Annotated in this window: 122 protein-coding genes, 2 tRNA genes and 1 pseudogene (1 of these 125 running past the window's edge); 58 read left to right on the top strand and 67 right to left on the bottom strand. The window is 61.7% G+C overall.

Annotated features, from left to right (window positions below; all coding sequences use genetic code 11):
* Positions 1-841, bottom strand: the 5' portion of a protein-coding gene (locus M0654_RS19735) for a DMT family transporter (RefSeq protein WP_248684534.1). The gene continues 50 nt to the left of window position 1, outside the view; the window shows 841 of its 891 coding nt (coding positions 1-841); the start codon lies at positions 839-841; its stop codon lies off the left edge, out of view.
* Between the two features lie 101 nt (positions 842-942).
* On the opposite strand from M0654_RS19735, the gene M0654_RS19730 reads away from it, so the two are divergent.
* From M0654_RS19730 to M0654_RS19710, 5 genes are read left to right on the top strand one after another with little or no spacing between them, the layout of a single operon-like run.
* A complete protein-coding gene (locus M0654_RS19730) occupies positions 943-1,164 on the top strand; it encodes a hypothetical protein (protein ID WP_248684533.1) in 222 nt (73 codons plus the stop codon).
* Positions 1,158-2,552: a circularly permuted type 2 ATP-grasp protein gene (locus M0654_RS19725; RefSeq protein WP_248684564.1), complete on the top strand. Its 1,395-nt coding sequence runs from the start codon at positions 1,158-1,160 to the stop codon at positions 2,550-2,552. The genes M0654_RS19730 and M0654_RS19725 overlap by 7 nt, the downstream gene beginning before the upstream one ends.
* Positions 2,553-2,567: 15 nt before the next feature.
* A complete protein-coding gene (locus M0654_RS19720; protein WP_248684532.1) occupies positions 2,568-3,509 on the top strand; it encodes an alpha-E domain-containing protein in 942 nt (313 codons plus the stop codon).
* A gap of 10 nt (positions 3,510-3,519) precedes the next feature.
* The gene (locus M0654_RS19715; RefSeq protein ID WP_248684531.1) at positions 3,520-4,362 is read left to right on the top strand and encodes a transglutaminase family protein; all 843 of its coding nucleotides are present in this window, start codon (positions 3,520-3,522) and stop codon (positions 4,360-4,362) included.
* Between the two features lie 45 nt (positions 4,363-4,407).
* On the top strand, positions 4,408-4,887 hold the full coding sequence (locus M0654_RS19710) for a hypothetical protein (protein ID WP_248684530.1): 480 nt from the start codon (positions 4,408-4,410) through the stop codon (positions 4,885-4,887).
* Position 4,888: 1 nt separating this feature from the next.
* On the opposite strand, the gene M0654_RS19705 is transcribed toward M0654_RS19710, so the two are convergent.
* The gene (locus tag M0654_RS19705) at positions 4,889-5,143 is read right to left on the bottom strand and encodes a DUF3329 domain-containing protein (RefSeq protein ID WP_248684529.1); all 255 of its coding nucleotides are present in this window, start codon (positions 5,141-5,143) and stop codon (positions 4,889-4,891) included.
* Between the two features lie 269 nt (positions 5,144-5,412).
* Here M0654_RS19705 and M0654_RS19700 point away from each other — a divergent pair, with 269 nt between their 5' ends.
* Complete coding sequence (locus M0654_RS19700; RefSeq protein ID WP_248684528.1) at positions 5,413-5,865, top strand: hypothetical protein; 453 nt, start codon at positions 5,413-5,415, stop codon at positions 5,863-5,865.
* Between the two features lie 74 nt (positions 5,866-5,939).
* A complete protein-coding gene (locus M0654_RS19695; RefSeq protein ID WP_248684527.1) occupies positions 5,940-6,218 on the top strand; it encodes a hypothetical protein in 279 nt (92 codons plus the stop codon).
* A 58-nt stretch (positions 6,219-6,276) separates the two neighbouring features.
* On the opposite strand, the gene M0654_RS19690 is transcribed toward M0654_RS19695, so the two are convergent.
* Positions 6,277-6,489 carry a helix-hairpin-helix domain-containing protein gene (locus M0654_RS19690; protein WP_118850243.1) on the bottom strand — a complete coding sequence of 71 codons (213 nt, stop codon included), beginning with the start codon at positions 6,487-6,489 and terminating at the stop codon, positions 6,277-6,279.
* A 130-nt stretch (positions 6,490-6,619) separates the two neighbouring features.
* Between M0654_RS19690 and M0654_RS19685 the strand changes: the two genes are divergently transcribed.
* A complete protein-coding gene (locus tag M0654_RS19685) occupies positions 6,620-8,350 on the top strand; it encodes a M14 family zinc carboxypeptidase (protein WP_248684526.1) in 1,731 nt (576 codons plus the stop codon).
* Here the strand turns inward: M0654_RS19685 and chrA are convergent.
* Complete coding sequence (chrA, locus tag M0654_RS19680) at positions 8,347-9,576, bottom strand: chromate efflux transporter (RefSeq protein ID WP_282571700.1); 1,230 nt, start codon at positions 9,574-9,576, stop codon at positions 8,347-8,349. The two genes, M0654_RS19685 and chrA, sit on opposite strands and share 4 nt — an antisense overlap.
* 178 nt (positions 9,577-9,754) lie before the next feature.
* Between chrA and M0654_RS19675 the strand changes: the two genes are divergently transcribed.
* The 4 genes from M0654_RS19675 to M0654_RS19660 all read left to right on the top strand — a co-directional run bounded on the left by M0654_RS19675 (position 9,755) and on the right by M0654_RS19660 (position 11,773).
* Positions 9,755-10,648, top strand: a complete 894-nt coding sequence (locus M0654_RS19675; RefSeq protein WP_248684524.1) for a glycoside hydrolase family 25 protein — start codon at positions 9,755-9,757, stop codon at positions 10,646-10,648.
* Between the two features lie 78 nt (positions 10,649-10,726).
* The gene (locus M0654_RS19670; protein ID WP_248684523.1) at positions 10,727-10,906 is read left to right on the top strand and encodes a hypothetical protein; all 180 of its coding nucleotides are present in this window, start codon (positions 10,727-10,729) and stop codon (positions 10,904-10,906) included.
* A 94-nt stretch (positions 10,907-11,000) separates the two neighbouring features.
* Positions 11,001-11,390 carry a group II truncated hemoglobin gene (locus M0654_RS19665; protein ID WP_248684522.1) on the top strand — a complete coding sequence of 130 codons (390 nt, stop codon included), beginning with the start codon at positions 11,001-11,003 and terminating at the stop codon, positions 11,388-11,390.
* A gap of 56 nt (positions 11,391-11,446) precedes the next feature.
* Positions 11,447-11,773, top strand: a complete 327-nt coding sequence (locus M0654_RS19660; protein ID WP_118851597.1) for a DUF423 domain-containing protein — start codon at positions 11,447-11,449, stop codon at positions 11,771-11,773.
* On the opposite strand, the gene M0654_RS19655 is transcribed toward M0654_RS19660, so the two are convergent.
* Both M0654_RS19655 and M0654_RS19650 read right to left on the bottom strand, forming a co-directional pair.
* Positions 11,774-12,001, bottom strand: a complete 228-nt coding sequence (locus tag M0654_RS19655; RefSeq protein WP_248684521.1) for a hypothetical protein — start codon at positions 11,999-12,001, stop codon at positions 11,774-11,776.
* A complete protein-coding gene (locus M0654_RS19650) occupies positions 11,982-12,389 on the bottom strand; it encodes a DUF2325 domain-containing protein (protein WP_248684520.1) in 408 nt (135 codons plus the stop codon). Before M0654_RS19650 ends, M0654_RS19655 begins: the two co-directional genes overlap by 20 nt.
* Positions 12,390-12,604: 215 nt before the next feature.
* Here M0654_RS19650 and M0654_RS19645 point away from each other — a divergent pair, with 215 nt between their 5' ends.
* The 4 genes from M0654_RS19645 (at position 12,605) to M0654_RS19630 (ending at position 15,969) form a co-directional block, all read left to right on the top strand.
* On the top strand, positions 12,605-13,978 hold the full coding sequence (locus M0654_RS19645; RefSeq protein WP_248684519.1) for an NAD(P)-dependent oxidoreductase: 1,374 nt from the start codon (positions 12,605-12,607) through the stop codon (positions 13,976-13,978).
* An 11-nt stretch (positions 13,979-13,989) separates the two neighbouring features.
* Positions 13,990-15,303: an NAD-dependent dihydropyrimidine dehydrogenase subunit PreA gene (preA, locus tag M0654_RS19640; protein ID WP_248684518.1), complete on the top strand. Its 1,314-nt coding sequence runs from the start codon at positions 13,990-13,992 to the stop codon at positions 15,301-15,303.
* A 65-nt stretch (positions 15,304-15,368) separates the two neighbouring features.
* Positions 15,369-15,542 (top strand): type II toxin-antitoxin system RelE/ParE family toxin, encoded by a 174-nt coding sequence (locus M0654_RS22810; RefSeq protein ID WP_282571699.1) that lies wholly within the window; start codon positions 15,369-15,371, stop codon positions 15,540-15,542.
* A 115-nt stretch (positions 15,543-15,657) separates the two neighbouring features.
* Positions 15,658-15,969 (top strand): HigA family addiction module antitoxin, encoded by a 312-nt coding sequence (locus tag M0654_RS19630; RefSeq protein ID WP_248684517.1) that lies wholly within the window; start codon positions 15,658-15,660, stop codon positions 15,967-15,969.
* A 10-nt stretch (positions 15,970-15,979) separates the two neighbouring features.
* On the opposite strand, the gene M0654_RS19625 is transcribed toward M0654_RS19630, so the two are convergent.
* On the bottom strand, positions 15,980-16,867 hold the full coding sequence (locus M0654_RS19625; RefSeq protein WP_248684516.1) for a LysR substrate-binding domain-containing protein: 888 nt from the start codon (positions 16,865-16,867) through the stop codon (positions 15,980-15,982).
* Between the two features lie 110 nt (positions 16,868-16,977).
* Between M0654_RS19625 and M0654_RS19620 the strand changes: the two genes are divergently transcribed.
* On the top strand, positions 16,978-18,015 hold the full coding sequence (locus tag M0654_RS19620; protein ID WP_248684515.1) for a YeiH family protein: 1,038 nt from the start codon (positions 16,978-16,980) through the stop codon (positions 18,013-18,015).
* Positions 18,016-18,076: 61 nt separating this feature from the next.
* On the opposite strand, the gene M0654_RS19615 is transcribed toward M0654_RS19620, so the two are convergent.
* Positions 18,077-18,271, bottom strand: coding sequence for a DUF2735 domain-containing protein (locus M0654_RS19615; protein WP_118850255.1), 195 nt, complete (start codon positions 18,269-18,271; stop codon positions 18,077-18,079).
* 411 nt (positions 18,272-18,682) lie between these two features.
* On the opposite strand from M0654_RS19615, the gene M0654_RS19610 reads away from it, so the two are divergent.
* Positions 18,683-19,723 carry a glutamine synthetase beta-grasp domain-containing protein gene (locus tag M0654_RS19610; RefSeq protein ID WP_118850256.1) on the top strand — a complete coding sequence of 347 codons (1,041 nt, stop codon included), beginning with the start codon at positions 18,683-18,685 and terminating at the stop codon, positions 19,721-19,723.
* Positions 19,724-19,804: 81 nt separating this feature from the next.
* Here M0654_RS19610 and rutR read toward each other — a convergent pair whose 3' ends face one another.
* A complete protein-coding gene (gene rutR, locus M0654_RS19605; RefSeq protein ID WP_118850257.1) occupies positions 19,805-20,452 on the bottom strand; it encodes an HTH-type transcriptional regulator RutR in 648 nt (215 codons plus the stop codon).
* Positions 20,453-20,709: 257 nt separating this feature from the next.
* Here rutR and M0654_RS19600 point away from each other — a divergent pair, with 257 nt between their 5' ends.
* Genes M0654_RS19600 through hydA form a run of 4 tightly spaced genes read left to right on the top strand, consistent with a single transcriptional unit; the run spans position 20,710 to position 24,036 of the window.
* Positions 20,710-21,960, top strand: a complete 1,251-nt coding sequence (locus M0654_RS19600; protein ID WP_248684563.1) for a Zn-dependent hydrolase — start codon at positions 20,710-20,712, stop codon at positions 21,958-21,960.
* A 35-nt stretch (positions 21,961-21,995) separates the two neighbouring features.
* Positions 21,996-22,208 (top strand): antitoxin MazE-like protein, encoded by a 213-nt coding sequence (locus M0654_RS19595; protein WP_248684514.1) that lies wholly within the window; start codon positions 21,996-21,998, stop codon positions 22,206-22,208.
* Between the two features lie 17 nt (positions 22,209-22,225).
* On the top strand, positions 22,226-22,585 hold the full coding sequence (locus M0654_RS19590) for a type II toxin-antitoxin system PemK/MazF family toxin (RefSeq protein WP_248684513.1): 360 nt from the start codon (positions 22,226-22,228) through the stop codon (positions 22,583-22,585).
* Positions 22,582-24,036: a dihydropyrimidinase gene (hydA, locus tag M0654_RS19585; protein ID WP_248684512.1), complete on the top strand. Its 1,455-nt coding sequence runs from the start codon at positions 22,582-22,584 to the stop codon at positions 24,034-24,036. The genes M0654_RS19590 and hydA overlap by 4 nt, the downstream gene beginning before the upstream one ends.
* Positions 24,037-24,060: 24 nt before the next feature.
* Here hydA and M0654_RS19580 read toward each other — a convergent pair whose 3' ends face one another.
* Positions 24,061-24,474, bottom strand: a complete 414-nt coding sequence (locus tag M0654_RS19580; protein WP_248684511.1) for a cupin domain-containing protein — start codon at positions 24,472-24,474, stop codon at positions 24,061-24,063.
* Positions 24,475-24,539: 65 nt separating this feature from the next.
* On the opposite strand from M0654_RS19580, the gene M0654_RS19575 reads away from it, so the two are divergent.
* The 7 genes from M0654_RS19575 (at position 24,540) to M0654_RS19545 (ending at position 34,054) form a co-directional block, all read left to right on the top strand.
* Positions 24,540-25,331, top strand: a complete 792-nt coding sequence (locus tag M0654_RS19575; RefSeq protein ID WP_248684510.1) for an ABC transporter ATP-binding protein — start codon at positions 24,540-24,542, stop codon at positions 25,329-25,331.
* A complete protein-coding gene (locus tag M0654_RS19570; protein ID WP_248684509.1) occupies positions 25,321-26,214 on the top strand; it encodes an ABC transporter permease in 894 nt (297 codons plus the stop codon). Before M0654_RS19575 ends, M0654_RS19570 begins: the two co-directional genes overlap by 11 nt.
* A complete protein-coding gene (locus M0654_RS19565; protein WP_248684508.1) occupies positions 26,211-27,338 on the top strand; it encodes an ABC transporter permease in 1,128 nt (375 codons plus the stop codon). Before M0654_RS19570 ends, M0654_RS19565 begins: the two co-directional genes overlap by 4 nt.
* Positions 27,339-27,391: 53 nt before the next feature.
* Positions 27,392-28,357, top strand: a complete 966-nt coding sequence (locus tag M0654_RS19560; protein ID WP_248684507.1) for an ABC transporter substrate-binding protein — start codon at positions 27,392-27,394, stop codon at positions 28,355-28,357.
* Between the two features lie 287 nt (positions 28,358-28,644).
* A complete protein-coding gene (locus M0654_RS19555) occupies positions 28,645-29,841 on the top strand; it encodes an efflux RND transporter periplasmic adaptor subunit (RefSeq protein WP_248684506.1) in 1,197 nt (398 codons plus the stop codon).
* Between the two features lie 11 nt (positions 29,842-29,852).
* On the top strand, positions 29,853-33,188 hold the full coding sequence (locus M0654_RS19550) for an efflux RND transporter permease subunit (RefSeq protein ID WP_248684505.1): 3,336 nt from the start codon (positions 29,853-29,855) through the stop codon (positions 33,186-33,188).
* Positions 33,189-33,361: 173 nt separating this feature from the next.
* Positions 33,362-34,054, top strand: a complete 693-nt coding sequence (locus tag M0654_RS19545) for a Crp/Fnr family transcriptional regulator (RefSeq protein ID WP_248684504.1) — start codon at positions 33,362-33,364, stop codon at positions 34,052-34,054.
* A 19-nt stretch (positions 34,055-34,073) separates the two neighbouring features.
* Here the strand turns inward: M0654_RS19545 and M0654_RS19540 are convergent, their stop codons facing one another.
* The 10 genes from M0654_RS19540 to M0654_RS19495 are packed head-to-tail and all read right to left on the bottom strand — an operon-like array spanning position 34,074 to position 41,241.
* Complete coding sequence (locus M0654_RS19540) at positions 34,074-34,760, bottom strand: DUF6891 domain-containing protein (RefSeq protein WP_248684503.1); 687 nt, start codon at positions 34,758-34,760, stop codon at positions 34,074-34,076.
* Between the two features lie 12 nt (positions 34,761-34,772).
* Complete coding sequence (gene ureG, locus M0654_RS19535; protein ID WP_248684502.1) at positions 34,773-35,384, bottom strand: urease accessory protein UreG; 612 nt, start codon at positions 35,382-35,384, stop codon at positions 34,773-34,775.
* 39 nt (positions 35,385-35,423) lie between these two features.
* Entirely contained in the window at positions 35,424-36,095 is a 672-nt protein-coding gene (locus M0654_RS19530) for an urease accessory protein UreF (RefSeq protein WP_248684501.1), read from the bottom strand.
* Between the two features lie 6 nt (positions 36,096-36,101).
* The gene (gene ureE, locus M0654_RS19525) at positions 36,102-36,569 is read right to left on the bottom strand and encodes an urease accessory protein UreE (protein ID WP_248684500.1); all 468 of its coding nucleotides are present in this window, start codon (positions 36,567-36,569) and stop codon (positions 36,102-36,104) included.
* A 10-nt stretch (positions 36,570-36,579) separates the two neighbouring features.
* Positions 36,580-38,289, bottom strand: coding sequence for an urease subunit alpha (gene ureC, locus M0654_RS19520; protein ID WP_248684499.1), 1,710 nt, complete (start codon positions 38,287-38,289; stop codon positions 36,580-36,582).
* Between the two features lie 51 nt (positions 38,290-38,340).
* A complete protein-coding gene (locus tag M0654_RS19515) occupies positions 38,341-38,748 on the bottom strand; it encodes a lysozyme inhibitor LprI family protein (protein WP_248684498.1) in 408 nt (135 codons plus the stop codon).
* Positions 38,745-39,050: an urease subunit beta gene (locus M0654_RS19510; protein WP_248684497.1), complete on the bottom strand. Its 306-nt coding sequence runs from the start codon at positions 39,048-39,050 to the stop codon at positions 38,745-38,747. Before M0654_RS19510 ends, M0654_RS19515 begins: the two co-directional genes overlap by 4 nt.
* A 19-nt stretch (positions 39,051-39,069) precedes the next feature.
* The gene (locus tag M0654_RS19505) at positions 39,070-39,372 is read right to left on the bottom strand and encodes an urease subunit gamma (RefSeq protein WP_118850274.1); all 303 of its coding nucleotides are present in this window, start codon (positions 39,370-39,372) and stop codon (positions 39,070-39,072) included.
* Positions 39,373-39,406: 34 nt separating this feature from the next.
* Positions 39,407-40,231, bottom strand: coding sequence for an urease accessory protein UreD (locus M0654_RS19500; protein ID WP_248684496.1), 825 nt, complete (start codon positions 40,229-40,231; stop codon positions 39,407-39,409).
* The gene (locus M0654_RS19495; RefSeq protein WP_248684495.1) at positions 40,168-41,241 is read right to left on the bottom strand and encodes an alpha/beta hydrolase family esterase; all 1,074 of its coding nucleotides are present in this window, start codon (positions 41,239-41,241) and stop codon (positions 40,168-40,170) included. Before M0654_RS19495 ends, M0654_RS19500 begins: the two co-directional genes overlap by 64 nt.
* A gap of 515 nt (positions 41,242-41,756) precedes the next feature.
* Here M0654_RS19495 and M0654_RS19490 point away from each other — a divergent pair.
* Positions 41,757-43,418, top strand: coding sequence for an alpha-amylase family protein (locus M0654_RS19490; protein WP_248684494.1), 1,662 nt, complete (start codon positions 41,757-41,759; stop codon positions 43,416-43,418).
* A gap of 64 nt (positions 43,419-43,482) precedes the next feature.
* Here M0654_RS19490 and M0654_RS19485 read toward each other — a convergent pair whose 3' ends face one another.
* The 7 genes from M0654_RS19485 to M0654_RS19455 form a co-directional block, all read right to left on the bottom strand.
* Positions 43,483-43,719 carry a hypothetical protein gene (locus M0654_RS19485; protein ID WP_118850278.1) on the bottom strand — a complete coding sequence of 79 codons (237 nt, stop codon included), beginning with the start codon at positions 43,717-43,719 and terminating at the stop codon, positions 43,483-43,485.
* Between the two features lie 157 nt (positions 43,720-43,876).
* Positions 43,877-44,992, bottom strand: coding sequence for a branched-chain amino acid ABC transporter substrate-binding protein (locus tag M0654_RS19480; RefSeq protein WP_118850279.1), 1,116 nt, complete (start codon positions 44,990-44,992; stop codon positions 43,877-43,879).
* A gap of 139 nt (positions 44,993-45,131) precedes the next feature.
* Positions 45,132-45,485, bottom strand: coding sequence for a DUF6867 family protein (locus M0654_RS19475; RefSeq protein WP_248684493.1), 354 nt, complete (start codon positions 45,483-45,485; stop codon positions 45,132-45,134).
* Positions 45,486-45,494: 9 nt separating this feature from the next.
* Positions 45,495-46,223 (bottom strand): ABC transporter ATP-binding protein, encoded by a 729-nt coding sequence (locus M0654_RS19470; protein WP_248684492.1) that lies wholly within the window; start codon positions 46,221-46,223, stop codon positions 45,495-45,497.
* A complete protein-coding gene (locus tag M0654_RS19465; protein WP_118850282.1) occupies positions 46,223-47,101 on the bottom strand; it encodes an ABC transporter ATP-binding protein in 879 nt (292 codons plus the stop codon). Before M0654_RS19465 ends, M0654_RS19470 begins: the two co-directional genes overlap by 1 nt.
* Positions 47,101-48,489 (bottom strand): high-affinity branched-chain amino acid ABC transporter permease LivM, encoded by a 1,389-nt coding sequence (livM, locus tag M0654_RS19460; RefSeq protein ID WP_118850283.1) that lies wholly within the window; start codon positions 48,487-48,489, stop codon positions 47,101-47,103. Before livM ends, M0654_RS19465 begins: the two co-directional genes overlap by 1 nt.
* Before the next feature lie 2 nt (positions 48,490-48,491).
* Positions 48,492-49,394: a branched-chain amino acid ABC transporter permease gene (locus M0654_RS19455; protein ID WP_118850284.1), complete on the bottom strand. Its 903-nt coding sequence runs from the start codon at positions 49,392-49,394 to the stop codon at positions 48,492-48,494.
* A 366-nt stretch (positions 49,395-49,760) separates the two neighbouring features.
* Here M0654_RS19455 and M0654_RS19450 point away from each other — a divergent pair, with 366 nt between their 5' ends.
* Both M0654_RS19450 and sciP read left to right on the top strand, forming a co-directional pair.
* A complete protein-coding gene (locus M0654_RS19450; protein WP_248684491.1) occupies positions 49,761-50,789 on the top strand; it encodes a DUF2793 domain-containing protein in 1,029 nt (342 codons plus the stop codon).
* A gap of 158 nt (positions 50,790-50,947) precedes the next feature.
* Positions 50,948-51,223, top strand: coding sequence for a CtrA inhibitor SciP (gene sciP / locus M0654_RS19445; protein WP_062455190.1), 276 nt, complete (start codon positions 50,948-50,950; stop codon positions 51,221-51,223).
* 77 nt (positions 51,224-51,300) lie between these two features.
* On the opposite strand, the gene M0654_RS19440 is transcribed toward sciP, so the two are convergent.
* Positions 51,301-51,765, bottom strand: coding sequence for a paraquat-inducible protein A (locus tag M0654_RS19440; protein WP_248684490.1), 465 nt, complete (start codon positions 51,763-51,765; stop codon positions 51,301-51,303).
* 88 nt (positions 51,766-51,853) lie between these two features.
* Here M0654_RS19440 and M0654_RS19435 point away from each other — a divergent pair, with 88 nt between their 5' ends.
* Positions 51,854-52,132, top strand: coding sequence for a GNAT family N-acetyltransferase (locus M0654_RS19435; protein ID WP_248684562.1), 279 nt, complete (start codon positions 51,854-51,856; stop codon positions 52,130-52,132).
* A 100-nt stretch (positions 52,133-52,232) separates the two neighbouring features.
* On the opposite strand, the gene M0654_RS19430 is transcribed toward M0654_RS19435, so the two are convergent.
* On the bottom strand, positions 52,233-52,583 hold the full coding sequence (locus M0654_RS19430) for a flagellar export protein FliJ (protein WP_118850287.1): 351 nt from the start codon (positions 52,581-52,583) through the stop codon (positions 52,233-52,235).
* 420 nt (positions 52,584-53,003) lie between these two features.
* Between M0654_RS19430 and ctrA the strand changes: the two genes are divergently transcribed.
* On the top strand, positions 53,004-53,705 hold the full coding sequence (gene ctrA, locus M0654_RS19425; protein WP_046794530.1) for a response regulator transcription factor CtrA: 702 nt from the start codon (positions 53,004-53,006) through the stop codon (positions 53,703-53,705).
* Positions 53,706-53,849: 144 nt separating this feature from the next.
* Here the strand turns inward: ctrA and M0654_RS19420 are convergent, their stop codons facing one another.
* On the bottom strand, positions 53,850-54,212 hold the full coding sequence (locus M0654_RS19420) for a response regulator (RefSeq protein ID WP_248684561.1): 363 nt from the start codon (positions 54,210-54,212) through the stop codon (positions 53,850-53,852).
* Positions 54,213-54,294: 82 nt separating this feature from the next.
* A complete protein-coding gene (gene chpT, locus M0654_RS19415; protein ID WP_248684489.1) occupies positions 54,295-54,960 on the bottom strand; it encodes a histidine phosphotransferase ChpT in 666 nt (221 codons plus the stop codon).
* Between the two features lie 244 nt (positions 54,961-55,204).
* On the opposite strand from chpT, the gene M0654_RS19410 reads away from it, so the two are divergent.
* Together M0654_RS19410 and M0654_RS19405 are read left to right on the top strand one after the other, a co-directional pair.
* Positions 55,205-55,741 carry a DUF1134 domain-containing protein gene (locus tag M0654_RS19410; protein WP_245450471.1) on the top strand — a complete coding sequence of 179 codons (537 nt, stop codon included), beginning with the start codon at positions 55,205-55,207 and terminating at the stop codon, positions 55,739-55,741.
* 173 nt (positions 55,742-55,914) lie between these two features.
* Positions 55,915-57,099 carry a hypothetical protein gene (locus tag M0654_RS19405; RefSeq protein WP_248684488.1) on the top strand — a complete coding sequence of 395 codons (1,185 nt, stop codon included), beginning with the start codon at positions 55,915-55,917 and terminating at the stop codon, positions 57,097-57,099.
* Between the two features lies 1 nt (position 57,100).
* On the opposite strand, the gene M0654_RS19400 is transcribed toward M0654_RS19405, so the two are convergent.
* Positions 57,101-57,925, bottom strand: coding sequence for a TrmH family RNA methyltransferase (locus M0654_RS19400; protein WP_248684487.1), 825 nt, complete (start codon positions 57,923-57,925; stop codon positions 57,101-57,103).
* A complete protein-coding gene (locus M0654_RS19395; RefSeq protein ID WP_248684486.1) occupies positions 57,922-58,308 on the bottom strand; it encodes a hypothetical protein in 387 nt (128 codons plus the stop codon). The genes M0654_RS19400 and M0654_RS19395 overlap by 4 nt, the downstream gene beginning before the upstream one ends.
* A gap of 39 nt (positions 58,309-58,347) precedes the next feature.
* On the opposite strand from M0654_RS19395, the gene M0654_RS19390 reads away from it, so the two are divergent.
* Complete coding sequence (locus tag M0654_RS19390; protein WP_248684485.1) at positions 58,348-59,373, top strand: RluA family pseudouridine synthase; 1,026 nt, start codon at positions 58,348-58,350, stop codon at positions 59,371-59,373.
* Between the two features lie 239 nt (positions 59,374-59,612).
* Complete coding sequence (gene rpoH / locus M0654_RS19385) at positions 59,613-60,515, top strand: RNA polymerase sigma factor RpoH (RefSeq protein ID WP_248684484.1); 903 nt, start codon at positions 59,613-59,615, stop codon at positions 60,513-60,515.
* A 102-nt stretch (positions 60,516-60,617) separates the two neighbouring features.
* Here rpoH and M0654_RS19380 read toward each other — a convergent pair whose 3' ends face one another.
* Together M0654_RS19380 and M0654_RS19375 are read right to left on the bottom strand one after the other, a co-directional pair.
* A complete protein-coding gene (locus M0654_RS19380; RefSeq protein ID WP_248684483.1) occupies positions 60,618-63,284 on the bottom strand; it encodes a hypothetical protein in 2,667 nt (888 codons plus the stop codon).
* 57 nt (positions 63,285-63,341) lie between these two features.
* Complete coding sequence (locus tag M0654_RS19375) at positions 63,342-64,640, bottom strand: adenylosuccinate synthase (protein WP_118850295.1); 1,299 nt, start codon at positions 64,638-64,640, stop codon at positions 63,342-63,344.
* Between the two features lie 284 nt (positions 64,641-64,924).
* Here M0654_RS19375 and M0654_RS19370 point away from each other — a divergent pair, with 284 nt between their 5' ends.
* Positions 64,925-65,812 carry a DMT family transporter gene (locus M0654_RS19370; protein WP_118850296.1) on the top strand — a complete coding sequence of 296 codons (888 nt, stop codon included), beginning with the start codon at positions 64,925-64,927 and terminating at the stop codon, positions 65,810-65,812.
* Between the two features lie 79 nt (positions 65,813-65,891).
* Here the strand turns inward: M0654_RS19370 and M0654_RS19365 are convergent, their stop codons facing one another.
* On the bottom strand, positions 65,892-66,434 hold the full coding sequence (locus tag M0654_RS19365) for a transglutaminase-like cysteine peptidase (protein WP_248684482.1): 543 nt from the start codon (positions 66,432-66,434) through the stop codon (positions 65,892-65,894).
* A gap of 253 nt (positions 66,435-66,687) precedes the next feature.
* On the opposite strand from M0654_RS19365, the gene M0654_RS19360 reads away from it, so the two are divergent.
* The gene (locus tag M0654_RS19360) at positions 66,688-67,263 is read left to right on the top strand and encodes a transglycosylase SLT domain-containing protein (RefSeq protein ID WP_248684481.1); all 576 of its coding nucleotides are present in this window, start codon (positions 66,688-66,690) and stop codon (positions 67,261-67,263) included.
* 22 nt (positions 67,264-67,285) lie between these two features.
* On the opposite strand, the gene M0654_RS19355 is transcribed toward M0654_RS19360, so the two are convergent.
* The 5 genes from M0654_RS19355 to galE all read right to left on the bottom strand — a co-directional run bounded on the left by M0654_RS19355 (position 67,286) and on the right by galE (position 71,136).
* A complete protein-coding gene (locus M0654_RS19355; RefSeq protein WP_248684480.1) occupies positions 67,286-67,900 on the bottom strand; it encodes an alpha/beta hydrolase in 615 nt (204 codons plus the stop codon).
* A gap of 61 nt (positions 67,901-67,961) precedes the next feature.
* Positions 67,962-68,891 (bottom strand): VOC family protein, encoded by a 930-nt coding sequence (locus M0654_RS19350; RefSeq protein ID WP_248684479.1) that lies wholly within the window; start codon positions 68,889-68,891, stop codon positions 67,962-67,964.
* Positions 68,892-69,034: 143 nt separating this feature from the next.
* Entirely contained in the window at positions 69,035-69,727 is a 693-nt protein-coding gene (gene ung / locus M0654_RS19345; protein WP_248684478.1) for a uracil-DNA glycosylase, read from the bottom strand.
* 12 nt (positions 69,728-69,739) lie between these two features.
* On the bottom strand, positions 69,740-70,135 hold the full coding sequence (locus M0654_RS19340; RefSeq protein ID WP_248684477.1) for a VOC family protein: 396 nt from the start codon (positions 70,133-70,135) through the stop codon (positions 69,740-69,742).
* Between the two features lie 11 nt (positions 70,136-70,146).
* Positions 70,147-71,136 (bottom strand): UDP-glucose 4-epimerase GalE, encoded by a 990-nt coding sequence (gene galE / locus M0654_RS19335; protein WP_248684476.1) that lies wholly within the window; start codon positions 71,134-71,136, stop codon positions 70,147-70,149.
* 186 nt (positions 71,137-71,322) lie between these two features.
* Between galE and M0654_RS19330 the strand changes: the two genes are divergently transcribed.
* Positions 71,323-71,679 carry a YbaN family protein gene (locus tag M0654_RS19330; protein ID WP_118850304.1) on the top strand — a complete coding sequence of 119 codons (357 nt, stop codon included), beginning with the start codon at positions 71,323-71,325 and terminating at the stop codon, positions 71,677-71,679.
* Positions 71,680-71,724: 45 nt separating this feature from the next.
* Here M0654_RS19330 and M0654_RS19325 read toward each other — a convergent pair whose 3' ends face one another.
* On the bottom strand, positions 71,725-71,955 hold the full coding sequence (locus tag M0654_RS19325) for a hypothetical protein (RefSeq protein WP_248684475.1): 231 nt from the start codon (positions 71,953-71,955) through the stop codon (positions 71,725-71,727).
* Between the two features lie 79 nt (positions 71,956-72,034).
* Positions 72,035-72,223 (bottom strand): DUF3008 family protein, encoded by a 189-nt coding sequence (locus M0654_RS19320; protein ID WP_118850306.1) that lies wholly within the window; start codon positions 72,221-72,223, stop codon positions 72,035-72,037.
* Positions 72,224-72,371: 148 nt separating this feature from the next.
* Here M0654_RS19320 and M0654_RS19315 point away from each other — a divergent pair, with 148 nt between their 5' ends.
* The 3 genes from M0654_RS19315 to M0654_RS19305 all read left to right on the top strand — a co-directional run bounded on the left by M0654_RS19315 (position 72,372) and on the right by M0654_RS19305 (position 74,352).
* The gene (locus tag M0654_RS19315; protein WP_118850307.1) at positions 72,372-72,629 is read left to right on the top strand and encodes a hypothetical protein; all 258 of its coding nucleotides are present in this window, start codon (positions 72,372-72,374) and stop codon (positions 72,627-72,629) included.
* 140 nt (positions 72,630-72,769) lie between these two features.
* Complete coding sequence (locus M0654_RS19310; protein ID WP_118850308.1) at positions 72,770-73,582, top strand: nucleotidyltransferase family protein; 813 nt, start codon at positions 72,770-72,772, stop codon at positions 73,580-73,582.
* 83 nt (positions 73,583-73,665) lie between these two features.
* Positions 73,666-74,352, top strand: coding sequence for a metallophosphoesterase family protein (locus tag M0654_RS19305; protein ID WP_118851604.1), 687 nt, complete (start codon positions 73,666-73,668; stop codon positions 74,350-74,352).
* 36 nt (positions 74,353-74,388) lie between these two features.
* Here M0654_RS19305 and lpdA read toward each other — a convergent pair whose 3' ends face one another.
* The 5 genes from lpdA to M0654_RS19280 are packed head-to-tail and all read right to left on the bottom strand — an operon-like array spanning position 74,389 to position 80,505.
* Entirely contained in the window at positions 74,389-75,786 is a 1,398-nt protein-coding gene (gene lpdA / locus M0654_RS19300) for a dihydrolipoyl dehydrogenase (RefSeq protein WP_248684474.1), read from the bottom strand.
* Positions 75,787-75,788: 2 nt separating this feature from the next.
* Entirely contained in the window at positions 75,789-77,081 is a 1,293-nt protein-coding gene (locus M0654_RS19295; RefSeq protein WP_248684473.1) for a dihydrolipoamide acetyltransferase family protein, read from the bottom strand.
* 1 nt (position 77,082) lies between these two features.
* Positions 77,083-78,096, bottom strand: coding sequence for an alpha-ketoacid dehydrogenase subunit beta (locus M0654_RS19290; RefSeq protein ID WP_248684472.1), 1,014 nt, complete (start codon positions 78,094-78,096; stop codon positions 77,083-77,085).
* Positions 78,097-78,098: 2 nt separating this feature from the next.
* Complete coding sequence (locus tag M0654_RS19285) at positions 78,099-79,331, bottom strand: thiamine pyrophosphate-dependent enzyme (protein ID WP_248684471.1); 1,233 nt, start codon at positions 79,329-79,331, stop codon at positions 78,099-78,101.
* 46 nt (positions 79,332-79,377) lie between these two features.
* Positions 79,378-80,505, bottom strand: a complete 1,128-nt coding sequence (locus tag M0654_RS19280) for an acyl-CoA dehydrogenase family protein (protein ID WP_248684470.1) — start codon at positions 80,503-80,505, stop codon at positions 79,378-79,380.
* Positions 80,506-80,690: 185 nt separating this feature from the next.
* On the opposite strand from M0654_RS19280, the gene treZ reads away from it, so the two are divergent.
* From treZ to M0654_RS19260, 4 genes are all read left to right on the top strand, one after another.
* Positions 80,691-82,502: a malto-oligosyltrehalose trehalohydrolase gene (gene treZ / locus M0654_RS19275; RefSeq protein WP_248684469.1), complete on the top strand. Its 1,812-nt coding sequence runs from the start codon at positions 80,691-80,693 to the stop codon at positions 82,500-82,502.
* On the top strand, positions 82,499-85,024 hold the full coding sequence (gene treY / locus M0654_RS19270) for a malto-oligosyltrehalose synthase (RefSeq protein ID WP_248684468.1): 2,526 nt from the start codon (positions 82,499-82,501) through the stop codon (positions 85,022-85,024). The genes treZ and treY overlap by 4 nt, the downstream gene beginning before the upstream one ends.
* A gap of 332 nt (positions 85,025-85,356) precedes the next feature.
* Positions 85,357-86,682 (top strand): NAD(P)/FAD-dependent oxidoreductase, encoded by a 1,326-nt coding sequence (locus M0654_RS19265; RefSeq protein WP_248684467.1) that lies wholly within the window; start codon positions 85,357-85,359, stop codon positions 86,680-86,682.
* On the top strand, positions 86,679-86,963 hold the full coding sequence (locus M0654_RS19260; RefSeq protein ID WP_118850317.1) for a hypothetical protein: 285 nt from the start codon (positions 86,679-86,681) through the stop codon (positions 86,961-86,963). Before M0654_RS19265 ends, M0654_RS19260 begins: the two co-directional genes overlap by 4 nt.
* A 79-nt stretch (positions 86,964-87,042) precedes the next feature.
* Here the strand turns inward: M0654_RS19260 and M0654_RS19255 are convergent, their stop codons facing one another.
* The 6 genes from M0654_RS19255 to M0654_RS19230 all read right to left on the bottom strand — a co-directional run bounded on the left by M0654_RS19255 (position 87,043) and on the right by M0654_RS19230 (position 89,198).
* On the bottom strand, positions 87,043-87,291 hold the full coding sequence (locus M0654_RS19255) for a hypothetical protein (protein WP_118850318.1): 249 nt from the start codon (positions 87,289-87,291) through the stop codon (positions 87,043-87,045).
* Between the two features lie 81 nt (positions 87,292-87,372).
* The gene (locus M0654_RS19250) at positions 87,373-87,804 is read right to left on the bottom strand and encodes a DUF983 domain-containing protein (protein ID WP_118850319.1); all 432 of its coding nucleotides are present in this window, start codon (positions 87,802-87,804) and stop codon (positions 87,373-87,375) included.
* 134 nt (positions 87,805-87,938) lie between these two features.
* Positions 87,939-88,283 carry a hypothetical protein gene (locus M0654_RS19245; protein WP_248684466.1) on the bottom strand — a complete coding sequence of 115 codons (345 nt, stop codon included), beginning with the start codon at positions 88,281-88,283 and terminating at the stop codon, positions 87,939-87,941.
* 148 nt (positions 88,284-88,431) lie between these two features.
* Positions 88,432-88,508 (bottom strand) — tRNA-Arg (locus tag M0654_RS19240).
* Between the two features lie 135 nt (positions 88,509-88,643).
* On the bottom strand, positions 88,644-88,901 hold the full coding sequence (locus M0654_RS19235) for a DUF982 domain-containing protein (protein ID WP_118850320.1): 258 nt from the start codon (positions 88,899-88,901) through the stop codon (positions 88,644-88,646).
* 87 nt (positions 88,902-88,988) lie between these two features.
* Positions 88,989-89,198, bottom strand: a complete 210-nt coding sequence (locus M0654_RS19230) for a hypothetical protein (RefSeq protein WP_248684465.1) — start codon at positions 89,196-89,198, stop codon at positions 88,989-88,991.
* Positions 89,199-89,338: 140 nt separating this feature from the next.
* Here M0654_RS19230 and M0654_RS19225 point away from each other — a divergent pair, with 140 nt between their 5' ends.
* Positions 89,339-89,872 carry a DUF4142 domain-containing protein gene (locus M0654_RS19225; RefSeq protein ID WP_248684464.1) on the top strand — a complete coding sequence of 178 codons (534 nt, stop codon included), beginning with the start codon at positions 89,339-89,341 and terminating at the stop codon, positions 89,870-89,872.
* Positions 89,873-89,950: 78 nt separating this feature from the next.
* Here M0654_RS19225 and M0654_RS22800 read toward each other — a convergent pair whose 3' ends face one another.
* From M0654_RS22800 to M0654_RS19215, 3 genes are all read right to left on the bottom strand, one after another.
* Positions 89,951-90,082, bottom strand: a complete 132-nt coding sequence (locus tag M0654_RS22800) for a hypothetical protein (protein WP_256371641.1) — start codon at positions 90,080-90,082, stop codon at positions 89,951-89,953.
* A gap of 7 nt (positions 90,083-90,089) precedes the next feature.
* Entirely contained in the window at positions 90,090-90,332 is a 243-nt protein-coding gene (locus M0654_RS19220) for a hypothetical protein (RefSeq protein ID WP_248684463.1), read from the bottom strand.
* A gap of 68 nt (positions 90,333-90,400) precedes the next feature.
* Entirely contained in the window at positions 90,401-90,715 is a 315-nt protein-coding gene (locus tag M0654_RS19215; RefSeq protein ID WP_118851605.1) for a helix-turn-helix transcriptional regulator, read from the bottom strand.
* A 79-nt stretch (positions 90,716-90,794) separates the two neighbouring features.
* On the opposite strand from M0654_RS19215, the gene M0654_RS19210 reads away from it, so the two are divergent.
* The 6 genes from M0654_RS19210 to mnhG are packed head-to-tail and all read left to right on the top strand — an operon-like array spanning position 90,795 to position 96,804.
* Positions 90,795-93,713 (top strand): monovalent cation/H+ antiporter subunit A, encoded by a 2,919-nt coding sequence (locus M0654_RS19210; protein ID WP_248684462.1) that lies wholly within the window; start codon positions 90,795-90,797, stop codon positions 93,711-93,713.
* On the top strand, positions 93,713-94,051 hold the full coding sequence (locus M0654_RS19205; protein WP_118850324.1) for a Na+/H+ antiporter subunit C: 339 nt from the start codon (positions 93,713-93,715) through the stop codon (positions 94,049-94,051). The genes M0654_RS19210 and M0654_RS19205 overlap by 1 nt, the downstream gene beginning before the upstream one ends.
* Positions 94,048-95,661 (top strand): monovalent cation/H+ antiporter subunit D, encoded by a 1,614-nt coding sequence (locus M0654_RS19200; protein ID WP_248684461.1) that lies wholly within the window; start codon positions 94,048-94,050, stop codon positions 95,659-95,661. Before M0654_RS19205 ends, M0654_RS19200 begins: the two co-directional genes overlap by 4 nt.
* A 2-nt stretch (positions 95,662-95,663) precedes the next feature.
* Positions 95,664-96,140, top strand: coding sequence for a Na+/H+ antiporter subunit E (locus tag M0654_RS19195; RefSeq protein WP_248684460.1), 477 nt, complete (start codon positions 95,664-95,666; stop codon positions 96,138-96,140).
* On the top strand, positions 96,137-96,418 hold the full coding sequence (locus M0654_RS19190) for a K+/H+ antiporter subunit F (RefSeq protein WP_118850327.1): 282 nt from the start codon (positions 96,137-96,139) through the stop codon (positions 96,416-96,418). Before M0654_RS19195 ends, M0654_RS19190 begins: the two co-directional genes overlap by 4 nt.
* On the top strand, positions 96,415-96,804 hold the full coding sequence (gene mnhG / locus M0654_RS19185) for a monovalent cation/H(+) antiporter subunit G (protein ID WP_118850328.1): 390 nt from the start codon (positions 96,415-96,417) through the stop codon (positions 96,802-96,804). The genes M0654_RS19190 and mnhG overlap by 4 nt, the downstream gene beginning before the upstream one ends.
* Here the strand turns inward: mnhG and M0654_RS19180 are convergent.
* Entirely contained in the window at positions 96,801-98,162 is a 1,362-nt protein-coding gene (locus tag M0654_RS19180; protein WP_248684459.1) for an amidase, read from the bottom strand. The two genes, mnhG and M0654_RS19180, sit on opposite strands and share 4 nt — an antisense overlap.
* Positions 98,163-98,336: 174 nt before the next feature.
* Between M0654_RS19180 and M0654_RS19175 the strand changes: the two genes are divergently transcribed.
* The gene (locus M0654_RS19175; protein ID WP_248684458.1) at positions 98,337-98,642 is read left to right on the top strand and encodes a hypothetical protein; all 306 of its coding nucleotides are present in this window, start codon (positions 98,337-98,339) and stop codon (positions 98,640-98,642) included.
* Positions 98,643-98,730: 88 nt separating this feature from the next.
* On the opposite strand, the gene M0654_RS19170 is transcribed toward M0654_RS19175, so the two are convergent.
* From M0654_RS19170 to mnmA, 4 genes are all read right to left on the bottom strand, one after another.
* On the bottom strand, positions 98,731-99,039 hold the full coding sequence (locus M0654_RS19170; protein WP_248684457.1) for a hypothetical protein: 309 nt from the start codon (positions 99,037-99,039) through the stop codon (positions 98,731-98,733).
* 103 nt (positions 99,040-99,142) lie between these two features.
* Entirely contained in the window at positions 99,143-100,456 is a 1,314-nt protein-coding gene (locus tag M0654_RS19165) for an O-antigen ligase family protein (RefSeq protein WP_248684456.1), read from the bottom strand.
* Between the two features lie 233 nt (positions 100,457-100,689).
* Positions 100,690-100,766 (bottom strand) — tRNA-Met (locus M0654_RS19160).
* A gap of 138 nt (positions 100,767-100,904) precedes the next feature.
* On the bottom strand, positions 100,905-102,101 hold the full coding sequence (gene mnmA, locus M0654_RS19155) for a tRNA 2-thiouridine(34) synthase MnmA (protein WP_248684455.1): 1,197 nt from the start codon (positions 102,099-102,101) through the stop codon (positions 100,905-100,907).
* Between the two features lie 777 nt (positions 102,102-102,878).
* Between mnmA and M0654_RS19150 the strand changes: the two genes are divergently transcribed.
* The gene (locus M0654_RS19150) at positions 102,879-103,298 is read left to right on the top strand and encodes a DUF1810 domain-containing protein (RefSeq protein ID WP_248684454.1); all 420 of its coding nucleotides are present in this window, start codon (positions 102,879-102,881) and stop codon (positions 103,296-103,298) included.
* Here the strand turns inward: M0654_RS19150 and M0654_RS19145 are convergent.
* The 4 genes from M0654_RS19145 to M0654_RS19130 all read right to left on the bottom strand — a co-directional run bounded on the left by M0654_RS19145 (position 103,295) and on the right by M0654_RS19130 (position 108,475).
* Complete coding sequence (locus M0654_RS19145; RefSeq protein WP_248684453.1) at positions 103,295-104,338, bottom strand: Tim44 domain-containing protein; 1,044 nt, start codon at positions 104,336-104,338, stop codon at positions 103,295-103,297. The genes M0654_RS19150 and M0654_RS19145 overlap by 4 nt on opposite strands.
* Before the next feature lie 245 nt (positions 104,339-104,583).
* Positions 104,584-106,179 (bottom strand): phosphoglycerate dehydrogenase, encoded by a 1,596-nt coding sequence (serA, locus tag M0654_RS19140; protein ID WP_118850335.1) that lies wholly within the window; start codon positions 106,177-106,179, stop codon positions 104,584-104,586.
* A gap of 75 nt (positions 106,180-106,254) precedes the next feature.
* Complete coding sequence (locus tag M0654_RS19135) at positions 106,255-107,436, bottom strand: phosphoserine transaminase (protein ID WP_248684452.1); 1,182 nt, start codon at positions 107,434-107,436, stop codon at positions 106,255-106,257.
* A 205-nt stretch (positions 107,437-107,641) separates the two neighbouring features.
* Positions 107,642-108,475 (bottom strand): outer membrane protein, encoded by an 834-nt coding sequence (locus M0654_RS19130; protein ID WP_248684451.1) that lies wholly within the window; start codon positions 108,473-108,475, stop codon positions 107,642-107,644.
* Positions 108,476-108,687: 212 nt separating this feature from the next.
* Here M0654_RS19130 and M0654_RS19125 point away from each other — a divergent pair, with 212 nt between their 5' ends.
* A complete protein-coding gene (locus M0654_RS19125; protein WP_248684450.1) occupies positions 108,688-110,490 on the top strand; it encodes a recombinase family protein in 1,803 nt (600 codons plus the stop codon).
* Between the two features lie 4 nt (positions 110,491-110,494).
* Here M0654_RS19125 and M0654_RS19120 read toward each other — a convergent pair.
* Positions 110,495-111,008: pseudogene (locus M0654_RS19120) on the bottom strand (hypothetical protein); the annotation flags it as partial.

Genomic DNA, 111,008 nt, shown 5'->3' with positions numbered 1-111,008 from the left:
TCACCACGATCACCGTGCCGATGATCATCGGCCAGGTCAGCGGCTCGCCAAACAGGATGACCGCCTCGATCGCCACGACCGGCGGCATGAGGTAGATGAGCGAAGCCGCACGCGATACCTGTCCGCGACGGATGAGCCGCAAGAGGAGCGCCACCGCCCCCATCGACAATCCGAACACCGACCAGGCCATGGCGAGGACCGCTTCCTGCGTCCAGTCGAAGCGCAGGTCTTCAAGCAGCAGCGCCAGCGGGATGGTGACGATGAGCGCGCCCACGAATTGCAGCGACGCGATCGACAGGAGGTCGCCCTCCTGCAGATAACGCTTCTGGTAGAGCGTGCCGTAGGTGACTGACCCCATCGAGATCAGGTTGATGATGACGGGAAAGCCGAGGCCGCTCAGGCCGACTTCGAAGAGATCGAGGATCTGCGGCGAGATGGCGATCAGGATGCCGGCAAAGCCGATCGCGAGCCCGGCCTTCTGCAGCATCGTCAACCGCTCGGTGATGAAGAAAGGCGCGACCATGGCGGTGAGCAGTGGCTGCATCCCCGCGATGATGCCGGAAAGACCGGCGGGAACCCCCTGCCCGATCGCATACCATACGCCGGCGAGGTAAAGCCCGTGCAGGAAGACGCCGGAGATCAGGGAATGCGCATATTGCCCAATGCTTTTCGGCCACTTCGCCCGGGCGACGACTGCGACGGCAAAAAAGGCAATGGCGGCCAGCCCATGTCGGCCCGCGAGGAATGTCAGCGGATCGGCATGTTGCGCGGCGAACTTTGCGACAATCCAGCCGGTCGACCAGAGGAGAACGAAAACGGCCGGAGCCAGACGGTCAAGCATTACGGTCTTTCGGCACCTGCCAAATTCGCACGAAGCCGCTTCCTATTCCTCGATGCCTTCATGGTCAAAACAGAAAAACTGATGGTTGCGGTGAATTTCGCTTGAACAGCAACTGGCGCGCGTTTGTGCAGTTGATGCTTTCAAAAGCAGAAGGAAGGTTTGATGGCGGTCCCGCCAATATCTGCACAGCGGAAGATCCTGATTTTTGCCGCCGCGTGAAAACCTCGCGGCCAACTGTGCATGCTTCTTGCATTAAAAAGGGTGTTGTACTCAAATGGCAGAAAAACGAGGGAACCCGCCATTGGCATTCGATGAAATGTTAACTCCGGAAGGTCTTCCGAGAGATCCCTACAAGCAATACCACCAGTGGTATAGCGCCCAGGATGCCGCCCACCTTATTCGCAAGACGCAGGACGCCGAAAACATCTTCCGCAAGACCGGCATTACCTTTGCCGTCTATGGGCATGCGGACAGTTCCGAAAAGCTGATCCCCTTCGACATCATCCCGCGCATCATCTCCGGTCGCGAATGGCGCAAGCTGGCGCAGGGCATTGAGCAGCGGGTTCTGGCGCTCAACGCCTTCCTCGATGACATTTACCACAAGCAGGAAATCATCAAGGCGGGACGTATTCCCCGCGAGCTGATCGAGAAGAACACGGCGTTTCTTCCGGAAATGATCGGCTTCAAACCGCCCGGCGGCGTCTACACCCATATCGTTGGCACCGATATCGTGCGCACCGGCGAAGACCAGTTCTTCGTGCTGGAAGACAATGCCCGCACGCCCTCCGGCGTCTCCTACATGCTGGAGAACCGGGAAACGATGATGCAGATGTTCCCGGAGCTCTTCACGCTGAACAAGGTCCAGCGGGTCGAAGACTACCCGCGCCTGCTGCGCCAGTCGCTCGCGTCTCTGGCGCCGCCCGGCTGCAGGGGCCGCCCTCGTGTGGCGGTACTCACGCCCGGCATCTACAATTCCGCTTATTACGAACATTCCTTCCTGGCCGACCAGATGGGCGTCGAGTTGGTGGAAGGCTCGGATCTGCGCGTCATTGACGGGCGCGTGAAGATGCGCACCACGCAGGGCTACGAGGCTATCGACGTGCTTTACCGCCGCGTCGATGACGACTTCCTCGACCCCCTCACCTTCCGGCCGGATTCCGCGCTTGGCATTCCGGGCATCATGGATGTCTACCGCGCCGGCAACATCACCATCGCCAATGCACCGGGCACGGGTATCTCCGATGACAAGGCGATCTATTCCTACATGCCCGAAATCGTCGAGTTCTACACCGGCCGCAAGCCTCTGCTGGAAAACGTGCCGACCTGGCGCTGCTCGGAGCCGGACAGCCTCAGATACGTGCTCGACCATATCGGGGAACTGGTCATCAAGGAGGTTCATGGCTCGGGCGGCTACGGCATGCTGGTTGGCCCGACGGCGAGCAAGAAGGAGCGGGCCGAGTTCGCCGAAAAGCTTGCCGCCAAGCCCGCCAACTACATTGCCCAGCCGACGCTGGCACTCTCCACCGTGCCGATCTTCGTCAACAAGGGGATCGCGCCGCGCCACGTCGACCTGCGGCCTTATGTGCTTGTCTCGGACAAGGTGAAGATCATCCCCGGCGGCTTGACCCGGGTGGCGCTGAAGGAAGGCTCGCTGGTGGTCAATTCCAGCCAGGGCGGCGGCACCAAGGACACCTGGGTTCTGGAAGATTGAGGCTGGGGACGTAGAATGCTCGGAAGAACTGCAAACGGCCTCTACTGGATGTTCCGCTATATCGAGCGGGCCGAAAATATCGCCCGCCTGGTGGACGCGGGCCTGCGGGTTTCGCTGACGCGCGCCGGCTCCTCCGACGAGGACTGGCATGGCGTGCTCGAAAGTGCCGGCGTGCGCGAGGCCTATGCCAAGGTGCATCCGCAACTGACGGCGGCAGACGCGATCGACTACCTGCTGCGCGACACCACCAACCCCTCGAGCGTGATGTCCTGCATCGAATGGGGCCGCAACAATGCGCGCATGGTGCGCACCGCACTCACCCGCGAGACCTGGGAAGCCACCAACGAAGCCTGGATCGACCTCAAGGCACGGCTGGCGAACCGCCTGAAGGCGGCCGACCTGCCGGAACTGATCGACGTCATCAAACATCGCTGTGGACTGATCCGCGGCGCCTTCCACGGCTCCATGCTGCGCAACGACCTCTACAACTTCTCGCGGATCGGCACCTTCATCGAGCGTGCCGACAACACCAGCCGCATCCTGGACGTCAAGTATTATGTGCTGCTGCCATCGGTGAGCCAGGTCGGCTCGGCACTCGACAACATGCAGTGGGAACAGATCCTGCGCTCCGTTTCGGCGCACCGCTCCTATGGCTGGGTTTATGACGGCGACCTGCAATCGGCCAATATCGCCGACTTCCTGATCCTGAAGATCCAGATGCCGCGTTCGCTCGCCTATTGTTACGAGAAGATCGTCAGCAATCTCGACTACCTGGCCGACACCTATGGCGAACGGTTGAGGGCGCATGAGACAGCGGCGGCGATCCGCTCCTCACTGAAGCGCGGCTCGATTGCCGAGATCATGGACATCGGCCTCCACGAATTCCTCGAAGACTTCGTGACGCGCAACAACCAGCTCAGCGCCGAGATCACCACCGGCTACCGCTTCTACGAGTAGGATGATGCCGATGCGGCTGAAGATTTCCCATACGACCGAATATCTATATGACGCGCCGGTGCCTTATTCCCTGCAGCGGCTGCGGCTGACACCCTTGAGCGGCCCGACGCAGAAGGTGCTGAACTGGGCGGTTTCCGTCGATGGCGCCAAGGTGGAAGCAGGCTACGGCGACCAATACGGCAACCCTGTCGAACTTGTTTCGATCGAAGGCGCCGAACATACGATCCGGATCACCGCTTTCGGCGAGGTCGAGACGGAAGATCGCGCTGGCGTTTTCGGGCCGCACCAGGGGTTCTGCCCGCTCTGGCTTTTCCTGCGCGAAACGCCGCTCACCGCGCCCGGCCCGCTGGTCGAGGCATTGGCGAAGAGCGTCCACGGCGACAGCGAGCTTGCCCAGATGCATGCGCTGATGGAGGCGATCCACGACGGCGTCGCCTACACCCCCGGCACGACCACGACCGAAACGACGGCGGAAGAGGCACTGGCGGCGAAATCCGGCGTCTGCCAGGACCATGCGCACATCTTCATCGCGGCAGCGAGGGTGCTGGGCATCCCGGCACGCTATGTTTCCGGTTACCTGATGATGGAGGACCGGGAGGACCAGGTCGCCACGCATGCCTGGGCGGAGGTGCATCTGCCGGGCCTGGGCTGGGTGGGTTTTGATGCAGCCAACAAGATCTGCCCGGACGACCGTTACGTGCGGATCGCGTCGGGCCTCTGCTACCGAGATTGCGCCCCGGTTTCCGGATTGCGGATTGGCCGCGCGGAGGAAGACTTGAAGGTGTCGCTGACGGTCGCCGCGACACAGACGCAGTCGCAGAGCCAGAACGGGCAAAGCCAGAGCCAGGGGTAACTCAGTCAAGCTCGGCGCCACCTCGGCATGGTTATGTGGTACCATGTGAGCGAGGTGACCATGCTGTTTGGCCAGTCGATCTTCCAGTCCGTGCTGACGCGACTGGACCAGGAAAGCGCAAGCGACGAGGCGGAAGACACCGGCGTGGAGTTCCGGATCAGGAGCCTCGGCATGGGCTTTGTCGCGGCAACGGTCGAGACCGATGAAGCGCCGGCCACAAGAACCGACGCCTACTTCGCCTTCGAGCCAGACCCGGAGATCGCGGAACTTGAAGTGGAGCCGGAACCTGAAGCGCCGCCGCCTGTCCCTGCGCATCTCCTGCGCTTGAGTGAAAGGGAAATCGCCGAGGATCTGCGATTGAGCGATGCGGACACGGAAACAAGTCTGGGCGAAAAGCGCCGACAGTTCGCCAAGGCAAACCATCCTGATCGCGTGGCCCCGGAATATCGCGAGATGGCAACAATCCGCATGACGACCGCAAACCTGCTGATCGACCGGGCGATCAAGAACAGCTTCTGGCGCTAGACTAGTCTTCCTGCGTGTCGAGCGGACGCTGCGGCGGTGGATCCCGCTTTTCGATGAAGAGCTTGTAGGTCGCATAGGCGCCGATGGCGCCGACGATGACGGCCCAGAATGCCTCGCCTGCCACCAGTTCGAAGATCACCCAGACAAGGCATACCGCCGGAATGAGCAAGCGGCGCCACAGCGGTCGATAAAACGGGTGGTCTGGATCGATCATCGGCTCTTGTCCTGCGGTTTCATGCGGCGTGCCAAGCAGCATATCCCCATCCACCGGCAAAATAGCAAGAGGCGCCAAACGCACCGGTTAATCTCGGGCGGCGTTGGAACAATCGCGGCGGCTGCGGCTTTGCCCCCGGAAACGGAGGAAACGATGTCCAGCGAATGGCCAATGTTCATCATGCAGGCGGCAGTTCTTTTTCTGATGGCAGGCTGCCTGTTCATCAAGGCCTGAGGCGACACCCCAACAGGTGAGCGGAACGCAATGGCCGCCAGGTCGTTGGTTAGGCAGCCAGCTTGATGAGGTTTTTCATGTCGAACGCTACCCAAGACAACAGTCGCAACGCCGCCAACAATGGTGTGAGCCCGAACCGCTTCGGCGCCTCGCTGGAAAGCAAGGCGCAGATCGAGGATGCCGCCATCCTTGCCTCTGGCAGTGAGGAAGGCGAGTTGCTGAACGTCTACCGGCTCGTGCCGGTGGCGCCGCCGAATGATGCGCGCTGGGAAAAGGCGCCGTCGATGGGCGAAGTTGTGGTAGCCGCACGCACGGCGGGCGACGCGCGCATTGTCGCCGCAGGCCGTGAACTCGACTTCCTCGATATCGACGCACTGCCCGGCGAGGACATGACGACGGCCCATGCCAGCGCATTCCGCGACGAGAAGGCCTACACCGTGATCGAGATCGAGCACGGCCGGCCAGGACTGCAGCGCGGCGTTCTCGAAGGCATGGTGCGGGTCGATACAATCAAGCCCAGCCAGCTCTGACCCACAAGTCGTCACAGACGGATGAAGCGGAACCTTGCCGATGCGCAGGGTTCGGCCATCAAAGGAGTTTCAATATGAACTACAAGATTTCCGCCGCCTTGCTTCTCGGCCTCGTGTTCGCTTCACCAAGCGTCGCCCAGCAGGGCGGGACTTTCACGCCTGACACGACCACCTCGCAGGGCACCAACTCCGGCGGCCCGGTGGGGAGCCAGGCGGTGGATCGGCCAAAGACGGCAACCCCGAACGACGTCGGCAAGCGCGGCAATGATTGCGAGCAGATGCCCGGCACTGTTTCGGCGCAGCGTCCGGCGACTGCCGGCCAGCAGACACCGCAGCCACAAGCCAAGTGCTGATACACAGGGGGCGGCACCCGGATGGCGCCGCCCTCGCTTTTATCTTGACGTTTCGCCTCTAATGCATCTGCTGGTCAGGCGCCAAAGCCGTTCGAATGATTTGCAGCGAGCGCGTGCCCACCCCCGGCAGGTCCAACACTTCCTTGTCGCTCATCTGCTGCAGCCGGCTCAGCCGCTTCACGCCACTCTCGCGTAGCGCCTTGATCAACCAACCGGGAAGATTGCTCCGGATCACAAGATCGCTACGCTTGGTGGGCTGTCGGCTGTGCATGTCGGCTCCCGCATCTCTCTGGATGGGCCGAACTAGGTTTTGTGCCGCCGGTTCCTCGAAAAAATGAAAGCTTTTCCCAGCCCGCCGCCTATAGTCACCGGGATACCCTCAGCCTGGGCAGACGTATTTCATGACGATCCTTTTTCAACATGAGCTCGAGCGCACCCTGGACGCGCTTGTTTCCCGGTTTTCCTCCAGCAATTCGAAGCGGATCGAAGCGTGGACCTTCGACGACGAGCCGAGCCGCCGGCGGGCGGAAGCGCGTTTGCGTGATCTTGGCGTGAACGCCAAAATCCGCAGTGCCTACAAGCCGCTGCTGCACTTCTTCCTGGAAGAGGTCGACTGGACCGCGCTTGAGGCCGCGCATGTAATCTACCCCGTTCACTCGGCGGCACCCGCAAATCGTTTCCTGCTCGAGGCATACCCGCTTTCAGCACTGGCGAAGGACCTCGCAGTAACCTTCGAGGCAAGTACAGGAGACGCGCTGTCCTACGAGGTGAACTTGACCTTCAAGGATGGCGCGACGGCAATTCACAAGGTCTTCGCACCCAATCACCTCCATCAGGACATGATCGGCGAGACCTCGCTGTCGCCCACCGGTTGGCTCGCAGTCGACGGGGATGCCGGGTCACAACTGGAGACGGACTACGAGATCCTGTTCCATTCGGCGATGAAGGCGATCGCGGCGCGTGACTGGGGAGTGGTCGAGCCGTATTTCGAGGAGTTGTCCATCACGGTCACGCTGCCGATCGAAGATCGTGCGCTGCCTTATGGAGACGAAGTGATCAGCCTGCGCGAGGGCCTGCACGAAGATTTCTATTTCTCGCTGCTGGAGTTCTTCCAGAAACATTCCGGCAAGCCCGTCGGCGACCGGACCTTGAGGCCCGGCCAGATCGTGCCGGACATCCGCTACGGCGAGAAGCCAAGCGTGCGCGTCGAAATGCGGCCGCTTTCGAGCGGTGAACTTGAAGCCGAGCACCAGCCCCTGGACACCGCGGTCGCGCCGCTGCCGACGAGCCAGATCAAGGCCGAACTTCAAGAGATCGGCGGCCATGCCTTCACCGCCGCGACGCGGGCCGGCCGCAGCGTCAACGCGCGCTACCGCAGGGGCACGGATCGGCCGGTCATCATCAGCGGCGGCCAGCACGCCAATGAAACGACGGGCGTGGTTGGCGCCTTGCGTGCCGCCCGGCAACTGGCGACGATGCCCAACGCGCATTTCGTCATCTCGCCGCTCGAGAACCCGGACGGCTACCAGATCCACTGGAGGCTGCGCGAAAACAATCCGCGCCACATGCACCATGCTGCACGCTACACGGCCCATGGTGATGACCTCGAATATCGCTCGGCAGGAGACCCCGGTGAAAAGGCCATCCGCCACGAGGCCGAGCGGCTGACAGGCGCCTGGCTGCACGTCAACCTGCATGGTTATCCGTCACACGAGTGGACGCGGCCGCTTTCCGGCTACATCCCGCGCGGCTTTGCGATGTGGACGATCCCGCGGGGTTTCTTCCTGATCATGCGCCACCATGCAGCCTGGGCAAAACAGGCCGAGCAGGTGCTGGACCATGTGACGCGCCGCCTGATGCAGAACACGACGGTGGTGGAGATGAACCGCCAGCAGAAGGAACTGTTCGAGCTCTACGCCGGCGATCCCGGCTTCCGGATGATCAACGGTTTCCCCTGCCTCGTCTCGGTGGTCGAGCACCAGACCGTGCCGCTGACGATGATAACCGAATATCCGGACGAGACCATTTACGGCGAGGCCTTCATCGACGGACATACGGCGCAGATGCAGACCGTGCTGGCGGCCTATGACGCGGCGCAGATGATCCCGGAGCCCGAAATACTGGTCGCCTAGAGCAGGCCCATGATGGTGCCGGCGATGGCGGTGAGCAAAACGACGCTCCATGGCGGCGCCTTCCAGACCGTGAGCAGCACGAAGCCGGTGGCGGCGATGGCAAAATCGTAGGCATCGAGGACGGCGCCCGTCCAGACCGGGCTGTAAAGCGCAGCCGCCAGGATGCCGACCACGGCGGCATTGGCGCCGCGCATACCCGCTTGCGCCAGCGGCCGACGCCGCAACGCATTCCAGAAAGGCAGCGCGCCGACCAGCAGCAGGAAGCCGGGCAGGAAGATCGCAACGAGCCCTATGGCAGCGCCCAGGAAACCATTGGGCTCCGGCTCCATCACCGTTCCCAGATAAGCGGCAAAGGTGAAAAGCGGCCCGGGGATCGCCTGCGCCGCACCGTAACCGGCGAGAAATGCGCCTTCGCTCACCCAGCCCTGCGCCACCGTTTCCGCCTGCAGCAGAGGCAGGACGACATGCCCGCCACCGAACACAAGCGAGCCGGATCGATAGAAAGCATCGATCAGCAGGAGCGTCTGCCACCCGGTGACAGCCGACACGATCGGCAGGAGCACGAGCAGCCCGAAAAACAAGACGAGGCAGAGAGCGCCGGTCCTGCGGCTGACCTGGAAGGCAAGATGCCCGGTCGCAACGGAGGCTCCGTTGCGGCAGAGGAGGAGTCCGGCAAGGCAACCCATGGCAATCGCTGCGATCTGGCCGAAGGCCCCACCGAGAAACACGACCACGAGAATGGCCGCAACCGCGATGCTCGCTCTTGGCCTATCGGGCGCCAGGCTGCGTGCCATGCCCCAGACGGCTTGCGCGACAACGGCCGCGGCAACCAGTTTCAGGCCATGCAGGAGGCCGGCACCTGCCGGACCATCAAAGGCTGCGGCAGCACTGGCGAAGGCAACGAGGAGGAAAGCCGAAGGCAGCGTGAAAGCCGTCCAGGCAGCAAGCGCACCGAGCGGGCCCGCGCGCAGCAGGCCAAGCGCGAAGCCGACCTTGCTGGAGGCCGGTCCCGGCAGGAACTGGCAGAGCGCCACGAGATCGGCGTAACCCGCCTCGTCCACCCACTTTCGACGCACCACGAGTTCATCGCGGAAGTATCCGAGATGGGCGATCGGCCCGCCAAACGAGGTGAGACCAAGCTTGAGGAACGCTCCCAACACCTCGCGAGCCGTGCCGGCCGGACGATGTGCGGCCTTCTCGGGCACTGACGTTTCCGATGCAGTCAAGGGTACCCCTCGTGTCTGGCGGTGACGAACAACCCGGCAGCTATCACCTGCCCTCATGACATCTACATGAAAGACTTGTCGCTTCCACACGAGAAGTTGACGAATGCAAACTTCCATCGGTGGATAACCACCTGGCGGAGTTAACCACCGGTTAACCATCGCGCTTCACCATTCGCTAATGGACAGGGCAAAGCTTCAGAAACTGGGGATGATCGCCGCGCTTGTCGCCAGCCTCATCGGTTCGGGTGACGCGGAAGCGGGCAAGCGCAAGCCCTGGAAGGACCCCGGCAAGCCCCTCGTCATCGACGCCTACGAACTCAACATCATCGACTGGCAGAAGCTACTTACCGACAAGCGCATCGCCGGTTTCATCCACAAAGCATCCGATGGGCTGCCGGAAAGCTTTAGCTGCACCGGTGACCACGGCGGCGACACCGTGGCGCACTGCAAGACCATGTGGCGCAAATATGCGGTCAGCAAGGAGCTCTACCAGACACGCCGGCTCGTTGCCCGCGCGGCCGGCCTGCTCTGGGGCGCCTACCACCTGGCGCGGCCGGGCAACCCGATCGACCAGGCGAACCATTTCCTCGATTATGCCGAACCCGATGACAAAGAGCTGATGGTGCTCGATCTCGAGGATCTCAGCGACAAGTTCATGTCTCTGGAGGATGCGGAGATCTTCGTGCGCCATATCAAGGCGCGGACCGGCCGTTACCCGATCCTCTACACCAACCACAATGTTTCCCGCTATATCGCCGCACGGCGCAAGGACTACCGGCTGCTGTCGCGCCTGCCGATCTGGTACGCACGCTACAAACCCGATATCTCCACCGCCTTCCCGGCCGGCAACTGGTCGAACTATTTCCTCTGGCAGTTTTCTTCTGCCAGCAACTGCTCCAAGCGGCACTGCCCTTATCGGGTGCCCGGCACGCTGACCGATATCGACGTCAATGTCGCAGCCGTCGACCTGGAGGACTTGAAACAGATATGGGCCAAGGGCGAACTCCTGCCATCCGTCGATCCGGAACCGTCACTGGTAGCCGAGGCCTTCCTGCCCTACGAGCCGTTCTGAGGCCCCTCGCCCGGCGTGGAACCCGTCCATCAGGCGAAGCGTTGCACCAGCAAGAAACGAAAGATGCTGGAGGCTAGGATGTCTGAAGACAAGCGGGCGCAGGATGCGGTCGAAAACGTGGAGAAGCCGACCAAGGAAGGGAAATATCCAAAGGCTGGCCCGCACGCGAAGCCAGAGCTGACGGATAACGAAAAGACGCCCGGCACCGGCGCGCTACCGAACAGCACCGATACCGAAGCGGATGCCGGATCGGAGTGACGCTGCCCCCTACCCTGCCTGATGCGACGCCGTGACGCTTGTTCTCGAAGCCCTGGCGTCTTAACTAGCCCGCCAAGAGATCCGGAGATCCTCCATGGCGGGCGAAACCATCACACTCTACGAAGCGATCGGCGGCGACGCGACGATCCGCGCCCTCGTGAAGCGCTTCTACCATCTGATGGACACGCTGCCGGAAGCGGCGCGCTGCCGCGCCATTCATCCTGCAAGCCTCGAAGGCAGCGAGGCCAAGCTCTACGACTACCTGACGGGTTATCTTGGCGGACCGCCGGTTTATGTCGAGAAATACGGCCACCCGCGCCTGCGCTCGCGTCACTTCGGCGCCGGGATCGGCCCGCTGGAGCGCGACGAATGGATCCTGTGTTTCCGTCGCGCCATGGAAGAGACCATCGAGAACCCGAAGCTGCGCGAAATCATCTGGCCGCCGATCGAGCGGCTGGCCTTCCATATGCAGAACAAGGAATAGACGCGGTGGAAAGACTGGATCGCCTGCGCCCCCTGATCCTTTTCGTCAGCGGCCTGATGGGCGCCTGCGGCGTCGCACTCGCTGCCGCGGCAAGCCATGGCGGCGATACGTTGTTTCTCGGCTCGGCCTCCACGATGTGCCTGGCGCATGCGCCGGTGCTGCTGGCGCTTTTCCTCGGTTACCGGCAGTTTCGTACGGCAACGCTTGCGGGACTGGTCCTTGGTCTCGGCACCGTTCTGTTTGCCGGTGACCTCGTCTCACGCCACTATCTCGGCAGCCGCCTGTTTCCGATGGCGGCGCCGGCCGGTGGCACATTGATGATGCTCGGTTGGCTGCTGGTGGCGCTCGGCGCCTTCTTCAGACGTGCCGATCTTCCGAAGTAATCAGCGACGGCGGAACGCCAGCACGCGCCCTGGTTCATCCTGGGATACTGCCGCTTCTGCAGCAAGCCGCGGCCGTACGGGCATCGCAATTACATTCGTCATGTCAGCCGGCGCATCCCGCCCTTCGGCCAGCAGCGCATGAAGCTCCGGCATCAGGCCATCGCCCTTGTGTTGGGCAAGCGCGTGCAGGCCGAGCAACAGGCTGCCGTCACGACGTTCTTCGTTCATCATTCCGTTCCTTGATCGTCTGGAGTGCACGCTCCAGGCTGGACTTCGAGCCATTGCGCAGCGGCACGAAGGCGACCCCGAACTTCTTGCAGCCGGTCTTCACCCGCAGGCACGCATCGTGGCTGATACAGTCGATGGGGCAGAACACGCAGTCGACGGATGGAAGCACCGTATCGATGCGCGACACCGCTTCCCGCAAACCGCCATCATGGTGGATGAGTTCCGCGCCGTGCTTGCTGGCGATCTCGCGCAGATGCGCTACCTGGCAATCGCGACCGCCGACGTAAAGGAAGCTGCGCAGGTCGATCGCGCCTGCATCCTTGCGGGCATTGGCCTTGGCCGCATCCTCATTGACGTTGCCGTTCTTCCGCTTCTGTTTCTTCGCCATGGCGCTCCCCGTCTGGCAGAATCTCCTCGGGGCGGACCCCTTCGACGGCGGCACCATATTTAACATGATTATCCCAGTAAAGATTAAAGTTGACGCACGCGCTCATGTTTGCTTGAGGCTTCTGGCGGTAAAAATTTTACCGTTTGATAAATTTTTGGCCTGTGGTAGCCTTTTCCCAATAGTTGTCCATGAATCCATAAAAGAGGGAACATAAGATGGAACGACTGGGAAGCGGCCATCTGGCCGGGATTGCTGCTGGGCGTCTTCCGGATGCTCAGTACGAGGTAAACTTCGCAGACCTTCACCCGCGCCTCGACAAACACGAGGCGCTTGTTGCCGCCGACCGCTGTTATTTCTGCTATGACGCGCCGTGCATGACGGCCTGTCCCACCGCCATCGATATCCCGCTGTTCATCAGGCAGATATCGACGGGCAACCCGCTCGGCTCCGCCAAGACCATCTTCGACCAGAACATTCTTGGCGGCATGTGCGCCCGGGTCTGTCCCGCCGAAACGCTGTGCGAGCAGGCCTGTGTGCGCAACACGGCTGAAGACCGGCCGGTCGAGATCGGCAAGCTGCAGCGCTATGCAACCGACATTGCCATGGAAGCCGACCGGCAATTCTATTCGCGTGCCAACCCGACCGGCAAGACGGTTGCAGTGGTGGGCGCAGGTCCGGCAGGGCTCGCCGCCGCGCACCGCCTTGCCATGCATGGCCACGAAGTAACGATCCTCGAGGCGCGGGAGAAATCCGGCGGCCTCAATGAATATGGCATCGCCACCTATAAGGCCGTCGATGACTTTGCCCAGCGCGAGGTGGATTACGTCACCGCGATCGGTGGCATCACCATCCAGCACGGCCAGGCCCTCGGCCGCGAGCTTACACTGGCGGATCTCACAGCGCGCTTCGACGCCGTTTTCCTCGGCATGGGCCTGCAGGGTGTCAACGGTCTCGGCATCGAAGGCGAAGACCTGACGGGCGTTGAGGATGCGGTTGATTTCATCGCAGCCCTTCGCCAGGCCAAGGATAAGAGCGTGCTGCCGATCGGCCGGCGCGTGGTTGTTCTCGGCGGCGGCATGACGGCAATCGATGCCGCGATCCAGGCAAAGCTCCTCGGTGCGGAGGAAGTGACGATCTGCTATCGCCGCGGCAAGGAAAACATGAACGCGTCCGGTTACGAGCAGGATCTGGCTGCCGCCAATGGCGTCATCATCCGCCACTGGCTTGCGCCGAAAAAGATCATCGGCAAGGACGGCGCGGTCGCCGGCATCGAGGTCGAATATACCGCAATGACTGACGGCAGGCTCGCCGGGACCGGCGAGACCGGCATCCTTGCCGCCGACCAGATCTTCAAGGCGATCGGCCAGAGTTTCTCGGCGTCGGGCCTTGGCGCGCTGCAGTTCGAAAAGGGCAAGATCGTCGTGGATGGCGAGGGGCGCACCTCGATGAATGGTGTCTGGGCTGGCGGCGACTGTGTCGACGTTGGCGAAGACCTCACCGTCTCTGCCGTGGCGCAGGGACGTGATGCCGCAGAATCCATCAACCGTGTTCTGGCCGCTCAAACGCAGCCAGCTTTTGCTGTCGCCTGAGGACCTCGATCATGGCTGATATCCGCAACAACTTCATCGGCATCAAGTCTCCGAACCCGTTCTGGCTCGCTTCCGCGCCGCCAACCGACAAGGCCTATAACGTCGAGCGCGCCTTCAAGGCGGGCTGGGGTGGCGTGGTCTGGAAAACGCTGGGCGAGGAAGGCCCGCCGGTCGTCAACGTCAATGGCCCGCGCTATGGCGCAATCTGGGGCGCCGACCGCCGGCTGCTCGGCCTCAACAATATCGAGCTGATCACCGACCGCGACCTCTACACCAACCTCACTGAAATGAAGCAGGTGAAGAAGAACTGGCCGGATCGCGCCGTGATCGCCTCGATCATGGTGCCCTGCGAGGAGAGCGCCTGGAAATCGATACTGCCGCTGGTGGAAGCGACCGAAGTCGACGGCATCGAACTGAACTTCGGCTGTCCGCACGGCATGTCGGAGCGCGGCATGGGTTCGGCTGTCGGACAGGTGCCGGAATATATCGAGATGGTGGTACGCTGGTGCAAGCAGTACACCCGCATGCCGGTGATCACCAAGCTCACGCCCAACATCACCGATATCCGCTATCCGGCACGGGCCGCAAAACGCGGCGGCACGGACGCGGTGTCGCTGATCAACACCATCTCCTCGATCGTCTCGGTCGACCTCGATAATTTCGCCCCGATGCCGACAGTGGGCGGCAAGGGCTCGCATGGCGGTTATTGTGGTCCGGCCGTGAAGCCGATCGCGCTCAACATGGTGGCCGAGGTCGCCCGTGATGCGGAAACCCATGGGCTGCCGATCTCCGGCATCGGCGGCGTCACCACTTGGCGCGACGCAGCTGAATTCCTGGCGCTCGGCGCCGGAAACGTGCAAGTCTGCACCGCGGCCATGACCTATGGCTTCAAGATCGTGCAGGAGATGATCACCGGCCTGAGCGACTGGATGGACGCCAAGGGCCACCGGACGCTGGACGACATCATCTCGCGCGCGGTGCCAAACGTCACCGACTGGCAGTATCTCAACCTCAACTATGTCGCCAAGGCGCATATCGACCAGGATCTCTGTATCAAGTGCGGGCGCTGCCACATCGCCTGCGAGGACACCTCGCACCAGGCGATCACCAACTTTGTCGATGGCGTGCGTCATTTCGAGGTGATGGAAGAGGAATGCGTCGGCTGCAATCTCTGCGTCAACGTCTGCCCCGTCGAGAACTGCATCACGATGGAGCCACTTGCTGCAGGCAGCCTCGACAAGCGCACCGGCCGGATTGTTGACCCAACCTATGCGAACTGGACGACGCACCCGAACAACCCGATGGCCCGCCAGGCCGCGGAGTAGAGGACGGAAGCAACAGGTGTAAAGGATGACTTTACACCTGTTGCCGCGCATTCTACATTCTCTCCATGAGGATCAGGAATGTCCTGCACAAGGGACTTCGCCGCTTCATTCTGGATGATGACACATCCGGCTTGCAGCCGGCAGTGGTCCCGAAGCTGCGCCGGATGATCTCCTTCCTGCAGGACATGCAAAAAGAAGACGAGTTGCGGCATGTGCCGAGCTGGAAGGCACATAGCTAACCGGCGACAGGAAGGACACCTGGAGCCTGTTCGTGACGAAGAACTGGCGGCTGACCTTCCGTATTGATGCGAACGAAATCGAGATCCTCGATCTAGACTATGAGGATTATCACTGATGACCGAGGCCAACGATATCCGATTAAAGCGTCCCGCGCATCCGGGAGATTTTCTGAAGCACGAGGTGCTCGAGGATCTCGAATTGTCCGTTGCTGAAGCGGCGCGCGTGCTCGGCGTCACCCGCCCTGCCCTCTCCGCGCTACTCAACGCGCGCTCATCGCTATCTCCTCAGATGGCATTGAGGTTCGAAAAAGCGTTCGGCCTTTCGATGGAGACGTTGATGCGCATGCAAAACAGCTACGACATTGCCGAAGCACGAAGACACGAAGACGCGATCGACGTGAAGCCCTACCGGGCCCGCACCGCTTAAAGCGTTCCGCTCACCCTGCCTTGCCGGTAAGAAGATCCAGCATCGCGCGGAGGGCACGGGTTACATGCCGTTCTGCATGGTGAAGGACCCAGAATTGACGCGCCGGCATCGGGAAATCGGCGATGTGCAGGTTGCCGGCGTGTGAGTGCGACGCGGCGGCGCGGCTCGACAAGACCGTTGCTGCTGTCCCGGCCTCGACGGCGGCGATTGCTGCTTCGTTCGACGGCAGTTCGAGCACGACCGACAGCGACTCCGGTTCGAGCCCCAGGCTCCTCAGATGCGCCTCGAAGGCGGAGCGCGTCCCCGAACCCTCCTCGCGCATGATCCAGTTGGTCTCCAGAAGCTCGTTCGGCGTCAGCCGTCGCCCGTCCGCCCAGGCGTGACGCTTGCCCACCACGAGGACGAGGTGATCCTCCGCAACCCGGATGCGCTGAAGACCCGCCAGGGCCACCGTACCCTCCACCACCGCGAGTTCGGCGGCACCGGAAAGCACCGCCTGCGCAGCGCTCTGCGTATTTCCGACCGTCAGGCGCAGGTCCACCCGTGGATAAAGCTCGTGGTAGCTGACCAGCCGCGACGGGAGCCAATAGCTTGCAACCGTTTGGCTGGCATGAACCCGCAAGACGCCAGATGCGGCACCGGCAAGATCGGCGAGCAGATGTTCGGCTGAACGTGCCCTCTCAAGCACCGCGCGCGCCTCCGGGACAAACAGCCGCCCCGCCTCCGTCAGCTCGATGCGACGGCCCACCCGGTTGAACAGGATCACCGCGTGCCGCGCCTCCAGCGCCGAGATCGCGCCACTCACCGCAGACTGCGTCAGGTGCAGTGCTTCAGCGGCCCGCGTGACGTGTTCGCGCTCCGCGACTTCAAGAAAAATCCGCAGTTGATCCAGTGTCATCGGTGATCGTTCGGCTACATCGATTGGAATGACAACATCAATCAATTGGAACTGTCATTCAAGAGAAAGGAGAATGGTGTTCGACAAATGACGGAATCTGAAGAAAAAACATGAAGCCTGCCGCCTCTGTGACAGAACAACAAACCAGCTTCGGGTCTCGCCAGCTTTCGCTCCCGCCGGTCCTTCCCGGCATCCTGCTGACGGCAGCCATTGCGCTTGCCGCGCTGACGATCCGCAGCCTGACAGGGCTCGCGGCGCTCAGCCCGCTGATCGTCTCCATCATCCTCGGCATGGCGGTACGCAACCTTGTTTCGCTGCCGACGGCGGTGGATGCCGGCATCACCTTTTCTCTGAAGCGCATCCTGCGCGTCGGCATCGTGCTGCTCGGCCTGCAGGTCACCGCCATGCAGATCCTGTCGCTCGGGGGCGCTGGACTGGTGATGGTGGCGCTGACGCTGGTCTCCACATTTGTCGCCATCCGCATCGTCGGCCGCCTGATGGGTGTCGATCGGTCTCTGACCGACCTGATCGCCGCCGGCACCTCGGTCTGCGGCGCGTCAGCGATCATTGCCGCCAATACGGTGGTTCGTGGCCGGGAGGAGCATGTAGCCTATGCCGTCGCCTGCGTAACGCTGTTCGGCTCTCTTGCGATGCTCACCTACCCTCTGCTCGCTGCACCACTCGGGCTCGATGCGCGCGGCTACGGCCTGTGGTCCGGCGTCACCATCCATGAGGTCGCACAGGTGGTGGCCGCGTCCTTCCAGGGTGGTGAAGTTTCCGGTCAGTTTGGCACGATTTCGAAGCTCGCCCGCGTGGTGATGCTGGCACCGCTGATCATGACGCTGGCGCTTGCCAGGCGTTCCGGCTCAGGTGAAGGCGCCAGGGCGTCGGCGCCAATGCCGTGGTTCGTGTTCGGCTTCATCGGGATGATGCTGCTCAACAGCGCGATCACCATCCCAGCCGACGTGACGGCCAAGATCGTCGTGCTGACGAACTTCCTCCTTGCCATGGCGCTCGCCGCCATGGGTCTTCAGGCCAATATCGGGAAGTTGCGGGCGGAAGGCTGGCGGCCACTGGCGCTCGGCGCCTTCGGCTGGCTTTTCATCGCCACGTTTGGCTTGGTGATGCTGAAGCTCTTTGGCTTCTAGGAGACAAGACGCATCCGGACGCGCGCCAGCCCAGCCGGCGCCGCGCGATCGCTAAAGGCGATCAGCAGGGTTTTGGACGTTCCGACTTCGAAGTGTCGGCCTGCACGGCCTCTTCGTGATACCAGCATCCGATATCGACGATCGCAGGCGCGGCCTCGTAAAGGGCCGGCGCCGTCATTCCGTTTTCCAGCCGGCGGCGCGGCCGCAGCGGAAAACTCAAGATCTTGGCTGTTTCACGATGGATGTGGGTGGTCATCCTATCGGCTCCTCACCGTCAAAATGCTTTTTGCGTTACCAGATCAGCGCGAATGCACATTTTTTGTGCTGATTGCACTATTTTACATCATTTACGAAGGAAAACCAGAAACAAATTTCGGCCCGTTTGCCGAAATCGCTTCAGCTTTGCCTATTTTCGGAACGTGCTGGTGAAGATTGAGTTCCGGCACCCGCCTGATTAGCCGCAGAAAGGCGAATGATTCCGCAGCGCGCTTGCAATCGAGCGGTGGGTCCGGCTGAAACTTCCGCACTTGATTGGGCGAATTGTCGAGGCGTTTTCGAATCTGGCACGGGATATGCAAGGTGTGTGTCATGCCGGGGATGGCGCGCTTGAAAAAGCGTGATGTTGCCCGGGATGCTCAACCATGACACACGGCGTGAGAGACCAAACATGACCAAGTATAAGCTCGAGTACATCTGGCTCGATGGCTACACCCCAGTTCCGAACCTGCGCGGCAAGACCCAGATCAAGGAATTCGACAGCTTCCCGACGCTTGAGCAGCTTCCACTGTGGGGCTTTGACGGCTCGTCCACGATGCAGGCCGAAGGCCGCTCTTCCGACTGCGTCTTGAAGCCGGTCGCCGTTTATCCTGACCCGGCCCGCACCAACGGCGTTCTCGTCATGTGCGAAGTCATGATGCCGGATGGCGTCACCCCGCATCCGTCGAACGCACGCGCCACCATCCTCGACGACGAAGATGCATGGTTCGGCTTCGAGCAGGAATACTTCTTCTACGAAAACGGGCGCCCGCTCGGCTTCCCGGAAACCGGCTACCCGGCTCCACAGGGTCCGTACTACACCGGCGTTGGCTACAAGAACGTCGGTTCGGTTGCCCGCGAAATCGTTGAAGAGCACCTCGACCTTTGCCTGGCTGCCGGCATCAACCACGAAGGCATCAATGCCGAAGTGGCCAAGGGCCAGTGGGAATTCCAGATTTTCGGCAAGGGCTCCAAGAAGGCCGCCGACCAGATCTGGATGGCGCGCTACCTGCTTCTCCGCCTCTGCGAAAAGTATGGCATCGACATCGAGTTCCACTGCAAGCCGCTTGGCGACACCGACTGGAACGGTTCGGGCATGCACTGCAACTTCTCCACCAAGTTCATGCGCGAAGTGGGCGGCAAGGAATATTTCGAGGCGCTGATGGCGCAGTTCGAAAAGAACCTGCTGGACCACATCAACGTTTACGGCCCGGACAACCACCTGCGCCTGACCGGCAAGCACGAAACGGCACCTTGGGACAAGTTCTCCTACGGTGTTGCTGACCGTGGCGCTTCGATCCGCGTACCGCATTCCTTCGTGAAGAACGGTTACAAGGGTTACCTGGAAGACCGCCGCCCGAACTCGCAGGGCTGCCCTTACCAGATCGCTTCCCAGGTCCTGAAGACCATCTCGGAAGTGCCTACCGAAGGCTACGCTTCGGCTGCTGCCTAAATCTTGATCCTCCCAAGGATTGGAAACGCCGGCTCCGTGCCGGCGTTTTCGTTCGTGGCGTTCGATGAAGACCCGCCGTCTCTAGCTGGTGGCAGTCACCCGCAGACCATCCATGAATAGCTTTTCGAGGAAACGCGCGGCATCTTCGAAACGACCCTCGCCTGACAGGTTATGGCCAAGCACCGCGCGCACCTGCACGTCAAAGTCGGCGTAATGCTGCGTCGTCGACCAGATCGAGAAGATCAGATGGTAGGGATCGCATTTGGCGATCTTTCCGGCGCGCGCCCAGGTGCGGATCACTTCCGCCTTCTCGTCGACGAGGTCCTTGAGCGGGCCCTTCAACTCATCCTCGATATGCGGCGCGCCCTGCAGGATCTCGTTGGCAAACAGCCGGCTTTCGCGCGGGAAATCGCGCGCCATCTCTAGCTTCCGGCGAATATAGGAGCGGATCTCGGCTTCCGGGTTTCCCTCCGCATTGAAGGCCCGCAACGGCTCCAGCCAGGTATCGAGAACGCGGTCGATGAGCTGCCGGTGGATCGCCTCCTTGGTGCGGAAATAATAAAGGAGATTGGGCTTCGACATGCCGGCCGCCTCTGCGATCTGGTCGATGGTCGTGCCGCGGAAGCCGCTGACTGAAAACACGTCGAGCGCGGCTTCAAGGATTCGTTCCTCCTTCTCCTCCTGGATGCGCGTTCGTCTCTGGGTTTTCGCCGCACGCGGGATGGCCATGCTTTTCTTACGCCCCCTTCCCGCCCGTCACCCCAAGAAGTTCGGCCGCCAGATTTTCCTCTGGGATTTTCCCGAAATAGAGCTTGAGTGAAGCCGCGGAAATTGTAATGTTTTACCAATCGGTCAAATTATCGGCGACAAGCATAACAAACGCAACGCCGAAACTTCAGGTGTCGAAACGCGGCACCGAGGCGACCACGGGAACAGCAGAAGACCGCTTTCTTTGGCGGGTATAACAGGTGAGGACAGATCACATGGTGGCAGCACCAGGCGAGAACTTGCGCGTCAATGGCGACCGTCTCTGGGACATGCTGATGGAGATGGCCAAGATTGGCCCCGGGGTCGCCGGCGGCAACAATCGCCAGACCCTGACCGACGCCGACAGCGAAGGCCGCAAGCTGTTCCAGACCTGGTGCGAAGTCGAAGGCATGACGATCGGCGTCGACAAGATGGGCACGATGTTTGCCACCCGCGCCGGCACCGACCCGGAAGCGCTTCCCGTCTACATCGGCAGCCATCTCGACACCCAGCCGACCGGCGGCAAGTTCGATGGCGTGCTCGGCGTGCTCGGTGGCCTCGAAGTGGTTCGCAGCATGAACGACCTCGGCATCAAGACCAAGCATCCGATCGTCGTGACAAACTGGACGAACGAGGAAGGCGCGCGATTTGCGCCCGCCATGCTGGCCTCGGGTGTTTTTGCGGGCGTCCATTCCATCGACTACGCCTACGCCCGCAAGGATCCGGAAGGAAAGACGTTCGGCGACGAGTTGCAGCGGATCGGCTGGGTGGGCGACGAGGAGGTCGGCGCCCGCAAGATGCACGCTTATTTCGAGTACCATATCGAGCAGGGGCCGATCCTGGAGGCCGAAAACAAGCAGATCGGCGTGGTCACGCACTGCCAGGGCTTATGGTGGCTCGAATTCACCCTCACCGGCCGCGAGGCCCATACCGGCTCCACGCCGATGAACATGCGCGTCAATGCCGGGCTTGCCATGGCCCGCATTCTGGAAATGGTGCAGGAAGTGGCAATGTCCGAACAGCCGGGCGCCGTTGGTGGCGTGGGCCAGATGTTCTTCACTCCGAACTCCCGCAACGTGCTGCCCGGCAAGGTTGTCTTCACCGTCGATATCCGCACCCCGAGCCAGGAAAAGCTGGACCGCATGCGCGCCGCGATCGAAAAACGTGCGGCAGAAATCTGCGAGGGCCTGGGGGTCGGCTGTTCGGTCGAGGCGGTCGGGCATTTCGACCCGGTGACCTTCGACCCGACCCTGGTCGGTCGTGTCCGCGGTGCTGCCGAACGGCTCGGCTACAGCCACATGGACGTGATCTCCGGTGCCGGCCACGACGCCTGCTGGGCTGCCAAGGTGGCACCGGCGACGATGATCATGTGCCCCTGCGTCGGCGGCCTCAGCCACAACGAGGCCGAGGACATTTCCAGGGAATGGGCCTCTGCCGGCTGCGACGTGCTTTTCCATGCGGTTCTGGAGACCGCGGAGATTGTGGAGTAGGCTTCAACCGCATCTTTCGCACGAAGGAGACTCGCATGGGACGCCCAAGGGAACTCACCGCGCAAGAGCGAGCGGACCTGATCCGGCAAGGATATCGTCCGGTGGAGATTTGGGTGCCGGATCTTTCCAACGAGGCCTACCGCAAGGAAGCTGCGCGGCAGGTGCGGGCAGCAGTCGAGGCGGATCGCCAGGCCGGCATCGAAGAACTCGTTGATGAGAACGCGGCACAGGATTGGGACAAACCGTGAAGCTCAGGCGGGGTGACATGGTCACGGCAGCGTTTCAAGGCGACCTGGGGAAACCGAGGCCGGCCGTCATTCTGCAAGCCGATGAATGCATCGAAGATCACGTCACTCTTCTCTTGTGCCCGTTTTCAACCTTCCTCACGGACGCGGCCATTTTTCGACCAACGGTCGTTCCCTCACCGGAAAACGGCTTGCAGGCGACGTCCCAGATCATGGTCGACAAGATGACCCATCTGCGGAAGCCCGCAATAGGCCGTGTCATCGGCCGCTTGAACGATGACGAGATGCAGCGACTGGAGGCTGCCGTCATCGCCATTACCGGTTTGCGCCAGTCGGTGCTGCCGATCGCAGGACTGCAACATCTAGGGGAACAACAATGACCACAGTCATCAAGGGTGGAACCATCGTCACGGCCGACCTGACCTACAAGGCGGATGTGAAGATCGACGGCGGCAAGATCATCGAGATCGGGCCGAACCTGTCCGGCGACACCACCCTGGACGCGGCAGGCTGTTACATCATGCCGGGCGGCATCGACCCGCATGTGCATCTCGAAATGCCGTTCATGGGCACCTATTCCGCCGATGATTTCGAAAGCGGCACGCGGGCGGCGCTGGCCGGCGGCACGACGATGGTCGTGGATTTCTGCCTGCCGGACCCGGGCCAGTCGCTGCTTGATGCGCTGAAGCGCTGGGACAACAAGGCGACCCGCGCCAATTGTGACTATTCCTTCCACATGTCGGTCACCTGGTGGGGCGAGCAGGTGTTCAACGAGATGAAGGCGGTGGTCGCGCATCACGGCATCAACACCTTCAAGCACTTCATGGCCTACAAGGGCGCGCTGATGGTGAACGACGACGAGATGTTCGCCTCCTTCCAGCGTTGCGCGGAACTCGGCGCCCTGCCGCTCGTCCATGCCGAGAACGGCGATGTCGTTGCCGCCATGCAGCAGAAGCTCATGGACGAAGGCAATGACGGGCCGGAAGGCCACGCCTATTCCCGCCCGCCGTCGGTCGAAGGCGAGGCTACCAACCGCGCCATCATCATTGCCGACATGGCGGGCGTGCCGCTTTATGTCGTCCACACATCCTGTGAGCAGTCGCACGAAGCAATCCGGCGCGCGCGCCAGAACGGCATGCGCGTTTATGGCGAGCCGCTGATCCAGCACCTGACGCTCGATGAAAGCGAATACTTCAACAAGGATTGGGACCACTCCGCCCGCCGGGTGATGTCGCCGCCCTTCCGCAACAAGCAGCATCAGGATTCCCTCTGGGCAGGCCTCGCATCCGGTTCGCTGCAGGTGGTGGCGACCGACCACTGCGCCTTCACGACAGACCAGAAGCGCACCGGGCTTGGCGACTTCCGCAAGATTCCGAACGGCACAGGCGGGTTGGAAGACCGCATGCCGATGCTATGGACCTATGGGGTGGCGACCGGGCGCATCACCATGAACGAGTTTGTCGCCGTGACCTCCACCAACATCGCCAAGATCCTCAACATCTATCCGCGCAAGGGTGCGATCCTTGTCGGCGCCGATGCTGACCTCGTGGTCTGGGATCCGAAGCGCTCCAAGACGATCAGCGCCAAGAGCCAGCAGTCGTCAATTGACTACAATGTCTTTGAAGGCAAGGAAGTGACCGGCCTGCCGCGCTACACGCTGACGCGCGGCGTGGTGGCGGTCGAGGAAAGCTTGATGAAGACACAGGAAGGCCACGGCCAGTTCGTCAAGCGCGAGCCCTTCCAGGCGGTCAACAAGGCGCTTTCCACCTGGAAGGAGCTGACGGCGCCGCGCAAGGTGGAGCGGACGGGCATCCCCGCTTCGGGCGTGTGAGCGGTGGAAGAGCCGATGGCGCAGCTATTCGCTCACCAGGCTTTCCAGTTCCGGCAGCAGGACGACGCTTTCCTGCTCGTTGGGATCGGTGCGGGCGATGACTGCGGTACACGGCTCTGTCCCGAGGTTGAGCGGCAGATGCGGCATGCCGGCCGGGATATAGAACATGTCGCCGGCCCGCGTGACGACACGGTGCTGCAGCCGGTCGCCATAATAGGTCACCGCCTCGCCGGCCATGATGTAGATCGCCGTTTCGTGCGCGGCATGCATATGCGCCTTCGCCCGGCCGGCCGGCGGGATCGTCACAAGCATCATGGCGATGCCGGTGGCGCCGCTGCTCTGGGCGGAAATGCCCTCGACATAAGAAAAGCCCTGCTTTCCGGCATAGCCCCCGCTCGGCCGGATCAGCTTGCAATCAAGGTCTGGAATGGATGACATTGCACGACCTCCTAGAAAAACAGGACATCAAGTCCGGGGAACATGATCAGGTAAACTGGGTCACTATGACAGAAAATCAGTCATCCGTCGTTTCAGCCAAGAAGCTGGGCCTTACATTTCAAACAAGCGACGGTCCGGTGCATGCGCTGTCGAACGTGGATCTGGAGGTCGGCAAAGGCGACTTCGTGTCCTTCATCGGACCATCCGGATGCGGCAAGACGACCTTTCTCAGGGTCATAGCCGATCTGGAGCAGCCGACATCGGGAAGCATCACCGTCAACGGCATGAGCCCCGAAGAGGCGCGAAAGTCGCGCTCCTACGGCTATGTCTTCCAGGCGCCTGCGCTTTATCCGTGGAGGACGATCGAAAAGAACATCGCCCTGCCGCTGGAGATCATGGGCCATTCCGCTGCCGAGCGGGCAAAACGCATCGATCGGACGCTGGACCTCGTGAATCTTTCGGGCTTCGGCAAGAAATATCCGTGGCAGCTGTCGGGCGGCATGCAGCAGCGTGCCTCGATTGCCCGCGCACTCGCCTTCGATGCCGATCTTCTGTTGATGGACGAACCGTTCGGGGCGCTGGACGAGATCGTTCGCGACCATCTGAACGAGCAACTGCTGAAACTCTGGGCGCGCACGCAGAAGACCATCTGTTTCGTGACCCATTCGATCCCTGAAGCCGTCTATCTCTCCACCAAGATCGTTGTCATGTCACCGCGCCCCGGGCGCGTGACCGACGTGATCGAGTCGACCCTTCCGCGGGAGCGGCCGCTGGAAATTCGCGAGACGCCGGAATTCCTGGAGATCGCTCACCGGGTACGTGAAGGCCTGCGAGCGGGGCACAGCTATGAAGAATAGCAGTCCCGACGGCTTTCGCAGCCACCTCATCCCCGTCTCGGTCATCCTGATCGCCATCGTAGCGATCTGGTACATGGCCGCCTTCTTCATGAACGCGCCGTTCCAGCGCGACCTCGACCGGCGCGGCAACGTGAGCTCCACGACGATCGAACTGATCGGGAAAACGATGGTGCAGCCGAAGCCGGTCCTGCCGGCGCCGCACCAGGTGGCGGTCAATGTCTTCGAGAACACGATGATGCGCAGCGTCACCTCGAGCCGCAGCCTGATCTACCATGGCTGGGTGACGCTCTCGTCGACTGTTGTCGGCTTTGCCTTCGGTACGCTGCTCGGCATCCTGATCGCGGTCGGGATCGTGCATGTCAAGGCGCTCGATCGCAGCCTCATGCCCTGGATCATCGCGTCTCAAACGGTGCCGATCCTGGCGATCGCACCGATGGTGGTGGTGGTGCTTGGCGCGATCAACATCACCGGCCTTGTGCCAAAGGCGCTGATCTCAACCTACCTGTCCTTCTTCCCGGTCGCGGTCGGCATGGTGAAAGGTCTGCGTTCACCTGAACTGATCCAGCTCGACCTGATGCGCACCTACAACGCCAGCGCCTCGCAGACATTCTGGAAACTGCGCGTTCCCGCCTCCATCCCCTACCTCTTTACCTCGATGAAGGTGGCGATTGCCGCAAGCCTTGTCGGCGCCATCGTCGGCGAACTGCCGACCGGTGCTGTGGCGGGCATCGGCTCCAAACTTCTGGCCGGCTCCTATTACAGCCAGACGATCGAGATCTGGGCGGCGCTCATCGTCGGCTCGCTGCTTGCTGCAGCTCTTGTCGCCATCATCGGCCTCATTGGCAGGCTTGTCGATCGCTCGATGGGCGGGAGGGCGGTATGATGCGGTTGAAGCGCAACTGGCAGGCATTCCTTGCCGCGCTCCTGGTGATCCTTTCACTCGCTTACCTTCCCCTCACCTCGACGCAAGCGACGGGGCCGCAGGGCAGCGGCACGCTGGTGGTCGCGGTGCTGGTGGTCGCGATCGTCGCCGTGGTCGCACTTGATGGCGCGGGCCACTATCTGCGCGCCATAGTGCTTTTTGTCGGGGCACACCTGCCGGCCTTCCTGCTGCTTGGCACCGTCACCGGCAATGAAGGGCAGATGTCGACCGCCTTCTTCCTGCTGATCGGCGCGAGCTGGCTGCTGGCCTGGGCCTGTGTCTCCGAACTCTCCTATCTCGCGCCCCGCTCCCACGGAGCCCAATGGCTGCTGCGGCTTCTGATCCCCGGCATCTTCGGCGCCTGGATCCTGATCCTCTGGGAAGCGGCGGTGCGCGGCTTCGGCGTTCCCTTCGTGCTCTTGCCGCCACCCTCCGCCATCGGCGCCCGCATCGCCGCCTCGCTTCCGGTGCTCTGGTCGGATGTCCGGCAAACGATCTTCAAGGCAGTGCTGTTCGGCTACATCCTCGGCTGCGCCAGCGGCTTCGTCGTGGCGATCCTTGCCGACCGCATCGGCTTCCTGCGGCGCGGGCTGCTGCCGATCGGCAACATGATGTCGGCGCTGCCGATTATCGGGGTGGCGCCGATCATGGTCATGTGGTTCGGCTTCGACTGGCAGTCCAAGGCCGCGGTCGTGACGATCATGACCTTCTTCCCGATGCTGGTGAACACGGTGGCCGGGCTTGCCGCGGCCGGGAACATGGAGCGCGACCTGATGCGTTCCTATGCCTCGAGCTACGGGCAGACCCTGGTGAAGCTGCGCCTGCCGGCCGCCATGCCCTTCATCTTCAACGCCTTGAAGATCAACTCGACGCTGGCGCTGATCGGTGCCATCGTGGCGGAATTCTTCGGGACGCCGATCGTCGGCATGGGCTTTCGCATCTCCACCGAGATCGGCCGCATGAACGTAGACATGGTCTGGGCCGAAATCGCTGTCGCGGCGGTCATCGGCTCTGCATTTTACGGCATCGTCGCGCTTGGCGAGCGGGCGACGACATTCTGGCATCCGTCTAACCGCAGGGGTTAGACGAGAATATCCGGCACTGCCCCACGGTGCCGGCAACAAAAGAGGGAACCGCAATGAAAAAGATGATGATGGCATTGATGGCCGGGGCGGTGTCGCTGATGGCCGCGCAGGCGCTGGCGGCCGACAAGGTGACGCTGCAGCTGAAATGGGTGGCCCAGGGCCAGTTCGGCGGTTATTTCGTCGCCAAGGACAAGGGCTTCTATGAAGAAGAAGGCCTGGACGTGACGATCAAGCCGGGCGGGCCGGACATTGCTCCGGAACAGGTGATCGCCGGCGGCGGTGCCGACGTGATCGTCGCCTGGATGGGTGGCGCCCTCGTGGCGCGCGAAAAGGGCGTGCCGCTCGTCAACATCGCCCAGCCCTACCAGAAGTCCGGCCTGCAGCTGATCTGCCCCAAGGATGGCCCGGTAAAAACCGAAGCTGACTTCAAGGGCCGCACGCTCGGCGTCTGGTTCTTCGGCAATGAATATCCGTTCTTCGCCTGGATGACCAAGCTTGGGTTGAGCACCGATGGCGGCCCGGACGGCGTGACCGTGCTCAAGCAGAGCTTCGACGTGCAGCCGCTCGTGCAGAAGCAGGCGGATTGCATCTCGGTGATGACCTATAACGAATACTGGCAGGCGATCGATGCCGGCTTCAAGCCGGAAGACCTGACGGTGTTCAACTACACCGAACTCGGCAACGACCTGCTCGAGGACGGCCTTTATGCCAGCGAAGAAAAGTTGAAGGACCCGACGTTCAAGGAAACCATGGTGAAGTTCGTCCGCGCCTCAATGAAGGGCTGGCATTACGCGCTGGAAAATCCGGATGAAGCGGCTGAAATCGTCATGGACAACGGCGGCCAGGACGAAAACCACCAGAAGCGCATGATGGGAGAAGTCGCAAAACTCATCGGTACCGGCAAGCTCGACATGGCGACCTATGATCGCACGGTAAAGGCGCTGATGGACCAGAAGATCATTAGCAAGATGCCGGAAAACGCTTACACGACAGAGATTACCGACGCAGCCTTGAAGTAGTACATCTGCAACGGAACGATCTTGACGGATGCGGGTTACATCACCCGCGTCCGCTCATTGACGTAAATCATAACCAAAAGTCATGTTTCATATAACAATGTCCGATTGATTTGTGCAGCGCAAACCCGTAAAACGACGGGCATTGAGGAATCTTTCGCAGCCAGTCTTGTAACCCCTTTGGGTGGTTACCACCTGAACTGGAAAAAGCACGCACTGAGGGGGGTGCGGCGAAACGGGTTTTGCCCGAGCGAAAAATTCTCCCCTAACTTCAGGTTGGAATTATTCGCATGTTTCGTACGTTCCCGAAGTCCGCCGGTATCACGGCTTTGGTCGCTTTGCTTGCGACCAGCGCAACTTATGCGCAGGAGCCTGCCGCACCCGCACAGGCGGAAATCAAGCTACCTTCGATTGTCGTCACCGAAACGGTGAAGAAGCCGCTGGTCGACCGTGTCATCTCCACCGGCACGATCAAGCCGGTTGAAGAGGTGTATGTCCAGCCGCTCGTCGAAGGCCTGTCCATCAAGGGCCTCAATGCCGATGTCGGCGACGAGGTGCAGGCCGACAGCGTGCTCGCCACGCTGAACGACGACGCGCTTCTTCTGCAGAAGAGCCAGCTCGAAGCGAACCGCGCCAAGGCAGAGGCCGGTGTTGCACAATACCAGGCGCAGGTCATCGAGGCAGAAGCGAACCTGGCAGACGCGACCCGGCAGCGAGATCGCACCAAGCGGCTGAGCACGAGCGGCACCAGTACTGTTTCTCAGCTCGAACAGGCAGAGGCACTGGTCGAGGTCGCCCAGGCGCGCCTCAACGCCGCCAAACAGGCCGTTGCCGTGGGCCAGTCGGACATCAAGGTGGTGGACGCACAGATCGCCGACATCGACCTGAAGCTCCAGCGCACCGGGGTGAAGACGCCGGTCGCCGGTATTGTGTCGGCGCGCACCGCCAAGATCGGCGCGATCGCCAGCGGCCAGGGCAATCCGCTTTTCACGGTCATCAAGGACGGCGAGATCGAACTCGTCGCTGACCTGTCCGAATCCGACATCCGCAAGATCAAGGTCGGACAGAAGGCCATGGTGACCGTTGCCGGTGGTCGCAACAAGATCGAAGGCAAGGTAAGGCTCGTTTCCCCAACCGTTGATCCGACGACGCGCCTCGGTGCGGTTCATGTCGTGATCAACGACGATGAAACCGGCGCCCGTGCCGGCATGTATGCCAGTGCAGAAATCATCATTGCGGAAGAAGAAGGGCTCGCCCTGCCGCTTTCCGCCGTCACGACTGGCCGCGAGGGTTCCACCGCGCGCAAGGTCGAAGACAATGTCGTCAAGCAGGTGAAGATCGAAATCGGAATCCAGGATGGCGGCTTCATTCAGGTCGTCAGCGGCCTTGAGGCCGGCGACCTGGTCGTGGCCAAGGCGGGTGCCTTTGTCCGTGACGGTGACAAGATCGCGCCAGTTCCGGCTGAGCCGGCTGCTGTTGGGAACTGAGGTCCTCCATCATGAACTTCTCCGCCTGGTCGATCCGTAACCCCATTGCGCCGCTGCTCGGCTTTGCCTTGCTGCTTGTCGTCGGCATGCAATCCTTCTTCGGGCTGCCGATCACCCGCTTCCCGAACATCGACGTTCCGGTCGTGTCGATCACCGTCGTCCAGAGCGGCGCCGCACCCGCCGAGCTCGAAATGCAGGTGACGAAGGAGATCGAAGACGCAGTCGCCTCTATCAGCGGCATTGATGAAATCCAGTCGACCGTGACCGACGGGCAGTCGCAAACGGTTGTCGTCTTCCGTATCGAAAAGCCGACGGAAGAGGCTGTCCAGGACACCAAGGACGCGATCGACAAGATCCGCAGCGACCTGCCGGCCGGCATCGAAGAGCCGGTCGTCACCAAGGTCGATGTCGAAGGCCAGGCGATCCAGACCTTCGCCGTCACCTCGCCCAACATGACGCTCGAAGAGCTGTCCTGGTTCGTGGACGACACGATCAAGCGCAGCCTGCAGGGCCAGCCGGGCGTCGGCAAGATCGACCGCTACGGCGGTGCCGACCGCGAAGTGCGCGTGTCGCTCAACCCCGCCAAGCTGGATGCCTATGGCATCACGGCAGCGGACGTGAGCAACCAGCTGCGCGGCACCAATGTCGATCTCGGCTCCGGCCGCGGCCAGGTGGCTGGCAACGAGCAGACGATCCGCACGCTCGGCGACGCCCGCAGCGTGCCGCAGCTTGCCAACACGACGATCACGCTGCCGAATGGCCAGTTCGTGAAGCTGTCCGAGCTGGGCGCGATCACCGACACCTATGAGGAGCCGAAGTCGTTCTCGCGCTTCAACGGCAGTCCGTCGGTCACCTTTGCCGTGTTCCGCGCCAAGGGCGCCAGTGAAGTCTCTGTGTCAGAGACCGTGGCGGAAAGCCTGGACGAGGTGCGCAAGGCGCATCCGGACGTCTCGATTGAGATGGTCGATGACTCGGTCTACTTCACCTATGGCAACTACGAGGCCGCGCTCCACACCCTGATGGAAGGCGCACTGCTTGCCGTTATCGTCGTGTTCCTGTTCCTGCGGAACTGGCGCGCCACGCTGATTGCCGCCGTTGCCTTGCCGCTTTCGGCGATCCCGACCTTCTGGATCATGGACGTCATGGGGTTCTCGCTGAACCTCGTGAGCTTCCTGGCGCTGACGCTCGCGACCGGTATCCTGGTTGATGACGCAATCGTCGAGATCGAGAACATCGCCCGCCATATCAAGATGGGCAAGACGCCCTACAAGGCGGCGCTCGAGGCAGCGGACGAGATCGGCCTCGCCGTTATCGCGACGAGCTTCACGATTATCGCGGTCTTCGTGCCGGTCTCCTTCATGCCGGGCATCCCGGGCCAGTACTTCATCCAGTTCGGCCTGACGGTCGCCTTCTCCGTCTTCTTCTCGCTGATGGTGGCGCGTCTCATCACCCCGCTGATGGCCGCCTACCTGATGAGCCCTGAAGACGGGATGGACGAGCACCACGACAAGGACGGCTGGATCATGCGCGGCTATACGCGCCTCGTCACCGGCACGACCCGCAAGTGGTACTGGCGCTACACGACGCTGATGGCGGCAATTGCCTTCCTCATCGGCTCGATGATGCTTCTCGCCCAGGTTCCGGGCAGCTTCCTGCCGCCGGACGATAGCTCGCGCGTCGTGCTTTCGGTGGAACTGCCGCCGAACGCCACCCTGGACGAGACGGCCGCTTCGACCGATACCATCTACGATGCCGTGCGCGATATCGACGGCGTCCAGAGCGTCTTCGTGTTGGGTGGTGCCTCCCCGAAGGGCGACCTCGAGCTTCGCCGCGCGACTGTGCGTGTGATCTTGAAGAATATCGACCATTCGTTGCTCAAGACCATCGTCAACAAGGGCCTGGGAGGCCTCCCGGTGGTGGGCGACCTGATCCCGAAGATCAAGGATAAGGGCCGCACCCGTCCGCAATGGGATGTCGAGAAGGAAATCTTCGCGGCCGTCAGTTCCATCCCCGATGTCCGCATCTCCAAGGTCAATGACCGCGCCGAGCGTGAGCTGTCGTTCAACTTCCTGTCCACCAACGAGGAGGACCTGAACGAGGCGGTCAGCATCCTGGAATCGAAGCTGCGCGCCTCGCCGATCCTGGCGAACGTGTCTTCGGAAGGCGCCCTGCCCCGTCCGGAACTGCAGATCCGTCCGCGGATGGACCAGGCATCGCGCCTCGGCATCACGCCGCAGCAGATCTCGCAGACGGTGCGCGTCGCCACGATCGGTGACGTGGATGCGCAGCTTGCCAAGATCTCGCTCGACGATCGCCAGATCCCGATCCGGGTGCAGGCATCGCTTGACGTGCGTCGCGATCTCGCAGCGATCCGCTCGCTGAAGATCAAGACGGCCACCGGTGCGACGGTGCCGCTCTACAGCGTCGCAGACATCGACTACGCGGAAGGTCCAAGCTCGATCAAGCGCAACGACCGCAACCGCGTCGTGTCCATCGGCTCCGACGTGCCCTTCGGCACCGCGCTCGATACGGCAACGGACGAGTTCAAGCGCATCGTGGACTCCACCGAGTTCCCGAAGACCGTGCGTCTCGCCGAAAGCGGTGACGCAAAGGTCCAGGCCGAAATGACGCAGAGCTTCGGCAATGCCATGCTGCTCGGCTTGATGCTCGTGCTCGTGGTGCTGATCCTGCTCTTCAAGGATGTGATCCAGCCGTTCACCATCCTGTTCTCGCTGCCGCTCGCAATCGGCGGCGTGGCGGTGGCGCTGATCATCACCCAGAACTCGCTCTCCATGCCTGTTCTGATCGGCATCCTGATGCTGATGGGCATCGTGACGAAGAACGCCATCCTGCTCGTCGATTTCGCAATCGAGATGAAGCGGCACGGGCTGGAGCGCGTTCATGCCATGGTGGAAGCTGGGCGCAAGCGTGCCCGCCCGATCATCATGACCTCGATCGCCATGTCCGCCGGCATGCTGCCGTCCGCTCTCGGCGTCGGCGAAGGTGGTTCGTTCCGTGCCCCGATGGCAATTGCGGTGATTGGCGGCATTATCGTCTCGACCGTGCTGTCGCTGGTCGTGGTTCCATCCTTCTTCCTCATCATGGACGACCTGTCGCGCCTGCTCGGCCGCATCTTCGGCCGCCTCGTTGGCAAGAAGGAAGAGGAAGACCTGGGCCTGACGACGGAAGAACTCAGCAAGGAAGCCCGCAAGAACGCCCAGGCGATCCAGACCCTTGAGGAGCGGCTGGCGCATATCGAGCGCCAGACCAGCGCCAACGACGACCGGTCGCCGGGCACGCATGCCAGCAGCAAGGTACTTCGCCTGCCGCCGATGGCTGCCGAATAACCGCTGCATTCAAGCTAAGACATCAAGCGCCGGGCCCTCAGGGTCCGGCGCTTTTCGTTGCCAAACTGGATTTTATAGCCGGCCCGCCTGCAGTTTGATCAATGTCAAAACGCAATGTTCCCGAGACGCTATCGTGCGCGGCGATCAAGCAGCTCAATCGGACATCGGGGACGATGAATACCAACCTAAAGCTCAGCAGTCGTGACCACGCAATGCTCATGAAGACACCGTTCATGTCGAACCTGAGCAGCGCATCGGCTGCGCGTGTGATGGCGGCGATGACGGTCTCCAGCCTGCCGGCCCGCCACCTGATCTTTCGCGACGGCGAGACGGCAAGCTCCTTCTTCTGCGTCCTGGGCGGCTATGTGCGCCTCTACCGCCTGAACCGTGAAGGCCGCGAAGCGGATCTCAGGATCTGCGGCCCGGGCGATACCTTCGCCGAATGCCTGCTGTTTGGCGACAGAAGGTACCGCTACCACGCGCAGACGGCAGAATCCGCAACGGTAGCCGCATTCGACCTCAAGGCTGTCCGCGCACTTGCCGAGCAGGAACGGGATGTGGCGGCCGCCCTCCTTACGATGCTCTCTCAACACCTGCTGACGACGCTGGACTGCGTCGCCAATGACCGGCTGCATACGGCGCCGCAGCGGGTCGCGAACTATATCCTTGCCCATTGTCCCGTGGATGGCGGCCCGGCGGCGGTGCGCCTGCCTTTCCAGAAGAGCCTGCTCGCGGGCCAGCTTGGCCTAGCGCCGGAAGCCCTGTCTCGTGCCTTCTCCAAGCTGCGCGAGATCGGCGTCACGGTTCGCGGACGCATCATCCAGGTAGGCGACGTGCAGGCGCTGCGGGACGTCCTGCGGACTTGATGGAGGGGCGGTACCGCCCTCAGAGCACTGTATCCTCGAAACCGATCGCGGGGCTGCGCTTCTGCCACTCGAAGGGCGTGATCAGCATCTTCTTGCCGATGTCGCCGCTCCAGGTGGCACGAAGCCCCTTCTTGGCGAGCGTCTCGATGATCTCCTCGGCGATCACCGACGTGTTTTGCACCCGATTCTGGAACGCGCCGAAGGTGAGGTAAAGGGAGTCGCCCGCCAGGGCCGCGGTGATGTCCTCGTCGCCGTAAAAAACGAAGCCCTCGGACCCGACGCCCACTTCCTTGCGCATCTGATATTCCGCGGCGACCTCGGCAAAGGCATCCGCCTGGGTAACACCGGCATCATGAAGCGCGATGACGCCATTCGCCCGCAGCACGACAAAGGCTGAATCCAGCCGATCCCAATCTGTCCTCGGCGGCCAATCCGCCTCCTCTCGAAGCTTCAGGGCAAACTGCCGCTCGATCTCTTCCGCCAGCCATTGGCGGTCCGCCTGGCTTAACAGGCTGGGCTGCGGGTAACCTTCGAGCACGATGTCGAGGATCGCGTCCTGCGCCTCAAAGCCGCTCCAGACGAGCCGCCGGATCTCGGCCGCGGCATCCGCCTGGTCGACGGCAACGGTCGCGACCTCATGAGCGGTCTCTTCGTCTGGCTTGGGTGGAAACCACCGCGCCAGGAGGAGTTTGATAAGTTCTAGCATCCGACCATGGCTTCAAAGCCCGCCCTGCTGCTTCAGGAAGCGCACGACATGGTCGACGCCCTCCCCGCGCTTGAGGTCGGTAAACACATGCGGCTTCATCTCGCGCATCCGCGCCGCGTCACGATCCATGACATCGATATCGACGCCCACGTAAGGCGCGAGATCCTTCTTGTTGATGACCAGAAGATCGGAGCGGGTGATGCCTGGCCCACCCTTTCGCGGGATTTCCTCACCCTGGCAGGTGGAGATGACATAGATGGTAATGTCGGCAAGGTCGGGCGAGAAGGTCGCGGCGAGATTATCGCCACCTGACTCGATAAAGATCACGTCGAGATCCGGGATGCGATCATTGAGCCCGGCAATAGCCTGCAGGTTGATCGTTGCATCCTCGCGGATCGCCGTATGCGGGCACCCGCCGGTTTCCACGCCGACGATGCGGTCGGAGGAAAGGGCCTGCATGCGCACCAGCGCCTCGGCATCTTCGCGGGTGTAGATGTCGTTGGTGACGACGGCCACCGAATAGTCCTCGCGCATGGCCTTGCAAAGTTTTTCCGTCAACGCCGTCTTGCCGGAGCCGACCGGGCCGCCGATGCCGACCCGCAGAGGACCATTTGCCGATTTCATGTGCCGTCCTTTCAATCCGTCCAAATTCTAGGCCGTACCTCAGCTCCGGAACAGGCGCGAATGCTGTGTCTCATGCCGAAGTGAAGCGATCTCCGCCTGCACCGTTGCCGTGCCGAGATCATCAAGCGTCAGGGCCGCTGCCCGGCTCGTCAGCGCTTCGATCGGCTCCTCGAGCTTGGCGAGGATGCCGACGCCTTCCGTTTGACCGCAACAGCCGAGCCTGATGCCGGCCGACACCGCCTGCGAGACCGCCGCATGCAGGTAAGCCGCAAGCGCCTGCTCTACCGGAACGCCATGGGCGGCCGCGACAGCGCCAACGGCTACCGGATAAGGAATGTCCTTTGGCACGCGATGCAGAACCTCGTCGGGCCATGCGGCTGCGGCCGCGGTGAAGGCCTTGCCGAGCGAAAGAGTTTCGGTGAAGCGCTCCGCCGATCCGGCCAGCGCCAGGCCCAGCTCAGAGAGTTCCTGCAGCCGGGCCCGATCGTCCGCGCCGCGCCATGCCTCAACGAACAGCACCGCGTCTGTCCACAGCGCTCCGTGATGCATCACCACATGCAGCCAAGCGCCGAGGTCTTCACCGCTCTTCACCAGCCCATCGGCAACGGCCCGCTCCAACCCACCGGACCAAGCAAAGCCGCCGATGGGGAAGGCCGGCGACAGCCAGGCCATCAGTCGCAACAGGGCCCGTGTCTGGGAATTCTCGTTCACAACCGGTCAGTGTCCGTGGTGATCGTAAGAATGACTGTGGCCATGCGAATGATAGGCGCCCCGCGCCGGCTGGAAACCTTCCTCAACCTCGCTGACGGTGGCACCAAGCCCCTCCAGCATCGCGCGGATCACATGGTCGCGCAGGATCAGGATACGGCCTTCCTCAATCTGCGCCGACAGGTGCCGGTTGCCCAGATGCCAGGCGAGCTCGATGAGATGCAGCGTGTCGCGCCCCTTCACCTCGAACAACTTTTCTGGCGCCGCCCTTACCTCGATCGTATCGCCATTCTCCAGTACCAGCCGGTCGCCATGGTGGAACAGCACGGCCTCCTTCAGGTCCAGCATCACCATGTCGCCATTCGAGAGGTGGAGCAGCTTGCGGCGCAGGTGGCGAAGATCGTGCGGCAGCGTCACGACATCGATCGGCGGATCACTGACTTCACCGGCCGGGCGGTAGGAATGAATATGTTGCATGCAGGTGTCCTTAGAACAGGAAGTAGCGCTGCGCCATGGGCAGCAAGGTGGCCGGTTGGCAAGTCAACAGTTCGCCATCGGCGCGCACTTCATAGGTTTCCGGATCGACCTCCACATGCGGGGTGGCCGAATTATGGATCATCGATGCCTTGCCGATGCCGCCGCGCACATTCTTCACAGCGACCAGTTTCTTGGCGACGCCAAGCCGCTGCGCAAGCACGCCATCCAGCGACGCCTGGGAAACGAAGGTAACGGAAGAGTTTGTGCGCAGCTTCCCGTAAGCAGCAAACATCGGCCGGTAATGCATCGGCTGCGGCGTCGGGATCGACGCGTTCGGATCGCCCATCGGCGCCGCGGCAATCGACCCGCCCAGCAGCACCATTTCCGGCTTCACCCCAAAGAAGGCCGGGCTCCAGAGCACGAGGTCGGCGCGCTTGCCGACTTCGACGGACCCGATTTCATGCGACACGCCATGGGCGATGGCCGGATTGATCGTGTATTTGGCGATGTAGCGCTTGACGCGGAAATTGTCGTTATCGCCGGTCTCTTCCCTCAGCTGGCCGCGCTGGCGCTTCATCTTGTCGGCGGTCTGCCAGGTGCGGATCGCGACCTCGCCGACGCGGCCCATAGCCTGGCTGTCCGAGGAGATGATCGAAAAGGCGCCGATGTCGTGCAGGATGTCTTCAGCCGCGATCGTCTCCTTGCGGATGCGGCTTTCGGCAAAAGCGATATCTTCCGGGATCGACGGTGACAGGTGATGGCAGACCATCAGCATGTCGAGGTGCTCAGCGAGCGTATTGACCGTATAGGGCCGGGTCGGATTGGTCGATGACGGGATGACGTTGGGGTTGCCGCAGACCTTGATGATGTCGGGTGCGTGCCCGCCGCCCGCGCCCTCGGTGTGGAACGCATGGATGGTGCGGCCCTTGATGGCGGAGATCGTGTCCTCCACGAAGCCGCTTTCGTTCAACGTATCGGTGTGGATCATCACCTGCACGTCGTATTGGTCGGCGACGGTGAGGCAGTTGTCGATCGCCGCCGGCGTCGTGCCCCAGTCCTCGTGCAGCTTCAGAGACGATGCCCCCGCAAGGATCATTTCCTCCAGCGGTGCCGGCAGCGAGGCATTGCCCTTGCCGGCAAGGGCGAGGTTCATCGGGAAGGCATCGAAGCTCTCGATCATCCGCTCGATGTGCCAGGCGCCGGTGCAGGTGGTGGCGAGCGTGCCGTGCGCCGGGCCGGTGCCGCCGCCGAGCATGCAGGTGACGCCGCTTATCAGCGCCTCCTCGATCTGCTGCGGGCAGATGTAGTGGATATGCGCATCCATGCCGCCGGCCGTCAGGATCTTGCCCTCGCCCGCGATTGCTTCGGTCGATGGACCCACGATGATCGTCACGCCCGGCTGCGTATCCGGATTGCCGGCCTTGCCTATGGCATGGATGCGCCCGTCCTTGAGGCCCACATCAGCCTTGTAGATACCGCTATGGTCGACAATCAGCGCATTGGTGATGACGGTATCCACTGCTCCCTCGGCACGCGTCGCCTGGCTCTGGCCCATGCCGTCGCGGATCACCTTGCCGCCGCCGAACTTCACCTCTTCGCCATAGGTGGTGAAGTCCTTCTCCACCTCGATGAAGAGTTCGGTATCAGCGAGACGCACCTTGTCTCCTGTGGTGGGGCCGAACATGGAGGCATAAGCCGCTCGGGACATCTTGTGGGGCATGGGCGGTCTACCTTGTCAAAGCGGGTCGGGTCATCGTCTGCAACGACCGGTCTAGAGATTGTCGGCGAGAGCCTTGAGTTCGTCGGTGCGCTTGAGCGTCAGTTCAGCCTGGCATTCGGCATTGAGTTGCGGCTCCATGGTGCCGCCATGCGCCTGATAAGCGAAGGCCTCGCACCAGGAATCCCGATAAGCCACCCAGGCACGCTGCGCCTTCACCAGCGCCGTGTCAAAACCCGCCTGCCCTTCCCCGGCATCGGCATCACGCGCCTTCGTCAACTTGCGCAGCGCCTGGTATTCGGCGTTTAGCGCGCGGTCGGCTTCGGCGAGGTCTTCACCGGCACACATGGTCATCTCGATCTGCTTCTGCGGGTCCTCGCAGTTCATCTGCGGCTGCTGCGCCACGGCCGGCACGTACGAGATGCCGGCAAACACGCCGAGCAGGAAAAGGACCCGTTTCACAAGGCACCCATGATCTTCTGCTGGAAACCGTAAACGGCACGGCGACCCGACAGCGGGATGAGCGTTACCTGCCGCGTCTGGCCGGGCTCGAACCGCACCGCCGTGCCTGCGGGGATATCAAGCCGCATGCCGCGTGCTTTCTCGCGATCGAAGACCAAGCCGTTGTTGGTCTCATAGAAATGGTAGTGGCTGCCGACCTGAACCGGGCGATCGCCGGTATTCGACACCTCGATCGTGACGGTCGGCGCGCCGGCATTCAGCTCGATTTCACCTGTTGCGGCAATGACTTCACCAGGGATCACGAATCAATCTCCCAACGCGTTAACGGATCGGTTCATGGACGGTGACAAGCTTGGTGCCGTCGGGAAACGTCGCCTCGACCTGCACGTCGTGGATCATCTCGGGGATGCCTTCCATCACCTGGTCGCGGGTGATGACATGCGCACCGGCCTCCATCAGGTCCGCAACCGAACGGCCGTCACGCGCGCCTTCGACGACGAAGTCGGTGATCAGGGCGATCGCTTCCGGGTAGTTCAACTTCACGCCGCGCTCCAGCCGGCGACGGGCAACCATGGCTGCCATGGAAATCAGCAGCTTGTCTTTTTCTCGTGGCGTCAGGTTCATTGGGATACCGCTTCGGGATGCAGGTTCGGCAAGGTCAGATGTTCCAGACTTTCGGCACTGGAGCGCCGTTACGCAATACGGAAATTACCGGTGTCAGGATTTTCCTCAGGGCATATCCATCGGCGGCAACAAGGCGCGCGATGATCTTGCCGTTCCAGGTGCTGGCGCCACCGGCCGTACCTTCCAGGCACGCACGCAGCTTCGGAAGAAGCGCGTCGGTCAGTGGCCCGGCATAGAAGAGTGTCGCGAAGGCGACCTGGCCGGAGAGCACCGCCGTCGCCCGGGTCAGGCGCTCAATCTCGCCCTCGAGCTTCATGTCTTCGGCATGGAGAAGTTGGCCATCGCGGCGGATGCGCCAGCGGTCGCGAAACGTGCCGTTGGCAACGGCCTCGCCCATTGCCTTGCGGCCAAGCAGAACGGCCTCCACGGCCAGGAATTCGGAAGTATCGGAAAGCTCGACATCAAGCCGCCGCGTCAGCGACGCCTGGTCGAAGAGGATGGTTTCCTGTGGCAGCCAATGCACCGATGCGCTTGGCCCGACGGAAATCCGGGTGGAAACCGAGGCGGTATCGGCGGATGCCTTGTAGATCTTTTCGTTCGCCTGCGTCGTCACCGAAAGCCGGGTGGAAGCCGCGGCGGCGACGGACCATTCGATCACGTCGCCGCCCGTCAGTCCCCCTGACGTATTGATGAGGATCGCCTCCATTTCAGGCGAAAACGTTTCCGGAAGGCGAATTTTTGCGCAGCCTTCCTGGAATAATTCGGCAAGCCGCGTGCGCCCGCCGAAAGCCTTGGTTACAAGGCGCCCTTTGCCCCTTGCCCGCTGCGGCGCATATCGATCGGCTGGTTGCTGCTGCACGATGTCCCCTGAAGCTCCGCCTGCATCTGGCAATCCGATGCAACGGCTGTGCCAGACTTGGGCGTTGCGCCGCCCTTCGCGGGAGAGGCAGTGGCAATCACATCCGTGCTGTCGGCCTTGCCGAAGAACTCCCACATCCGCGAGGCAGGATCAATATTCGTTTCGAACGAAGGCTTGCTCGGGGCAACCGCTGCAACCTTGGTGACGCTCGCCGCGCTATCCTTTGCGGCTGCAAGCACCGCTTCCGTCGCCGGAGCAGGCTTTGGCCATTCGTGGCCGCCGTTTTCGAAGGTATAGGCCGCGATGCGCGCGCCGTTCTTGCAGGTGCCGTAGAGGCTGAAGATCACGCCGTCGGCTCTCTTGGAGTCGCCGTTGCCGGTGCAGCCATCAAGCTCCGTCCAGCGCTGCACGGCCGTTTTGAAGCTGTACTGCCAATAAGCCTTGCCGCCACCGCCATAGGGGTTCGCGTGGTCCTTCACACCCGCAAAGGCGATGATCGAGATGGGCTTGGCCGGGCTGCAGTTGGTCTTGTCCGGCTCCCACTTGCCATCGCTCTGCACCGGGCGGCCGGCGCGCAGCGAATGAACGAAGCCAGCAGCCGAGAACACGTCCTGTCCGGAGCAGAGGAAGGCGGACAACATGCGTCCGCCACCGGAATAACCGGAGGCATAAATCCGCGACGGATCCACGCAGAACTGCTCCTTCACCGTATCGATCGCGGCGTGGATGTAGCCGATCTCGTCGCGGCCACCTTCCTGGGTCGTCACGTAAGGGACGTTCCAGGCATAGGTTCCGGAGGCGTTACCCGGTAGGCTGCCCTGCAAGGCGACGGCGATGAAGCCATTTTTCTCCGCAACCTTATCCCAGGAGCTTCTGTTCAGCTGGGATTCAGGATTGCTATGGCTACCATGGAGATCGAAAACAACAGGGACCTTGTCCTTGCCGGTGTAACCAGAAGGAATGAAATAGACTGCACGGCGCGGCGCGCCATCATCCGTCTCGATCGTCATTACGTGACGGCCTGGTTGAAGAGGTTGGCCGCAACCTGCAAAAGCGCCGCCGGTCATGGCGCCAAAAAAAACAGCTCCAACGGCAAAACTGCGTGCGAGAGCTGAACGTGAGAAGGTACCGGCAACGCAAGCAAAAGCCATCAACGCCTCATGGTGGGTGCTGTGTGTTCGTTATATGCGGGGTACATGCCCTGACTGGATCAGTGTGCCCAACCCGTCCGATGCAGTGTATCTAACACAGCTAAAAAGCCTTTAACAGGAACGATTTGTTGCACCCTGCCCCAAACATTCACCAGTAAATACTGGCGATATACACGCCTGGTTTGCCGCGTTTCTGCCGCATCTGCCATCGTTCTCAGGTATAACGGCACAGTCTTGCCATCTTCGTTGACACATTCCTAACGGCAGCCGCTTCACGCAGGTGATCCCGGCCGGAAATGGCGACCGCTTCTGCTCCTGGAACAAAATCGCGATAAACGGATTGCCCCCGGGACCCCCATCCTAGGAGCTACCGCGTGATCAACGACCTCTGGTACAAGAACGCCGTCATTTATTGCCTGTCCGTCGAGACCTTCATGGATGCCAATGGCGACGGTGTCGGGGACTTCCAGGGGCTGCAACGACGTCTCGATTACCTCGCGGGTCTCGGCGTCACGGCGATCTGGCTGATGCCTTTCCAGGTCTCCCCGCAGAAGGACGACGGCTATGACGTGTCCGACTACTACAATGTCGATCCACGCTACGGCACGCTGGGCGACTTCGTGGAGTTCACCCATGGCGCGAAGCAGCGCGGCATCCGCGTGCTGATCGACCTCGTCGTCAACCACACCTCCGACCAGCATCCCTGGTTCCAAGACGCGCGCACCGACCCGAACTCGTTCTACCGCGACTGGTATGTCTGGTCGGACAAGAAGCCGGCCAATGCCGACGAAGGCATGGTCTTTCCCGGGGTGCAGAAAACCACCTGGACCTATGACGAGAAGGCCAAGCAGTATTACTTCCACCGCTTTTTCAAGTTCCAGCCGGACCTCAACACCGCGAACCCGCATGTGCAGGCGGAGATCCTGAAGATCATGGGTTTCTGGATCCAGCTCGGCGTGTCCGGCTTCCGGATGGATGCCGTTCCCTTCGTGATCGACGAGAAAGGCGCCGAGGTCACCAAATCCAAGCCTCAATACGACATGCTGCGGACCTTCCGCGAATTCCTGCAGTGGCGCCAGGGTGACTCCGTCATTCTGGCGGAAGCCAATGTGGTACCGAAGGAAACGCTGAAATATTTCGGTGACGATGGCGACCGCATGCAGATGATGTTCAACTTCCACGTCAACCAGGCGATGTTCTACGCACTGGCGGCAGCCGATGCCGAGCCACTTGCCAAGGCCATCAATGAGACGCGGGACCGGCCGGCAACCGGTCAGTGGGGCCTATTCCTGCGCAACCACGACGAACTCGACCTTGGGCGCCTGACGGAAAAGCAGCGCCAGAAGGTGTTCCAGGAGTTCGGGCCGGACAAGGACATGCAGCTTTACGATCGCGGCATCCGCCGGCGCCTGGCGCCGATGCTGCAGAATGACCGGCGGCGGCTGGAACTCGCCTACAGCCTGATGTTCTCGCTGCCCGGAACCCCGGTGATCCGCTACGGCGACGAGATCGGCATGGGTGACGACCTGTCGCTACCCGAGCGCAACTGCGCCCGCACGCCGATGCAATGGTCGGACGAACCGCATGGCGGTTTCACGAAGAGCAACAAGCCGGTGCTGCCGGTGATCAGCGGCGGCCCGTTCGGCTTTGAGCACCTGAACGTGGCGCATCAGCGCCGGGAAACGAACTCTCTCCTCAACTGGACGGAGCGGCTGATCCGCATGCGCAAGGAAGCGCCCGAGATTGGCGTCGGCGTCTGCACGCCGGTCGAGACGAGCGACAAGGGCGTGCTGGCGCTGCGGTATGACTGGCGCGGCAACTCTGTGCTGCTGATCCATAACCTCAACTCGGTGCCGATCGAAGTGACCTTCGACGTCGGGCTGGAGGAGCACGGGAACAAACTGATCGACATCGCCGACCACGCCAACACCGAGGCGGACGAGAACGGCAAGCACAAGCTCCTGCTCGACGCCTATGGCTATCGCTGGTTCCGCGTCGGCGGGCTCGACTACCTTCTGCGGCGAACTGAGGTTTAAGGGAAGAGCGTCAAGGATGACCAGTGCCCATGTCTACAGGCACTGGATTCCGTCACAGTCCGCGTCAGTGGGTGACGCCGGAGGCAAAATATGCAGCGAGCGCCGGATCTTCTTCCAGATGGATCCGCCACTGGTCAGCGTCGATCTGGCCCGACCGGTAGCACTGGACAAGAAGCTCCTGCTCCCGGGTCAGCAGCGGCGGGTGCGCCTCATTCGCGACGACCTTTTCCGGGTCTGCGAGGCCTACCTCGACCAGGAAGCTGGTGATGGTGCCTTTGATATCTGAGACGTGCAATGACATGGGGCTGTTCTCCTGTTGTGCAGAAACCAACCCGTTTTCGCGGCGAATGTTCCGATGGCATGCTCCGCCCGGCCCTCACCGTCATGCCTGAACGCGAAAAAGCCCGGCAATACCGGGCTTCTCCAAAAGATCGAGAGATCTGGCCAGATGGCCGAAATCACATCTCGGTGTAGGTGTACTTGCCGTCGGCGCCCTTGCCCCACTTGTACATGACGTAGTCCGGACGGGTGATGTCGCCCTTTTCGTCGAAGCCGAGTTCGCCGATCGCGGTCTTCCACGGACCGGAAGACTTGATGGTTTCGGCAACCTTTTCGCTTTCGGTCGTGCCGGCCTTCTCCGCAGCCTGTGCGATAACCTGGAGGGCAGCGTAGGCGTAGAGCGTGTAGGCTTCCGGCTCGAAGCCAGACTTGCGGAACTTCTCAACGAGTTCGGTCGCAGCCGGGTTCTTGCGCGGATCCGGAGCAAACGTCATAAGCGTGCCGTCAACAGCGTCGCCAGCGATCGAAGCAAGTTCGTTCGAAACGATACCATCACCCGACATCATCGGAGCCTGGATGCCCTGGTCCTTCATCTGGCGCATGATCAGGCCAGCTTCGGTATGCAGACCGCCCCAGTAGACCAGCGTGACGCCAGCCTGCTTCATCTTGGCGATCAGAGCCGAATAGTCCTTGTCGCCCGGCGTTACGCCTTCGTAGATGACTTCCTTGAGGCCAGCTTCGTTCATGGCCTTCTTGGTTTCGTCGGCAAGACCCTGGCCGTAAGGCGTCTTGTCGTGAACGATGGCGATCTTGCCGTCCTTGAAGTTGTCGACGATGTACTTGCCGGCAACGCCGCCCTGCTGGTCGTCACGGCCGCAGGTACGGAACGTGTTCCACAGGCCGCGCTCGGTGAAGACCGGGTTGGTCGAGGCAGGGCTCACCTGGAGGATGCCGTTTTCAGCGTAGACTTCCGAAGCCGGGATCGAAACGCCGGAGTTGAAGTGGCCGATGACGTACTTCACGCCATCGGACGCGAACTTGTTGGCAACCGAAACGCCCTGCTTGGCGTCGGATACGTCGTCGCCGAGAACGATCTTGATCATCTCGCCGTTGATGCCGCCGGCAGCGTTGATGTCTGCAGCAGCCTGTTCAGCACCCTTCTGGAGCTGTGCGCCGAAGGCCGCGTTCGGGCCGGTGACCGGACCGCCAACGCCAACGAGAATATCAGCCCATGCGCTGCCGCTGAAAGCGACCATGGCGGTCAGCGCAACAGCCGAAAGAAGAGACTTCTTCATTGATTTACTCCCAGTTTTTTTAAGCGGGTCGAGTTAGTTAGCCAGGACGATACCCACCATGATCGTCCCGGTAATTGTTCCCTCAGGTTCCAGTTCTTGGATTGACCTGGAGCAATCTGAGGGCAGAAAACTCAAGCTGTCAATGCTTCTTCTTCCACCCGAAAGCGGAAGTCGGCTCGTACAGCCAGTAGTAGTTCTGCACCATCTGGCGCGTCCTGCGGATGCGAAAGCCGGCAATCGAAAACACCAGCAACACCACCACGTCGAGGAGGTAGTAGGTGGCGTTGATGAACGGCCCCTCGAACAGCGCGAAATGCATGAAACGCATTACGATGGCGAGGAGCAGCGTGTAGACGACGACCGTGCCAAGCCCGCTCCAGCCCTCGGCCACGGCCTTGCCGGTGCGCCATGCCGTCCAGAAGCCGAGGAGCAGCACCAGGAAGCGGAGCACGAAGTGCACGCCATCGGCTTCTTCAAAGAAAAGTCCCTGCATGTCGAACTCCTAATGCCTTCCGCCTTCGAGATAAGCCGCACGCACTTCCGGATTGGCGAGAAGCTCCTTGCCCGATCCCGACATGGTGACCTTGCCGTTGACCATGACGTAAGCCCGGTCGGAAAGCTTGAGCGCGGCAAAGGCGTTCTGCTCGACGAGGAACACGGTGAGCCCCTCTTCCGTGTTCAGTTTCTTGATCGCCTCGAAGATGCCCTTGACGATCAGCGGTGCGAGACCGAGCGAGGGCTCGTCCAGCAGGAGAAGCTTCGGACGCGCCATCAGTGCTCGGCCGATCGACAGCATCTGCTGCTCGCCACCTGACAGCGTACCGCCACGCTGGCTCTGACGCTCCTTGAGCCTCGGAAACAGCGTGAAGATCTTCTCGACGTCTTCCTTGAAGAATTTCAGGTTGTCGAGATTGGCACCCATCTGCAGGTTTTCCAGCACCGTCATGCGCGGGAAGATGCGCCGGCCTTCGGGCGACTGGGCAATGCGCTTGCGCGCGATCAGATGGGTCGGAAGTTTGGTGATGTCCTCGCCGTCGAAGATCACCTGGCCGTGGCGCGCCTGCGGGCTGCCACAGATGGTCATCATCAGGGTAGACTTGCCGGCGCCGTTGGCGCCGATGAGACTGACGATCTCGCCGCGGTTGACCTCGACATCGACACCTGCAAGCGCGCGAATGTTCCCGTAATAGGTTTCGACGCCCTGCACCTTAAGAAGCGCTTCACCGGCCATCAGTGATCGCCTCCCTCGAGTTCCACTGCAATTACCTCTTCCACCTCGTCATCCTCGACACCGAGATAGGCGGCGATGACCTTCGGATCGTTCTTCACGTGATCTGGCGTCCCGTCAGAAATCTTCTGGCCGTATTCCAGCACCACGACGTGATCCGAGATCTCCATGACGACAGACATGTCGTGCTCGATCAGCAGGATCGAAACGCCCTCGTCGCGGATCGCGTAGAGAAGCGTGTTAAGCGCCGCCGATTCACGCGGATTGAGGCCCGCGGCAGGCTCGTCGAGGCAAAGGAGTTCGGGACCGGTGCACATGGCACGGGCGATCTCGAGACGACGCTGCGCGCCATATGGAAGGTCGCCGGCCGGGTCGTCGGCGCGATCGATGAGTTCCGCCTTCTCCAGCCAGTAGCTTGCCTTGTCGATCGCAGCCTTGGCCGCATTGCGATAGGCCGGCAGGCCAAGCAGGCCGAGAATGGTGTAGCCGGACGCCTTCATCAGCGCGTTGTGCTGCGCCACCAGCAGGTTTTCCAGCACGGTCAGGCCCGAAAAGAGCCGGATGTTCTGGAAGGTACGGGCAACCTTGGCGGATTTGGTGATCTCGAAATCGTTCAAACGCTCGAGAAGATGTTCCTTCCCGTCCCGCTGCCGAAGCGTGATCATGCCCATCGTCGGCTTGTAGAAGCCGGTGATGCAGTTGAAGACGGTCGTCTTGCCGGCTCCGTTCGGGCCGATCAGCGCGGTGATCTCGCCGCGCCGGGCTTCGAAGGAGAGGTCGTTGATGGCCATCAGACCACCGAACTTCATCGACAGGTGCTCGACCTTGAGAAGGGTGTCGCCAGTAGTATTGGACGTCATCATGTCTGTTCCGAAGGTCATCAACCGTGACCTTCCTTGGTAAAGCTTCCGGAGACTGCCTTGCGCTGCTTCAAGAAGGCGGTGGGCTGTCGGCTACCGACAAAACCGCGGGGCTTAAAGAGCATGACGATGATCATCGCCAGGCCGAAGAGCAGCATGCGGTAGAGTTCCGGCGTGAAGTCTGGTCCGAAGATCAGCTTCAGGAATTCCATCTCGCGCAGAAGTTCGGTGCCGCCGACCATGACAACGGCCGCGATGGCGATACCTGTGAGCGAGCCCATACCGCCCAGAACAACGATCGCCAGGATGACGGCCGATTCCAGGAAGACGAAGCTTTCCGGCGAAACGAAGCCCTGGCGGGTTGCGAAGAAGGAGCCGGCAAAGCCGCCGAACATCGCGCCTGTTGCGAAGGCAGTGAGCTTGGTGGTGACGGTGTTGATGCCGAGCGAACGGCAGGCAATCTCGTCTTCGCGCAGCGCTTCCCATGCACGGCCGATCGGCATCCGGCGCAGCCTGATGGTGACGTAGGCTGTGAGCATGCAGAGCGCCAGGATCACGTAGAACAGGAAGATCTTGTACCAGGCCGAGGATGTGGCCAGGCCGAGTGCTTTCGGGAAATAGTCCGGCGCACCGACATTGAACGACCAGATGCCGAACACCGAGGCCTTTGCGATGCCGGAGATGCCGAACGTGCCCTTGGTGACGTCTGTCCAGTTCAGGAGAACGAGGCGGATGATTTCACCAAACGCGAGCGTCACGATGGCAAGGTAGTCACCGCGCAGGCGCAGCACCGGGAAGCCGAGGATAACGCCCCACATCGCGGCAAGAATACCCGCGAGCGGCAGCAGCACCCAGAAGGACAAGCCGAAGTAGGACGACAGGAGCGCGTAGGAATAGGCGCCGACCGCGTAGAAGGCGACGTAGCCGAGGTCGAGCAGGCCGGCGAGGCCAACCACGATGTTGAGACCCCAGGCAAGCATCACGTAGATGAGGATCTGGATACCGAAGTTGTCGACGTACTTCAGCGAACCCTGGGGCCCGAACAGCATCACCGACATAGGCGGATAGATCAGCAGCGCAATCAGCGCGATCTTGAGGAAGTGGCGATGGAAGAAGCCCTTCTCCTCGGAGATCTCCAGCACGCCGCTTTTCGCCTTGGCGAGCTTGCGACGGTCGATATGCGGCCGGATGAAGCCGACGGTGACGAAGCGGCCGACGGCAGCGATGATCACGAAGATCGCCAGCAGCCCCCAGCGGGTGCGCCAGACAAGCCTGTTGTCGATGTCCTGGTAGGTTTCGATGCCGACGAACAGCAGGAACATGCCGAAGGCGATGGCACCCGCGAAAGCGGCTTCGCGCAATGCCTTGGACATGATGTTCGTCGAACCGGTTTCGGAAGCGGCGTTCATGATTATACCTTCTCCACTTCCGGCCGCCCAAGGATACCCGTGGGCTTGAAGATCAGCACGAAAGCGAGGATCGCAAACGTCGCGACATCCTTATAGGCGATCGTGAAATACGCCGACCACAGCGACTCGATGAGGCCGATCAGCAGACCGCCGAGCACAGCGCCCGGAAGCGAGCCGATGCCACCGAGAACGGCCGCCGTAAACGCCTTGACGCCCGGGATGAAGCCGTCGTTGAACGATGCGACACCATAATACATCAGATACATGGAGCCGGCGACAGCGGCGAGCGCTGCACCCATCACGAAGGTGACGGAGATCGTACGGTCGACGTCGACGCCGAGCAAGGCCGCCATCTTGCGATCCTGTTCGGTGGCACGCTGGGCACGGCCAAGCGGCGTCTTGTTGACGATGTACCAGAAGGCGGCAAGCAGGATGCCGGTAATCACGACGATCAGGATCTGCTTCAGCGAAACGGTGATCGCACCGATATGGTAGACGTCCGAGACGAGCTGCGGGATCGGCTTGTTGCGCGGACCCTGCGTGACCTGGATGAAGTTCGACAGCACGATCGACATGCCGATCGCGGTGATCAGTGGCGCCAGGCGGAACGAACCGCGCAGCGGCCGGTAGGCCATGCGCTCGATCGTCCAGTTCCACAACCCCGTCATCAACATGCCGACGACGAGCATCAGCAGGAGAAGCAGTGCCACCGGGATGCCGGCGAAAAAGGATGTGAGAATCAGGAAGACGATGAGAGCGGCGAAGCCGCCGAGCATGAAGATGTCACCATGGGCGAAGTTGATCATGCCGATGATGCCGTAAACCATCGTATAGCCAATAGCGACAAGGCCATAGATGGACCCAAGAGTCAGCCCGTTGATGAGCTGCTGGATAAAGTAATCCATACACTTTCCCCCGGATGCGATCCTCGAATGGGCGCATCTCTTGTATTGCTGTCCCTTGCGGGTTCTTGCGTTCTTGCCGCATTGCATAACGGTTTCGCATGAAATGTGAAGACAAAAAGCCGGAGTGCTGTCGAAATCTGGGCACTTCTCAACAATCTGACGCCATCTCGGTCAGAAAATCCAAAAAATCGGCACCTTGCGGCTGTTTATTGTGCGCCGCACACATCTCTATCCATGATAGACTAAGCTGCGACTGCGTGGATATTCGAGAGCTTGTTCCACCGAATATCAATGACTTAAGCCCGCAATCATCCCCGCCTCCCGCGGCAGCGATAGACTTTCCCGCGAACAACAGCGGAGAGCCCCATGGCGGACAGCACGACGAATCTGAAGATGCCCTTCATCCTGCCGTCGCAGGCACAAAAACACGTGACTCATAATGAGGCACTGCTGGCGCTTGACGCGCTTGTGCATCTGACGATCGCGGAAGAACGTGCGGCGCCACCCGAGTCACCGGCGGATGGACGTTGTTACGCGATCGCGACCGGGGCGACGGGGGCCTGGGCCGACCAAGCAGGCAAGATTGCCGCCTGGCAGGACGGCGTCTGGAATTACCTGCACCCGAAAACCGGCTGGCGCGCCTGGTTCACGGAGGAAGATCGCCTGAAGGTCTATGCCGATGCCGGATGGCAGGAGATCCCCCTGCCCGACCGCGCCGATTTTACCGAACTTGGCATCAACGCCACCGCCGACGAGAGCAACCGGCTCGCCGTCTCCTCCCCAGCCAGCCTGTTCAATCACGCTGGCCAGGGGCACCAGATCAAGGTGAACAAGGCTGCTTCAGGAGACACCGCCTCGCTGCTGTTCCAGACGAACTGGAGCGGCCGCGCCGAGATGGGTCTTGCGGGGGACGACGCCTTCTCGATCAAGTTGAGTGATGGCTCGATCTGGAAAACCGCACTTCATATATCACCCGCCGGTCACGTGACCCGGCCGCAACAGCCGGCCGCCCGCCTGTTCAGGTCCGGGTTCAGCTTTACACCGACCGATGGACAGCAAAGCGGCTTCACCGATTTCGCGGTCGACCAGGGCGGCGTCACGCTGGGGGCATCGACGGCCGGTGGCGGCAACCGTGTCGTCGTGCCGGTGGATGGGCTCTACCTTGTCTCATTGCAGGTCAGGGCAGCCTCTTCGTTCGGGTATACAACAACCTTGCTGGTGAACGGCACCCAACCGATCCTGACCTTGGTCGGCACCTCCGGTGGTTCCCAGTCCCAGTCGTCCACCGGAATTTTTGCGCTGTCTGCCGGTGATTTTCTGACGCTAGGACATGCAGGATCAGCGACTTTCGAGGCCGGCGCCGGCAAGACGGAGCTTTCTATCCTGCTCATTTGAGCCCTGAAAAGCCCGCTTTTCCGGGAGGTCGCCGGATTTGTTCCACAACAGTGCGACTTTCCGTAGAAGTGGGAACAAATGCGCGAACCTGTTTAGTCAAATGTTAAATCTGCCGGGCTAGGCTCTCGGACGTGGTCTTGTGTTGTGTAGAGAGTCCAATGACCGAAATGATACGTCCTCGAGTTAAATATGTCATCGGACCCGATGGCAGCCCCCTGACGATCGCGGATCTCCCGCCGGCCAATACGCGCCGCTGGGTCATTCGCCGCAAGGCAGAGGTGGTAGCCGCGGTTCGTGGTGGCCTATTGAGCTTGGAAGAAGCCTGTGAGCGTTACACGCTGACGGTCGAAGAATTCCTTTCCTGGCAGGCGTCCATCAACGACCATGGCCTTGCCGGCTTGCGCACCACGCGCATCCAACAATATCGCCATTAGGACCGACCCGACAGGTTCCTCCTGACGTACAGTGCTGGGGAATGAAAAATGCCGCCGCAGGTTTGCAGCGGCATTTTTCACATCCCGCGTCCGCCTGACCGGCCGCCGACAAGGCTCGGCAGAAAGCCGGCAATCACGGCCGAGGCGGCATAAAACCAGAGCCCCGGCTGGGCGGTCGCACTCGCGACGCCACTGCTTTTCGCCGCCACGATGACGATCGCGACCAGCATCACGTCCATCATCGACCATTTTGACAGATGCGGCATGACACGCATGACATGGCCATCGCCCTGCCCTCCCGTCATCTGAAGGCCAATCGCCATCAGCTTCAGCACCGGAAACACGATCGAGAACAGGCCAACGACCAGGGCAAGAAGAAGATCGTCCTCCTCGATCAGTGCCGCCACGAGCTCGATCAGCGATGGCTCGTCAGAGAAGAAGTAGAGCTTCTCGAAGCGGATGATCGGCAAAAACAGGCCAAGCCCGAGGCAGACGACAGCGAGGGTAAACAGAACCGGGGCCAGCCATTTTCCTAGTTTCATCGATCCCGCCCCATGCCGTTACCCCGCCCGCTATTTCCGTTCGGTCGTGACCATACTAAACAAAGCTGGAGCAAATCGAGGGCTGATGATGAACATCACGCATGAAGAGACGAAGTCCGGCGGCCGTTACCTGGCTGAAGTCGATGGTCACGTCGCCGAAATGACCTATTCCCGCGCCTCGCCGGAGTTGATCATCGTCGATCATACAGGCGTTCCGGTCGAACTTCGTGGGAAAGGTGTCGGCCAGGCACTGGCGGACCATGCCGTGGAAGCCGCGCGCAAGGGCGGCTGGAAGATCATACCGCTCTGCACCTTCTTCAAGGGCCAGGCGGAGCGTCATCCCGAATGGCAGGACGTGCTGCGGTGAGCCCGGTCTTGGCTGCCGGGATCATGAACTGACAAAAAGCTGCACGAGGCACAGCCTCGTGACATCAGTGTTGAGATAGGAAGGTCGGGCTTGCGGCCGGTCAGGCGCGAGCCCGCATGCCGCCGTCCCTCTCCTCGAGCGCGGATGCCTTTGCGAGTTCTGCTTCGGCTTCCTCGAGCGCGAGTTCGGCCGCGTCCTGCTGGACCTTCAGTTCCCGGATCGACACCTGCAGATTGTCGGCGCGCTGGCGCGCAGCCTTTGCAAAGGTCGGGTAAGCAAAATGATTCGGGTCCGTAATGCCCGACTTCTTTTCCTCGACCGTGATCTGATGCTCGAGTTCCTTGGCCATCCGCTCGAACTCGGCCATCATCATCTGCAGCTGCTGGAGCTGCCGGCGTTTTTCGTTGACCTGAAAGCTCTTCAGGCGAACCAGACTGTCACGCGACTTCATACGCAATACCTCATGGATAGCGAGACCCAGACCTGTATCCGGTTTGTTACACTCCGGTTCGAATTCTTTCCGAGGGGTTAATAATTGGCTCCCCGGATTAACCTTTCATTTACAGGCATCATTAATGATAGGGCCGATCGTTTAAGGGTCGGTAAATGCCAGGGCCGAAAATCGGCCGCGACAATGTTGAGTCGCTTGAATCACTTAGCGGGATTTCCTCGTCCGTTGAGTCAGTCTGGTGATGGCCAATCCGTAAAGGAAAACAGGCTGATACTAATTTTGCTTAATGAAATGATGCACCTTGTCAGGGGGGCTCATAATTTGTTAACCATTTAGTGGCAGCTTCCAAATCAGGCACAGTCTGGATCCGTAACGAGTAAGGGGGCATGAACACCTTGCGCGGCGGTAAAGGGGAAAATTATGCGGGTTCTACTCATCGAAGATGACAGCGCGACTGCCCAGAGCATCGAGCTGATGCTGAAATCGGAAAGCTTCAACGTATACACGACCGATCTCGGTGAAGAGGGTGTCGATCTCGGCAAGCTCTACGACTACGACATCATCCTTCTCGACCTCAACCTGCCCGACATGTCAGGTTATGAAGTGCTTCGCACTCTGAGGCTCTCGAAGGTCAAGACGCCGATCCTTATCCTGTCAGGCATGGCCGGCATCGAAGACAAGGTTCGCGGCCTCGGCTTTGGCGCCGACGACTACATGACGAAGCCCTTCCACAAGGACGAACTGGTCGCTCGTATCCATGCGATCGTCCGTCGCTCCAAGGGCCACGCGCAGTCGATCATCATCACCGGCGAACTGATCGTCAACCTGGACGCCAAGACTGTCGAAGTCGGTGGCCAGCGCGTTCACCTCACCGGCAAAGAATACCAGATGCTGGAGCTCCTTTCGCTCCGCAAGGGCACGACCCTCACCAAGGAAATGTTCCTCAACCACCTTTATGGCGGCATGGACGAGCCGGAACTGAAGATCATCGACGTCTTCATCTGCAAGCTCCGCAAGAAGCTCGCAAACGCTGCCGGCGGCGCGAACTACATCGAAACCGTCTGGGGTCGCGGCTATGTGCTGCGCGAGCCGGACGGCGCCGAATACGCCGAAACCGCCTGAGCCTGAGCCGATCCCCTTTTTCGAACGCCCGCCTGGTTATCCCGGCGGGCGTTTTTCGTTTCGGTACCAGCGCCTGGAAAGCTGGATACGAAACGGCGGCTCGTCGCTGCCGATATCTGTCTTGCAAATGTCGCTGTCAGATTTTCAGGCTGCCTGTGCCAGGCGTGCAAAGACCGAGGTAAGGATCTTGCGGTCGAACGGCTTGAGCAGGAAGTCATCCGCTCCGGCACGCTTGCCAACCATCATCTTTTTGAGGTCTGCCTCGATAACGCAGTAGAAGATGCGCACACTCTTGCCGTTCGGCATTGCGCGAACCGAGGTGAGGAGGTCCAGGGCGCCATCCATGGCGGCGTCAACGATGAGGAGGGCCGGAAGATCCGTCCGGCAACGGGTGACGGCCTCAAGCGAGTTGCTGGCTTCCACAACAAGGAAGCCAAGCTCCGTCAGGATGCGCTTGCCTACGGTGCGAACGATGTCGGAGCTGTCCGCAATCATCAAACGCTGCATCATCTACCCCTATCCGCTGCCCGCCCATCGCTCACGGGCTCATGGTCGGGCAGAGATTGCGGCAGATGTCGCTAAGGAATGGTTACTCGGTGGCCGTCTTTTCAGACTTGATGGATTCGGCGATGAAAACGATCTTGTCTTCCGAGACGATGTGCTTCAGCTCCATCTCGGCCTCTTCGGCGAGGAGCACCGTGTAATAGGGCTGGATGGTGTGCGCGTCGATCGGCTCGTCCAGCGTGCCGGTGGAGATTTCCACGAACTTGGCGGGCACGCGCATCATACGACCCTTCACGGTGATGATGAACTTCGCATCATATTCCGGGTTTTCAAGCACGACATCGACCGAGCCGCCGCGCGGGATACCGGCATAGGCGACGAGGAAGAGGTTGAGGAGGAGCTTGACGCGGTTCTTCGGAATGATGGCGCGCGGGCCGCTCCAGGTAACTTCGGTCTTCTTCTCGGCCGTGGCGAAATCGCGGGCAGCCTTTTCCGCTTCGCCCGTATCGATCGAGGCCCCGACTGAACCGGAAGCACCAAACGCAAGACGTGCAAACTTGAGACGAACCGAGGCGTTCAGCGCCGAGGTGCGGATGAGATCAAGCGCGTCGCTGTCGGCCGCGCCCTCGTCCAGGAGCTCGAGGCCGTTGTTGATGGCGCCAACAGGCGAGATCACGTCATGGCAGACGCGACTGCAAAGAAGTGCCGCGAGATCAGGCCCACTCAGCGTGAGGTTGGGATTCTTCGGCATGTGTATCTCCTGTGAAACGTCTTGCCTCTATCGCCCGCTTAGCCGCTCAAGGTTGCTTGAGGATGGTGCGATTGCTGGCGTCATAATGACACCACTTTTGGTAAACCGATTGTTAAGACCATGCCCGCAAGATATGTCGACTTTCAGCATGATGCGAAAGGTTATGCCCCGGATGACACAATCGATGGATTTGAAAATGCGCGTCCAGACATCCTCCGCTTTTGTCCGTTTCGCCATTGCCGCGATGACCATTGCTGCTGCACTGTTTGCCGGCCACGCAAGCGCCCAACAGAATGGTAGCCAGTATTCGGTGCAGGAAATCGTCGATGCCGGCCACGGCTTCTTTGGCAATACGAGCGGCGGCCTTGCAAAAGTCGTCGAGAATGCCTTTGCGCAATATGGCCTGCCGAACGGCTATATCCTTGGCCAGGAAGGCTCCGGGGCCTTCATCGCTGGTCTCACCTATGGCGAAGGCGAGCTCTATACGAAGAATGCCGGCCAGCACCCCGTCTTCTGGCAGGGCCCGTCGCTTGGCATCGACTACGGCGGCCAGGGCACCCGCGCCATGATGCTCGTCTACGACCTTCCGTCCGTGAACAGCCTTTATGCGCGCTTTGGCGGCGTATCGGGCTCGGCCTTCGTGGTCGCCGGCGTCGGCATGACTGTGCTGCGTAACAACAATGTCATTCTCGTCCCGATCCGCACCGGGCTTGGTGCACGGCTTGGCATCAATGTCGGCTATCTCAAGCTGACACCGACGCCGACATGGAACCCATTCTGAGGTCTGGCATTATCTCCCCACTTGCGGCGGTTTCCGTCGCCAGCCGGGGGATCCATGAAATACCATCTCACTCATCCAGTACTCGAGGGTCACCGTTGCCGCGCTTGCTGCCCTGCGGTTGGCGTGCTTAAACAGAACGCCCTTACCTACACAGATCAAGAAGCGGCGTTGTTGTGATCCAATTTGCTCTCCTGTTCGGCCTGGGCTTCCTGAGCGCCGCCCTCCTCGTCATGCTGATCGCGCCGGCGGTTCATTCACGGATCGTGCGCTACACGGAAAATCGCATCAAGGCGACGCTGCCGATCAGCCCCCAGGAAGTGCGCGCCCAGCGCGACATGGCTCGCGCCGTTTATGCGGCGGAAAACGCTCGCACCAAGCAGGAACTGGTCCAGGAGCGGGAAAAAGGCGTGGCGCTGCAGCTGCGCGCCGATCGGCTGTCGGAAGAAGCCAAGCGCCTCCACAGCGAGGCCGCTGAACTGCGCAACCAGATCGACAACCTCGACCAGGAAGCGGCGGAGATGCGGGCGCGCCTGCGCGAGGAAGACAGCTATATCCAGCAGCTGAAAGCCGCCCTTGAGGAGACGGAAGAAACGCTTGCCGCCAAGGAGCAGGAAATCGACGGGTTGCGGCAGCGGCAGAAGATGATGATGGCCGAAGCCGACAACTTCCGCATCGACCTCTCCACCCGCGACACGGAGATGGAGAACCTGAAGCTGCGGCTGGCAAGCCTGCGCGACGAACGCGAAACGCTGCGCAACGACCTGCGGGTCCAGACGGCGCGCGCCAAGGATGCCGAAACCCGCCTGGCCCAGGAAGCTGATCGCGCCAAGCGGCTCGAAGACAAGCTCAATCGCGAGATTGCGGCCCGCGCCGATCAGGAGACAGTTCTGGAGCGCCGGCAGAAGGAAATCCTGCGCCTGCGCGAGAAGCTGAACCCGAACGCTGCTCCGGTCACCGACAGCATGGCCGACGATGCCGAGATCAACCTATCCAAGATCGCCGCCGTTTCCCAATCGCTGGGCGCGCAGGAACTGCCGCAGGGGCCTGGCCGCGAGGACGCGCTGATTGCACAGGCTGCGGAAACGACGCCGCGGATCGCCGAGATGGTCGAAGACACTCGCAACCGGGCGACGGCGCTCTCGGAACGCATCTATAGCGCCGACGGCAGCAATGACGCGGCAATCCGCCAGGAACTGGCGTCGATCGCTGCCAACATGGTGGCACTGACCGCCATTTCCGAGGGCTCGACCTCGCCGATCCACGCGATCCTTTCCGGCAAGTCAGGCAGCGGCCAGCGGGAAAGCCTTGCGGCGAAGTCGAAGAAGGCGCTTGCCGAGGCGCAGGACACGGCCGGCTGAGCTACAGGCGGCCTTGCGCCATCGCCATCCCGTAAAGAGCGATACCCGTCGCCGTCGCGGCGTTGAGGCTATCGAGGCCTGGTGCCTGCGCAATCCGGGCGGTGTTCACGCGGGCAAGAACCTCCGGTGACAGCCCCTCGCCTTCCGTGCCGGTGATCAGCACCATGCGGTCGGCCGCCGGCACTTCGCGAATTTCCACCGCTCCGGCAGGCGACAGGCCCCAGATGGAGAAGCCTGCTCCAGCGAGTGTCGTCAGGATCTCGGCTGTGCTTCCTGCGCGGAAATAGGGCACAGCGAGCACCGCACCAACTGAAACGCGCAACGCCTTGCGGTAAAGCGGGTCGCAGCAGGTCTCATCAAGCAGCACCGCATCCGCCCCGAAGGCAGCAGCATTGCGAAAGATCGCGCCGACATTGTCGTGGTTCGAGATACCAAAGGCGGCCACGACCAGTGCCTTGGCCGGCAGGCTCTCGATCAGTTGTGCTGGAGCGGGGTTACGCCGGCGATGGCCGAGCGCCAGCACGCCGCGATGCAAATGGAAGCCGGCAATGGCATCCAGCACCGGCTGCGACGCCACATAAACCGGCACCTCTCCGGGAAGCTCCTGCAGGAGAGCCGCCAGCCCCTCCACCCGGTTTTCCAGGAGAAGCAGCTTTTCGGCCGCAAAATCACCCCCTGCGCAATGCGCCCCGATCAGCATGCGAAGCACAACTGTACCTTCCGCAATGAAGCGGCTGTCGCGGCCCGTCAGATCGCGCTCGCGGATCGACCGGAACTCGGCGATCCGCGGGTCGTCCGCCTCATGGATGCGGATCAGTTCCCTCACTGCGGAATGGCGACGGTTATGTCGGCAATTACCCGACCGGCCTTGATGTCGAACAGCAGCACCTTCGGCGTGCCGTTGAGCGTGCCGTAGAAGGTCAGTTGTCCGCCGGTACCGGATACCGACTGGATCGCAAAGCCGGCCGGAAGCTCGGCTGTTGCCGCCAGCGGCTGTCCTTCAGGAATGGAAAAGCCGCCCGATGGCGTGGCAGCCGCCGGTGCGGCCGGCCGTTGCGAGACCTTGTAGACAATGGCGCCGAGGACCGCCATAAAGCAGAGAAACAAGATACCGCCCGAAACGAGGATGAGAAGCATCATCTTCCGGCGGATTTTCTCCATCGCCGGATCAAGCGGCTCTTCCTGTTCCTCGATCATCGGTTGGGGCATGAAGACGTCCTTGCTTCGAATTGCTGTCGGAATGGCTGAATGAACGACCCCTTTACCCAGATAGAGCGTCCGAGGAAAGTACTGACTGCCGGCGAGGATGCCGAAGGTCGCATCGACGCCTGGATCGCTTCAGTCTTTGCCGGCGAGTTTTCGCGCAGCCGCATCAAGGCGCTGATCGAACAGGGCGCGGTGACGCTGAACGGCAAGCTGATGACCGAGCCGAAGCGCAAGGTCAACGTCGGCGACGTGATCGAGCTCGATCTTCCGGAACCAGAGGACCCGCAGCCGAAGGGCGAAAACATCCCGCTCGACGTGCTTTACGAGGACGCCGACCTGATCGTGGTCGCCAAGCCCGCTGGCCTTGTCGTGCATCCTGCCGCCGGCAACTGGCATGGGACGCTCGTCAATGCGCTGATCTACCACTGCGGCGACAGCCTGTCGGGGATCGGCGGCGTGAAGCGCCCAGGCATCGTCCATCGCCTCGACAAGGAAACGAGCGGCGTGATGGTGGTCGCGAAGAACGACATCGCCCACCGGCACCTCGCAGACCAGTTCGCTGACCACGGCCGCACCGGACCGCTGGAGCGCGCCTACCAGGCCGTGGTCTGGGGCCGCCCCTCAGGCCTGAAGGGCACGATTGACGTGCCGCTCGGACGCTCGGGAAGCGACCGGACGAAGCGTGCCGTCAAGCGCGAGGACAGCGAGGATGCCCGCGAGGCGATCACCCATTACGAAGTGCTGGAGCGTTTCCACGAGACGCCAGATGCGGTTGCGCTCGCCTCGCTGATCGAATGCCGGCTCGAAACCGGCCGCACGCACCAGATCAGGGTGCACATGGCCCATATCGGCCATCCGCTGATCGGAGACCCGGACTACTCCGCCGGCTTCAAGACCAAGGCGAACCGCCTGCCGGATGAAGCGAGGGCCGCTGTCAGCCGTTTTCACCGCCAAGCGCTTCACGCGTATTTGCTCGCATTTGAACATCCGCGCACTGGCGAAGTGATGGAGTTCGAAGCACCTATGCCTGGTGATCTTGCTCGGCTGATCGACGCGCTGAGGGCGTGAGGAAAACCGCTCGCCCGTGGTGCCATCGCGGACACCTGCCGCGCGACCTCCCGTTCGAAAAGCATTAACAAAACGTAATGATATAACGCTCCCGTGATCTCTTGAATCACTGTTCTGCCGCACTTATTTGTTACACGGGTTGGTGCGGGGTCGGAACAGATCCGCGCCACATCGGTTCGCCTTTAAGTGCATGACTATCGTTCCAGAGGGAGCCGACAACGATCGGAAAGGGGTGCTTTATGGCCCGAAATACTTTGCCTTCCATCACTGCCGGTGAAGCCGGCCTCAACCGCTACCTGGATGAAATTCGCAAGTTCCCGATGCTTGAGCCGCAGCAGGAATACATGCTCGCCAAGCGTTATGCCGAACACGGGGATCGTGACGCGGCCCATAAGCTCGTGACGAGCCACCTGCGGCTCGTTGCCAAGATCGCCATGGGTTACCGCGGCTACGGCCTGCCGATCGGCGAAGTCGTATCCGAGGGGAATGTTGGCCTCATGCAGGCCGTCAAGAAGTTTGACCCGGAACGCGGCTTCCGCCTGGCAACCTATGCCATGTGGTGGATCAAGGCCTCGATCCAGGAATATATCCTGCGCTCGTGGTCTCTCGTGAAGATGGGTACGACTGCCAACCAGAAGCGGTTGTTCTTCAACCTGCGTCGGTTGAAGGGCAAAATCCAGGCGATCGAGGAAGGTGACCTGAAGCCTGACCAGGTCGCCGAAATCGCCACCAAGCTCAATGTGTCCGAAGAGGAAGTGGTTTCCATGAACCGCCGCCTGTCCGGCGACGCCTCGCTCAATGCCCCGATCCGGGCAACGGAAGGCGAGTCGGGACAGTGGCAGGACTGGCTGGTCGATGACCACGACAGCCAGGAAGAAGTCCTGATCGAACAGGACGAGTTGGAGACCCGTCGCCGGATGCTGTCCAAGGCGCTGAGCGTGCTCAATGATCGTGAACGCCGCATCTTCGAGGCACGTCGCCTCGCCGAGGATCCGATCACGCTCGAGGAACTGTCGGCGGAGTTCGACATCAGCCGCGAGCGCGTGCGCCAGATCGAGGTGCGCGCTTTTGAAAAGGTGCAGGACGCGGTGCAGAAAGAGGCGCTGGCCCAGGCCAACGCCCTTCGCGTCGTCGACGCCTGACCTTACGGTCAGAGCAACACGTACGAAAAAGGGGCTGCCTCAGGCAGCCCCTTTTCTTTTGTCCGGTCGAGGGTGTCCTTCAGGCGAAGGACACCACTCTTCTTACTGGCCGCTGGCGGGCGCCATGGCGCTCCACTCCTTGATCGCGTCCGCAAAGATCCGTTCGCCGTCGGCACCCTTCTGGAGCGTCAGCAGCGCACGGCGGCCGTTGCGATAGGCAAGCGGGATATCGATCCAGTTGCGCGAGCGCAAAAGCTCCAGGTTGGTGTTGCGCGCGTCGGGGAAGTCGTTGAGCGCGATCATGTGGAAGTCGTCGGTGATCTTGGCCGGAACCGCGATCAGCGCGTTGCCGCGATCCTGCTCCGTCGACTTCATCGCGATCCGCTGGACGCTCTCGATCGCGCCACCCTCGAAATCAGCCGGGACGGCGAAGACGATCTCGACCAGGTGGCTCGCGGGCAGCGACGGATCGGTGTTGCGCTTGAAGGTCAGCAGAGCGGTGAGGCCACGGCCCGGGATGTTGAGGCGTCCCTGGACGACCGGTTCCTGGCGCCCATTCTCGCCCGGTTCACGCTGCAGTGACCACGACACAGCGCCTTCGATCGCCGTCGGCGCCGTCTGGCCGATCCGCTCCTCATAGAGGAACATCTTTTCGCCAGCGAGCGCAGGTGCATCGGACGGCGTTGCCGCCGGGGTCTCATCGGCAGGCGCAGCGTCCGTCGCCGAAGGCGGCGTCTGCGCGGGTTGGGCCGGCGGTGCATTCAGCTGGGCAACAGACTGCCCTTCGGCGTTCTGCGCCAACCCGCCGGTGCCACCGGGGCCTGCATCCATTTCGCTGCCGTCTGCCATGAGACGCTGCGTGAACTTCTCGCCCGCGACGGAACCGTCAGCCGCACCGGCTGTCGACGGCGTTGCGGCACTGGCGTTGCTGTCGGCAGGCGTTGCCGGCTGCTGCGCCGCTGGTGCTGCGGCCGTCTCGTTAGCAGGTGGCGTCGTCTGCGCTGCCTCAGGCGCCGGATCGGCCGCAGGCGTTTCAGGCGCGGATGGCGTCTGCTCGGCGGTCTGCGTGGCGACCTGGCCCGAAGGCACCAGTCCCTCGACCAGATCATTGAGCGAGTCGCGGTTCATCCAGATCGCATAACCGCCACCGGCCACGAGAAGCAGGCCAACGAGGCCCAGCAGCATGCCGGCATAATTGCGCTTGCGCACGGGCGTAACGCGGTAAGGCTTGGCCGGTGCTGCCAGCAGTTCGTCGGCATCAACGTCGCCGTGCAGCGTGCCGCGCGAGGCATTCGCCTGGTCCGGCTGGTCACCGGAGAAACCGATCAACTCTTCCAGGTCGCCCCAAGGGTCACTTGCCTCGGTCTTCGGCTTGGTATCGCCCTTGGCCGGTTCGGCTTCCGCCGCCTTCGGTTGCGGGTCGAAGAATTCCGCGAACGGGTCGTCGTTGGCCGGGGTGGCAGCGGTTGCACCCGTTGCACCAGCAACACCGGCAGCCGCTGCCGCAGGGGCCGCGGCAGACAGTTCAGGGAAATCGGAAACCGGCGGCATACGCACAGATTCCGCCTGCACGTTCATTTCCGGGTCAAAGTGTGCCTCGGCGGTCGCGCCATGCGCGCCCTGATGCACCGGCTCCGTCGGACCGGCTGGAACAAGCTCCGGGACCTCGTCCCAGGCAGCCGCGACATCGGTGGTGGACTTGGCTTCGTGCGCCGGTGCTGCGGCGGGTGCCTGCGCTTCCCAGCCCCATTCATCAACGGCGGGCGCACCGGCAGCCGGTGCAACGACCGGACGCTCGGAAGCGTCATTCTCCCAGGGAGCGGCAGCCTGCTCGGCGGGCGCCGGCTCGTGTTCGGGCTCGGCCGGATGATGGAAGCCGTGATCCGGCTCAGCCGCACCGGTCTCGACCTGCTCCGGTTCGAGCCACGGATCAGCGACAGGCTCGGATTGCACCGGCTCCGGCTGGTTCCAGGCCTCGGCGACAGCTTCGGGCGCGCGCTCCGATTCCGCATAAGGCACTTCTTCCGGCTCGGCCGCGCGCTCTTCATACGCCGCGACATGCTCCGGTGCCTCGTCGTAAGACGGTTCAACAGCCGGCGAAACCGGCTGCACATCATGGTAATCCTCAGGGGCAGATGCGGCGGCGGGCGCCGCCTCTTCCGGCGGAAGATCGTCGCGCCAGTCACCATATTGCTGGGCCGGCTCTTCCGTGGCGGTATCGGATGCCGGCTCCGCCGCGTCGTAATGCTGAGGCTCCTCGTAAGCATGAGACGCTGCCGGTTCCGCGGCAGCGACCTCTTCTTCGGGATAATGCTGCGGTTCGGGTTCAGCCACTACGGAAACCGATTCTGCAGGATCGGCCTCGGCCGATGCAGGCTCTTCCGCATGATAAACCGGCACTTCATCCCGCACCGGCTCAACGGGCTCTTCTGCGGAAACCGGCGTTGCCGCTTCAGGCGCAGGTGCTTCTGCCGCTACGGGCGCTGCCGATGGCACGTCATCATCGAAGGGGTCGCGCGAGGGATCGACAACGGCGAGATCCTCTTCCGCCGGCAATGCCTCTGCATGTTCGCTTTCGACGCTGAGGATCGCGGCTTCAAGCTTTTCCATCTGCCGGCGAAGCATGTCTTCCGGCGGGCGCGGCTTCATGTTCTCGAGTTGCCGCTGAACGGCGCCACGAGCCTTGTCATAGACCTTCGCGCGCATCTCCGGCGTGTTGTTCGCCAGACCGTCAACGGCGCGGCGGATAACCGCAACAAAATCAGCCATCAGCACTTTCTCATGATGGCCGGCAATTTGCCGGCCGATGGTAATCAATCGTGAACCTTAATCTTCAAATGGATCGGTCACAAGTATGGTATCGTCCCGCTCAGGGCTTGTGGAAAGTAGGGCGACCGGTGCGCCAATCAATTCCTCGACCTGACGCACATACTTGATTGCCTGGGCCGGCAGATCCGCCCAGGACCGGGCGCCGACGGTGGATTCCTTCCAGCCTTCGAGCGTCACGTAGATCGGCTCGGCACGTGCCTGCGCACCCTGGCTTGCCGGCAGGTGGTCGATCCGCTCGCCATCCAGCATGTAGCCGACGCAGATCTTCAGTTCTTCCAGGCCGTCGAGCACGTCGAGCTTGGTCAGAGCAATGCCGGTGATGCCGTTGGTGGCAACCGACTGGCGCACGAGTGCCGCGTCAAACCAGCCGCAGCGACGCTTGCGGCCCGTCACGGTGCCGAATTCATGGCCCTTCTCGCCGAGGAACTGGCCGATTTCGTCCGTCAGCTCGGTCGGGAACGGGCCTTCGCCAACGCGGGTCGTATAGGCCTTGGTGATGCCGAGGATGTAGCCCAGCGCGCCAGGGCCCATGCCGGAGCCGGCAGCTGCCTGGCCGGCCACGGTGTTGGACGAGGTGACGAAGGGATAGGTCCCATGGTCGATGTCGAGCAGCGAACCCTGCGCACCTTCAAACAGGATGCGCGCACCCTTGCGGCGTTCCTTGTCGAGGAGTTCCCATACGGTTTCGCGGAACGGAAGCACCCGGTCGGCGATCGAGGTCAGTTCCTGCATGATGGTTTCATGCGAGACTTCCGGCGCACCAAGGCCACGGCGCAGCGCGTTGTGGTGGGTGAGGATGCGATCAACCTTGCCAGCCAGCGTATCCATGTCGGCGAGATCCATCACGCGAATCGCGCGGCGGCCGACCTTGTCTTCATAAGCAGGGCCGATGCCACGGCGGGTGGTGCCGATTTTCGTGCCGCTGTTGGAGGCAGCATCTTCGCGCATGCCGTCGAGTTCGCGGTGGAGCGAAAGGATGAGCGTCGCATTGTCGGCAACGCGCAGGTTCTCAGGCGTCACCTTGACGCCCTGCTTTCCAAGCTTTTCGATTTCGGCCAGCAGTGCATGCGGATCGAGAACCACGCCATTGCCGATGACGGCGATCTTGCCCGGGCGAACGATGCCCGACGGCAACAGTGAAAGCTTGTAGCTGATACCATCGATAACGAGCGTATGGCCCGCGTTATGACCACCCTGGAAGCGCACCACAACATCGGCGCGCTCGGAAAGCCAGTCGACAATCTTGCCCTTGCCTTCGTCACCCCATTGTGAACCCACGACCACTACGTTCGTCATCTTCAAATCCTGCGTTCCGGGCCATACGGCCACGCGACCAAACGCACACCTGCCACAGTCGATCTTGATCTGGGGTCGGTATGCCACTCCGATATTTCTCGGTGCCGCCGAAGAACCAGAGCCTCAACGTCACTACAAACGCGCGCATCTATATCGCCTCGATCAAAGGAAAGCGACCCGTTTGTGCTGTTCCACTGGTTTTTGCGTGACAAAGGCGTCAGCCAGAGGCTATTGCCGCCCAAAACTACAACCGCGGCGTCACGGCCCGCGCGGAGATTCTTAAAGTGCATCAGAAAGCATACCTTGCCCTTGCCATCGCAACCTTGTGCTGGGGAGGCAATGCCGTTGCCGGCAAGCTGGCCGTTGGCCATGTCAGCCCGATGCTGCTGACCTTCTTGCGCTGGCTCGTCGCAGTCATCGTCATCTTCGCGATTTCGCTGCCGCAGATCCGCAAGGACTGGCCGGTCGTCAAGAAGAACCTGCCGGTGCTGATCTTCCTCGGCTTCTCGGGTTATGTCGTGTTCAACGCGGCACAATACACCGCGGTCAACTACACCACCGCAATCAACGTATCGGTCGAGCAGGTGCTGATCCCGATGCTGATCTTCGTCCTGAACTTCCTGCTGTTTCGCATGAAGGTCAGTTGGGCACAGATCTTCGGCTTCACCCTCACCTTCATCGGCGGCCTGATCACCGCCGTTCATGGCGACTTCAGCACGCTGATGACGCTTTCCGTCAATATCGGCGATGCCATCATGATGATCGCGATCGTCGGTTACGCCTTCTATACCGTGGCGCTGCGCTGGCGCCCGCTGATCAACTGGCGCACGATGATGGCGATCCCCGCCCTCGTGGCGCTGATGTTCTCGGTACCGCTCGTGTTTTGGGAACATGCCACCGATAGCCTGATCTGGCCGGACCAGCGGGGCTGGGTGATCGTGCTCTACACGGCGCTGTTTGCCTCGCTCGTCGCGCAGGTGCTTTACATCGTCGGTGTGGAAAGGATCGGCGCCAATCGCGCTGGCCTCTTCATCAACCTTGTCCCGGTGTTCGGCACGCTGTTGTCGGTGGCGATCCTGGGCGAAGACCTGCAGCTTTTCCACGTCGTGGCGCTGGTTCTCGCACTCGGCGGCATCGCGATCGCAGAGCGCGGCAAGCTTTCCGCAAAATAAAAAGCCCGCCTTCATCCAATGAAGGCGGGAAAAGCCTGCCGATGGCGACAGGACCTGGCGTCGGGCAGTCGCGCAGGAATTAGATGTCGAAATAGATGTTCGGGCTCGCCTTGGTGGCTTCGATCACCGGAGCGGAGGTGGGGAACGCGAGCGTGGATGCCTCGCCGCCGAGCACCACGTCGCCGCGATCCGTGGTGACAACCAGCACACGCTCGATGCTGCCTTCCGCCGTGATCGAATAGTCGATGCGCATCGCCTCTTCCGACCAGCCGAGCGCGACGAGGTGATTGCGTTTCAGGTCGGCGCAGTCGATGCAGGAAGACGCACCAAGCTTCAGTTCGCTGCCGGCGAGGAGGCTGTCTAGGTACCCGTCGACTTCGCCGATTGCCGTCTCGATCGCCATGTTGGCGTTCAGAAGCTCGCGACGCTTCGTGAAGGTCAGCGTCACGGTTTCCTTGTCCGTGGAGCGTCCTTCAAAGCTCGGCATGTCCGCGGCGGCGAGTTCAATCGCGCTGCTGGAGGCGAGGCCCCGGGTGAAGCCGCCGATGCCGAATGCACTGGCTTCCTTGGAATAGATGAGGGCCGTCAGGACGACCGCTGAAAGTACGAGCTTCTTGATCATAACACTGCACCCTGTTTCAAATTGGACGACTTGATCGCCGTCTCGCTTCTTGATGAGAGAGTTCTACGCAAAAGCGTTTTCGGCGCGCTTAAGCCGATTGCTGCAATTTTAGCGAAATCGCTCTTTTTCCCTTTTCGGCACAAAGCGGGTGGGGGCGAACATGCTGCATGGTGCCCAGGCCCACCTCCGCGATCTCTAAACTTTTCCTTAAATTTTACAGGTTATTAATCTCTGGAACACGAGAGACCGAGCGATGCGTATTGCGTTTTTCATCGCCCTTGTGGCAGTCACCCTCACCGCCTGTGCCTCCGCGCCGAGCCGTATCAACAACGCCTGCGCGATTTTCGAACAGCGAGGCGGGCTCTTCAACAATTGGGCACGGGATGCCAAGCGCGTGGAGCGCGAATACGGCGTGCCGGTACCGGTGCTGATGGCGACCATTTATGTCGAGTCGGGCTTCCAGCCCTATGCCAAGCCGAAGCGCAAATACATCCTCGGCATCATTCCGTGGGGACGCGTCTCGACGGCATACGGTTATGCGCAGGCGCTCGACGGCACCTGGAAGACCTACCAGAAGGATACCGGCCGCTGGAGCGCAAGCCGCAGCAATTTCGGCGACGCCATCCACTTCGTCGGCTGGTATCATAACCGCAGCAGCAGGGTGAACGGCATCGCGCCGAACGACAGCTACAACCTCTACCTCGCCTATTACGCGGGCCATAACGGTTACAAGCGCGGCCAGTTCACCTCGGCCATCCGTGGCGCGGCCCAGAAATCGGCCAGCATGGCGTCGCGTTACGAGGCTCAGCTCAGAGGCTGCGGATACTGACCCGCAGCCTGCTTTTCATGGTTCAGGCGCCGTAGGGCGCCAGGAATTTCTTGATGGCCTCGATCTCGTTCGGGCGGATCTCATGTCCGCCAGTGTGCCATTCGAGCGTCACTGTATCGCCCTGCCGCTTGAAGTAGTCGGACAGTTGCTCCGTCAGTTCGACGGGGCAGATCGGGTCGTGCTCGCCGGCCGTAATCAGCACATGCGCGTTCTCATCCACGGCCCGATCCTTCGGCGAGAACGGGATCAGCGGATGCATCAGCACGCCGGCTTCAAACAGGCCCGGCTTTTCGATCATGATGTTGGCGAGGATGTTGGCGCCGTTCGAAAAGCCAAGGCCGATCACCGTCGATGATTCATGCCGCTTGCGGTTGGCCTCCACAAAGTCGCTCATCCGCTCGGTAGCGCGCTGCAGGTCGTCGCAATCATAAACGCCTTCCGCCTTGCGCCGGAAAAAGCGTGCGGCACCATGCTCGGAAACATCGCCACGCGGTGAAACCACAGTGGCAGTCGGAAGCAGCCTGCCGCCGAAGTCGAAAAACTGGTTCTCGTCCCCACCGGTGCCGTGGAAGACGAAAAGGATCGGGGCGCCGGGCGCACCGGGCCGCACCCGGTGCACATAGCTATCGTAACTCATGGTTATTCTCCTGATGATCCGGAAGGAACAGCCGCTCCTTCCGGTTTCGTCTTCATCTGGTTCAAGCGAGCGGTTCGAGGTGTTGCTCGAGCGTCGCGCGAAGATGCGCGTGCTGCTTCGGAAGCTTCAGCGCTTCGCCGAGGTGAGCGGTATCCTCGTCGCGGTCGAAGCCCGGTTCATTGGTGGCGATCTCGAACAGGACGCCGCCGGGCGTGCGGAAATAGATGGCCCAGAAGTAGTCGCGGTCGATCACCGGCGTGACCTGGTATCCCGTATCCATCAGCGCCTTGCGCACTTCGAGCTGCTTTTCGCGGTTCTCGACCGCAAAAGCGATGTGATGGACCGAGCCGGCTCCTAGCCGCGCGCTGTTGATGTTCGGCATGGTTTCCACGTCGATGAAGTCCGCGCCATTGCCGCCCGGGATGCCGAAGCGGATCACGCCGTCCTTCGCGTCGACCTGTTCGTAGCCCATGAACTTCAGGAGTTCGGAGGTCGCGCCATCGTCGCGCAGACGCATGGAGGCGGAATGGAAGCCACGGATCGCTTCGTCCGCACCGACACCATTGCCGGTCCAGGGAGCGCGGTCATCGTCCTTCACCTCGACGAGCGCAAAACCATCGCCATCGGGTCCTGCAAAATGCAGGCGCTTTTCGCCGAAGGCTTCATCGGCCTTCAGCCCATCGGCGCCGGCCTTAGCCAGCCGGTCGCTCCAGTAGTCGAGCGAACCTTGCGGGACGGAGAAGACGGTCGTGCCCACTTCACCGGTGCCGGGACGGCCCTGGGCAATATGGGGAAACGGGAAATACGTCATCACCGAGCCGGGCGTGCCGACTTCGTCGCCGTAATACAGGTGGTAGACATCCGGCGCGTCGAAGTTGACGGTCTTCTTGACCCTGCGCAGGCCGAGCGTATCGGTGAAGAACCTGTTGTTGGTGCTGGCGCTTGCAGCCATCGACGTGACGTGGTGCAGGCCCTTGATCTGGGTAAGCATTTCAAACCCCTTTCTGGCCCAACTCCAATAGCTGAGCCAATGTTCTGGGGCATATTTGGTCCATGCCGTGCCGCTTGGATAGACGACGGCATCCGAACGCATCGTTCACTCGGCGTTGACGAAATTCATGACGCGTTCAACAACTACACGCTGTCAGGCAGCTTCCAATCGATAGGGTCCTTGCCGATCGAGCTCAGGTAGGCGTTGGTCTTGGAGAACGGCCGGGAACCCAGGAAGCCATTATGCGCCGACAGCGGCGATGGGTGCGCGGATTTCAGCACAAGGTGCCGCTCTGTATCTACGAAGGCGGCCTTCTTCTGGGCATAGGAGCCCCAGAGGATAAAGACGATCCCGTCGCATTCGTCGTTGACGGTGCGGATCACGGCATCGGTGAAGCGCTCCCAACCCTTGCCCTGGTGGGCAGCGGCGCGGCCTTCCTCCACGGTGAGCACGCTGTTTAGCAGGAGAACCCCCTGCTCTGCCCAGTGCTCAAGGAATCCGTGTCTGGCTGGAGGGATGCCGAGATCGGCCTCCATCTCCTTGTAGATGTTGACCAGCGACGGCGGAATGCGCACGCCCGGCTGCACGGAAAAGCACAGGCCATGCGCCTGCCCCTGCCCGTGATATGGGTCCTGCCCGAGGATCACCACCTTCACCTCGTCGAGCGGCGTCAGGTCGAGCGCCCGGAAATATTCCGCGCCCTTCGGGAAGATGCGCTTGCCCGCCTGCTTTTCGGCCAGCAGGAATTGTTTCAGCTGCGCCATGTAGGGCTCGCCGAACTCCTTCTCGAGCGCCTGCTTCCAGCTTTCCTCGAGCTTCACCCCATCGCCAGCCATCAGCCGCTCCTCTTACTGGAAGCGGCCGCCGCGCTGGATCACTTCCGTCTTGTAGCCATCCGGATCCGTCACGAAGAAGAACTTGGCAAATGGCTTGCCCCCACGCGGCATTTCCACCAGCTTGCCGACGATCAACCCCAGCTCTGTGAAGCGCTCGTATTCAGCCTCGACATCATCAACCGTCACGGCAAGGTGGCCGTAGCCATCACCAAGGTTGTAGGCTTCCGTGCGCCCGGCATTGACCGTCAGCTCCAGTTCGAAGCCCGTTTCCGGGTTGGACATGTAGATGAGCGTGAAGCCATCGAAGGGCACCCGGTCCGCAACCTTGAGGCCGAACGCCTTCTCGTAGAAGTCGACCGACCGTGCCTCTTCGAGCACGCGGATCATCGAATGGACCATCTTTGCCATGGTGTATTTCCTTACTGCAGTACGTGATTTGAACGGGAATGCCAGTCCCAGGCCGAACGAATGATGTCATGCAGCGTGTACTGCGGCTGCCAGCCGAGCACGGCCCTGGCCTTGTCATTGTTCGCGACCAGCGAGGTGGAGTCTCCTTCCCGCCGCCCGACATATTCCACCGGGAATGGCTTGCCGGAGACTTCCGAAATGGCGGCCAGCAGTTCCTTCACCGTGGTGCCGGTGCCGGTGCCGAGATTGAGTTCAACCGTATCGCCGCCGGCCAGCAGGTAATCGACGGCGCGCACATGCGCGTCGGCAAGGTCGAGGACGTGGATATAGTCGCGCACGCAGGTGCCGTCGCGCGTGTCATAGTCGTCGCCGAACACCTTGAAGCCCTGGCGCCGGCCAAGCGCCGCCTCGATGGCGAGCGGAATGGCGTGGGTTTCCGGCGTATGCCATTCGCCGATCCGGCCTTCGAAGTCGGCGCCGGCCGCGTTGAAGTAACGGAGCATCACCGACTTCAGGTCCTTGTAGGTGCCGTAGTCCTTGAGCGCCTGCTCGATGATAAACTTGGTGCGGCCATAGGGGTTGATCGGCTCCTGCTTGTGCGTCTCGTCCATCGGCACGCGATCCGGCAGGCCGTAGGTCGCGCAGGTGGAGGAGAAGACAAAGGCCTTCACGCCGGAATCGATCGCCGCCGACAGAAGCGTCAGCGCGCCGATGACATTGTTGTCGTAGAAGCCGACCGGGTTCTTGACTGACTCCCCGACCTCGATCAGCGCTGCGAAATGCAGCACCGCGTCCGGCTTATGCTTGGAGAAGACCTCGTCGAGACGTGCCCGGTCCCGGATGTCGCCTTCTTCCAGTTCGCCCCAGCGAACAAATTCGGCATGGCCATTGGAGAGGTTGTCGAAGACCACCGGCTCATATCCGCGCTCCGCCAGCACCAGGCATGTATGCGAGCCGATATAACCGGCCCCGCCAACGACAAGCACCTTCTTCTTCGACATCACCGCTCCTGCTTTTGGGAATTGCCGGCAATATACCCGCCGACAGGCAAATGGAAAGGGTGCCTTTCCGGCAGCCGTCCCGCGCACCAGATAAGGGCGGTGCGTCAGGTCCCAAGTTGAATCAATACATGAAGACGGGGCGCTTCAACTTGTTTATCCTGATGAAGATTTTCCCATAGGTCTTTCATGCGACTCATATTTTTGTGTCTAGGCTGGCTGTTCGTGGCGCTCGGCGTCATCGGCGCTTTCCTGCCGGTCATGCCGACAACACCCTTCTTGCTGCTCGCGGTTGCGTGTTTCGCGCGCTCCTCGCCGAAACTCGAAGCCTGGCTGATGAACCACCCGACCTTCGGCCCGCCACTGCGCGACTGGCGCGAACGTGGCGCCATTTCACCACGGGCCAAGATCACCGCCGTGTCGCTGATGGCAGTGAGCTATGCGATTTTCTGGTTCGGCACCGCGCCGCCACCCGGGCGCGCCCTCCTTGTCGCCGCGCTGATGATCGCACCTGCGGCCTTCATGCTGACCCGGCCTAACGCCTGATCCTGCACTGATGGTGGCGGCTCAAGAGCTGTCCGGCCCCCCTCCTCAGATGGCCGGAACCCACTTCCAGAACACGCCTTCCACCCGCTCCGGATAATATTTGAACTCGCATTCCAGCCGCTTGCCATAAGCTTCGGCGGCTTCGAGCGCTTCCTTGCTCACCGGGTTCATACCCGTGCCTGGCGCAAACCAGTCTTCGAGAAGATCTTCCGGCACATAAACGCCTGTCCTCAGCGGCATGGCCTTGAGCGTCTCGTCAAGCTCGTGTGGCGGCATGGTGCAATCTCCCTCCTATTTGCCCGCGGCGGCCGAACCCGTGCGCCCGTCTAGCGCAGAGCCTTCCCGACGCAGCCTGTCAGTGCTGCGCCACGTGCTCCGGCTTGCCCTTGCGCTTGGTCGACGCAAGCTCGTCGAGCTGCTTTTCGCTCATCGACTTTTCCATGCTCTTCGAGGCGCCCTTGAGGTCGCCCTTCTTGATGTCGCCGCGCTTGGCGGCGAGCGCTGCACCGGCGGCTTTCTGCTGTGCTTTCGATTTGGCTGGCATGTGATCCTCCTTGGGGTTGCCGGCGATTCAACACCCGGGCGGAAGCCTTGGTTCCCGCTCCGGATGGGAACCTCTGCGTCGACGGTGGGTTGTCAGCCAACGAGCCTCGTCGCCGACGAAGGCTCAAGCCAATCGAAAGGATACGCGTATGGACGCCGAACGCAAAACAAACCCCGATGGTGAGTCCGCTCGCTTCGAGCAGGAAGGCCGCGAACGTGCCGAGGATGCGCTTCACGCACAGGCCGACATGACAAATCTCGATGCCGTGAAGGAAGCCTCGCGGCTCGGCGGCGGCGACACCTACATCGTCGATGCCGACCTTGAAGACCTCGACGAGCGATCAGACACCGACCAGCCGGACGGTCGCCCGAGCCCCATGGCGAACGCCGACAATCCGGAGCGCTAAGCGACACGGTGACCTGAACAAGGCCCGCGGAACCACTTCGCGGGCTTTGGTGTTGCTGTCTCCATTGAGACACGGAGACATCGATGGACGCCGACATAACGCCCACCGGATCAGCAGCAACGGAACGCGGTTCCCACCCCATGGAACTGATGCCCGGCATCGAGGTGAAGGCCGCCCCGACGCTGGCCGACCCCGATTCCGAGGCCTTCGTGGCCGAAGCGATCGAGGAACTGGTCCGTTGCCACATCCCGTTCCTGCTTGCAGGCACGTTCGCGGTCAGCGCCTATACGGGCATCAGCCGCCCGACCAAGGATCTCGACATCTTCTGCAAGGCCGGCGACTACGCCCGCATCCTCGCCCACTTCAAGGAGCGCGGCTACGAGATCGAGGTCGAGGACGACCGCTGGCTCGGCAAGGTCAAGAAGGGCCGGCACTTCTTCGATGTCATCTTCGCGGGCTCGAACGGCACCATGCCGATCAGCGACGCCTGGTTTGAAAACGCCCGCCAGATCGAGATGAACGGCCACAAGGTGCGCATCATCGCGCCGACCGAACTCATCTGGTCAAAATGTTTTGTGCAGTTGCGCCACCGTTACGACGGCGGCGACATCGTCCACATGATCCTGCGCGCCCACGACCAGGTCGATTGGGAACGCCTTCTCAACCACATGGAAGTGCATTGGGAAGTGCTGCTGATCCACCTCCTGAACTTCCGGTGGATCTACCCCACGGAGCGCGACAAGGTGCCGGACTGGCTGCTCGACGAATTGCTCGACCGGCTGAAGGCACAGCGCGAACTGCCCTTGCCGCAAATGAAGATCTGCCGCGGCCGCATGTTCAGCCGCGTCGATTTCGAGATCGACGTGAAGGAATGGGGTTTTGCCGATGTTGGCGGCGAAGGCGAGCTTCGCGAAGGCATCGAACAGGAACGAGCAGAAGGAGGATCGGCGTGACAGATGCGTTCGACGCGAACCGGGAAATCGAAGAGCCGACAGCGCCGGCACCGAAAACCAACGGCACCGCACGCATTGCTGCCATGGGTGACCTCCACGTCAAGGAACATGGCACCGTTTCCTACAAGGAGTTGTTCAGCGAAATCTCGCAGGCTGCCGATATCCTCGTGCTGACCGGCGACCTCACGGACCTCGGCAAGGTTAAGGAAGCCGAATTGCTGGCCGCGGATCTCCGGTCCTGCTCGATCCCGATCGTTGGCGTGCTCGGCAACCACGACTACGAATGCGGCTGCGTCGATGAGGTGCGGACCATCATCAAGGATGCCGGCGTGCATCTGCTCGAAGGCCAGGCGGTCGAGATCAAGGGTGTCGGTTTTGCCGGCGTCAAGGGTTTCGCCGGCGGCTTCGGACGCCACATGCTTGGTTCCTTCGGCGAGCCGGCCATCAAGGCCATGGTGGCCGAAAGTGTGGAAGAAACCATGCGGCTTGAAAATGCGCTGAGGCAGGTCCGCTCGGAACGAGCCATGGTCGTCCTTCACTACGCGCCGATCCCGGAAACCGTCGAAGGCGAGCCCAAGGAAATCTATCCATTCCTCGGCTCATCCCGCCTTGCGGAAACCATCGATCGCTTCCCGGTCAAGGCCGTCGTACATGGCCACGCTCACCGGGGCCGCTACGAGGGCCGCACACCGGGCGGCGCACCCGTCTACAACGTCGCCTCGCATATCGAGAAACCGACCGGCAAACCCTACGCCCTGCTGGAGCTATGACCGCCGGCGCCGCAGCCACGTGACCCCGACAGGAGGCTAGATATGCAGCGCGTGGCCGAGCGCGTTCATTGCGGCCTCGGCAAGCCCTTCCGATTGCGTCGGGTGGGCATGGATCGTCCCGGCGATATCCTCGAGCCTTGCTCCCATCTCGAGCGCGAGCCCGAAGGCTGCCGAAAGCTCCGAAACGCCGGCACCCACCGCCTGGATGCCGAGCACGAGGTGGTTGTCGGCGCGCGCCACGATGCGTACGAACCCGTCGTCGGCCGAAAGGGTCATTGCGCGACCATTGGCGGTGAACGGGAACTGGCCGATCTTGATCCCGGTGCCGGAAGCGCGCGCCTCCTCCGGTAACAGCCCGACCGAAACGATCTCCGGATCGGTGAAGCAGACAGCCGGAATGGCGCGCCGGTCCCACGACCGGCGTTTGCCCGAGACGATTTCCGCCACCATCTCCCCTTGCGCCATCGCCCGATGCGCCAGCATTGGCTCGCCCGTGACGTCGCCGATGGCATAGATGCCGCGCATGGAGGTTCGGCACTGGTCGTCAACCTTCAGGAACGGGCCGATCATGTCGAGCTCCAGCTCTTCACGCCCCCAACCTTCGGTGACGGGACGCCGCCCGACGGTCACCAGTACCTTGTCCGCATTGATCCGCTTTTCCTCGCCCTCCGCCGTCTCGATGAGCAGGCTCTCGCCATTGCCGGATTGCCCCCTCACCTTCGTTTGCAGAAGAAGCTCGACGCCAAGCGCCGACAGCCGCTTTGCCACCGGCTGCGTGAGTTGCTTGTCGTAGAGCGGCAGCACACGATCGAGCGCCTCGATGATCGTCACCTTCGACCCCAGCTTGGCGAAAGCCGTCCCGAGTTCGAGCCCGATATAACCGCCCCCGACAACCGCAAGCGTTTTCGGCACCTCGCGCAGTGACAGCGCTTCGGTCGAGGAGATCACCTTGCCGCCGAACGGCAGCATCGGAAGCTCGACAGGCGCGGAACCTGTGGCGATGACGATCGCCTCGGCGCGGATGATCTGCTGCCCGGTCTCGGTCTCCACAACCACCGTCTTGCCATCCCGGAACTTCGCCCGCCCGACAACGATCTTGACGCCCGCCTTCTTGACTAGCCCGGCGACGCCGTTCGTCAGCCGCCCGACAATGCCGTCCTTCCAGGCAATGGTACGCGAGAGGTCGATCGCGGGGTTATCTGCACGGATGCCCATCGCGTTGTGGCCTGCGGCCATCTCGGAGGCGCGATGAAACTCGTCCGCCGCGTGGATGATGGCCTTCGAGGGGATACAGCCGATATTGAGGCAGGTGCCGCCGGCCTTCGTCATCTCGACGATCACCGTGTCGACACCCAACTGCCCCGCCCGGATTGCGCAGACATAACCGCCTGGCCCGGCGCCGATGACGAGAAGCTTGCAGTTGATCTCCTTCATGGTCACTCCTCGACAAAGATCAGCGCTGGCGTTTCGAGAAGCGTCTTCAGACGCTGCACGAAGACGGCCGCATCCCAGCCGTCGATCACGCGATGATCAAAGCTGGAGGAGAGGTTCATCATCTTGCGCGGCACGAACTGCGTCCCATCCCAATGCGGGCGGATGGCGAGCTTGTTGACGCCGACGATCGCGACCTCCGGATGGTTGATGACCGGCGTCGAAACGATGCCACCCATGGCACCGAGCGAGCTGATGGTGATCGTCGACCCGCTCAACTCCTCGCTCTGGGCAGTGCCGTTCTTCGCCGCGTCGGAGAGCCGCGCCACTTCGCGGGCGCAGTCGAAGATGTCGCGCGCTTCGGCATGCCGAACCACGGGCACGACAAGGCCTGCCGGTGTCTGCGCCGCTACCCCGATATGCACGGCCCCAAACTGGCGGATGACGCCAGCCTCATCATCGAAGTGCGCGTTGATGCCCGGCTGCTCGCCGATCGCCTTCACCATCGCCCGCATCAGGAAGGGCAGGATCGTCAGCTTCGGCCGGTCCTTGTTCTGCGCCCCGCCCGGCTGGGCATTGAGGCGGGCGCGCAGTTCCTCCAGCGCCGTCATGTCCACTTCCTCCACATAGGTGATGTGGGGGATGCGGGATTTCGCGAGCGCCATCTTCTGGGCGATCCGTCGTCTGAGGCCAACGACCTTCACCTCCTGGATGCTGGTATTGGGTTGCAGGCCGGCACCGACGGTCTTGCCACTGCCGCGCTCCAGGAAGGCGTCGAGATCCTCGTGGGTAATGCGCCCGGCGGGTCCGGTCGGCGTCACCTGCCGCAGGTCAATGCCAGCCTCGCGTGCGCGCAAACGGACGGCCGGCGAAGCCAGCGGCCTGTCGCCTTCGGCGCGAGGAGCAGCCGGCGCGCGTGGTTTTTCAACCGGCTTGGGCGGCGGCGGCGTTTCGACGGCTGCAGGTTCAGGCGCCATCCGCTCCTGCATCGGTTCCACTGCCACCGCGGGTTCAGGCTTGGACTCCGGCTCGTCATGTTCGTCCGGCGCGTCCTGGCCGGCTACCTTGATCTTCAGGATGACGGTGCCCGTGGCGATCACGTCGCCCACCTCGCCGTGCCGGAAGGTTACCTCGCCTTCCACCGGTGACGGAATCTCGACGGTGGCCTTGCCGGTCATGACGGCAGCAAGCACCATGTCCTCCTGCACGACATCGCCGACCTGGACATGCCATTCCACGAGTTCCGCTTCGGCAACGCCCTCGCCGACATCGGGAAGTTTGATGATCCGCTCTGCCATGTCAGGCCTCCATCATGTCGCGCAGGGCCTGGCCTACACGCGCGGGACCGGGGAAATAATCCCATTCCTGCGCATGCGGATAAGGCGTGTCCCAACCGGCCACCCGCATTACCGGCGCTTCGAGGTGGTAGAAGCAATGCTCCTGCACCAGCGCCACGAGCTCGGCCCCGAAGCCCGATGTCAGCGTCGCCTCATGCACCACCATGCAGCGGCCGGTCTTCTTCACCGAAGCGACGATGGTATCGAGGTCGAGCGGCAACAGGGTGCGCAGGTCGATCACCTCCGCATCGATGCCCGTTTCCTCCGCCGTCGCCTCCGCGACGTGAACCATGGTGCCATAGGCAAGCACCGTCACCGCTGACCCAGGGCGGCGCACCACCGCCTGGCCGAGAGCGATCGTGTAGTGGTCCGCCGGTACTTCGCCCAGCGGATGGCCCGCCCAGGACGTCACCGGGCGGTCGTGATGGCCATCGAAAGGCCCGTTGTAGAGCCGCTTCGGCTCCAGGAAGATCACCGGGTCAGGGTTCTCGATCGAGGAGATCAGCAGGCCCTTGGCATCATAAGGGTTGGACGGCACCACCACCTGCAACCCGCAGACATGCGTGAACAGCGCTTCCGGGCTCTGGCTGTGGGTCTGACCGCCGAAGATGCCGCCGCCGGTCGGCATGCGGATCGTGATGCCGCAGGAGAAGTCGCCGTTGGAGCGATATCGCAGGCGTGCAGCTTCCTGGGTGATCTGGTCATAGGCAGGGTACATGTAATCAGCGAACTGCACCTCGACGCAGGGCTTCAATCCATAAGCGGCCATGCCGATCGCCGTGCCGACGATTCCGGATTCGTTGATCGGCACGTCGAAGCAACGGGTCTTGCCATATTTCTGCTGGAGCCCCTGTGTGCAGCGGAACACGCCGCCGAAGTAACCCACGTCCTCACCGAACACGACCACGTCGTCGTCGCGTTCCATGGAAACATCGAGCGCGCTGCGAATGGCCTCGATCATCGTCATCCGCGGCATGCTTAGACTCCTGCCTTCTGGCGCTGGCGTTTCAGATGCGGCGGCATGGTCGCGTAGACGCCTTCGAACATGTCACGCATGGATGGGCGTCCGCCTGAATGGAGCGTGCCATGCGACTCCGCCTCCTTCTGCGCCGCGACGACCGTGTCGCGGATCTCGGCTTCCGTCTGCTTGTGGCGTTCCTCGCTCCAGGCGCCGATCCGGATCAGGTGGTTCTTCAGCCGGATCACCGGGTCGCCAAGCGGCCAGGCTTCCGATTCCTCCTTCGGCCGATAGGCGGAAGGGTCATCGGAGGTGGAATGGGCGCCGACACGATAGGTGACGTATTCGATGAGTGTCGGGCCAATATTGCGCCGTGCGCGTTCGGCCGCCCACTTGGCGACAGCATGGACAGCAAGATAGTCGTTGCCGTCGACCCGCAGCGACGGAAGACCGAAGCCCAGTCCGCGGGCAGCAAAGGTGCCGGAGCCGCCACGCGCGATCCCCTGGAAGGTGGAAATCGCCCATTGGTTGTTCACGACATTGAGGATCACCGGCGCCTTGTAGGTGGAGGCAAACACCAGCCCGGCATGAAAGTCCGATTCCGCGGTGGAGCCGTCGCCAATCCAGGCGGCGGCGATCTTCGTGTCGTTCTTGATGGCCGACGCCATCGCCCAGCCCACCGCCTGCACGAATTGCGTCCCGAGATTGCCGGAGATCGAGAAGAAGCCGTGGTCGCGCGCCGAATACATCACCGGCAGCTGGCGGCCTTTCAGCGGGTCGGCATCATTGGAAAAGATCTGGTTCATCATGTCGACCATCGGATAACCGCCAGCAATGAGCAGGCCAGCCTGTCGATAGGTCGGAAAGTTCATGTCACCCGGGCGAAGCGCCTTGCGGAATGCGCAGGAGACCGCCTCCTCGCCAAGATGCTGCATGTAGAAGGAGGTCTTGCCCTGGCGCTGCGCCATCAGCATGCGCTGGTCGAAGGCGCGCAGCAGCATCATGTGCCGCAGACCCTCCAGCAGTTCCTCGCTGGTCAGCGTCCCAGCCCAAGGACCGACCGCCTCGCCCTCCCGGTTCAGCACCCGGATGATCGAAAAGGCGAGGTCGCGGATGGTTTCCGGATCGGCATCCACATCCGGCCGCATGACGGATCCCGCCTTCGGGATCGGCACCCGGGAAAAGTCGGGCTTGCCGCCCGGCCGCACTTCCGGTTCGGGTACGTTGAGGCTGAGCCTTGTTTCGTCTGTCATCCGCTTCTCCTCCCAAAGAACCGATTTCAGCTGGTGCGATCTTCCCTCAGGCAAATCCGCGCGCGATGATGATTTTCTGGATGTCCGAGGTACCCTCGTAGATCTGGCAGACCCGGACATCGCGATAGATGCGCTCCACCGGGAAGTCGGTAATGTAGCCGTAGCCGCCGAGCGTCTGGATGGCGGCCGAGCAGACTTTCTCTGCCATTTCCGAGGCAAACAGCTTGGCGATGCAGGCTTCCGACAGGCAGGGCTCGCCGCGATCCTTCAGCCGCGCTGCATGCAGCACGAGCTGCCGGGCCGCCTCGATCTGGGTCTTGGCATCCGCCAGCCGGAAGGCGACCGCCTGGTGTTCGAGCAGCGTCTGGCCGAACGACCTGCGCTCACGGGCGTAGGTGAGCGCGACGTCGAACGCTGCCTGTGCCATGCCCACGCATTGCGCGGCGATGCCGATGCGGCCGGCTTCAAGGCCAGAAAGCGCGATCTTCAGCCCCGCCCCTTCCGCACCGATGCGCTGGCTCTCGGGGATCCGCAGGTTGTCGAACATCAGCGCCGCGGTGTCTGAAGCGCGCTGGCCGAGCTTGTCCTCGACCTTCGAGATCGAGAAGCCTGGAACATCGGTCGACGTAACAAACGCCGAAATGCCGCGCTTGCCCGCGGCAGGGTCGGTGACGGCAAAGATGATGACCGTACCGGCGATCTTGCCGGAGGTGATGAACATCTTCGAACCGTTGATGAGGTAGTCGCTGCCGTCGCGGGTCGCACGGGTGCGGATGGCCGCGGCATCCGATCCGGTATCGGCCTCGGTCAGTGCAAAGGCACCGATATGGCGACCTTCGGCGAGCGGCCGCAGGAACTGCTCCTTTTGCGCGTCGGAGGCGTGGGCGTTCAGAAGCGAACAAACCGGGGAGTTATGGACGCTGACGAGCGTTGACACCGCGCCGTCGCCTGCCGCAAGCTCCATCAGGGCGCTGGCATAGGCGACATAGGAGCAGCCGACGCCACCCCATTCCTCCGCGGTCCGCATGCCGAGGAAGCCAAGCTCCGCAAGCTGCCGCAGGACCTCCGGCTCGATCGCGTGGTTGCGATCACGCTCGGCGGCACCCGGCTGGAGCACCTCGCGCGAGAAGTCCGCAGCCGTTGAACGGATAAGCTCTTCCTCGTCAGTCAGCATGCCCAGATCTCCTCCCGAAACCGCCTGCATACAAGCTAAAACTAATGCTGAAGCGGCAGCCGCGCCACTGGTCTGGCTTGCGAAATGTTGTCCGGCCGCGCAATTTTCTTACCGGCGTCCAGGGTGATGGAACTACAATCCTGCACCGGCGTTTGCAGGTCTCTTTCAATGAGGGGCTGGTTGATATGCCGGATACGAATGGCGTTGCGGAATTTCGCGCTTTCCCGAAGAGCTGGGGCGCCGAATATGTTGCGGCCGGAGAGGTGCGGTTCAGGCTGTGGGCGCCGGGACAGGAGAAGGTCACGCTGCGCCTGAACGGCGAAGACACCGAGATGACCCGCGACGATGAGGGCTGGTTCGAGCTGCTGGCGACCGGCGTCACCCCGGGTGCCGAGTACAATTACGTGCTGGCGGACGGCATGGTCGTGCCCGATCCCGCGTCGCGGGCGCAGAAGCAGGACGTCAACGGCCCGTCGCTGGTCATCGACCCGACAAGCTATGACTGGCAGGACGCCGACTGGAAGGGCCGGCCCTGGGAAGAAACCGTCGTCTACGAGATGCATGTCGGCACCTTCACGCCGGAGGGCACCTTCCAGGCAGCAATCGAAAAGCTGCCCTACCTCGTTGATCTCGGCATCACCATGATCGAGGTCCTGCCTGTCTCACAATTTGGCGGCAACCGCGGCTGGGGTTACGATGGAGTGCTACTTTATGCGCCGCATTCGGCCTATGGTACGCCGGAGGACTTCAAAGCCTTTGTCGATGCCGCCCACGGCCACGGTCTTTCCGTCGTGCTTGATATCGTGCTGAACCACTTTGGCCCGGAAGGAAACTACCTGCCGCTTTTGGCGCCGGACTTCTTCCACAAGGAGCGCCAGACGCCCTGGGGTGCGGCCATTGCCTATGACGTCGATGCCGTGCGCCGTTATATCGGCGAAGCGCCGCTTTACTGGCTGGAGGAATACCATCTCGATGGACTGCGCTTCGACGCAATCGACCAGATCGAGGACGTGTCGGACAAGCACATCCTGATCGAGATCGCCGAGCGCATCCGCGCCGAGATCACCAGCCGGCCAATCCATCTCACCACCGAAGACAGCCGCAACGTCACCTTCCTGCATCCGCGCGAGGAGGATGGCTCCGTGCCGCTCTTCACCGGCGAATGGAACGACGACTTCCACAATGCCGCGCATGTCTTTGCGACCGGCGAGACGCACGCCTATTACAAGGACTTCGCCAAGCAGCCGGAAAAGCTGGTCGCCCGCATCCTGAGCGAAGGTTTTGCTTATCAGGGCGAGGTGTCGCCGCAAACCGGCGAGAAGCGGGGCGTCAACAGCACCGGCCAGCCGCCGGTTGCCTTCGTCGATTTCATCCAGAACCATGACCAGGTCGGCAACCGCGCCCATGGCGACCGGCTGATCTCGCTCGCCGGCGTCGAGCGGACGAAGGTGCTGCTCGCGACGCTGCTGTTTTCGCCGCATATCCCTCTGCTGTTCATGGGCGAAGAATACGGCGAGACGAACCCCTTCCTGTTCTTCACCGATTTCCACGGCGATCTCGCCAAGGCGGTGCGCGAAGGCCGGGCGAAGGAATTCGAAGGCCATGCTGGCCACGAGGGCGAGAGCGTGCCCGACCCCAACGCGAAGAAGACCTTCGAGGCTTCAAAGCTGGACTGGAACAAGCTCACCTCGAAGGACGGCAAGGACTGGCTCGCATTCACCAGGGAACTGCTTTCCCTGCGCCAGCAGCATGTCGTGCCGCTCCTCGCAACCGCCGGCGGCAACAGCGGCAAGGTCTTGAAGACCGATGACGGTTTCGTCGCGGTCTCCTGGAGATTCCCCAAGGGCACGCTGTCGATCGCACTCAACATTGGCGAGAAGGCGCAGCCTGTTCCGGACATGCCCGGCCAACCGATCTTCAGCTGGCCGGCAAAGGCGCAGGATCTGCAGCCGAATTCGATCCTCGTGACCCTTGATGCCGCCGGAGACGCCGCATGATCCCGACAGCCACCTACCGCATCCAGTTCCGCAACGGCATGACCTTCGATCGTGCCGCCGCCCTGGTGCCCTATCTGAAGCGTCTCGGCATCAGCCATCTGTATGCCTCGCCGATCTTCACGGCCACCAGCGGCTCGACCCACGGGTATGACGTGACCGATGCCAACGAGATCGACGCGGTGCTCGGCGGTCGCGAAGGCTTTGACCACATGGTGCGGGTCCTGAAGGCCGAAGGGCTCGGGCTCATCCTCGACATCGTCCCGAACCACATGGCCGCCTCGCTGGAAAACCCGTGGTGGCGCGATGTGGTGGAAAACGGCCAGGACAGCCGATATGCCCGCCACTTCGACATCGACTGGTCGCGCCGCCTCACCCTTCCCTTCCTCGGCGATACCTTTGAGACGGTGCTGGAAGCTGGCGACATTTCGGTCAAGGCTGACCCGAAGACGGGCAAGCCGGCGCTGGCTTATTTCAAGACCTTCTATCCGCTGAACCCGGCGACGTATGCCGGCCGCGAGCAGGAGGTCATCACGGATAAGGCGGCGGTTGACAGCCTGCATGACCAGCAACCCTACCGGCTGATGTCCTGGCGCGACGCCAAGCGCGACCTGTCCTACCGGCGCTTCTTCGAAATCACCGGCCTTGCCGGCGTGCGGGTGGAAGACGCGCAGGTGTTTGACGACACTCACCGCCTGATCCTGGAGCTTGTCCGCAACGGAGCGGTCGATGGGCTGCGCGTCGACCACGTCGATGGGCTCGCCGATCCCAAAGCCTATCTCGAAAGGCTGCGACAGGAAGCCGGGCCCGACTGCTACATCACGGTCGAAAAGATCCTCGGCGAAGGCGAGCATATCGCGTCCGACTGGCCGATCTCCGGCACCACCGGCTACGAATTTATTGCCGCACTCAGCGACGCGCTCGTCGAGGGCAACAAGCTGGACGGCTTGCGGGCCGCCTACGAGACTGTCGTCGGCGCCCCTGTTGACATGGCCGGGGAGCTTCGCGCTGCGAAGCTCCTGATGGCAGACAACAACTTCCAGGGCGAGGTCAGCACGCTGCTGAAGCTTGCCATGCAGATCGGCGAGACGGAGGAAGGACCTCAGATCTCCGAAGCATCGGTAAGGTCGGCGCTGCGCGAACTGCTGGTCAGCTTTCCCGTTTACCGCACCTACGGCACTGAAACCGGCCTGCCGCCGGAAGGCAAGCACATGCTCGACAAGGTGCTGCACGACATCCGTGGCGGCCAGCATGCGCCCGATGAAGCATCCCTCGCCTTCCTTGCGCGCATCCTCCGTGGCGAGGTCACTCCCGCCTCAGCAGAGCAGGCTGCGCTTTTCCGCACCCGCTTCCAGCAACTGACCGGCCCGCTGATGGCAAAGTCGGTGGAGGACACGCTGTTCTTCCGCCAGCACATGGCGCTGGCGCTGAACGAAGTGGGTGCCGAACCGCTGCCGCGCCAATTCTCGCTCGCCCGCTTCCACGAGGAGATGAAGACGCGACTGGAAAAACAGCCCGACGCACTGTCGGGCACCTCGACCCACGACACCAAGCGCGGTGAGGATGCGCGCGCCCGACTTTACGTGCTGACCGAAGCGCCGCAGCTTTGGGCTGAGGCGGTTACCCGTTGGCGGCACATCAACGAGGCATCCGTGCAGACGCTTGAGGATGGCCCTGCCCCGGAACCGGCCGTTGAGTGGATGCTCTACCAGGCGCTGGCCGGTGTCTGGCCGGCCGATCTCCAGGCATCAGACGCCGAAGGTCTAAAGGCGCTTGAGGAGCGGTTCACCGCCTATGTCGAGAAGGCCATCCGCGAAGCGAAACTTCGCACCAACTGGGGCGACAGCAACGAGGCTTATGAAGAAGCGGTGCTCGGGTACGCCCGCCAACTGCTATCGCCGGAGAACAGCGTCTTCCTCCAGGATTTCACCGATACGCTGAAGCCCATCATTCGCGCCGGGCTCGTCAACAGCGTCACGCAGACGATCATCAAGCTGACGGCACCGGGCGTGCCTGACATCTACCAGGGCAGCGAAAGCCTCGACTTGAGCCTCGTTGACCCGGACAATCGCAGGGAACCCGATTTCGACCTGTTGCAACAGCGGCTGCCGGAACGCAAGAAGCCGACCTCGGCGGACGAGGAGGATTGGCAGAGCGGTCGGCTGAAACAGCAGGTCATCGCAATGCTGCTTCACCTGCGGCAGGAAGCGCCGTCCTTGTTCTGCGCTGGCGACTATGTCCCGATTGAAGCGCAGGGAAAGCGTGGCGAGAATATCATTGCCTTTGCGCGCGCCGATGAAGATGACGCCTTGATCGTCATCACCCCGCGGCTTGTTTTCAACGCGCTGCATCCGGGCCTCACCGCGCAGGATCGGTGGGCGGAAACGGAAATTGCCCTGCCGCCGAACCTCGCGAACCGCCGTTACCGCGACCTCTGCACCGGCAAGACGATCGACCCCAAGGAACGCATCGCCGTGAACTGGATCTTTGCCGACCATCCGTTCGCCTTGCTCGTGGCGCAGTGACGCCACGGCACCAAGGGAAAAGGGCGCCGCTCCCAACCGGAGCAGCGCCCTTTTTGATTCTCTTCCGGAACTTGAAGTTCCAGATCTTTTCCAAATGAAATCAAGCGAATCCGACAAGATTTAAAACTGCGATAACGATGACGACTGCGCCAACCAACCAAACGATGCTGTTCATTATCTTCTCCTTTTGATGTCGTGGGTGGGAACGTCGTGCCGTTTAAAAAGTTCCGCTGTTCAAGCCTCTGCATGGGCCGCACCATGCCCGGGAACAATTGTGGACGTCTGCTTGTTGAACCGGGTTCGATGAATGGGTTTCAAGATCGGGGGCTGAAGTGGCCGGAGCGGATCCACATCACGACGTTCAACCGTCCCAAGTCAGGCACCGCGTCGTTATCGTCGGTGCGGGTTTTGGTGGCCTTGCCGTGGCGCGTGCTCTCGGCAATAGCGCGATTGACGTCACGGTGATTGACCGGCGCAACCACAATCTCTTCCAGCCCCTGCTCTACCAGGTCGCGACCGCGGCGCTCTCGCCCGCCGATATCTCCGAACCTATCCGCCGCACACTCGGTCGCTTCCGCAACATCGACGTGAAGCTTGCCGAGGTCACTGGCGTCGATCCGACAGCCAAGGTGGTGAAGCTCGGGGATGGGGCCGAGATCGGTTATGACCGGCTCGTGCTCGCCACCGGCTCGGACTACAACTATTTCGGTCACGATGAGTGGCGGGCCTGGGCGCCGGGTTTGAAAACCATCCACGAGGCGCGCCTCATCCGCCAGCGGCTGCTGCTCGCCTTCGAAAAAGCCGAGCTTTCCCAGGATCCGGAAGAAAAGAAGGCGCTGCTGACGAGCGTCATCATCGGCGGCGGCCCGACCGGCGTCGAAATGGCCGGCGCCATCGCGGAACTTGGCCGCTTCATGATCACCCGCGATTTCCGGAAACTGGAGCCGGATCATCTTCGCGTCATCCTGATCGAGGCGGGGCCGAGAATCCTCGCCGCCTTTCCGGAAAACCTCACCCGATGGGCGCGCAGCTCGCTTGAGAAAGCTGGCGTCGAGGTGATGACCAACGTTCCGGTCGAAGACGTACGCCGCGGCGAAATTGTTGCGGGCGGCAAGGTCATCCGCACCGGCTGCGTCATCTGGGGCGCCGGCGTCAAAGCTTCCCCTGCCGCTAACTGGCTCGGCATCGAGGGCGGGCCGGCCAGCCGCATCAAGGTCAACCCGGACCTTTCGATCCCCGAACTTCCCGATATCTATGCGATCGGCGATACCTCGGCGGCGTTTGGGGAGGACGGCAAGCTCCTGCCGGCGCTGGCGCAGGTGGCAAAGCAGCAGGGTGAATATCTCGGCAACGCGCTGCGGCACGAGATCTTGGAGGGGAAAAAGCCGGCCCCCTTCCGTTTCCACAACCGCGGCAATACCGCCGTCATCGGCCGCAATGCCGCAATCTTCGACTTCGGCCGGTGGACGCTGAAGGGCCGCCTTGCCTGGCTCCTGTGGGCGCTCATCCACGTCTACCTGCTCGTCAACTTCGAAAAACGGCTCCTCGTCAGCATCCAGTGGATCTGGCGTTACCTCACCCGCCAGCGCGGCGCGCGCATCATTGATGAGAACGCCGCAGCCGCCATCCCCTCTTCGACAGAAAGGACCGAGACATGAACACCGCCAATCCGCAGCTCGAAGGCCTCTATCTTGCCGTCGCAGCGATCAACCGTCTTCTTGTGAACAAGGGCGTCACGACAAACGAGGAGATCCAGGAGGCCCTGCAGGTGGTGGAAAAGAAGGTGCTGGCGGATGACAACCCGCTGCATGTCTCGCCCTCGCACCAGAAGGCGGTCGCCTTCCCGATCCGCGTCCTGCTGCTCGCCAACGAGGCCCACCAGCACGGCACCCCCTTCTGTTTCGAAGACCTGGCACGCGAGGTGGGGCGGCGCACCTGATCGCCCACGCATCAACAGCGGCCAAAGAAAAAGGCGCGGGCGATACCGCGCCTTCATTCGTTCTCCGGGAGCGTGCTTGTCAGGCTCCGGGCGTCACCATGCCGTCGCCGCCGCGCAGCCGCTTTAACTGCTTGACGATGCGAAGCGAACTGGAAACGCGCACGGCCGACTGTTCCGAACCCTTGGCGAGAACGCGCAGCATGTCTTCCGCCTCGTCCGCGGAGATCGTGCCGCGGGCCGCCAAGCCATCGATCAGCATCAGCATGGCCCCCTCCACGGCGAGCGTTCGCCGGCGCATTTCCTGTTCAATTTCGCTGGGTTCGGACATCGTCTGCTCCTTGAATTCACATCACACGAATGAATTCGGCAGGAGAAGGTTCCTGACCTTGCGATGCGCGGGAGCCGAGCCTCAGGATCCGGATTCAGCGTCCGCCGGGGCGGGCTTGGGCGCCGGCGTATGGTCGCCGCGGTCGATCTTGCCCTGCTCGGCCTTGTAGTAATACTGGCTGGCGACGAGCCAGCCCTTCAGCGGCCTCAACGGCAGGATGCATGTCGCAAGCAGGAACGGCAGCGAGATCAACAGATGCACCCAGAACGGCGGCTGGTAGACGACTTCCAGCCACACCCCGAGGGCGACGCTTGGAATGCAGGCAAAACAGATCACGAAGAAGGCCGGGCCGTCTGCCGGGTCCGCGAAGGAATAATCGAGATCGCAAACCTCGCATTTCGTCCGCAGCGTCAGGAAGCCGTTGAACAGGTGGCCTTGCCCGCAGCGGGGGCAGCGCCCCTTGACGCCTGTGCTATAGGGCGAAAGCGGCGCCCAGTTTGCTTCATAAGCCATGACATTTGCCTTTCGTAACTACGTGCCCGAGCGATAGGGCTGAACCCGGTGCCGCCGCAAGCTGTTCCCTTGCCGCGCGTCAATCTGCCTCGCCTATGCCAGGAAAGAGGGAAAGGGCAAGCCCGCAGGTCGCGTCACGCCAGCGGTTGCAGACCCTCCGGGTCAACCGCCCGATCGGAGGACGCCGGCGACGTGCCGCCGTGTCGCGCGATGCAAACTTCGAGCGCCTGGACCACCGCCTGCAGGAAAGACTGCACGCGGCTTTCGGTCGCCTTCGCCGCCGCCTGCGCGACCGTGGTGCGGATGCGTGCCATGAAACCGAGATGATCGAAGCGATCGGCGGCGACATTCACTTCGACCTCATCGATAAAATGCGCCAGGAGCGGCTCGAGCGCGAGGTTCGGGTCCTTTCCGTACTGGTTCGCCATCTGCTGAGCGAGCTTGCCCATCTGCACATAGGGGCCGCATTCAGCGCTCATTCCAATTCTCCTCCCGATCATCACATCAAGGATCAAGGTAGGGTGCGGTTGCCGCCGGTGCAAATTGATTGTGCAGGAGTGGGGAAAGGAGGTCTGGGCTTGGGCGAGCCAAAGGCTTGATCTTCAACAAACTTACTGCTTCGAAGAATGGCGCACCCGACAGGATTCGAACCTGTGACCTTTGGAATCGGAATCCAACACTCTATCCAGCTGAGCTACGGGTGCTTGCCTGGAACCGGAGACTCGCTCACCGGTGGCTGGTTCTTAAACCAGCCCGCGGCGCGCATCAATCAAAATCTTGGGCGCCCCGCCAAACGAGGCCCCATGCACTGGAAAGCGCCGTAGCAGCAGGCTGCCGCATCAGTCGAGCACCTTGGCTTCGATGCAGGCCATGATGAAGGCTTCACGCGATGCCTCGCAGGAGGTCTTGCCTGCCATGGCGAGGCTGCAGCGCTGCTTGGCGAGGTGGTAGGCTTCACCGTAGACGGGCGGCCAGCGGTACAGAAGCTGGTTGAGCGCCTCCCGAGGGCTTCGGATCGCTTCCGGCACTTCATGACCGATGCGGACGTAAACGGGAGTAAGCCAGCGAGTGTCGCTGGCGCGCATTTGCATGTTCATTTCGATTGCCCCAAAAATTCGAAGCAAGAAACTGCGAATGCCTCAAAAGGTTGCTATCCGCACAAACTTTATGTACTTCCTGATGTGTTAATCCTCGCCATCCATTGCAAGGGCAGTCGCAAGGAACCCAAGCGCGAAGGTGGACGCGATACCATAGATCATCAGCCAGGCGGCAAGGCCGCCGGCCGGCATCGGGTAATCTTTCAGGGGGCCAACGATCAGGGCGAGCGCACAAGCGCAGCCGATCGCAAATCCGGTCGCAAGGCGCAGGATGATGTAGCGGATCAGTGGCGGCATGGCGATGCTCCGGTGCGTGGTGCTCCAACCGGCCGCAGGAAGGGGAAGTTCCCCTCCGCCAGATTATCCTTCGTTATTTCGGGAACTTCTCCTCACCCTCGCGGTTCCAGTCGCATCAACCCGAACGGAGAAAGCCTCTCATGAAGAAGATTACATTGGCCGCTGCCCTTTTGATGAGCGCAAGTGCTGCGTTTGCCCAATCGGCAACGGAAAAGACCGGCGTCAACTCCGCACTGGGCGTCGCCCCGTCGACCGAGGATTTCGTCATGCAGGCTTCGGCCAGCGACATGTTCGAGATCGAGTCCAGCAAGCTGGCGGTGCAGATGTCGGAAGACGAAGCCACGAAGAAATTCGCCCAGCAGATGATCACCGACCATGAAAAGACCAGCGCCGAGCTGAAGGAGCTGATTTCCAGCGGCAAGGTGAAGGCCACCCCGGCGACTGCTCTTCCGGACGAGATGAAGGAAGACCTCGATGAGCTTGCCAAGCTCAAGGGCGCCGAGTTCACGGAAGAATACCATGACGCCCAGGTGGATGCGCATGAAGAAGCCGTCGACCTCTTCACCCGCTATTCCAAGGAAGGTGAAAATGCCGACCTGAAGGCATGGGCCGCCAAGACGCTTCCAGCCCTGGAGCATCACTACAAGATGGCCCAGGACATGGACAAGGATTGATCCGGCACAACCGGATCGACGAAGGAAAAGCCCCGCCGGAAGCGGGGCTTTTTCGTTTTTGAGTTGATGAACTTGGCGTCATCCCTGCTCGGGCGAGGTTGCCGGTGGCGGTGATACATCCGTCGGCTGGCTCGGGCCGCGCATCAGGAACGCGGCCGCGAACAAGAGGACGATGATCACCAGCACCGCGATCATTCCGTTCTTGATCATCCGGTTCTTACCGGTCCCGATCAGTGTCGCCATTCTGGAAGATGCGGCGATCGGCATCCTGTGCCGGCGGATCGAACTTTTCGACCGGCTGCACCGCATCGCCCACGGATGCAGCACCAGACGCTTTTTCGACGCTCGGTTTGGACGACGCCTTCAGTTCCTCGTCGCTTCCGATCGGCGCCACATGCTCGTTCTTGATATCGAGCGCCCCGCCCTTGCTCTTCCCGTCACTCGCAGCTTGATTTGCCATCTGTTGTCTCCTGTTTGCGTGACAAAACAGATGGCAGGCGCTCGAAGTTCCGATATTTTAGCCGAGACTCATGAAGAGGACTGGCCGGGCGCCTTGCAGCAGATTCCGATATTGCCGCTCTCGGCAGTGATGAAGACAACGCCGTGATCCTCGAAGGCGAGCCGCATCTGCGCTTCGGTTGCCCGGTGCACGTCATGCCGGTTGCCTTCGTAGTCGCGGATCGTGCTACGGGAAATGCCGGAGCGGTCGGCAAGATCGGCCTGCGTCCAGTCCAGGAAGCCTCGCGCTGCCCGGCACAAAGCCGGCGTCAGAATCTTCGGATGTTCTGCTTGACCCATCGTCGATTGTTGCCCATATTGGTCAATATCAGTCATATAAGTGATTTTCAGAAGTTTTGCTAGAGGTGTTTCTGATGACGGAAACGGCCTTGGGCGCGGGAGAGGTCTGCACATTGGGGTAACGTTGGGGCCAAGTATTCTTCTTTTCCTGCTGATCCTGCCCTTCGCGGGCAGCATTGCCTCCGTTTGCCTGCTGCGTACCTCATCGACGGCCTTGCCGTCCTGGATTGCCGGCACAGTGACGCTCGCCGCACTTCTTTTGACCGCCGCCAGCTATCCTTATGTGCAGGAAGGCCAGGTTCTCCGCTTCTACCTCGAGTGGATCCCGCAGCTCGGGCTGAACTTCACCCTGCGACTGGATGGTTTTGCCTGGCTGTTTGCCATGCTGATCACCGGCATCGGCTTCCTCGTTGTCGTTTACGCGCGGTACTACATGTCGGAAGAGGATCCGGTTCCGCGGTTCTTTTCCTTCCTGCTCGCCTTCATGGGCGCGATGCTCGGCATCGTCATCTCCGGCAATGTCATCCTGCTGTCGGTGTTCTGGGAGCTGACGAGCATCTTCTCCTTCCTGCTGATCAGCTACTGGCACAACACGGCCGCAGCCCGCGATGGCGCGCGCATGGCACTGACGATCACCGGGATCGGCGGCTTCTGCCTGCTGATCGGGCTGCTGCTGCTGGGCAACATCGTCGGCAGCTATGATCTCGACAAGATCCTCGAATCGGGTGACGCGATCCGCAACCACTCGCTTTACCTGCCGGCGCTGATCTTCATCCTGCTCGGCGCGCTGACGAAGAGTGCCCAGTTCCCCTTCCATTTCTGGCTGCCGAATGCCATGGCGGCGCCGACCCCGGTTTCGGCCTTCCTGCATTCGGCCACCATGGTAAAGGCAGGCGTCTTCCTGCTCGCTCGCTTCTGGCCGGCACTCGCGGGAACCTCTGAATGGTTCTGGCTGGTGGGCCTCGCAGGCGTCATCACGCTCCTCATCGGCGCCTATTTCGCCATGTTCCAGCAGGACCTCAAGGGCCTGCTTGCCTATTCCACCATCAGCCACCTCGGCCTCATCACCACGCTGTTGAGCCTTGGCAGCCCACTAGCGACGGTCGCGGCGATCTTCCACATGCTCAACCACGCCACCTTCAAGGCGTCGCTGTTCATGGCCGCCGGCATCATCGACCACGAAGCCGGCACGCGCGACATGCGAAGGTTGAGCGGGCTCTTCCGGTTCCTGCCGATCACCGGCACGCTTGCCATGGTGGCGAGTGCGGCCATGGCCGGCGTACCGCTTCTGAACGGCTTCCTGTCGAAGGAGATGTTCTTCGCCGAAGCCGTTGAAACCCATGCGGATTCGATCCTCGACCGCAGCCTGCCCTATATCGCGACGCTCGCCAGCGCCTTTAGCGTCGCTTATTCGGTGCGCTTCATCCACATGGTGTTCTTTGGCCCGCCGCCGGTCGATCTTCCGAAGGAAAAGCCGCACGAGCCGCCGCACTGGATGCGTTTCCCCGTCGAATTCCTGGTGGTCGTCTGCCTGATTGTCGGCATCGCGCCGGCCTGGTCGGTCGGCCCCTTCCTGCACACGGCCGTCGTCAGCGTTCTCGGTGCGGAAACACCCGAATACAGCCTTTCCGTCTGGCACGGCTTCAACCTGCCGCTGATGATGAGCATCACCGCGATGCTCGGAGGGACGGCACTCTACTTCGCCCTGCGTGGCTACCTGGCGCGCTGCGACGATGGTGCACCCTTCTTCCGCCGTTTCAAGGGCCAACGCATCTTCGAGCGGGTTCTCGTGGAGATCTCGTGGCACTGGGCGCGCCTGGCAGAAAAGCGCATCGGCACCCGAAATCTCCAGCCGCAGATGCGCTGGGTGGTGGGCACCGGCTTCATGGCCGGCCTGCTTCCGCTCTGGGTATCCGGTTTTGAAACGCGCCCCTTCGTCTTCAGCGGCATCGATCCCGCCTTCGCCGCGATCTGGTTCATCGGCATCTGCCTGGCCCTCGGCACCGCTTACCTCGCGAAATACCATCGCCTGGCGGCCCTCGTTGCGCTCGGCGGCGTTGGCCTGATCGTCTGCGTCACCTTTATCTGGCTGTCGGCGCCGGATCTCGCCATCACGCAGCTTCTGGTCGAAATCGTCACCACGGTTCTAATCCTTCTCGGCCTGCGCTGGCTGCCGAAGCGCACCGAGGGCATGGAAGAAAAGATCACGCTGCAGGCCCGCGTCCGCCGCTTCCGCGATTTGGGGCTCGCCGTCTTCTGCGGCATCGGCATGACCTTCATCTCCTATGCCGTCATGACCATGCCGGTGCCAGATGCGATCGCCAACTACTTCCTCGAGAATGCCTATAGCCAGGGCGGCGGGCGCAATGTCGTCAACGTCATCCTGGTCGATTTCCGCGGCTTCGATACGCTCGGCGAGATCAGCGTTCTCGGCGTGGTGGCGCTCACCGTCTACGCCCTGCTGCGCCGCTTCCGCCCTGCCCCGGACAGCATGGAAAAGCCCGAACAGCAGCGCATCCAGAACCGCTTCGATGCAGAACGGCCCGAACGCTCCGAAGGCGATACCGTGCGCGAATACCTGCTGATCCCCTCGGTCATCATGCAATGGCTGTTCCCGGTCATCGTCACCTTCGCCGTCTACATCTTCATGCGCGGCCATGACCTGCCCGGCGGCGGCTTCTCCGCCGGCCTGACGTTGTCGATCGCCTTCCTGCTCCAGTATCTCGCAGGCGGCACGCGCTGGGCCGAGGATCGCATCCGCATTCTTCCGCTGCGCTGGATCGGCGCCGGCATCCTCACCGCCACGGCCACCGGCATCGGCGCCTGGGCATTCGGTTATCCGTTCCTCACTTCGCACTTCCAGTACATCGAACTTCCGTTGATCGGCAAAATGCCTGCTGCCACCGCCCTCCTCTTTGACCTTGGCGTCTTCTCCCTCGTGGTCGGCTCCACGGTCCTCATCCTCGTCGCGCTCGCGCACCAGTCGATCCGCATCAATAGACTGCGTGCCATCGAGGTCGAGAAGGCGAAGGAGGCCGCCTGATGGAAATCATTCTCTCCATCGCGATCGGCGTCATGACGAGCTGCGGCGTCTGGCTCATCCTGCGTCCGCGCACCTATCAGGTGGTCATCGGCCTGTCGCTCCTGTCCTATGCGGTCAACCTGTTCATCTTCGGCGTTGGCGGCGTCAAAACCAACGTGCCGCCGATCCTCAACGACAGCATCGCGACCTCGAGCCTTGCCGATCCCGTGCCGCAGGCGCTGGTGCTGACGGCAATCGTCATCGGCTTTGCAACGACGGCGCTCTTCCTCGTCGTCCTGCTCGCTTCCCGCGGGCTGACGGGCACCGACCATGTCGACGGCAGGAATGATCCGCGATGATGAACTGGACGCACCACCTCATCATCGCGCCAATCCTCATCCCGCTGGCGGCGGCCGCGATACTCCTGTTCATTGATGAGCGCAGCCGCGCCACGAAGGCGATGATCAGCCTCTGCTCGGTCCTGCTCATGGGCGCTGCCGCCCTGATCCTGCTGCGGATCGAAAGCGGCCCGAACGACTTCGACGGCGTCTACCTCCTCGGCAACTGGGCCGCGCCCTTCGGCATCGTGCTGGTGCTGGATGAACTGTCGGCGCTGATGCTGCTGCTGACGGCATTGCTGGCCGCCGCAGCGCTGGTCTTCTCGTTTGCCCGCTGGCACACGATCGGCGCCCATTTCCATTCCATGTTCCAGGTGCTGCTGATGGGCGTCAACGGCGCCTTCCTCACCGGCGACCTGTTCAACCTCTTCGTCTTCTTCGAAGTCATGCTGGCGGCCTCTTATGGCCTGCTGCTGCACGGCTCCGGCCCGCTGCGCGTCAAGGCGGGCATGCACTATATCGCCATCAACCTGGCGGCCGCCCTGCTCTTCCTGATCGGCGTCAGCCTGATCTACGGCACGGCCGGCACCCTCAACATGGCCGATCTCGCGGCGCGTATCCCGGAGATCGAACCGGACCGGCGCATGCTGATGGAAGCCGGCGCCGGCGTGCTCGGGATCGCCTTCCTCATCAAGGCCGGCATGTGGCCGCTCTGCTTCTGGCTACCTACTGCCTATAGCGCGGCAGCTGCGCCGGTGGCGGGCGTGTTCGCCATCCTCAGCAAGCTCGGCATCTATGTCATCCTGCGCCTGACCATGCTGCTCTTCAGCGATGGACCTGCCGCCGGTTTTGGTGCGAGCGTCCTGCTTTACGGCGGACTCGTCACCGTCATCTTCGGCACCGTCGGCGTCCTCGCCTCCCAGGCACTCGGCCGTGTCGCGGGCTACTCGGTGCTCGTTTCCTCCGGCACGCTGCTGATGGTGCTCGGCATCAACGACAACGCCATCTCGTCCGGCGCGCTGCTCTACCTTGTGAGTTCGACCCTGACGATCGGCGCCTTCTTCATGCTGATCGAACTGGTGGAACGCGGGCAGGATGCCGGTGCCGCGGTTCTCGCCGTTACCATGGAAGCCTATGGCGACGCCGAGGAAGGCCAGCCGGACCAGACCGAAGGTGTCACCATGCCTGGCACCATGGCGATCCTCGGCATCTGTTTTGCCGCCTGCGCCATCCTTTTGTCCGGGCTGCCACCGCTCTCCGGCTTCATCTCCAAATTTGCCATGCTCTCGGCGATGATGGGCACCGGCGCGATCGGTGTGCCGCCGACGGCTGCCGTCTGGGCGCTCATCATCCTCGTCATCCTGTCGGGCGTTGCCGCTCTCATCTCCATGACGCGCGCCGGCATCCGCACCTTCTGGAGCTCGATCGAAGGCACTGTGCCACGCGTCCTCGTCATCGAGGTCATGCCGGTTCTGTTCCTGCTGGGCCTTACCCTGCTCCTTACCGTGCAGGCAGGCCCCGCGATGCGCTACATGGACCGGACGATCCAGTCGCTCAGCAATCCGACCGTCTATATCGAGGCTGTGCGCAATGCGATCGTGGTCGGCGCGGACAAAGGAAAGGTGGACTGATCATGTTCCCCTATCCGATCCTCACCACCTTCCTGGTCCTGATGTGGCTGCTGCTGAACGGCTTTACGCTGGGCCATCTTCTGCTCGGCATCATCGTGGCGGTAATCGCCTCCTGGGCCATGGCCTCGCTCAGGCCGGAGAAGCCGAAGCTCAAGAAGTGGTACTTGCTGCCCAAGCTGCTCTTCATCGTCCTTTGCGACATCGTCCGCTCCAACATTGCTGTTGCGCTCTTGATCCTGAGAGGGCGCAAGCAGGGCCACACGACCGGCTTCATCAACCTGCCCCTAGAGCTGGAGGACAGCATGGCGCTCGCCATCCTGTCGATCATCATCACCAGCACGCCGGGCTCGGCCTGGCTGGAATACGATTCGCATGACAAGTCGGTGCTGCTTCACGTGCTCGACGTGATCGATGAAAACCAGTGGATCGAGACGGTCAAGGAACGTTACGAAAAGCTGCTGCTGGAGATCTTCGCATGAGCGCGATCATCATCTTCACCGCCGTCGCCGTTGCCCAGCTGATGCTTGCCGCAGCCATGGCGATCGCCTCGCTTCGCATCTTCCGCGGCCCGCGCGCACAGGACCGCATCCTCGGCCTCGACACGCTTTACATCAACGCCATGCTGATGCTGGTCACCTTTGGAATCGGCACGGGCCGCATCGTCTATTTCGAGGCGGCGCTGGTGATCGGCATGCTCGGTTTCGTGGCGACCGTGGCGCTCGCCAAGTTCCTGATGCGCGGGGAGGTCATCGAATGATCTACACAGCAGCAGATGTTCCTGTACCCGTCGCGATCGCGGTCGCCTTCTTCCTGCTCGTCGGAGCAGCCCTGGCGCTGATCGGCGCGATCGGCTTCCTGCGGCTTCCGACCTTTTACGAGCGCCTGCATGCCCCCACACTTGGCACCAGCTGGGGTATCGGCGGCGTCATGCTGGGCTCGATGATCTTCTTCTCGGTGTCCGCATCGCGACCGGTCGTGCACGAGATCCTGATCGGCCTGTTCGTGACCGTGACGACGCCGATCACGCTTGTCCTTCTGTCCCGCGCCGCCCTTCACCGCGACCGCGCCGAAGCCAACGGCAACGTTCCTGAAAAACGCGCCGTCACCGAGCCCGAAGTCGACGTCGAGAAGTCCGAGGGTTAACCGCGGATCACCTCTTCCCAGGCCATGGCGGCCTGAAGCAGGGGCCCGTCGGCATTCGCCTTGCCCGACAGCAGGAAACCGACTGGCATGCCGGCATCGCCAGTGCCGCAGGGGATCGATACACCGCACCAGTCGAGGAAGTTGCCGAAGCCCGTGTTGCGCAGCGTCTTGCCGTTCGTCGCAAAGAACCGGTCGTCATCGGCCTTCAGCGGTGCGATCGGCGGCGCGACATGCGCGACCGACGGCATGGCGACGAAGCGATCACCAATCAGCGCTTCGGTTTCCGCCGTCATGCGGGCCCGTGCCTCGAGGATGGCTATGTAGTCCGCCAGGCTCGTCTTCTCGCCGAGCCTGGTGCGAGCGACCACGCGCGGATCGATATCCGCAGCTTCCGGTCCCGCAAGCTTCTGCCGATGGAGCGCGAACGCTTCCGCCGTCACCAGCGGGCCATACTGCGCCATCAGCTTCGGCAACTCGTCAAAGGCCGGAAACGCTGTCCGACTGATCCGGCAGCCTTGTTTTTGCAACCGCTCAATGGCCGCTTCGAATGCTGCCACCACGCCGGGTTCTGCGCCATCAAAAACGCCATTGGTCGGCACGACGACTTCCAGCGCCTCGCGCGGCTGCCGCGTCACCGGCGCAACACTGCTGCCCCGCATGGCGGCGTCGATCCAGACCGCATCGAGCACCGAGCGGCAAAGCGGCCCGAGCGAGTCGAGGCTTGTCGCGAGCGGATAAACGCCATCCATCAGGTAGCGGCCGCGCGTCGCCTTGTAGCCCACGATGCCATTGAGCCCGGCCGGGATGCGGATCGAACCACCCGTATCGGTCCCCATCGCCACCGGCACCAGACCGGCCGCCACGGAGACTGCCGCACCGGACGAGGACCCGCCCGGAATGCGCGGCTCATCCGTCGAACGTGGATTATGCGGCGTTCCGTAATGCGGGTTGATGCCGATGCCGGAGAAGGCAAACTCGCTCATGTTGGTGCGGCCGATGGCCACCATGCCGGCCTGCTTCAGGAGATCGACCACCGCGGCGTCCTTGGCCGCAGGATGAGCCGCTTTCAGCACTTTGGAGCCAGCCGTGGTGGGCATGCCTTCAAGGTCGAACAGGTCTTTCCAGGCGATCGGAATGCCATCGAGCAGGCCGAGCGAGCGCCCTTCCTTCAGTCGCTTCGATGATGCTTCGGCTTCGGCAACTGCCCTTTCCTCCGTCAGCGTCACGAAAATCGCCTTGTCCGGATGCGCCTTGATATCGGCGAGAACGCCCTGCGTGACCTCGAGCGGGTCTACAGCACCCGTCTGGATCAGCGCAGCAAGTTCGGCAATCGACATGGCTCCGTAAGGCTTGGTCACGGCAATGGTTCTCCTTAAAATCACACCACAAGCTCTAACCGATTTTGCGCCCGACGCCAGTAGGCAGTCGCGTGGCTGTGAACTGCGCATCGACCACGACCAAGGAACCCCAGCGGCCTGGTGGAGTTAGCCGGAGCCAACACCATACGAGAGCGTCTGAAAGGACGGATAATGATGAGAACGTTTTTGCTGATAGCGGCGACGGCAGCAGTCGTGAGCGGATGTGCTGCGGATGGAGGTGCGGGACGCCCCCTGCCCTCGCTGGAAATCGGGCCGGGCATCGAGCCGATCCCCGGCAGCATCACCTATGGCGGCCAGCCGCGCACGCGCCTTCAGAAGGCTCCTGTCGGCAGTTCCGTGCCGCATGATTTTCGCACCAGCCGCGGCGAACGCGTGCGCGAAACCTATATCATCCAGCCGGACCGCAGCCTCAAGCTGGTCAACCGCCGGGTCTGCCGCCTGCCGTCCTGCGACGACTGATCGCCGGCCACAAAAGAATAGAGCCGCTAGATGCGGCTCTATCAGAAGGCTTGAAACAGGGACGCTGTGCGCCCCTGCGAGCGCTTGATCAGCAGGATTCTGCACCCGTGCCGGTGGTCCCAGCCGAGCCAGAGTTGGAAGCCGGCGAACCAGCCGAACCCTGCTGCGTCGGCGTGGTCTTGCAGCCGGTGTTAGTGCTGCCGGCATTGTTGGCATTGCCGCCGCTGTTGTCTGCGCCGCCGGTGCTGGAGCTGGACCCGCTGGAGCTCGACGAACCGGAGCTTGCTCCACCCGAAGCGGATGAATCGGAGCCCGAGCCGGTGTTGCTCGACTGGGCGACCGCAGCGGTCGCGAGGCCAACGGAAAATACGGTGACTGTAAGAAGCTTAGCGAACATCTTGACCCTTTGAGTTTCGATGCGGCGTGATTACCACACGGCAAAAGAACCCTGAGCGACGCCCATAGTTCCAAAGCTTTAGGGGGAAACTGCCAGCCGGATCTCAAGCATTTTCGGTTTCGGCATCCGCCGGGTCCGCCTGGGCCTGCAGTTGCAGCCCAAAGATGCTGATCGCGGTCATGAACCACATTTGCTCGCCGGTCAGGAACACGCTCTCAAGGCAGCCCAGGAAAACAGAGAAGAGCCACATCCGCACAAATAGCCGCGTGACGTCGGACTTGACCCCGCGCTTGAAGGCGATGCCGGCGTGCCGGCAAGGAAGCACGACCATCCAGATCGCCATCAAGGCGACAAGCGGCAACCCTCCATGCAGCGCAAGCTCCAGATAACTGTTGTGGGCGCTGGTGGCCTTCACCGCCCAGTTCTTCAGCGCAGCTTCACCACGCAGCACCGCATCGGTGTCCCAGAAGGAATGGAAGCCGTAGCCCGTCAACGGGCTCCTTTTGACGGCCGACAAGGCGATCCGCCAGATGGCGGTTCGTTCGGTGAATGTCCGATCAAAGCCGTAGGAGCTCAAGAGCCTTTGCATCGGCCGCGAAACGGCAGCCGATAGCAGGACGAAGTTGACGGCGCCCAGGACACTGCCCACGAGCACGAGACGCAGCCAGCCCAGGCGCTCAAACAGCCACGCGGCAATCAACACCGCCGGCAGCATGGCGGCAGAGGTCTTTCCCCCTGTCTTCAGGAGGAAGAGGCAGGCCGCGACGAAGATGAGGGTGCCGAGGACCGACGACAGCTGTTTCCTCAGGAAGAGCCCCAGGAAGGCTGCATAAACCATCGCCGCAGCGGCGGTGTTCTTGTGCAGGAAGTAACCGCGCCAATTGCCGGCGAGGTTCGGCTCCATCGGGTCGCCGGACTGGTGGATGGCATTCTGCGGCAAGGCGAGCACGCCGAAGTAACAAAGCCCGACAACGCAGACGACGCAGAGCGCCATCAGCTTGGCAAACTCGCTGCTGGTACGCGGCAGCAGCAGGATACCGCAGGCGCAAATGCAGGTCAGCAGGACATAGGTGACGCGCCGGACCACGAAGACCGGATCGACCGCCGTGGCGCCTGTCAGAAGTAACCAGATGAAGATGAGCCCCAGCACGCCCCACAGCCTTGGCACGAGCCCGAGCGAGGGACGCATCATCAGCATCCCGATCACCGAAAGCGACACCGCCACCATTACCAGTTGGTTGATGACCGTGTGCGCGTCGACCGCGTGCCCCGGCTTCAAGCGTTCTGCGAGGCTTGGGAACGGCGAAAGCCCAATCCAGAAATAAAGGAGCACGATGCCCAACAGGATCGGCGACAGCCACTGCGAAAGCGGCGAGGCGCTGAAGCCGCTATGTTGGCCGTAACTGACCTCCGCCATCTGACGTTCCCAGCATCCTGTTGTCGATCACGTTCTTCATCCCGCGATCGCTCAAGCCCGGAGGGCGAACGTCATCAACGGCTGGAACCGACAATAGCGGCGAACACACCCGCCCGCCTCCCATTCCTTAACGCGAGGTTAAGAGGAGTGGTTAATGGGGGACATGACCATGCGAGACCCTAAGCCAAAGCAGCTCTTTGGGCGTCTCGAAAATCAGGTTGTTTTTGGGAGGTTGGTAGCGGGAGGCAGAATTGAACTGCCGACCTCAGGGTTATGAATCCTGCGCTCTCACCAACTGAGCTACCCCGCCACAGGGTGCAGATCAAAGCCTCTTTCGAAGCGTCGTCCGCTTTGGTCGTGCGGCTTATAAGTCCCCTGTCACCAAGGTGTCAAGAACATCTTCGGCAAAATCCGGTGGCAATTTTGCCTGCCGCCGGATCGCCTGCAGTCAGGCCGCGACAGGGGTCGCAAGCAGGGCCTTCAGAGCCTCTTCAGCATCGGCCGCGCGCTCCGAGCGGTCAATGAAGCCGCCGCCGTACACCCTGGCATCGGCCCCTTCTGCCGAATAGAGGACGCAGGCCTGGCCGGGCGCCACGCCCGCCTCGCCGACCGCAAGGTCGACATAGATGCCCTGCGCATCGCAATGAAGCGTGGCCGGGGTTGGCGGCCGCGTCGAGCGCACCTTGGCATAACAGGCAAAGCCATTTCGCGCGTCGTCCTCCAACGCCCGGTCGCCAAGCCAATTCATGTCGCGCAGGTAGACCCGGTGCGTGTCAAGCGCCTCGCGAGGACCGACGATGACGCGGCGCGAGCGGGCATCGAGGTAAACCACGTAGAGCGGCTCGCCGGTTGCCACGCCCAACCCCTTGCGCTGGCCGATCGTGTAATGGACGATGCCTTCGTGGCGGCCAAGCACCCGGCCATCCATGTGGACGATATCGCCGGCGAGCGCTGCATTCGGCTTCACCTTGTTGATGATGTCGGCATATTTGCCCTGCGGCACGAAGCAGATGTCCTGGCTGTCGGCCTTCCTGGCGACAACGAGCCCCATTTCTTCGGCGAGTTCGCGCACCTGCGCCTTCGACATGCCGCCGAGCGGGAAACGCAGGTAGTCGATCTGCTCCTGGGTGGTCGCAAACAGGAACCAGCTCTGGTCGCGGTCGCTGTCGATCGGCCGGAACAGCGCCCGACGGTTCGGATTATCCGGCGTCGGATTGGCGGCGGAACGGATGTAGTGGCCGGTTGCCAAGGCATCGGCGCCAAGGTCCTTGGCCGTCGCCAAAAGGTCGGCGAACTTGACCGTCTGGTTGCAGGCAACGCAGGGCACCGGCGTTTCGCCCATGGCATAGGCTTCGGCAAAGGGATTGATCACGGTTTCGCGGAAACGCTTTTCGTAATCGAGCACATAATGCGGGATCCCGAGCGTTTCGGAAACGCGGCGCGCATCATCGATGTCCTGGCCGGCGCAGCAGGAGCCGGCGCGGTGGACGGCCGCGCCATGATCGTAAAGCTGCAGGGTGATGCCGAGCACGTCGTAACCCTGGCGTTTGAGCAGGCCAGCAACGACGGAGGAATCCACGCCTCCGGACATGGCAACGACAACGCGCGTGTCTTCCGGCCTCTTGTCAAAATCCAGCGTATTCACGGGGTACTCTCTCGCTGTAGCGGTCGGCGCCTTTTGCTTGCAAGGCACCACGAACAATTTGGCGGGATCGGCCGCCAAAGGCAATTGCTGCCGATATAGAAAGGATTGGGCCTCGGTGCAAGGCGGCGTCCCTTGCTGACGACACAGGCACAATCATCCCTTGGCGATCTCGGATTTTTGATTTCGGCCGGGGCGCTGAAAGCTGCCTCTTAGGTTTTAGTTTTATGTGACACCTCTCAGCGCCCCGTTCAGTGTGTTTTTCCGCGCAACTCCGGTCCGTCTGCGGCGGCCCCCTCTTGTTGTTATTGGTGGGCCGGGTTGTGTGCGACACACGCACGCCTTGTTCAGGGGCAGACCATTATCTGCGCAGCTTCCGGGCGGGCGCCTGCATAAGAGCGCCTGCCCGGACCACCGGTCCCGCCTCGCCGGTTATGCGGACCGGTGTAGCCGAAGCGGAACGAGGCCATTGTAGGCGGGGGTCGTGGAGGCGTGGAAAACCGAGGGGTGTTTTTCCGTTAAGTGGTTGAGCTTGCTGGAGGCAGGATGCGGAATTTTCCACGGGTAACGGGCCTGTGCTGGTGGCTGCAGAGCACCCAATCCGCCTTGCCGGGTATTTCCCCTTCGTGGGGAAGATCAATCGTGGTGCCGGTTTCCCGTCACCTCTTCCGTCGCACGAAGGTGCAGCGCAGCATCAAATTGCGGCCGCAAAAATTTCACGATTGAGGCGCTTCATTGTGCCTGGGGTGATTTGCGCCTTGGCGATGAAGGACCGATGTGATGACTTTCGATCTGACCCGCTTTGTGGATGCCCAAGCCCCAGTCTATGACCGCGTGCTGGAAGAACTGAAGGCGGGACGCAAGCGCTCCCACTGGATGTGGTACATCTTCCCGCAGGTTGCCGGTCTCGGTTTTTCCATCATGTCGCAGCGGTTTGCGATCGGCTCGAAGGAAGAGGCCGTAGCCTACCTCGCCCATCCGTTGCTCGGGCCACGGCTGCTTGCCTGCACCAATACCATGCTTTCGCACAAGGGCATCTCGGCGCTCGTCATTCTCGGCTCGCCCGACGACGTGAAGTTCAAGAGTTCGATGACGCTGTTTGCATCGGTCAGCGAAAAGGGCTCGCCTTTCGAGCGAGCCCTTCAACAGTTTTATGGTGGTGAGCGCGACGAAAAGACCATCGTGCTCCTGAACGCTTAAGCGGCGGCCTGGATGGCCGAGAGCTTCCAGTCATTGGCCGGCTTGCGCACGAAGGTCCAGATCTCGACGGTTTCCGTCGGCTGGCCCGGGTCACCCTCGGCAACAGCACCGGTTTCGCGATCCTTCATGTAGTCGACGCTGGAGTAGCGCATCGCGACGGTCGCGTAGTCCTGGCCGTTTTCGCGCCAGGCTTCGGCGAGGTCGCCCTGCAGAAGCTGCACGTCCTTCACCTCGTTCTTGAGGCCGTTGGTGGCGTTCTCGCCGAGTTCTTCGGCAAGGTAGGACATGGCTTCCGGCGTGGTGAGGCTGCGCAGCTTGCCGTAGTCTTCCGCGGCGTAAGCGGCCTGCACGTCCCTCAGCAGCTTCTCGAAGTGATCGAGGTCACGGCCGGTGATGCCGATCTCGTCGGTTTCCGGGCCAGCCTGGCGGGCGGCCGCCTGCTGTGCGCCGAAACCTGCGGCGCCGCCGCCGAGCGAACCGATCTTCGGGATCTGGAAGCCGCCCTGGTTGGCGTTATTGCCCTGGGGGCCATCGTGGCTGTTGCGCTGGTGGCCAAAACCGTTGCCGACATTGCCTGCCGGACCGGCCGGCTGCTGGCGACGCGCAAAGAAGCGGAAGGCGAGCATGGCAAGACCAGCAATCAGCGCGATCTGCAGGAGCATTCCGAGGAAGCCTGCCATGCCGCCGAAGCCGTTGCCCATCAACATGCCGAAGAGGCCGCCGAGTGCGAGACCACCGAGCAGACCACCGGCCATGCCGCCGAACAGGCCCGGGCGACGCTGCTGTGCAGCCTGGCCAACGCCAGCGCCAGGATTGGTGGCATTCTGCTGCGTGTTCGGCGTCATGGAACGATTGATGCCGGAGGCAGGTGCAGGGGCGGTCCGTGTGACTGGGGGCGCAGAAAAGGTGCGCGTTCCGCGGCTGCCGAAGCCGCCGCCCGCGCGCCGCGCTTCCGCGAAATCCACGGCGGTCAAGGAAACGGCCATTCCGATCGCGGCGACCACGAACAGCTGCTTGAAGCGCCGAAGTTTCGATAACATTCTTTTCTCCTCATTCCCGCGTCAGGCGGGGTTCCCTCGTTATATAGAAATCAGGTCGTTGGGATTTTAGTGGCGAGGCCAACTTTTCCCGCTGTAGTGGATAATCAACTCTCCTGCAGAAGCAAAGTTTCCGTTTTGCAACCTACGGGATTGTGATGTGTGCAAATGGTCGCAGGCGGCAAAAGCAAAGGGCCCGGCGCATTTTCTGCACCGGGCCCTTCATCCCTGGGAGGATGTAACGGTGATCAGTCGACGTTGAAGACCAGCGGCCGCGCCTGGCGGATCGCCGGGTTGGCCGTCAGCTTCGCCAGCACCTCGTCGGATACCGGACCATCAACATAAAGCAGAGCGATCGCATCGCCGCCGCCCTTTTCGCGGCCGAGCTGGAAGTTGGCGATGTTGACGCCCGCGTCACCGAGCGTGGTGCCCATGAAGCCGATCATGCCGGGCACGTCGGTATTGGAGATGTAGACCATGTTGGCGCCGACATCGGCGTCCATGTTGATGCCCTTGATCTGGATGAAGCGCGGCTTGCCGTCGGAGAAGACAGTGCCGGCGATCGAACGGGTCTGGTTCTCGGTGGTCACCGTCAACTTGATGTAGCCGTCGTAGACACCGGTCTTGTCGCGCTTGACCTCGGAAAGCACGATGCCCTTTTCCTTGATCATGATCGGCGCGGAAACCATGTTGACGTCCGCCACCTGGTTGCGGATGAGACCCGCGAGCAGCGCAGAGGTGAGCGCCTTTGTGTTCATCGTGGCCGTCGCACCGTCGTAGAGGATCTCGATCGCCTTGATCGGATCGTCCGAGACCTGGCCGACAAAGGCGCCGAGCACGTCTGCAAGCCGGATGAAAGGCTTCAGGATCGGTGCTTCTTCAGCAGTAATCGACGGCATGTTGATGGCATTGGAGACGGCACCCTTGATGAGGTAGTCCGACATCTGCTCGGCCACCTGCAGCGCCACGTTTTCCTGGGCTTCGGTGGTGGATGCGCCGAGATGCGGGGTGCAGACGACGTTTTCCAAGCCGAAAAGCGGGCTTTCGGTGGCAGGCTCGACCTCGAAGACATCGAAGCCGGCGCCGGCGACATGGCCCGACTTAATGGCATCGGCAAGCGCCGCCTCATCGACCAGGCCGCCGCGGGCGCAGTTGATGATCCGCACGCCCTTCTTGGTCTTGGCAAGGTTTTCGCGGCCGAGGATGCCACGGGTCTTGTCGGTCATCGGCACGTGCAGCGTAATGAAGTCGGCGCGGGCGAGAAGTTCGTCGAGCTCGACCTTCTGGACGCCCATTTCCTGGGCACGCTCGACCGAAAGGAACGGGTCGTAGGCGATGACCTGCATGCCAAGGCCGATTGCCTTCTTGCAGACGATGCCGCCGATATTGCCGGCACCGATGACGCCGAGCACCTTGCCGGTGATCTCGACACCCATGAACTTCGACTTCTCCCACTTACCGGCCTGGGTGGAGGCATCGGCGGCCGGAAGCTGGCGCGCCACCGCAAACATCAGCGCAATGGCGTGTTCGGCGGTGGTGATCGAGTTGCCGAACGGGGTGTTCATGACGATGATACCGCGCCGCGAGGCAGCCGGGATATCGACATTGTCGACGCCGATGCCGGCGCGGCCGATGACCTTGAGGTTGGTCGCGGCGGCGATCAGCTTTTCCGTCGCCTTGGTGGCGGAGCGGATGGCCAGGCCATCATAGTTGCCGATGATCTCGAGAAGCTTTTCCTTGTCCTTGCCGAGCTTCGGCTGGAAATCGACGTCAATGCCGCGGTCGCGGAAGATCTGGACGGCGGTTGGCGAAAGTTCATCGGATACGAGTACGCGAGGTGCCATGGTTGGGGCTCCTGATAAGAGGTTCAAAACTGAATGAGAAACCGGCTCCGCCGAAGCGGAGCCTCATGCAATCGATCAGGCGGCGGCCTTGGCGAGCGCGGCCTTCTGCGTTTCGAACGCGAAGGTGAGCCAGGGCATAAGGGCCTTCATGTCGGCTTCCTCGATCGTCGCGCCAGCCCAGATGCGCAGGCCGGACGGGGCGTCGCGATAAGCGCCGATATCAAGCGCCACGCCTTCCTTCTCCAGGATAGACATCATGCCCTTGGCAAATGCCGCCTGGGCATCGTCATCAAGAGCCGTCACCTGCGGATCGACGATCTTGAGGCAGACGGAAGTGTTGGACCGGGCGGCCGGATCAACCGCGAGGTTTTCGATCCAGTCATTGGCCTCGACGAAATCGAAGATGACCTTGGCATTGGCATCAGCGCGGGCCATCAGGCCCTTGAGGCCGCCGATCGACTTCGCCCAGTTCAGCGCATCAAGGTAGTCCTCGACGCAGAGCATCGACGGCGTATTGATGGTTTCGCCAACAAAGATGCCTTCGATCAGCTTGCCGCCCTTGGTCATGCGGAAGATCTTCGGCAGCGGCCAGGCCGGCACATAGGTTTCCAGCCGCTCGACGGCGCGCGGCGACAGGATGAGCATGCCGTGGCCGCCCTCACCGCCCAGGACCTTCTGCCAGGAGAAGGTGACGACATCGAGCTTGGAGAAGTCCATGTCCTGCGCGAAGGCTGCCGACGTTGCGTCGCAGATCGTCAGGCCCTTGCGGTCGGCCGGGATGAAATCGGCGTTCGGCACGCGTACGCCAGAGGTGGTGCCGTTCCAGGTGAAGACCACGTCACGGTCGAAATCGACGGTGGAGAGGTCAGGAAGCAGGCCATAGCCGGCTTCGATCTTGCGAACGTCCTTGAGCTTCAGCTGCTTGACGACATCCGTCACCCAGCCGGAGCCGAAGCTTTCCCAGGCGAGCATGTCGACGCCGCGCTCGCCGAGCAGCGACCAGAGCGCCATTTCGACGGCGCCAGTATCGGAAGCCGGTACGATGCCGATGCGGTAATCCGCCGGCACGTTCAGAATTTCACGGGTAAGGTCAATGGCCTGCTTGAGCTTTGCCTTGCCGATCTTGGCACGGTGCGAACGACCGAGCGGAGCATCGGAAAGCGCTTCGAGCGACCAACCGGGGCGCTTCGAGCAGGGGCCAGAAGAAAAATGAGTATTCGCCGGACGCACGTCCGGTCTTAGTGCGGTATCCGCCATCGTGCTACCCTTCCAGATAGATGGCTCCTCGTTGGGGAGGAGTGTCCCGCCGCCGTGGGTATTCCTGTCGGCTGTCGCAGTCAAGCGATTTCATCTTGCTAAAATAGGAAATTCTGAAAGCGCCTCGCCCTGCCCTCGCGCGCCCTCAAGAACGCAAAAAGGCCGCCCCGGAGGACGGCCTTTCTGAAGAGAAAAAGCGAAGCGCTTACTTGTAGACGATCGGTTCCGGCTCAGGCTCGTAAGCCGGAGGCGCATCGCAGCCGCCAAAGGTGTAGCGCGCGCCGACGCGGGCCTCGTGGCTGTAGTAACCCTTGTCCTTGCCCGGGCCGCCGCCCAGCGCGTAACCGAACATATCGCCGCCGGACACATGACGCAGGCGGTAACCGACGTCCGCCTTCCAGTTGCAGGTGATGTCGATCGAGGCGCCGGCCATCAGCGCATAGGTGAAGCGCCAGCTCTTCTTGCCGCCGTGGCTCACTTCGCCATCGCAACCCGAGCCATCGTCGGCGCAAGAGGTGTTGCGCAGGTTCGACCATTTCACGTAGGTGCCGCCGATACCACCACCGATATAAGGGGTGATGTAGCCATAGGTGCCGAGGTCGACATAGGCATTGGCCATCAGCGTATAGGCGTGGAGAGACGCGTAGTCGCTGGAGGTACAAGCGGTGCTGACGCCGCAGCTTCCGACGGTCGAACCGCGGAACTTGCTGTTGAAGGAGTAGTCCAGCGTCAGGTCCGTGCGCAGGTAGCTGTTGATCTTGTAGCCGACGCCACCGCCGAGCATGAAGCTGTCGCGCAGAGATGCGCTGCGGAAATCGACGAGGTTGCCGTTCGATCCCTGGAAATATTCTGCGCCGCGCAGTTTCTTGAACGAATAACCGACATCACCGCGAAGATACCAGCCGCTCGCTTCCTGAACGACGATCTCGGGCGCCTGTTCGTAAAGGTCTGGCTGCGGCTGCGGCTCGTACACATCCGCCGCATTGGCGGCGGCAGCCGTCAGCACCAGCGCGAACCCGCTGGCAAGGAACTTCTTCATGACTTCATCTCCAAGCTGACTTGCGTATGGCAGGCTCCGCGCACAGCCATCGGGTTGATCATCTGCGATCATGCTGGATAATGGTTAAGCCTGACTTAACACTGCTTTTTACATTACAGCATTTGTTGAGAGGTTAGGTAAACGAGGCGCTACGCTTTGCGCTTTCTTAACCCTACGACCTTATTAGTTAATGAAGTTCAAAGGTCATGCGTATGGAACAGAAGCAGCAACGTCCGAAGGCGTACTCGTACGTTCGTATGAGTAGCCAGCAGCAGATAAAGGGCGACAGTCTCAGGCGTCAGTTAGAGCGGTCGCGAAAGTATGCGGCTGACAACGGCCTGGATCTCGATGAGACACTAAGAGACATAGGTGTAAGCGCGTGGACCGGTAAGAACGTCAAGCGCGGGGCTTTAGGTCGCTTTCTTGAACTCGTTCAGACTGGTCGCGTCGAACGTGGATCGTATCTGCTTGTAGAAAGCCTTGACCGTCTTTCACGCCAGCAAGTGCGTTTCGCGATCTCGCCGTTCGTAGACATCATCAACGCTGGCATAACGATCGTCACGCTTGCTGACAATCAAGTCTACTCGGAAAACACCGTTGACGAAAACTGGACGCAATTGATGATGTCGCTTGCGATCATGTCGCGAGCGCACGAGGAGAGTCAGACAAAGAGTGATCGTCTGAAAGAGGCACATGCTCGACAGAAACGTGATGCTGCTAGAGGCATTGGCCGCTTTTCATCGAACATGTTCGGCTGGATCGACACGGTACGGAATGGAGAGCAATTCGAGTATCGGCTTAACCAGCACGCAGACACCATCCGCAAAATCTACGAAATGGCCGATGCTGGCTTAGGACAGTTGATAATCACACGAAGGCTGAACGAAGCGAACATTCCATCGTTCAAGGGTACGCCGTGGCAACAGCCAAACGTCGGCAACATCCTCCGTAATGAAGCAGTGATTGGAACGTACCAGCCCACACATAGCGTTGATCGCAAGACGGTTCCTAACGGCCCTCCCCTGAAAAACTATCTTCCTGCTGCTGTCAGTGAGGAACTATTCTGGCGAGTTCAACGGAACAAGCGGACGCGCACAAGCGCCGGTAAGAAAGGCCAGTTACTCAGCAACCTGTTCACCGGCCTATGTTCCTGTGCGCAGTGTCACGGTCCAATTCGGATGCGAAGCAGCGGCAACATTGGGAACGATCTCAAGTACCTGCACTGCGATAATCGCTACAGAAACATTGGGTGCGACAGTGCCGGTGGAAACTTCCGATATGATCTGTTTGAGAAAGCCATTCTCGATCACGTCAAGGAGTTTGAACTTAGCCTAAGCAACGGTAGCACCACAGAGCGCAAAGAAGACCTGTTGCGACGACTGCACGAGAAAGAAGCGCAACTCGAAACGCTTGAGCGCCGTCGCAAGAACCTTCTGCGAGCGGTGGAACTCACAGACGACGAAGCCGCTGCACGCGACCTGCTGGCTCAACTCGCAGATCGTCGCATTGAAGTGGAACAAGCGACGGCGCAGGTTTCGGAGATCAAGGGCGATCTTGCAAGGTTGCAAGCACAAGAAGGCGAATTAGCGAGTGTGGCCGAGCGTATACAGTTAGAACGCCTTAGATGGTCAACAGGAACGCCACAAGAGATTTACGAGAGCCGTTCTCGGGTCGCCAAGACGTTGGCCCAGTACATTGATGTGATTTCGTTCGACTTCAACAGCAAGACTGTGATGGTGTCGTTGGGCGGTGGATTGCTGATCTACCAGTTCGACCAGAAGGGCAACCTACTCCACAAGCGGGACAACCGCCACATGGTCAAGTCCGTTGGACCGTCGGTAGTATGGAAAGCCGCTGACGAGAACGGACGACCGATTGAAGGCAGTGGTCAGATCATCAAGCCGCGCGGCCTTACCTTGGATAACTTGGCGAGCGATATACCGCACGACGACATGAACCAGAGTTTGGTTGAGCAGCGCAAGGCTATTGCTCGCGAATTGCTGCTCAAACGCTAGATGATTAAATCGTCTTCGCCTGCTCCCACATGGCATCAATCTGTTCTGGGGTCATTCCAAGAGCGTCACCAATGGCAACAAGGGTGGGATTGAGACGATCAAAGTCCGTCGTGTATTCCCACTCGATTTCTGCCTCGTCCTTAGTCTGCCCTTCTGGCATTGCAGCGATTGCAGCGGATACCGTTGCAAGGGAGTAGCCATTGCGGATCAATGCCAAAGACAACTGGCGCTTCGTGATCGGTCGCATCTGCGCACGTAGTTCTTCCGCTGTAGGCGGAACGTGAACCCACTCGCCATTGATGTACTGGTAATGTTCACCGGGCTTCAAAGGCACTTCAATAGTGCCTTCTGGATAGCCTGCTACAATCTCATCGCTTGGTTCTGTAACGGTCTGCCAATAATGACCGGTCACTGTGTTGAAAAAGCCGTGTTCCGACATCTGCATATCCTTTTTAGTTTGTTTCAAACGTCGTTGTGTTGATTTGCACTGAGAGCTGACCCGGGATTGCGGGAAATTA

The organism is Neorhizobium turbinariae (assembly GCF_023223505.1).
Classification (GTDB): Bacteria; Pseudomonadota; Alphaproteobacteria; order Rhizobiales; family Rhizobiaceae; genus Neorhizobium; species Neorhizobium turbinariae.
The sequence above is the reverse complement of the archived record's forward strand: the minus strand, read 5'-3'. Positions and strand labels throughout refer to the sequence as shown.

Coding starts and splice junctions, on each gene's coding strand:
- M0654_RS19555 (WP_248684506.1), top strand. CDS start 28,645: ATGTTTCGTACGTTCCCGAAGTCCGCCGGTATCACGGCTTTGGTCGCT.
- M0654_RS19505 (WP_118850274.1), bottom strand. CDS start 39,372: ATGAACCTGACGCCACGAGAAAAAGACAAGCTGCTGATTTCCATGGCA.
- M0654_RS19350 (WP_248684479.1), bottom strand. CDS start 68,891: ATGCTTACCCAGATCAAGGGCCTGCACCACGTCACGTCGATGGCTGCA.
- M0654_RS19355 (WP_248684480.1), bottom strand. CDS start 67,900: ATGAGTTACGATAGCTATGTGCACCGGGTGCGGCCCGGTGCGCCCGGC.
- M0654_RS19410 (WP_245450471.1), top strand. CDS start 55,205: ATGACCATTGCTGCTGCACTGTTTGCCGGCCACGCAAGCGCCCAACAG.
- treY (WP_248684468.1), top strand. CDS start 82,499: ATGATCCCGACAGCCACCTACCGCATCCAGTTCCGCAACGGCATGACC.
- M0654_RS19320 (WP_118850306.1), bottom strand. CDS start 72,223: ATGCCAGCCAAATCGAAAGCACAGCAGAAAGCCGCCGGTGCAGCGCTC.
- M0654_RS19260 (WP_118850317.1), top strand. CDS start 86,679: ATGAACACCGCCAATCCGCAGCTCGAAGGCCTCTATCTTGCCGTCGCA.
- hydA (WP_248684512.1), top strand. CDS start 22,582: ATGACCACAGTCATCAAGGGTGGAACCATCGTCACGGCCGACCTGACC.
- M0654_RS19670 (WP_248684523.1), top strand. CDS start 10,727: ATGTCTGAAGACAAGCGGGCGCAGGATGCGGTCGAAAACGTGGAGAAG.
- M0654_RS19135 (WP_248684452.1), bottom strand. CDS start 107,436: ATGGCGGATACCGCACTAAGACCGGACGTGCGTCCGGCGAATACTCAT.
- M0654_RS19595 (WP_248684514.1), top strand. CDS start 21,996: ATGGGACGCCCAAGGGAACTCACCGCGCAAGAGCGAGCGGACCTGATC.
- M0654_RS19205 (WP_118850324.1), top strand. CDS start 93,713: ATGGAAATCATTCTCTCCATCGCGATCGGCGTCATGACGAGCTGCGGC.
- M0654_RS19580 (WP_248684511.1), bottom strand. CDS start 24,474: ATGTCATCCATTCCAGACCTTGATTGCAAGCTGATCCGGCCGAGCGGG.
- M0654_RS19365 (WP_248684482.1), bottom strand. CDS start 66,434: ATGATCAAGAAGCTCGTACTTTCAGCGGTCGTCCTGACGGCCCTCATC.
- M0654_RS19455 (WP_118850284.1), bottom strand. CDS start 49,394: ATGGATTACTTTATCCAGCAGCTCATCAACGGGCTGACTCTTGGGTCC.
- M0654_RS19290 (WP_248684472.1), bottom strand. CDS start 78,096: ATGCCGCGGATGACGATGATCGAGGCCATTCGCAGCGCGCTCGATGTT.
- M0654_RS19315 (WP_118850307.1), top strand. CDS start 72,372: ATGGACGCCGAACGCAAAACAAACCCCGATGGTGAGTCCGCTCGCTTC.
- M0654_RS19150 (WP_248684454.1), top strand. CDS start 102,879: ATGACTTTCGATCTGACCCGCTTTGTGGATGCCCAAGCCCCAGTCTAT.
- M0654_RS19590 (WP_248684513.1), top strand. CDS start 22,226: ATGGTCACGGCAGCGTTTCAAGGCGACCTGGGGAAACCGAGGCCGGCC.
- M0654_RS19175 (WP_248684458.1), top strand. CDS start 98,337: ATGAGAACGTTTTTGCTGATAGCGGCGACGGCAGCAGTCGTGAGCGGA.
- M0654_RS19195 (WP_248684460.1), top strand. CDS start 95,664: ATGTTCCCCTATCCGATCCTCACCACCTTCCTGGTCCTGATGTGGCTG.
- M0654_RS19165 (WP_248684456.1), bottom strand. CDS start 100,456: ATGGCGGAGGTCAGTTACGGCCAACATAGCGGCTTCAGCGCCTCGCCG.
- M0654_RS19285 (WP_248684471.1), bottom strand. CDS start 79,331: ATGACAGACGAAACAAGGCTCAGCCTCAACGTACCCGAACCGGAAGTG.
- M0654_RS19475 (WP_248684493.1), bottom strand. CDS start 45,485: ATGCAGGGACTTTTCTTTGAAGAAGCCGATGGCGTGCACTTCGTGCTC.
- preA (WP_248684518.1), top strand. CDS start 13,990: ATGGCTGATATCCGCAACAACTTCATCGGCATCAAGTCTCCGAACCCG.
- M0654_RS19720 (WP_248684532.1), top strand. CDS start 2,568: ATGCTCGGAAGAACTGCAAACGGCCTCTACTGGATGTTCCGCTATATC.
- M0654_RS19190 (WP_118850327.1), top strand. CDS start 96,137: ATGAGCGCGATCATCATCTTCACCGCCGTCGCCGTTGCCCAGCTGATG.
- M0654_RS19235 (WP_118850320.1), bottom strand. CDS start 88,901: ATGAACATGCAAATGCGCGCCAGCGACACTCGCTGGCTTACTCCCGTT.
- M0654_RS19170 (WP_248684457.1), bottom strand. CDS start 99,039: ATGTTCGCTAAGCTTCTTACAGTCACCGTATTTTCCGTTGGCCTCGCG.
- M0654_RS19380 (WP_248684483.1), bottom strand. CDS start 63,284: ATGGCTGATTTTGTTGCGGTTATCCGCCGCGCCGTTGACGGTCTGGCG.
- M0654_RS19340 (WP_248684477.1), bottom strand. CDS start 70,135: ATGGCAAAGATGGTCCATTCGATGATCCGCGTGCTCGAAGAGGCACGG.
- M0654_RS19305 (WP_118851604.1), top strand. CDS start 73,666: ATGGGTGACCTCCACGTCAAGGAACATGGCACCGTTTCCTACAAGGAG.
- M0654_RS19430 (WP_118850287.1), bottom strand. CDS start 52,583: ATGAAGTCGCGTGACAGTCTGGTTCGCCTGAAGAGCTTTCAGGTCAAC.
- M0654_RS19725 (WP_248684564.1), top strand. CDS start 1,158: ATGTTAACTCCGGAAGGTCTTCCGAGAGATCCCTACAAGCAATACCAC.
- chpT (WP_248684489.1), bottom strand. CDS start 54,960: ATGCCGAAGAATCCCAACCTCACGCTGAGTGGGCCTGATCTCGCGGCA.
- M0654_RS19685 (WP_248684526.1), top strand. CDS start 6,620: ATGACGATCCTTTTTCAACATGAGCTCGAGCGCACCCTGGACGCGCTT.
- rpoH (WP_248684484.1), top strand. CDS start 59,613: ATGGCCCGAAATACTTTGCCTTCCATCACTGCCGGTGAAGCCGGCCTC.
- M0654_RS19615 (WP_118850255.1), bottom strand. CDS start 18,271: ATGACCACCCACATCCATCGTGAAACAGCCAAGATCTTGAGTTTTCCG.
- M0654_RS19655 (WP_248684521.1), bottom strand. CDS start 12,001: ATGAACGAAGAACGTCGTGACGGCAGCCTGTTGCTCGGCCTGCACGCG.
- M0654_RS19145 (WP_248684453.1), bottom strand. CDS start 104,338: ATGTTATCGAAACTTCGGCGCTTCAAGCAGCTGTTCGTGGTCGCCGCG.
- galE (WP_248684476.1), bottom strand. CDS start 71,136: ATGTCGAAGAAGAAGGTGCTTGTCGTTGGCGGGGCCGGTTATATCGGC.
- M0654_RS19250 (WP_118850319.1), bottom strand. CDS start 87,804: ATGGCTTATGAAGCAAACTGGGCGCCGCTTTCGCCCTATAGCACAGGC.
- M0654_RS19480 (WP_118850279.1), bottom strand. CDS start 44,992: ATGAAGAAGTCTCTTCTTTCGGCTGTTGCGCTGACCGCCATGGTCGCT.
- M0654_RS19245 (WP_248684466.1), bottom strand. CDS start 88,283: ATGAGCGCTGAATGCGGCCCCTATGTGCAGATGGGCAAGCTCGCTCAG.
- M0654_RS19230 (WP_248684465.1), bottom strand. CDS start 89,198: ATGCCGCCACTGATCCGCTACATCATCCTGCGCCTTGCGACCGGATTT.
- M0654_RS19570 (WP_248684509.1), top strand. CDS start 25,321: ATGAAGAATAGCAGTCCCGACGGCTTTCGCAGCCACCTCATCCCCGTC.
- M0654_RS19440 (WP_248684490.1), bottom strand. CDS start 51,765: ATGAAACTAGGAAAATGGCTGGCCCCGGTTCTGTTTACCCTCGCTGTC.
- M0654_RS19565 (WP_248684508.1), top strand. CDS start 26,211: ATGATGCGGTTGAAGCGCAACTGGCAGGCATTCCTTGCCGCGCTCCTG.
- ctrA (WP_046794530.1), top strand. CDS start 53,004: ATGCGGGTTCTACTCATCGAAGATGACAGCGCGACTGCCCAGAGCATC.
- ureE (WP_248684500.1), bottom strand. CDS start 36,569: ATGCAACATATTCATTCCTACCGCCCGGCCGGTGAAGTCAGTGATCCG.
- mnhG (WP_118850328.1), top strand. CDS start 96,415: ATGATCTACACAGCAGCAGATGTTCCTGTACCCGTCGCGATCGCGGTC.
- ung (WP_248684478.1), bottom strand. CDS start 69,727: ATGGCTGGCGATGGGGTGAAGCTCGAGGAAAGCTGGAAGCAGGCGCTC.
- M0654_RS19255 (WP_118850318.1), bottom strand. CDS start 87,291: ATGTCCGAACCCAGCGAAATTGAACAGGAAATGCGCCGGCGAACGCTC.
- serA (WP_118850335.1), bottom strand. CDS start 106,179: ATGGCACCTCGCGTACTCGTATCCGATGAACTTTCGCCAACCGCCGTC.
- M0654_RS19200 (WP_248684461.1), top strand. CDS start 94,048: ATGATGAACTGGACGCACCACCTCATCATCGCGCCAATCCTCATCCCG.
- M0654_RS19465 (WP_118850282.1), bottom strand. CDS start 47,101: ATGACCTTCGGAACAGACATGATGACGTCCAATACTACTGGCGACACC.
- lpdA (WP_248684474.1), bottom strand. CDS start 75,786: ATGAAGGAGATCAACTGCAAGCTTCTCGTCATCGGCGCCGGGCCAGGC.
- livM (WP_118850283.1), bottom strand. CDS start 48,489: ATGAACGCCGCTTCCGAAACCGGTTCGACGAACATCATGTCCAAGGCA.
- M0654_RS19625 (WP_248684516.1), bottom strand. CDS start 16,867: ATGACACTGGATCAACTGCGGATTTTTCTTGAAGTCGCGGAGCGCGAA.
- M0654_RS19675 (WP_248684524.1), top strand. CDS start 9,755: ATGGACAGGGCAAAGCTTCAGAAACTGGGGATGATCGCCGCGCTTGTC.
- sciP (WP_062455190.1), top strand. CDS start 50,948: ATGACCGAAATGATACGTCCTCGAGTTAAATATGTCATCGGACCCGAT.
- M0654_RS19435 (WP_248684562.1), top strand. CDS start 51,854: ATGAACATCACGCATGAAGAGACGAAGTCCGGCGGCCGTTACCTGGCT.
- M0654_RS19690 (WP_118850243.1), bottom strand. CDS start 6,489: ATGCACAGCCGACAGCCCACCAAGCGTAGCGATCTTGTGATCCGGAGC.
- M0654_RS19450 (WP_248684491.1), top strand. CDS start 49,761: ATGGCGGACAGCACGACGAATCTGAAGATGCCCTTCATCCTGCCGTCG.
- M0654_RS19545 (WP_248684504.1), top strand. CDS start 33,362: ATGAATACCAACCTAAAGCTCAGCAGTCGTGACCACGCAATGCTCATG.
- M0654_RS19420 (WP_248684561.1), bottom strand. CDS start 54,212: ATGCAGCGTTTGATGATTGCGGACAGCTCCGACATCGTTCGCACCGTA.
- M0654_RS19225 (WP_248684464.1), top strand. CDS start 89,339: ATGAAGAAGATTACATTGGCCGCTGCCCTTTTGATGAGCGCAAGTGCT.
- M0654_RS19665 (WP_248684522.1), top strand. CDS start 11,001: ATGGCGGGCGAAACCATCACACTCTACGAAGCGATCGGCGGCGACGCG.
- M0654_RS19645 (WP_248684519.1), top strand. CDS start 12,605: ATGGAACGACTGGGAAGCGGCCATCTGGCCGGGATTGCTGCTGGGCGT.
- M0654_RS19470 (WP_248684492.1), bottom strand. CDS start 46,223: ATGGCCGGTGAAGCGCTTCTTAAGGTGCAGGGCGTCGAAACCTATTAC.
- M0654_RS22800 (WP_256371641.1), bottom strand. CDS start 90,082: ATGATCAAGAACGGAATGATCGCGGTGCTGGTGATCATCGTCCTCTTG.
- M0654_RS19650 (WP_248684520.1), bottom strand. CDS start 12,389: ATGGCGAAGAAACAGAAGCGGAAGAACGGCAACGTCAATGAGGATGCG.
- M0654_RS19310 (WP_118850308.1), top strand. CDS start 72,770: ATGGAACTGATGCCCGGCATCGAGGTGAAGGCCGCCCCGACGCTGGCC.
- ureG (WP_248684502.1), bottom strand. CDS start 35,384: ATGAAATCGGCAAATGGTCCTCTGCGGGTCGGCATCGGCGGCCCGGTC.
- M0654_RS19220 (WP_248684463.1), bottom strand. CDS start 90,332: ATGGCAAATCAAGCTGCGAGTGACGGGAAGAGCAAGGGCGGGGCGCTC.
- M0654_RS19700 (WP_248684528.1), top strand. CDS start 5,413: ATGTCGAACGCTACCCAAGACAACAGTCGCAACGCCGCCAACAATGGT.
- M0654_RS19295 (WP_248684473.1), bottom strand. CDS start 77,081: ATGGCAGAGCGGATCATCAAACTTCCCGATGTCGGCGAGGGCGTTGCC.
- M0654_RS19485 (WP_118850278.1), bottom strand. CDS start 43,719: ATGTCATTGCACGTCTCAGATATCAAAGGCACCATCACCAGCTTCCTG.
- M0654_RS19495 (WP_248684495.1), bottom strand. CDS start 41,241: ATGACGATCGAGACGGATGATGGCGCGCCGCGCCGTGCAGTCTATTTC.
- M0654_RS19375 (WP_118850295.1), bottom strand. CDS start 64,640: ATGACGAACGTAGTGGTCGTGGGTTCACAATGGGGTGACGAAGGCAAG.
- M0654_RS19695 (WP_248684527.1), top strand. CDS start 5,940: ATGAACTACAAGATTTCCGCCGCCTTGCTTCTCGGCCTCGTGTTCGCT.
- rutR (WP_118850257.1), bottom strand. CDS start 20,452: ATGGCCATCCCGCGTGCGGCGAAAACCCAGAGACGAACGCGCATCCAG.
- M0654_RS22810 (WP_282571699.1), top strand. CDS start 15,369: ATGAGGATCAGGAATGTCCTGCACAAGGGACTTCGCCGCTTCATTCTG.
- M0654_RS19630 (WP_248684517.1), top strand. CDS start 15,658: ATGACCGAGGCCAACGATATCCGATTAAAGCGTCCCGCGCATCCGGGA.
- M0654_RS19660 (WP_118851597.1), top strand. CDS start 11,447: ATGGGCGCCTGCGGCGTCGCACTCGCTGCCGCGGCAAGCCATGGCGGC.
- M0654_RS19280 (WP_248684470.1), bottom strand. CDS start 80,505: ATGCTGACTGACGAGGAAGAGCTTATCCGTTCAACGGCTGCGGACTTC.
- M0654_RS19610 (WP_118850256.1), top strand. CDS start 18,683: ATGACCAAGTATAAGCTCGAGTACATCTGGCTCGATGGCTACACCCCA.
- M0654_RS19620 (WP_248684515.1), top strand. CDS start 16,978: ATGAAGCCTGCCGCCTCTGTGACAGAACAACAAACCAGCTTCGGGTCT.
- M0654_RS19130 (WP_248684451.1), bottom strand. CDS start 108,475: ATGAAGAAGTTCCTTGCCAGCGGGTTCGCGCTGGTGCTGACGGCTGCC.
- M0654_RS19540 (WP_248684503.1), bottom strand. CDS start 34,760: ATGCTAGAACTTATCAAACTCCTCCTGGCGCGGTGGTTTCCACCCAAG.
- M0654_RS19550 (WP_248684505.1), top strand. CDS start 29,853: ATGAACTTCTCCGCCTGGTCGATCCGTAACCCCATTGCGCCGCTGCTC.
- M0654_RS19360 (WP_248684481.1), top strand. CDS start 66,688: ATGCGTATTGCGTTTTTCATCGCCCTTGTGGCAGTCACCCTCACCGCC.
- M0654_RS19125 (WP_248684450.1), top strand. CDS start 108,688: ATGGAACAGAAGCAGCAACGTCCGAAGGCGTACTCGTACGTTCGTATG.
- M0654_RS19560 (WP_248684507.1), top strand. CDS start 27,392: ATGAAAAAGATGATGATGGCATTGATGGCCGGGGCGGTGTCGCTGATG.
- M0654_RS19325 (WP_248684475.1), bottom strand. CDS start 71,955: ATGCCGCCACACGAGCTTGACGAGACGCTCAAGGCCATGCCGCTGAGG.
- M0654_RS19575 (WP_248684510.1), top strand. CDS start 24,540: ATGACAGAAAATCAGTCATCCGTCGTTTCAGCCAAGAAGCTGGGCCTT.
- M0654_RS19390 (WP_248684485.1), top strand. CDS start 58,348: ATGAACGACCCCTTTACCCAGATAGAGCGTCCGAGGAAAGTACTGACT.
- M0654_RS19705 (WP_248684529.1), bottom strand. CDS start 5,143: ATGCTGCTTGGCACGCCGCATGAAACCGCAGGACAAGAGCCGATGATC.
- M0654_RS19330 (WP_118850304.1), top strand. CDS start 71,323: ATGCGACTCATATTTTTGTGTCTAGGCTGGCTGTTCGTGGCGCTCGGC.
- treZ (WP_248684469.1), top strand. CDS start 80,691: ATGCCGGATACGAATGGCGTTGCGGAATTTCGCGCTTTCCCGAAGAGC.
- M0654_RS19715 (WP_248684531.1), top strand. CDS start 3,520: ATGCGGCTGAAGATTTCCCATACGACCGAATATCTATATGACGCGCCG.
- ureC (WP_248684499.1), bottom strand. CDS start 38,289: ATGCCCCACAAGATGTCCCGAGCGGCTTATGCCTCCATGTTCGGCCCC.
- M0654_RS19395 (WP_248684486.1), bottom strand. CDS start 58,308: ATGCCCCAACCGATGATCGAGGAACAGGAAGAGCCGCTTGATCCGGCG.